The sequence below is a fragment of the Staphylococcus sp. SM3655 genome, from assembly GCF_016917315.1.
GTDB classification, from domain to species: Bacteria; Bacillota; Bacilli; order Staphylococcales; family Staphylococcaceae; genus Staphylococcus; species Staphylococcus aureus.
Genome location: NZ_CP070305.1, coordinates 1 through 115343, shown reverse-complemented (window position 1 = coordinate 115343; position 115343 = coordinate 1). Strand labels below are relative to the sequence as shown.

Here is a 115343-nt window from a genome sequence, read left to right as displayed (position 1 = left end):
TCAAGTATGTACAGCTGGTACACGAGTTTTAGTGCCTAAAAAAATTAAAGATGCATTCTTAGCTGAATTAAAAGAACAATTTAGCCAAGTGCGTGTCGGTAATCCAAGAGAAGATGGTACACAAGTAGGCCCTATCATTAGTAAAAAACAATTTGATCAAGTACAAAATTATATTAATAAAGGTATTGAAGAAGGTGCTGAATTATTTTATGGTGGTCCTGGTAAACCAGAAGGACTTGAAAAAGGATACTTTGCACGTCCGACAATTTTTATTAATGTGGATAATCAAATGACGATAGCACAAGAAGAAATTTTTGGGCCAGTAATGTCAGTTATCACTTATAACGATTTAGATGAAGCGATTCAAATTGCAAATGATACAAAATATGGTTTGGCAGGATATGTTATTGGTAAGGACAAAGAAACATTGCATAAAGTAGCTCGTTCTATTGAAGCAGGTACAGTAGAAATAAACGAAGCAGGTAGAAAGCCAGATTTACCATTTGGTGGCTATAAACAATCTGGTTTAGGTCGTGAATGGGGCGATTATGGTATTGAAGAGTTCTTAGAAGTGAAATCTATAGCTGGATATTTTAAATAAATTTGATTTTTGAATTAAAAATCGCAATAAAACAGTGCACATGACTAATTAAGTTTTGTGTACTGTTTTAATTTTGCAATTTTTATAAATAGATTTTGTAATTAAAATAAAAATTTGCTATAGTTATTCATGTATTTAAAAGGTTGGGGATTAGCATAATGGGATTGTGCTAGCACAGTTATTTATGCATTGTCATGCCTATCTATTACTTACTAACTAAAAAATAATGAAATGGGTGTAAACTATATGCCTGAAAGAGAACGTACATCTCCTCAGTATGAATCATTCCACGAATTGTACAAGAACTATACTACCAAGGAACTCACTCAAAAAGCTAAAACTCTTAAGTTGACGAACTATAGTAAATTAAATAAAAAAGAACTTGTTCTAGCTATTATGGAAGCACAAATGGAAAAAGATGGTAACTATTATATGGAAGGTATCTTAGATGATATACAACCAGATGGTTATGGTTTTTTAAGAACAGTGAACTATTCTAAAGGGGAAAAAGATATTTATATATCTGCTAGCCAAATTCGTCGTTTTGAAATTAAACGTGGGGATAAAGTAACTGGGAAAGTTAGAAAACCTAAAGATAACGAAAAATATTATGGCTTATTACAAGTTGACTTTGTCAATGACCATAACGCAGAAGAAGTGAAGAAACGTCCGCATTTCCAAGCTTTGACACCACTTTATCCAGATGAGCGTATTAAATTAGAGACAGAAACACAAAATTATTCAACGCGCATCATGGATTTAGTAACACCGATTGGTTTAGGTCAACGTGGTTTAATAGTGGCGCCACCTAAAGCAGGTAAAACATCGTTATTAAAAGAAATAGCGAATGCAATCAGTACGAACAAACCAGATGCAAAGCTATTTATTTTGTTAGTTGGCGAGCGTCCTGAAGAGGTAACAGATTTAGAACGCTCAGTAGAAGCTGCTGAAGTCGTTCATTCAACGTTTGACGAACCACCAGAACACCATGTTAAAGTAGCTGAATTATTACTTGAACGTGCAAAGCGTTTAGTAGAAATTGGGGAAGATGTCATTATTTTAATGGATTCTATAACGAGATTAGCACGCGCTTATAACTTAGTTATTCCACCAAGTGGTCGTACATTATCAGGTGGTTTAGATCCTGCATCTTTACACAAACCAAAAGCATTCTTCGGTGCAGCGAGAAATATTGAAGCGGGTGGAAGTTTAACAATACTTGCAACTGCATTAGTTGATACGGGTTCACGTATGGACGATATGATTTACGAAGAATTTAAAGGAACAGGTAACATGGAGTTACATTTAGATCGTAAATTGTCTGAACGTCGTATCTTCCCTGCAATTGATATTGGCAGAAGTTCAACGCGTAAAGAAGAATTGTTGATAAGTAAATCTGAATTAGACACATTATGGCAATTAAGAAATCTATTCACTGACTCAACTGACTTTACTGAAAGATTTATTCGCAAACTTAAAAGGTCTAAGAATAATGAAGATTTCTTCAAGCAGCTACAAAAGTCTGCAGAAGAAAGTACTAAAACGGGTCGACCTATAATTTAATAAACATTATATAGGGGCTTGCGTTTTGAATTAATTACCTTTATAATTACACAGTATTGGGTAAAAACTCACAAATAACTCTGTTCCAGATGGTTCAGGGCAAAGGAGCTGAAAATAATGAAACAAGGAATTCATCCTGAGTATCACCAAGTAATCTTTTTAGATACTACTACAAACTTCAAATTCTTAAGCGGTTCTACAAAAACATCTTCAGAAATGATGGAGTGGGAAGATGGAAAAGAATACCCAGTTATTCGTTTAGATATTTCATCTGATTCACATCCATTCTACACTGGACGTCAAAAATTCGCTGCTGCGGATGGACGTGTGGAACGTTTCAACAAAAAGTTTGGTCTTAAATCAAACAACTAATATAGTAATCGTTAAGCTGTCTGCATCCTATAATGGAATTGTAGACAGCTTTTTTATTTATAAGCGTAGTAAGGGTATATACTTATGACTGTGTTCAAAGAAGTGACTCAATACCATGTTGTTAATACATAATGATAAATTTCCCCCTTTATTAAAGTTTGTATTGAGTAGAAACACCGCACGAATAAGAAGCAACAAATTAGAATAGCTGTATATAAATATGCAAGACAAATTTATAAAATAATTGTTCATGTACAATATCGATATAATTATGAAAAAGACATTTATGAATATTTGAAATATGATATAATAAAGCGATTATGTTTTGAAAAAGGTGGAACTCTCAATGTATGAAACTTACCATTCCGGTTGGATAGAATGTATTACAGGTAGTATGTTTAGCGGTAAATCCGAAGAACTAATAAGACGTCTAAGAAGGGGTATATACGCTAAACAAAAAGTCGTTGTATTTAAACCGGCGATTGATGATCGATATCATAAAGAAAAAGTGGTCTCTCATAATGGTAATGCCATTGAAGCGATTAATATTTCTAAAGCAAGTGAAATTATGACGCACGACTTAACTAATGTTGATGTTATAGGAATAGACGAAGTGCAATTTTTTGACGATGAAATTGTAAGTATAGTAGAAAAACTATCAGCAGATGGACACCGTGTTATTGTTGCTGGATTAGATATGGATTTTAGGGGCGAACCGTTCGAACCAATGCCTAAATTGATGGCTGTCAGTGAACAAGTAACGAAACTTCAAGCAGTTTGTGCTGTTTGTGGTTCTTCATCTAGTAGAACGCAACGATTAATAAATGGTAAACCAGCTAAAATCGATGATCCGATTATCTTAGTAGGTGCCAATGAAAGTTATGAGCCACGTTGTCGCGCGCACCATATCGTAGCACCTAGTGATAATAATAAGGAGGAATTATAAGTGTTTGATCAATTAGATATTGTAGAAGAAAGATACGAACAGTTAAATGAACTGTTAAGTGACCCAGATGTTGTAAATGATTCAGATAAATTACGTAAATATTCTAAAGAGCAAGCTGATTTACAAAAAACTGTAGATGTTTATCGTAACTATAAAGCTAAAAAAGAAGAATTAGCTGATATTGAAGAAATGTTAAGTGAGACTGATGATAAAGAAGAAGTAGAAATGTTAAAAGAGGAGAGTAATGGTATTAAAGCTGAACTTCCAAATCTTGAAGAAGAGCTTAAAATATTATTGATTCCTAAAGATCCTAATGATGACAAAGACGTTATTGTAGAAATAAGAGCAGCAGCAGGTGGTGATGAGGCTGCGATTTTTGCTGGTGATTTAATGCGTATGTATTCAAAGTATGCTGAATCACAAGGATTCAAAACTGAAATAGTAGAAGCGTCTGAAAGTGACCATGGTGGTTACAAAGAAATTAGTTTCTCAGTTTCTGGTAATGGCGCGTATAGTAAATTGAAATTTGAAAATGGTGCGCACCGCGTTCAACGTGTGCCTGAAACAGAATCAGGTGGACGTATTCATACTTCAACAGCTACAGTGGCAGTTTTACCAGAAGTTGAAGATGTAGAAATTGAAATTAGAAATGAAGATTTAAAAATCGACACGTATCGTTCAAGTGGTGCAGGTGGTCAGCACGTAAACACAACTGACTCTGCAGTACGTATTACCCATTTACCAACTGGTGTCATTGCAACATCTTCTGAGAAGTCTCAAATTCAAAACCGTGAAAAAGCAATGAAAGTGTTAAAAGCACGTTTATACGATATGAAAGTTCAAGAAGAACAACAAAAGTATGCGTCACAACGTAAATCAGCAGTCGGTACTGGTGATCGTTCAGAACGTATTCGAACTTATAATTATCCACAAAGCCGTGTAACAGACCATCGTATAGGTCTAACGCTTCAAAAATTAGGGCAAATTATGGAAGGCCATTTAGAAGAAATTATAGATGCACTGACTTTATCAGAGCAGACAGATAAATTGAAAGAACTTAATAATGGTGAATTATAAAGAAAAGTTAGATGAAGCAATTCATTTAACACAACAAAAAGGGTTTGAACAAACACGAGCTGAATGGTTAATGTTAGATGTATTTCAATGGACGCGTACGGACTTTGTAGTCCACATGCATGATGATATGCCGAAAGCGATGATTATGAAGTTCGACTTAGCATTACAACGTATGTTATTAGGAGAGCCTATACAGTATATAGTTGGCTTTGCCTCATTTTATGGTAGAACGTTTGATGTAAACTCAAATTGTTTGATACCAAGACCTGAAACTGAAGAAGTAATGTTGCATTTCTTACAACAGTTAGAAGATGATGCAACAATCGTAGATATCGGAACGGGTAGTGGTGTACTTGCAATTACTTTGAAATGTGAAAAGCCGGATTTAAATGTTATTGCTACTGATATTTCACTTGAAGCAATGAATATGGCTCGTAATAATGCTGAGAAGCATCAATCACAAATACAATTTTTAACAGGGGATGCATTAAAGCCCTTAATTAATGAAGATATCAAGTTGAACGGCTTGATATCTAATCCACCATATATAGATGAAAAAGATATGGTTACGATGTCTCCAACGGTTACGAGATTCGAACCACATCAGGCATTGTTTGCAGATAACCATGGATATGCTATTTATGAATCAATCATTGAAGATTTACCTCACGTTATGGAAAAAGGCAGCCCAGTTGTTTTTGAAATTGGTTACAATCAAGGTGAGGCACTTAAATCAATAATTTTAAATAAATTTCCTGACAAAAAAATCGACATTATTAAAGATATAAATGGCCACGATCGAATCGTCTCATTTAAATGGTAATTAGAAGTTATGCCTTTGCTATGATTAGTTAAGTGCATAGCTTTTTGCTTTATATTATGATAAATAAGAAAGGCGTGATTAAGTTGGATACTAAAATTTGGGATGTTAGAGAATATAATGAAGATTTACAGCAATATCCTAAAATTAATGAAATAAAAGACATTGTTTTAAACGGTGGTTTAATAGGTTTACCAACTGAAACAGTTTATGGACTTGCAGCAAATGCGACAGATGAAGAAGCTGTAGCTAAAATATATGAAGCTAAAGGCCGTCCATCTGACAATCCGCTTATTGTTCATATACACAGTAAAGGTCAATTAAAAGATTTTACATATACTTTGGATCCACGCGTAGAAAAGTTAATGCAGGCATTCTGGCCGGGCCCTATTTCGTTTATATTGCCGTTAAAGCCAGGCTATCTATGTCGAAAAGTTTCTGGAGGTTTATCATCAGTTGCTGTTAGAATGCCAAGCCATTCTGTAGGTAGACAATTATTACAAATCATAAATGAACCTCTAGCTGCTCCAAGTGCTAATTTAAGTGGTAGACCTTCACCAACAACTTTCAATCATGTATATCAAGATTTGAATGGCCGTATCGATGGTATTGTTCAAGCTGAACAAAGTGAAGAAGGATTAGAAAGTACGGTTTTAGATTGCACATCTTTTCCTTATAAAATTGCAAGACCTGGTTCTATAACAGCAGCAATGATTACAGAAATACTTCCGAATAGTATCGCCCATGCTGATTATAATGATACTGAACAGCCAATTGCACCAGGTATGAAGTATAAGCATTACTCACCCAATACACCACTTACAATTATTACAGATATTGAGAGCAAAATTGGAAATGACGGTAAAGATTGGTCTTCTATAGCTTTTATTGTGCCGAGTAATAAGGTGGCGTTTATACCAAGTGAAGCGCAATTCATTCAATTATGTCAGGATGACAATGATGTTAAACAAGCAAGTCATAATCTTTATGATGTGTTACATTCACTTGATGAAAATGAAAATATTTCAGCGGCGTATATATACGGCTTTGAGCTGAATGATAATACAGAAGCAATTATGAATCGCATGTTAAAAGCTGCAGGTAATCACATTATTAAAGGATGTGAACTATGAAGATTTTATTCGTTTGTACAGGTAACACATGTCGTAGCCCATTAGCGGAAAGTATTGCAAAAGAGGTTATGCCAAATCATCAATTTGAATCAAGAGGTATATTCGCTGTGAACAATCAAGGTGTTTCGAATTATGTTGAAGACTTAGTTGAAGAACATCATTTAGCTGAAACGACCTTATCGCAACAATTTACTGAAGCAGATTTGAAAGCAGATATTATTTTGACGATGTCGTATTCGCACAAAGAATTAATAGAGGCACACTTTGGTTTGCAAAATCATGTTTTCACATTGCATGAATATGTAAAAGAAGCAGGAGAAGTTATAGATCCATACGGTGGAACAAAAGAAATGTATGTACATACCTATGAAGAACTTGTAAGTTTAATTTTAAAATTAAAAGATATTATTTGCTAGTAGGAATTCTGTATAATTAGTATATGTTAACAGTTAAATAAGTTATAATAGAGGAGTGTAGCACTTTGCTATATTCCTTTTTTATTTTTAGGAAGGGTGGGCTTTTATGAAAGATTTGACAATGTTATTAGACGAATTAAAAGATATGTCCTTTTTTAATAAAGGAGATATATGTTTAATTGGATGTTCAACATCGGAAGTCATTGGCGAAAAAATAGGGACTGTCGGTTCGATGGAAGTTGCAGAAACTATTTTTAATGCATTAGATGTTGTGAGTAAAGAGACAGGCGTTACTTTTGCTTTTCAAGGATGTGAACATATCAACAGAGCGATAACAATAGAAAAATCTCAGTATAATCCATTAACAATGGAAGAAGTTTCCGTCGTTCCAGATGTCCATGCTGGAGGGAGTTTGGCAACATACGCTTTTCAGCATATGAAGGATCCGATCGTGGTCGAACATATTACTGTTCCTTGTGGAATTGATATTGGTCAAACGTTAATAGGCATGCATATTAAACATGTATGTGTACCTGTAAGGACTTCAGTAAAGCAAGTAGGACAGGCAATTGTAACTATTGCCACATCTAGGCCGAAAAAGATTGGTGGCGAACGTGCTAAATACCAATAAGTTTTTTTGAAAGAAGGGGAGATTTTATGTCTTATATCACCAAGCAAGATAAAGTTATCGCAGAAGCAATCGAGAGAGAATTTCAGAGACAAAATAGCAACATAGAGTTAATCGCATCGGAAAATTTTGTATCGGAAGCGGTTATGGAAGCACAAGGTTCAGTGTTGACTAATAAGTATGCTGAAGGCTATCCAGGACGCCGATATTATGGTGGCTGTGAGTTTGTAGATGTTACTGAAAGCATCGCAATTGATCGTGCTAAAGCATTGTTTGGAGCTGAACATGTCAATGTTCAACCACATTCAGGTTCACAAGCGAACATGGCTGTTTACTTAGTTGCATTAGAAATGGGCGACACAGTTTTAGGTATGAATTTGAGTCATGGTGGTCACTTGACACATGGAGCGCCTGTTAATTTTAGTGGTAAATTCTACAATTTCGTTGAATATGGAGTAGATAAAGACACAGAACGAATCAATTATGATGAAGTTCGTAAATTAGCGTTAGAGCATAAGCCTAAGCTTATTGTGGCAGGAGCATCAGCATATTCAAGAACAATTGACTTCAAAAAGTTTAAAGAAATCGCAGATGAAGTAAACGCTAAGTTAATGGTAGACATGGCACATATTGCAGGATTAGTAGCGGCAGGTTTACATCCAAATCCAGTAGAATATGCTGATTTTGTAACAACTACAACACACAAAACATTACGCGGACCACGTGGTGGTATGATTTTATGTAAGGAAGAATATAAAAAAGACATAGATAAAACAATTTTCCCTGGTATTCAAGGTGGACCTCTTGAGCATGTTATTGCAGCAAAAGCAGTTGCTTTTGGAGAAGCGTTAGAAAATAATTTCAAAACGTATCAACAACAAGTGGTTAAAAACGCAAAAGTTCTGGCAGAAGCATTAATTAATGAAGGATTTAGAATTGTTTCTGGCGGTACAGATAATCACTTAGTAGCTGTTGATGTAAAAGGGTCTATAGGACTTACTGGTAAAGAAGCTGAAGAGACTTTAGATTCAGTTGGTATCACATGTAACAAAAATACCATTCCGTTCGATCAAGAAAAACCTTTTGTAACGAGTGGTATACGTTTAGGTACACCTGCTGCAACAACGCGTGGATTTGATGAAAAAGCTTTTGAGGAAGTTGCAAAAATCATCAGTTTAGCATTGAAAAATAGTAAAGATGAAGAAAAATTACAACAAGCTAAAGAACGCGTTGCGAAATTAACAGCTGAATATCCTCTATATCAATAAACATACACAAAGATAGGAGTAATTTTTATGAGTAAAGTACACGTTTTCGATCATCCATTAATTCAACACAAACTAAGCTATATTAGAGATGTAAATACAGGTACTAAAGAATTTAGAGAACTTGTAGACGAAGTTGGTATGTTGATGGCATATGAAGTAACTAGAGACTTAGAGCTTCAGGATGTTGATATTGAAACGCCTGTAACTAAAATGACGGCTAAACGATTAGCTGGTAAAAAATTAGCTATCGTTCCAATTTTAAGAGCTGGTTTAGGTATGACTGATGGTATTTTAAGTTTAGTGCCTGCAGCCAGAGTTGGACATATCGGTTTGTATCGAGATCCCGAAACATTAAAGGCTGTAGAGTATTTTGCTAAGTTACCTCAAGATATTACTGAAAGACAAATCATTGTTGTTGATCCTATGTTAGCAACAGGCGCATCAGCAATTGAAGCTATTACTTCATTGAAGAAACGTGGCGCTAAAAATATTCGCTTCATGTGTTTAATTGCAGCACCAGAAGGCGTAGAAAAGATGCATGAAGCACATCCAGATGTAGATATTTATATTGCTGCACTTGATGAAAAGCTAAATGATAAAGCATATATCACACCAGGGTTAGGCGACGCTGGAGATAGATTGTTTGGTACTAAATAGAAGAATCGGAGATAAGTAGTTTGATGAAAAAGATTATGACCATATTTGGAACAAGACCCGAAGCCATAAAGATGGCTCCTTTAGTTAAAGCTTTGGAACAAGAAAAAATGCTCGAGCCAATTGTTGTTGTTACAGCACAGCATAGAGAAATGCTTGATTCAGTATTAAGTACCTTTGAAATCAAACCAAAATACGATTTGAATATTATGAAATCAGGACAGACACTTTCTGAGATAACTTCTAAATCAATCACTCAATTAGAACAAGTGATTCAATTAGAAAAACCAGACATGGTACTTGTACATGGTGATACGATGACGACATTTGCAGGTGGTTTAGCGGCATTTTATAACCAAGTGCCGATTGGACACGTTGAAGCAGGGCTTAGAAGTTATGATAAATATTCACCTTTTCCGGAAGAGGTGAATAGACAATTAGTTGGTGTATTAGCTGACTTACATTTTGCACCTACTAAAAATGCTGCATCGCATTTGTTAAGTGAAGGGAAATATTCAGAAAGTGTTGTTGTCACTGGTAATACTGCGATTGATGCTATGAAATATACAGTTGATGACAATTATAAATCTAACATCATGGATAAATACCATGACAAAAAATTCATTCTTATGACAGCACACCGACGAGAAAATATCGGGAAACCCATGGAAAATATATTTAAAGCGGTTAGACGCTTAATAGATGAGTATACTGATTTAGCACTGGTATATCCAATGCATAAAAACCCGAAAGTTCGAGAGGTGGCTCAAAAGATTTTAGGTAGTCATGACAGAATTGAATTGATTGAACCTTTGGACGTAGTAGATTTCCATAATTTTGCTAAAAAATCTTATTTTATTTTGACAGATTCAGGTGGAATTCAGGAAGAAGCGCCATCATTTAATAAGCCAGTTTTAGTTTTGCGAAGCGTTACAGAACGTCCTGAAGGTGTTGAAGCTGGCACATTAAAAGTCATTGGAACAAATAAGCAAAATGTGTATCAAGCTGCAAAAGAATTAATCGATGATGAGAGATTATATCATCAAATGTCTGAAGCATCTAATCCTTACGGTGATGGATTTGCTTCAGAAAGAATAGTTAATCATATTAAGTATTATTTGAATTTAATCACTGAAAAACCAAGCGATTTCTGAGGAAAATAGGCTTTTTGTCTAATTGTGTCTAAATTGCGTCTGACTATGCTTATTTTTTTACAACAATTTGAATAGAATTGACACCACAAATCGCCTATATTATCATTTAGTTTGTATGAGTGGAACGGTTTTCATGATTGATATCAGTCACACGGAGGCATATAAAATGAGTCGTTTCTACAACATTTTTAAACAGTTCATTCAATATTATTTTTATCTAATAATAATATTGGGAGGATTATACCTTTATACACACCATGCATTTATCTTAGGATTAATCATTGGTGTTACTGGTTCTGCAATCAACACATGTATTTTTGAATGCTATTTAGCTAAAGCTAAAAGACCAGACACTATGCATATTTCAACTGGAAATATGTGGCGATACTTAGTTGCAATTATTGCCTGTATGATTTGGTACCTTAATAAAGCGCATGTAAGTATCATCGGTATAATTATTGGTTTAATGATTTCATATGTTGTAGTTATCATACGTCCTTTACTAAAGGTGAGCAAATAAATTAAGAAAGAGGTGAGATTATGGATCACAAATCCCCGCTCGTGAGTTGGAATTTATTCGGTTTTGATATCGTTTTCAATTTATCAAGTATATTGATGATACTTGTTACGGCGTTTCTTGTTTTTCTACTTGCTATCATTTGTACGCGTAATTTGAAAAAAAGACCAACTGGCAAACAAAATTTCGTTGAATGGATTTTTGATTTCGTGAGGGGAATCATTGAAGGTAACATGGCTTGGAAAAAAGGTGGTCAATTCCACTTCTTAGCAGTAACGCTGATTCTGTACATTTTTATAGCTAATATGTTAGGTCTTCCGTTTTCTATAGTAACGAAAGATCACACATTGTGGTGGAAATCACCGACAGCTGATGCAACAGTGACTTTAACGTTGTCTACAACGATAATACTGTTAACTCACTTTTATGGAATTAAAATGCGTGGTACGAAACAATATCTTAAAGGTTATGTACAGCCGTTTTGGCCATTGGCAATTATTAATGTTTTCGAAGAGTTCACTTCAACATTAACGCTTGGTCTGCGTTTGTACGGTAACATATTTGCAGGTGAGATACTATTAACATTACTTGCTGGCTTATTCTTTAACGAACCAGCATGGGGTTGGATTATTAGTATCCCAGGATTAATTGTTTGGCAAGCATTTTCAATATTTGTAGGAACAATCCAAGCATATATCTTTATTATGCTTTCGATGGTTTATATGTCACATAAAGTGGCAGATGAACACTAAAAATTTCAATAATTATATACAATCACAGGAGGAAATTAAATTATGAATTTAATCGCAGCAGCAATCGCAATTGGTTTATCAGCATTAGGAGCAGGTATCGGTAACGGTTTAATCGTTTCAAGAACAGTTGAAGGTGTAGCACGTCAACCAGAAGCACGTGGTCAATTAATGGGTATCATGTTCATTGGTGTAGGTTTAGTTGAGGCATTACCTATCATCGGTGTAGTAATTGCATTCATGACATTTGCTGGATAATTAACAGATAAAAGAGGTCGGGACAAAGCGCATAGGACATAATTCATGATGCATATATAGTAATATCTTTGAACTTTATTAAATAGTTGAGATATGAATGCACCATGCCTATCGCATAAATTCAGTAGGTCCTAACCTCGTCGTTTTTTCTATATAACACTAGCGATTATTTTAATGAAAGGAGTGTCATGAACCCGTGACTGAAACAGCTAACTTATTCGTTCTTGGTGCAGCTGGAGGCGTTGAGTGGGGTACTGTGATTGTACAGGTCCTAACTTTCATCGTGTTACTTGCGTTACTTAAAAAGTTCGCATGGGGTCCATTGAAAGATGTAATGGATAAACGTGAAAGAGATATTAACAGAGATATCGATGACGCAGAACAAGCTAAGTTAAATGCACAGAAACTTGAAGAAGAAAATAAACAAAAACTTAAAGAAACACAAGAAGAAGTTCAAAAGATTTTAGAAGATGCTAAGGTTCAAGCACGTCAACAGCAAGAACAAATTATTCATGAAGCAAACGTACGTGCAAACGGTATGATTGAAACAGCACAAAGTGAAATCAATAGCCAAAAAGAACGTGCCATTGCAGATATTAATAATCAAGTATCTGAACTATCAGTGTTAATTGCTTCTAAAGTTCTTAGAAAAGAAATTTCTGAACAAGACCAAAAAGCATTGGTTGACAAGTATCTAAAAGAGGCAGGCGATAAATAATGGTAAAAGTAGCTAACAAGTATGCTAAAGCATTATTTGACGTGTCATTAGATACAAATAATTTAGAGACTATTAATGAAGAATTAACAGTTATAAATGAAGCAGTAAAAGATAAAATTGAGCAATTGAAAATGGTTGACAGTAATCCAACTCAAACAGCAGAACAACGTCGTGAGTTGATTAATGGTGTATTTACTGACATTAATCCATACATTAAAAATATGATGTACGTGTTAGCAGATAATAGACATATCTCATTAATAGCTGACGTATTCAAGGCGTTCCAAAGCTTATATAACGGACACTACAATCAAGATTTTGCAACAATTGAGTCAACATATGAATTGAGTCAAGAAGAGTTAGATAAGATTGTCAAACTAGTAACTCAACAAACGAAGTTATCTAAAGTTATTGTAGATACAAAAATTAATCCAGATTTAATTGGTGGATTTAGAGTTAAAGTCGGCACAACTGTATTAGATGGTAGTGTTAGAAATGATCTTGTCCAATTACAAAGAAAATTTAGAAGAGTTAATTAATTATAAAGAGGAGTGACATAGATGGCCATAAAAGCTGAAGAAATCAGTGCATTACTTCGCTCACAAATTGAAAATTATGAGTCAGAAATGTCCGTAACTGATGTAGGTACTGTATTACAAATTGGTGATGGTATTGCATTAATTCACGGATTAAATGACGTTATGGCTGGTGAGCTAGTAGAATTCCATAACGGCGTACTTGGTTTAGCCCAAAACCTTGAAGAGTCAAACGTGGGTGTGGTTATTTTAGGACCATACACAGGTATTACTGAAGGTGACGAAGTTAAACGTACTGGTCGTATCATGGAAGTACCAGTAGGTGAAGAACTAATCGGAAGAGTTGTTAATCCATTAGGACAACCTATTGATGGACAAGGACCGATTAACACAACTAAAACACGTCCAGTAGAGAAAAAAGCTACTGGTGTAATGGATCGTAAATCAGTAGATGAGCCATTACAAACAGGTATCAAAGCAATTGATGCTTTAGTACCAATTGGTAGAGGTCAACGTGAGTTAATCATCGGTGACCGTCAAACAGGTAAAACAACAATTGCAATTGACACAATTTTGAACCAAAAAGATCAAGGTACGATTTGTATCTATGTTGCTATTGGTCAAAAAGATTCAACAGTAAGAGCAAATGTTGAAAAGTTAAGACAAGCAGGCGCTTTAGACTACACTATTGTTGTAGCAGCATCAGCTTCTGAACCTTCTCCATTATTATATATTGCACCATATTCAGGTGTAACAATGGGTGAAGAATTCATGTTTAACGGTAAACATGTTTTAATCGTTTATGATGATTTAACTAAACAAGCAGCAGCTTATCGTGAGTTATCATTATTATTACGTAGACCTCCAGGTCGTGAAGCATACCCAGGTGACGTATTCTACTTACATAGTAGATTATTAGAAAGAGCAGCAAAATTAAACGATGACTTAGGTGGCGGTTCAATTACTGCATTACCAATTATCGAAACACAAGCTGGTGATATTTCAGCTTATGTACCAACAAACGTTATTTCAATTACAGATGGACAAATCTTCTTACAATCTGATTTATTCTTCTCAGGTGTAAGACCAGCGATTAATGCCGGACAATCTGTATCTCGTGTTGGTGGATCTGCACAAATTAAAGCAATGAAGAAAGTTGCTGGTACGTTACGTCTTGACTTAGCGTCATACAGAGAACTTGAATCATTTGCACAATTCGGTTCAGACCTTGATGAATTTACTGCAAGTAAATTAGAACGTGGTAAACGTACTGTTGAAGTCTTAAAACAAGATCAAAACAAACCATTACCAGTTGAACACCAAGTGTTGATTATTTATGCATTAACAAAAGGATATTTAGATGATATTCCAGTTGTAGATATCACACGTTTTGAAGACGAGTTAAACCACTGGGCAGAATCAAATGCTACTGAACTGTTAAATGAAATCAGAGAAACTGGTGGCTTACCAGATGCTGAGAAGTTTGACACAACAATTAACGAATTCAAAAAAAGCTTTAGCAAATCTGAATAATAAACAAGTTTAGTATAAGGTGGTGAGATAGTGGCTTCTCTTAAAGAAATAGATACTCGAATAAAATCAACCAAAAAAATGAAGCAGATTACGAAAGCGATGAACATGGTATCAAGTTCAAAACTTCGTAGAGCTGAAAAAAATACAAAACAATTCACACCATATATGGATAAAATGCAAGATGCAATTACTGCAGTTGCAGGGGCAAGTAGCAATACAAACCATCCAATGCTAAGACCTCGTAAAATTACTAGAAGTGGATATTTAGTTATCACGAGTGATAAAGGTTTAGCAGGTGCATATAGTGCAAACGTGCTTAAAAAATTGATTACTGATATTGAAGCGAAACATCAAGATAGTAGCGAATACAGTATTGTAGTTTTAGGGCAACAAGGTGTTGATTTCCTAAAAAATAGAGGTTATGACATTGAGTATTCTCAAGTAGACGTACCTGATCAACCTTCTTTCAAATCTGTTCAAGCACTAGCTAACCATGCTATAGACTTATACAGTGAAGAAGAAATTGATGAATTAAATATATACTATAGTCATTATGTCAGCGTTCTTGAAAACAAGCCTACATCTAGACAAGTATTACCATTATCTCAAGAGGATTCTAGTAAGGGGCATGGTCATTTGTCTTCTTATGAATTTGAGCCAGATAAAGAATCTATCTTAAGTGTAATCTTGCCTCAATATGTTGAGAGTTTGATTTACGGAACAATATTAGACGCAAAAGCAAGTGAGCATGCGACACGTATGACTGCGATGAAAAATGCCACTGATAATGCAACTGAACTTATTGATGACTTATCATTAGAATATAACAGAGCGAGACAAGCAGAAATTACGCAACAAATTACTGAAATTGTTGGTGGTTCCGCAGCGCTTGAATAATATTTAAAGGAGGAAAATAGCATGGGAATTGGCCGTGTAACTCAAGTTATGGGTCCTGTGATTGATGTTCGATTTGAACATAACGAAGTTCCTAAAATTAATAACGCCTTGGTTATTGATGTGCCTAAAGAAGAAGGTACAATACAACTAACATTAGAAGTTGCGCTGCAATTAGGTGACGACGTTGTTCGTACAATTGCGATGGATTCAACTGATGGTGTCCAAAGAGGCATGGATGTAAAAGATACAGGCAAAGAAATTAGTGTACCTGTTGGTGACGAAACATTAGGTCGTGTATTTAATGTACTAGGTGAAACAATTGACCTTAAAGAAGAAATTAGTGATTCTGTTCGCCGCGATCCTATCCATCGTCAAGCACCAGCATTCGATGAACTTTCAACAGAAGTTCAAATTTTAGAAACAGGTATTAAAGTAGTAGATTTACTAGCACCTTATATTAAAGGTGGTAAAATCGGATTGTTCGGTGGTGCCGGTGTAGGTAAAACAGTATTAATCCAAGAATTAATTAACAACATCGCTCAAGAGCACGGTGGTATTTCTGTATTCGCCGGTGTAGGTGAACGTACTCGTGAAGGTAACGATTTATACTTCGAAATGAGTGACAGTGGTGTAATTAAGAAAACAGCCATGGTATTCGGGCAAATGAATGAGCCACCTGGTGCACGTATGCGTGTTGCATTATCTGGTTTAACAATGGCTGAATATTTCCGTGACGAACAAGGTCAAGACGTATTATTATTCATCGATAACATTTTCAGATTTACACAAGCTGGTTCTGAGGTATCTGCATTATTAGGTCGTATGCCTTCTGCAGTAGGTTACCAACCAACACTTGCTACTGAAATGGGACAATTACAAGAACGTATTACGTCTACAACAAAAGGATCAGTTACTTCTATTCAAGCGGTATTCGTACCTGCCGATGACTATACTGACCCAGCGCCTGCGACAGCGTTTGCCCATTTAGATGCAACTACAAACTTAGAACGTAAATTAACTGAAATGGGTATTTATCCAGCCGTGGATCCATTAGCGTCTACATCAAGAGCATTGGAACCATCAATTGTAGGTCAAGAACATTATGAAGTAGCTCGTGATGTACAATCAACACTTCAAAAATACCGTGAATTACAAGATATCATTGCTATCTTAGGTATGGACGAATTATCTGATGAAGATAAACAAACAGTTGAACGCGCACGTAGAATTCAATTCTTCTTATCTCAAAACTTCCACGTAGCGGAACAATTTACTGGTCAAAAAGGTTCTTATGTACCTGTTAAGACAACAGTTGCAAACTTTAAAGATATCTTAGATGGTAAATATGACCATATTCCAGAAGATGCATTCCGTTTAGTTGGTAGCATGGATGATGTTATTGCAAAAGCTAAAGATATGGGTGTTGAAGTATAACAATTAGGAGGAATGGATAATGAATACATTAAACCTAGATATTGTCACTCCTAATGGTTCTGTTTACAATCGTGATAATGTTGAACTCGTTGTTATGCAAACAACAGCTGGTGAGATAGGTGTCATGAGTGGACATATTCCAACTGTAGCTGCTTTAAAAACAGGCTTTGTAAAAGTGAAATTTCACGATGGAACTGAATATATTGCTGTAAGCGATGGCTTTGTTGAAGTTAGAAAAGATAAAGTTTCAATCATTGTTCAGACTGCAGAAACTGCAAGAGAAATTGATGTTGAAAGAGCTAAATTAGCCAAAGCAAGAGCAGAGTCTCACTTGGAAAATGATGACGACAATACTGATATTCATAGAGCCGAAAGAGCTTTAGAGAGAGCAAATAACCGTTTGCGTGTGGCTGAATTAAAATAGTAAATAAAGGGTCGAAGATGTGATTTCATATCTTCGACCCTTTTTTGAATTATATTGATTTAAAGATACAAAACATGAGAGGGGGGAAGGAATTGATAAAGAACCATTAAAGATTTATGATGTAGTGGTTCTTTATCATTAAACACAGCTAATGTGTATTTAAAAATAGGAATACATGAGTAAAACTCATGTATAAGAAATACTAATTTCTAAAGAAAAAGTATTTCTTTATGTTGGGGCCCCGTCAACTACTGCCAAATACAACACTATAGAGTCTAGACATTGATTTATGTCCGACTCCCAAGAATAGTTTTACTTTTTTACAATCACTAATAGATTGCTAAAATCAAAATTTCCTTCACCACTATCTACAGTCGACATTTCATTTTTTGAAATTATCTACATTTTTTCATACCAAGATATTTTATAGTTATGATATTTATGTAAAAAGAATTATATAGTAAGTTAGCTTAAACTTTACTAAAAACGGGTATTAAACTTTGTATCATTATTTAAATTTTTCATGTACAATGTAATACAGTAATCTTATGAGGTGATAAAATGGATTATATCGGACAATATGCAGTTATCCATTTAGTGTTACATGTTGTATGTATTTGTATTGCCTATTGGGCTTTACAATCAATTAGATTAGATCAATTTTTTAAAAAAGGATACGCCACTCAATTACAAGTGTGTATGATATTTGTTGCTATTTTATTAGGCACTGCAGTAAGCAATTTTATTGTAGATTTGTTACAATACTCGACGCAGGTAAAATATTTAATAAAATAAGTCTAACTCTATGATTTGTAATCAAAACTAGATATAATTAAATAATGACTTAAAATAATTTTAAAATAGGGAAATGTAAAGTAATAGGAGTTCTAAGTGGAGGATTTACGATGGATAAAATAGTAATCAAAGGTGGAAATAAATTAACGGGTGAAGTTAAAGTAGAAGGTGCTAAAAATGCAGTATTACCAATATTGACAGCATCTTTATTAGCTTCTGATAAACCGAGCAAATTAGTTAATGTTCCAGCTTTAAGTGATGTAGAAACAATAAATAATGTATTAACAACTTTAAATGCTGACGTTACATACAAAAAGGACGAAAATGCTGTTGTCGTTGATGCAACAAAGACTCTAAATGAAGAGGCACCATATGAATATGTTAGTAAAATGCGTGCAAGTATTTTAGTTATGGGACCTCTTTTAGCAAGACTAGGACATGCTATTGTTGCATTGCCTGGTGGTTGTGCAATTGGAAGTAGACCGATTGAGCAACACATTAAAGGTTTTGAAGCTTTAGGCGCAGAAATTCATCTTGAAAATGGTAATATTTATGCTAATGCTAAAGATGGATTAAAAGGTACATCAATTCATTTAGATTTTCCAAGTGTAGGAGCAACACAAAATATTATTATGGCAGCATCATTAGCTAAGGGTAAGACTTTAATTGAAAATGCAGCTAAAGAACCTGAAATTGTCGATTTAGCAAACTACATTAATGAAATGGGTGGTAGAATTACTGGTGCTGGTACAGACACAATTACAATCAATGGTGTAGAATCATTACATGGTGTAGAACATGCTATCATTCCAGATAGAATTGAAGCAGGCACATTACTAATCGCTGGTGCTATAACGCGTGGTGATATTTTTGTACGTGGTGCAATCAAAGAACATATGGCGAGTTTAGTCTATAAACTAGAAGAAATGGGCGTTGAATTGGACTATCAAGAAGATGGTATTCGTGTACGTGCTGAAGGGGAATTACAACCTGTAGACATCAAAACTCTACCACATCCTGGATTCCCGACTGATATGCAATCACAAATGATGGCATTGTTATTAACGGCAAATGGTCATAAAGTCGTAACCGAAACTGTTTTTGAAAACCGTTTTATGCATGTTGCAGAGTTCAAACGTATGAATGCTAATATCAATGTAGAAGGTCGTAGTGCTAAACTTGAAGGTAAAAGTCAATTGCAAGGTGCACAAGTTAAAGCGACTGATTTAAGAGCAGCAGCCGCCTTAATTTTAGCTGGATTAGTTGCTGATGGTAAAACAAGCGTTACTGAATTAACGCACCTAGATAGAGGCTATGTTGACTTACACGGTAAATTGAAGCAATTAGGTGCAGACATTGAACGTATTAACGATTAATTCAGTAAATTAATATAATGGAGGATTTCAACCATGGAAACAATTTTTGATTATAACCAAATTAAACAAATTATACCTCACAGACAGCCATTTTTATTAATTGATAAAGTAGTTGAATATGAAGAAGGTCAACGTTGTGTGGCTATTAAACAAGTATCAGGAAACGAACCATTCTTTCAAGGGCATTTTCCTGAGTATGCGGTAATGCCAGGCGTATTAATTACTGAAGCGTTAGCTCAAACAGGTGCGGTAGCTATTTTAAATAGTGAAGAAAATAAAGGTAAAATCGCTTTATTTGCTGGTATTGATAAATGTCGTTTTAAACGTCAAGTAGTACCTGGTGATACTTTAACGTTGGAAGTAGAAATCACTAAAATTAAAGGACCAATCGGTAAAGGTAATGCTAAAGCTACTGTCGATGGTCAACTTGCTTGTAGTTGTGAACTTACATTTGCAATTCAAGATGTAAAATAAAACAAAAAAAACATTCAAAGATTTAATGTGTTGGCATAATCTTTGAATGTTTTTTATTTTGGTTCTTCATCTTTTATGGTGGGAAGGTAAAACTTCCTGCTTTTTTTAATACACAAAAAGCGCAATTGCCTCTATAATTTAAAGTGACCAAACCCAAACTAAAGGAGACAAGTGCGCCTATGTGTAATGATACCTTAGAATTACTAAGAATAAAAGATGAAAATATAAAATATATAAACCAAGAAATTGACGTCATTATCAAAGGAAAAAAAGCAACAGTGGTTAATGCTGTACTAACGTATAAGCCTTCGGCCTGTTATTGTTGTGGAGTTAAAAATGAAGGACAAATTCATAAACATGGTAAGCGTGTTTCTCGTATTACTTTACTTAAAACTCAAGGGTATAACACATACCTCAACTTAGCTAAACAACGTTTTAAATGCTTAGAATGCAATGGCACTTTTACTGCTAAAACGTCAATTGTTGATGAGTCGTGTTTTATCTCAAGATGTGTTACTCAAAAAGTTATAGAAGAAGCTACTAAAGTTAAAACAGAGATTGATACTGCAGAAGATAACTGTATCTCTCCATCTACTGTAAGTCGTATTAGAACTAAAGCGGCTAATTCATTACGAATTAAACCCTTTAATTGTTTGCCAGAACACATCGCTATGGATGAATTTAAAAGCGTTAAAAATGTAACTGGATCAATGAGTTTCATTTTTATAGATAATGATACTCATGATGTTATAGATATTTTAGAAAATAGAACTACAAGATTCTTGCGTGCCTATTTCGAGCGATTCGATTTAAAAAATCGACAACAAGTTAAGACGGTTACTATTGACATGTATGAACCCTATGTCCGATTATTTCGCGACCTATTTCCTAATGCAGCTATTATTTTTGACAGATTCCATATCGTTCAACATTTAAATAGAGAACTTAATAAGTATCGTGTACAAGTTATGAATGAATACCGTAATAAAAAAGGACCTGATTATACAATTTTTAAGAATAACTGGAAAGTCCTATTGATGGATACTAGTAAAACCATATTTAGTAAATACAGATGGAATAAATCTTTTAAGGCTTATAAACGCTCATCTGACATTGTAGAATTCATGCTTTCAAAAGACGATATACTACGACACTCCTACGAACTTGTCCAAGGATTACGAAAAGACCTAAGGTTATGTAATTGGCCTAAATTTATTAATCGTTTAAATTCAGTTAGTAAAAAGTCTGTGAGTAAGGGTGTATGGAAAGCGGTTAAATATTATAGAAAACATCAAAGGATGTTAAGAAATACAATTTATTACCCAGCATTTAATAATGGTGCTATAGAAGGAATTAATAATAAGATAAAATTAATCAAGCGAATTTCTTTTGGTTACAGAAATTTCAACAACTTTAAAGCACGTATAATGATGATTTTCAGCTTGTACAAAGGAGAAAAAAAGAAGACAACCAAGCCCAATAATGGACTGGCCGCCTAATAATAAAAACTCTAAAAGTTGTATTTTAAAAATAGTTCTTTAAATTATATACCCACCACATTTGGTGGAGAACCTTTATTTTACTCTTCTAATTTTTCATCCTTTAACTTTGGTTTAGACTGCATCATTCGATTAAATGATTTTTTTAATTCTTCACCAGATAATCCATCATCAATAAGTTGTTCTAATAAACTTTCAGCATACTGTTGACGTAAAGTGTAAATATGACATTCAAATACGATAGACATTGTTGTTTTAAAATTTTTAATACTTTTCACAGTAGATTCAAATAAAGCTGGATCATTGGCTGGACGCGTGATGACGACACGAATATCCAATAACTGTTCATTGTCTTGATATTCCTTAAATGTTTCATAATGCTCATTAGAAATGACAATTTCAAGCAACCAACCCGTGCCACTTTCCTCTTTATTAATTATTACGCCATCTTCTAATTCATATTCTATAATTCTGCCGTGTTCATTCACAATTTGAAACCTTACTGCTTTAAAAGTTTTCATATTCCCACATCCCATTAGTTTAATATTTATGATTTTTGAATTATTTAGAAGATTTAAGGTCATTTCATGACTAATTTCTTTAAATATAACAAATAACGAGATGCTATAGCTATTAATTATATAAAATTTGCCATTTTGACCATTTTTAAGCTAGTAATTAAGATATAGGCATAGGAGGTGAATCACACACTACATGCTAAATAAAATCGTAATTGTCGGGAGACTGACGAAAGACGCACAAATATTTGAAAAGGAGGATAGAAAAATTGCAACGTTTTGTGTTGCAACGCACCGAAATTATAAAGATGAAAATGGAGAAATCGTCTGTGATTACTTATTCTGTAAAGCATTTGGCAAGTTAGCTTCTAATATAGAAAAATATACTAATCAAGGTACATTGGTTGGTATAACTGGTCAAATGAGATCAAGAAAGTATGATAAAGACGGACAAACACACTTTGTCACTGAATTATATGTTGAAACAATAAAATTTATGTCCCCTAAATCCCAAAATAATGAAATTCTCTCAGATAGTATTTTAGATATTGACTCTCAAAATATAGATAATCATGACTTATTAGAAATTTAAATCCAATTATCCTAAACATCCTTAATATACATTTAATCCATCCTAAATTTTTTATAGATCTAATTAACTTGAAATATACTCACTTAAAAACGACTTACATGACTAGTACTGTTGTGTAGGTCGTCTTTTTGTGTAGTTTTTCTAATAGAAAATAGACATAGATTGCAAAACGATTACATAAAAAATTGCAAATAAAAAACATTTTTACTGTCATGACAATTCTCGATAGAATCATATCTGAAATTATGGGGGATTTCGTTGTAATCACTGTGTAAAAAACAAGGCTATTTTTTTATTTTGTTGTAACCTGCACGGATTTTACAGATGTTACAGTAGTCTCTGTAAAACTTTTAGAGAAACAAATTACTTGTAGGAGGATTTTAAGATTATGAAGAAAACATTACTCGCATCATCATTAGCAGTAGGTTTAGGAATCGTAGCAGGAAATGCAGGTCACGAAGCCCATGCAAGTGAAGCGGACTTAAATAAAGCATCTTTAGCGCAAATGGCGCAATCAAATGATCAAACATTAAATCAAAAACCAATTGAAGCTGGGGCTTATAATTATACATTTGACTATGAAGGGTTTACTTATCACTTTGAATCAGATGGTACACACTTTGCTTGGAATTACCATGCAACAGGTGCTAATGGAGCAGACATGAGTGCACAAGCACCTGCAACTAATAATGTTGCACCATCAGCTGTTCAAGCAAATCAAGTACAATCACAAGAAGTTGAAGCACCACAAAATGCTCAAACTCAACAACCACAAGCATCAACATCAAACAATTCACAAGTTACTGCAACACCAACTGAATCAAAAGCATCAGAAGGTTCATCAGTAAATGTGAATGCTCATCTAAAACAAATTGCTCAACGTGAATCAGGTGGCAATATTCATGCTGTAAATCCAACATCAGGTGCAGCTGGTAAGTATCAATTCTTACAATCAACTTGGGATTCAGTAGCACCTGCTAAATATAAAGGTGTATCACCAGCAAATGCTCCTGAAAGTGTTCAAGATGCCGCAGCAGTAAAATTATATAACACTGGTGGCGCTGGACATTGGGTTACTGCATAAGCCATTTATGCATAGCTAATCAATAGTTATATAAGTAACTTTTAGATTGGAATATATCGGGGAATTCTCGATATGTTCCGGTCTTTTTTATTTCGCAAATATATGTCATTATACAGGCTGGGACATAAATCAATGTTCTATGCTCTACGAAGTTATATTGGCAGTAGTTGACTGAACGAAAATGCGCTTGTAACAAGCTTTTTTCAATTCTAGTCAACCTTGCCGGGGTGGGACGACGAAATAAATTTTGCGAAAATATCATTTCTGTCCCACTCCCAACTGAGCAACAATAATTGAAAATGTTGAAACCGTTTGCTAAGATTAATTTGCAATTGAATACTAAGGAACTACTAGGGGAGCCTTATGATATGGCTGAGATGAATTGTTCAGACCCTTATGACCTGATTTGGTTAGTACCAACGTAGGAAAGTAGTTATTGAAGTGATGGGGCTAGTATAGCAACATTGCCATCAAACTACTTTCATGTTGGAAGTAGTTTTTTTATTTAGGGAGGATTTTTAACAATGGAATTTTCACAAAAATTGTACCAAGCTGCAAAGCCAATCATTAATGATATTTATGAAGATGATTTTATTCAGAAGATGTTATCCGGAGATATAGGAGCTGACGCATTACGCCATTACTTAAAAGCTGATGCTGCGTATTTAAAAGAATTTACAAACTTATATGCATTGCTAATTCCAAAAATGAATAGCATGAATGACGTAAAATTTTTGATAGAGCAAATTGATTTTATGGTAGAAGGTGAAGTGTTAGCGCATGATATTTTAGCACAAATTGTTGGTGAACCTTATGAAGAAATTATTAAAACTAAAGTTTGGCCACCAAGTGGCGACCATTACATTAAGCACATGTATTTCCAAGCGCATAGTCGTGAAAATGCTATTTATACAATTGCTGCAATGGCACCTTGTCCATATATTTATGCAGAAATAGCTAAGCGCTCTCAAAGTGATCATAAGCTTAATAGAGAAAAAGATACGGCAAAATGGTTTGATTTTTATAGTACTGAAATGGATGACATAATTAACGTATTTGAGGCATTAATGAATAAATTAGCCGAATCAATGTCTGACAAGGAATTGGAACAAGTAAAGCAAGTATTTTTAGAAAGTTGCATACATGAGCGTCGATTTTTCAATATGGCTATGACACTAGAACAATGGGAATTTGGAGGAAAAGTAAATGATTAAACCTAAAATAGCATTAACCATTGCAGGTACTGATCCAACAGGTGGTGCCGGCGTAATGGCTGATTTAAAATCATTTCATTCATGTGGTGTATATGGTATGGGCGTCGTTACAAGTATTGTTGCTCAAAATACATTGGGCGTACAACATATTCATAATTTAAATCATCAATGGATAGATGAACAACTTGATAGTGTCTTCAACGATACCTTACCGCATGCTATTAAAACGGGGATGATTGCTACAGCAGATACTATGGAAACGATTCGTCATTATTTAATGCAACATGAATCTATTCCGTATGTAATTGATCCTGTTATGTTGGCGAAAAGCGGTGATTCATTAATGGATAATGACACAAAGCAAAACTTGCAGCATACGTTATTGCCATTAGCTGATGTAGTAACACCGAATTTACCAGAAGCTGAAGAAATAACGGGACTAACCATTGATAGTGAAGAAAAAATTATGCAGGCTGGCCGCATCTTTATTAATGAGATTGGTAGTAAAGGTGTCATCATTAAAGGCGGCCATTCAAATGATACTGATATAGCAAAAGATTATTTATTTACTAACGAAGGTGTTCAAACATTTGAAAATGAACGATTTAAAACAAAACATACGCATGGAACAGGGTGTACATTTTCAGCAGTTATAACGGCAGAACTTGCAAAAGGTAGACCATTATTTGAGGCTGTACACAAGGCTAAAAAGTTTATTTCAATGAGTATACAATATACGCCTGAAATCGGCCGTGGTAGAGGTCCAGTGAATCATTTTGCATATTTAAAGAAAGAGGGATTAGACGATGAATTATCTAAATAAAATACGTATTGAAAACCCATTAACAATTGGTTATACAAACGATGTAGTTAAAAATTTTACAGCGAATGGTTTATTAAGTATTGGTGCTAGCCCTGCAATAAGTGAAGCTCCCGAAGAAGCTGAAGAATTTTACAAAGTTGCACAAGCGCTATTAATCAATATCGGTACTTTAACAGCAGAAAATGAACAAGATATTATTGCGATTGCTCAAACGGCAAATGAGGCAGGCTTACCTATTGTATTTGACCCTGTAGCTGTTGGTGCTTCTACATATCGAAAGCAATTTTGTAAATTATTATTGAAATCAGCGAAAGTATCAGTAATTAAAGGCAATGCATCTGAAATATTAGCGTTGATTGATGATACAGCAACTATGAAAGGTACAGATAGTGATGCTAATCTTGATGCGGTTACAATAGCGAAAAAGGCTTACGCAACATATAAAACTGCAATAGTAATCACAGGTAAAGAGGACGTTATTGTTCAAGATAATAAAGCCATCGTATTAGCTAATGGATCTCCATTATTAGCACGAGTAACTGGAGCTGGTTGTTTATTAGGAGGCGTTATTGCTGGATTTTTATTTAGAGAAACAGAACCAGACATAGAAGCGTTAATTGAAGCGGTAAGCGTATTTAATATTGCTGCTGAGGTAGCTGCTGAAAATGAAAATTGTGGTGGTCCTGGTACGTTTTCACCATTGTTGCTTGATACGTTATATCATTTAAATGAAACAACCTATCAACAACGGATTCGTATTCAAGAGGTGGAATAATATGTTTAACCAATCGTATCTAAATGTGTATTTTATTTGTGGGACCTCCGATGTTCCGAGTCATCGAACTATTCATGAAGTATTAGAAGCAGCATTAAAGGCAGGGATTACACTTTTCCAATTTCGAGAAAAGGGTGAATCAGCTTTAAAAGGAAACGATAAACTTGTATTAGCTAAAGAATTACAGCATCTCTGTCATCAATATGATGTGCCTTTTATCGTTAATGATGATGTATCCTTGGCAAAAGAAATTAACGCGGATGGTATACATGTCGGTCAAGATGATGCGAAAGTCAAAGAGATAGCACAATATTTCACTGATAAAATTATTGGACTTAGTATTAGTGATTTAGATGAGTATGCAAAATCTGATTTAACTCATGTTGATTATATAGGTGTTGGACCAATCTATCCTACGCCGTCGAAGCATGACGCGCATATACCAGTAGGTCCAGAAATGATTGCAACGTTTAAAGAAATGAATCCGCAACTACCGATTGTAGCTATTGGCGGTATCAATACTAATAATGTGGCGCCGATTGTAGAAGCAGGTGCCAATGGAATTTCAGTCATTTCAGCCATTTCTAAAAGTGAAAATATTGAAAAGACTGTTAATCGATTCAAAGATTTTTTTAATAATTAGTTAAATTTTTCCACTTATTGTTTCATACGTACTCATTAATGTGATAGAATAAATCCTATGTGAATATAATGATAGAGGTGGAAAAATGAAGAAAAAAGCGTTACTACCATTATTTTTAGGTATTATGGTCTTTTTGGCTGGTTGTGACTATTCTAAACCTGAAAAACGTAGTGGGTTTTTCTACAATACATTCGTAGATCCAATGAAAAATGTATTGGATTGGTTGGGAAATAACTTATTAAACGACAATTATGGTTTAGCTATTATTATCCTTGTATTGGTAATTCGTATTATTTTATTACCATTCATGTTGTCAAACTATAAAAATAGTCATATGATGCGTCAAAAAATGAAAGTTGCAAAGCCAGAAGTTGAAAAAATTCAAGAAAAAGTGAAACGTGCGCGTACACAAGAAGAAAAAATGGCTGCAAACCAAGAATTAATGCAAGTATATAAAAAGTATGACATGAACCCGATTAAGAGTATGTTGGGTTGTTTACCAATGCTAATCCAATTGCCAATCATCATGGGATTATACTTTGTACTTAAAGACCAACTTGTAGATGGTTTGTTTAAATATCCACACTTCTTATGGTTCGATTTAGGACGTCCTGATATTTGGATTACAATTATTGCCGGTGTTTTATACTTTATCCAAGCATATGTATCAAGTAAAACGATGCCAGACGAACAACGTCAAATGGGTTACATGATGATGGTCATTTCACCAATTATGATTATCTGGATTTCATTAAGCTCAGCATCAGCACTTGGTTTGTACTGGTCAGTCAGTGCGGCGTTCCTTGTAGTTCAAACACACTTTGCGAACATTTATTATGAAAAAGTCGCTAAAAAAGAAGTACAACCTTTCATTGAAGCGTATGAAAGAGAGCACAACGGCGGCAGCAATAAAAAAGGCAAAAACACACAAGTAGTGTCTAAAAAGAAAAAGAAATAACCTTAGCAAGTCCAAATAATGTGCACCCTAAAAGTTGAAGATAATTTTAACTTTATAGGGCGCACATTATTTTTCGCTTCAATAGCGAAACTTAGTGTCACATTATACAATATGTGATAAATAGAAACAGCAGTAAGATGATTTCAAATGTGAAAGTCATCCTACTGCTGTTTTTATTTGAAATAATATTAACGAGTTTTCAGTATGTAAAAAGTGGTTAATAACAGAGTTGTCATTCTTCATCGCAATGTCATCTTGACACAATGATTCATCAGTGTAGCAGTATATGTCGCAAATTTCCACAGCAATTCACTAATACATGTAACAGTGTGAAATAATAACGTCACAACGGCATAATACACATTGCAACGTCCCAACAACATATCATAGAATCGTAACGGCATGACACCAACACCAAACCTGGCTATAATACCATAACACCGCAACGCCACATCATAGCACTACATCAAGTCGCATCGTAGCACCAGCACATCAAAGTAGCATGGCATCAACACCAAGCTCCCACACAAAGTAACATGGCATGACACCAAGCTTCCACAACAACACGCCATTACATCGCATCATCATACTACAACTTCAATGTCTAGTCGTGATAATTCCATTCCGTAAAAAACTGTTTCAAGTACATCATCATAAAGTCGTGACGTTCTTTAGCAATCATCTTCGCCGTATCTGTATGCATTAAAGATTCTAACTTAAGTAATTTTTCAAAGAAATGTTTAATTGCAGATGGTGGCAACTGTTCAACTAAATCATCATTAATCTTATCTAGTGACATATGTTCTGTCCACATAGGTTCACCAAAGTGTCCTGCAAATTGAAATGTTCGTGCAACACCTATAGCGCCTATAGCATCAAGACGATCTGCATCCCTGACAATTTGACCTTCTAAAGATAAAGTGACATGATCATTTTTGCCATTGCGATAGCTCATATTATTAATAATAAATAAAATGTGCTCTTGATCTTCGGTTGATAGTGATAAAGAAGATAAAAATGACTTCAATTCAACATATTGTTTGTTAGCATCTACAACTTTTTCGTCAACGGTATCATGAAGCAAACATGCGAGTTCAATGACTAAAGTATCATTAACACCTTCATTTTCAGCGATTGATTTAGCTAAAGCAGTGACACGATATACATGCGCAATATCATGGCCTGTATAATCATTTTGATGAATAGATTCCATATATTTTTTGGCAGCACTAATGACGTCTGATTGTTGCATTAAAGTTACACTCCTCATATTTCTATTTTATAAGATAGGTGACAATAATTGTGAAATACCTTCTTTAAATTTAATCCAAAGACTTCGCTTAGCATAACGTGCTTTTGTTAATTCAGAAGATACTGCTAAATCATCTATAAAAGCTTGTTTTAATTTTTTGGCAATTTGTTGGTCATAAATAAAAGCGTTGACTTCGAAATTCAATGTGAAACTGCGATGGTCCATATTAGCTGTTCCCACACTTGCAATTTCATCATCTATAACAAGTGTTTTTGAGTGTAAAAAGCCATTGTCGTAGTGAAATACTTTAACACCGGCATCTAATAAGGATGCTGCATTTTTTAAAGTAGCCCAAAAAACAAACGGATGGTCAGGTTTATTAGGAATCATGATATTGACATCAACACCACCTAATGCCGCAATTTTAATAGAATCTAAAAAGGCTTGATCAGGTATGAAATAGGGAGATTGAATATAAATCGATTTTTTAGCAGATGAAATCATTTTCAAATAGCCGTATTTAATCTGTTCCCATTCTTCGTCAGGACCACTAGAAGCTATTTGAACGCCAATTGTTCCACCAGAATTTACATCTGGGAAATAACGATCATCATAGGAGATGTGGTCACGTGTGGCTTGTGAATTCCAATCTAGAATAAATCGTAATTGCAATGCATTCACTGCGTCCCCGACAATTCGTAAATGCGTATCTCGCCAATAGCCGAATTTTTTTGATTTACCTAAGTACTCATCACCAACATTAAAACCACCAACATATCCAATTTGCCCATCTATTACAACAATTTTTCGATGGTTTCGATTGTTCATACGCAAGTTAATTAAAGGTAATTTTGATGGGAAAAATGCTTCAGCATGTCCACCTTTATTGCGAAATGGGCGTAAGCCTTTTTTACGCAGTCCACGAGAACCCATGTCATCATAAAGGATTTTAACTTCTACACCTTGTTCCGCTTTTTTACCAAGTTCATTTAAAATGGTACGACCTAATTCATCATTTTGAATAATATAGTACTGAAAATGAATATAATCAGTAGCATTACGGATGTCTTGTATTAGGTCATCAAATTTTTCTTGGCCGTCTGTATATATTTTTAAATCGTTGTCTGTTGTTAAAAATGCTGCGTTATTATATAACAACATTTGAATCATTTCTTTAAATTTTACAATTTGATAATTGGAATTTGAAAAGTTTTCATTTTTTAAAGCAGCTAATTGCTCATCAACGATTAACTCTAATCCTTTTTTATCTTCCTTATCAATTTTGAAAATTTGGTCACGTTGAATTTGTCGTCCTAATAGTAAGTATAAAATGAAGCCGAATAAAGGCAAGAAAACTAAGACTAGTAACCAAGCCCAGATAGAATTGGCAGAACGTCTTTCCATGAAAATAATGGTAAAGGCGAATAATAAGTTTAAAATAAATGCACCAATAAATATTGAATTTAAAATAATATTAGAATGCTTGAGTGCAATGGATAATAACTCTATCATTTGAAACCTCCCATCGAAAATCTTAAACGAGTAGTATATCTTATTAATTGTATCATGAAGCAATTTAAATATCATGACAATTTAGTTTGAAAAACACACTTTGTGTTGACGTTGTGTTTTATGGGATATAGTATAGTAAGGAATGTAAATGAAGGAGTGAATGCTATGACTGAACAAGATAATGCACATCATTCTGAACAAATAAAAACGAATCTTAAATCACGTTTAAATCGAATTGAAGGACAAGTGAGAGCGATTAATCGCATGATTGAAGAAGATGTCTATTGTGATGATGTCCTTACGCAAATAAGAGCGACACGTTCGGCGTTAAACAGTGTTGCGATAAAGTTATTAGAACAACATATGAAAAGTTGTATTATGAATAAAGTTAATCAAGGTGCTCAGGAAGAGGCAATGGAAGAGTTATTAGTGACTTTTCAAAAATTGATTAAAGACTAAAGGAGTTTAAGATGATACATCAAAATACGATTTACACAGCGGGAATTGAAACAGAAGAACAAGTAAGTCAATTGACAGAACGCATTTCAAATATGATAGGTGTTCATCAAGTGAATATTAATATAATAGATGGTCAAGTAACTGTATCGTATGAGACACCAGCAAATTTGAATAGTATTGAAAAAGAAATCTATGATGAAGGATACAAAATTGTATTTTAGGGTATAATGTAGAGTGCGCTATAGATTTTAATTTTGAAAATAAATTAAAAATTTTGTAAATGATGTAGTAAAGGTATGTCGAATAGGGTAAGATAATATTGAAAGCGATCCAAACGAGGTGATAATAATGAAACGTCCTGAAAAGATTCAAAATGTAGTCAAACTATTGTCATCATTAGGTGTGAATATTAAAAAAACTAAATCTCGTTTAGACATTATTAATACTTTGCCAGCATCTAATAAAGTAAGTCACGAATTAAAATAATTGACTGTGATTGTGAATCACACACCGTTAAAGCTATCGTCGGACTATTCGATGATAGCTTTTTTGACTGGATTTACTAAAATGAAAGCAAGTACTATATAACAAAATCCCTCTTTAGAGTGTACATTTTACAATGTGTACTTCAAAGAGGGATTGTTATTATCGAGTAATACCTATATATGACATTTTAAATCGACGACGTAAATAGACTATATAACGTCATCTTGAAAAGTTATGATATTTGAAACTCAAAATAGTTTAAATTAATTACTTTTTGGATGGTATAAATCGACATATCGTTTTGGTTCATGATAATAAATTGATAAGACTATACCTATTCCAGTCATCATACTCCATAGTGCACTACCACCATAACTAATAAATGGTAATGGAATACCAGTGATTGGTAACAACTGAATTGTCATACCAATATTTTGTAAAATATGGAACACAAGTAAAGTGACGAAACCAACGATAAAGATTTTGTTAAATTGATCTTCAATTTTCGCAGCTAATCTTATTAGATGGAAGATTAAAAATAAAAATATTAAGATCAATATGACAGAACCGATAAAGCCAAGTTCCTCCCCAATCACTGAAAAGATAAAGTCAGTATGATTTTCAGGTATATAAACTTCACCGTGATTGTATCCTTTACCTAGTAACTGTCCAGAACCGATAGCTTTAAGTGATTCAGTTAAATGATAGCCATCACCACTACTATATGTATAGGGGTCAAGCCATGAATTGATTCGTCCCATTTGATACAGTTGGACACCTAATAAATTTTCAATTAATGCGGGTGCATATAGAATACCTAAAATGACTGTCATTGCACCAACAATACCTGTAATAAAGATAGGTGCTAAGATACGCCATGTTATACCACTTACTAACATCACACCTGCAATAATAGCAGCTAATACTAATGTAGTTCCTAGGTCATTTTGCAGTAATATTAAAATACTTGGTACTAACGAGACACCAAGTATTTTGAAAAATAATAACAAATCACTTTGGAATGATTTATTGAATGTGAATTGATTATGTCTAGAAACGACACGCGCTAATGCTAAAATTAAAATAATTTTCATGAATTCAGATGGCTGAATACTGATAGGGCCAAACGTGTACCAACTTTTGGCACCATTGATAATAGGTGTAATAGGTGACTCAGGAATAACGAGCAAGCCTATTAATAAAAGACAGATTAAGAAATACAATAAATATGTATAATGTTTAATCTTTTTAGGTGAAATAAACATGATGATACCTGCAAAAATTGCACCTAAAATGTAATAAAAAATTTGTCTGATACCGAAATTAGCACTGTATTGACCACCGCCCATTGCCGAGTTAATAAGCAGAACACTGAAAATTGCTAAAACAGCTATAGTGGCTACTAATACCCAGTCTACTTTGCGAAGCCAATGCTTATCCGGCTGTTGACGAGATGAATAATTCATTGCAAACTCCTTTTATACTCACTAATGTTTATATCAATTTTACATGACTTTTTAAAAATTAGCTAGAATATCACAGTGATATCAGCTATAGATTTCAATTTGAATTAGGAATAAAATAGAGGGGAATATTGTTCTGATTATAAATGAATCAACATAGATACAGACACATAACGCCTCGTTTTTAAAATGCAAAATAGCATTAAAATGTGATACTATTAAGATTCAAAGATGCGAATAAATCAATTAACAATAGGACTAAATCAATATTAATTTATATTAAGGTAGCAAACCCTGATATATCATTGGAGGAAAACGAAATGACAAAAGAAAATATTTGTATCGTTTTTGGAGGGAAAAGTGCAGAACACGAAGTATCGATTCTGACAGCACAAAATGTATTAAATGCAATAGATAAAGACAAATATCATGTTGATATCATTTATATTACCAATGATGGTGATTGGAGAAAGCAAAATAATATTACAGCTGAAATTAAATCTACTGATGAGCTTCATTTAGAAAATGGAGAGGCGCTTGAGATTTCACAGCTATTGAAAGAAAGTAGTTCAGGACAACCATACGATGCAGTATTCCCATTATTACATGGTCCTAATGGTGAAGATGGCACGATTCAAGGACTTTTTGAAGTTTTGGATGTACCATATGTAGGAAATGGTGTATTGTCAGCTGCAAGTTCTATGGACAAACTTGTAATGAAACAATTATTTGAACATCGAGGGTTACCACAGTTACCTTATATTAGTTTCTTACGTTCTGAATATGAAAAATATGAACATAACATTTTAAAATTAGTAAATGATAAATTAAATTACCCAGTCTTTGTTAAACCTGCTAACTTAGGGTCAAGTGTAGGTATCAGTAAATGTAATAATGAAGCGGAACTTAAAGAAGGTATTAAAGAAGCATTCCAATTTGACCGTAAGCTTGTTATAGAACAAGGCGTTAACGCACGTGAAATTGAAGTAGCAGTTTTAGGAAATGACTATCCTGAAGCGACATGGCCAGGTGAAGTCGTAAAAGATGTCGCGTTTTACGATTACAAATCAAAATATAAAGATGGTAAGGTTCAATTACAAATTCCAGCTGACTTAGACGAAGATGTTCAATTAACGCTTAGAAATATGGCATTAGAGGCATTCAAAGCGACAGATTGTTCTGGTTTAGTCCGTGCTGATTTCTTTGTAACAGAAGACAACCAAATATATATTAATGAAACAAATGCAATGCCTGGATTTACGGCTTTCAGTATGTATCCAAAGTTATGGGAAAATATGGGCTTATCTTATCCAGAATTGATTACAAAACTTATCGAGCTTGCTAAAGAACGTCACCAGGATAAACAGAAAAATAAATACAAAATTGACTAACTGAGGTTGTTATTATGATTAATGTTACATTAAAGCAAATTCAATCATGGATTCCATGTGAAATTGAAGATCAATTTTTAAATCAAGAGATAAATGGAGTCACAATTGATTCACGAGCAATTTCTAAAAATATGTTATTTATACCATTTAAAGGTGAAAATGTTGACGGTCATCGCTTTGTCTCTAAAGCATTACAAGATGGTGCTGGAGCTGCTTTTTATCAAAGAGGGACACCTATAGATGAAAATGTAAGCGGGCCTATTATATGGGTTGAAGACACATTAACGGCATTACAACAATTGGCACAAGCTTACTTGAGACATGTAAATCCTAAAGTAATTGCCGTCACAGGGTCTAATGGTAAAACAACGACTAAAGATATGATTGAAAGTGTATTGCATACCGAATTTAAAGTTAAGAAAACGCAAGGTAATTACAATAATGAAATTGGTTTACCTTTAACTATTTTGGAATTAGATAATGATACTGAAATATCAATATTGGAGATGGGGATGTCAGGTTTCCATGAAATTGAATTTCTGTCAAACCTCACTCAACCAGATATTGCAGTTATAACTAATATTGGTGAGTCACATATGCAAGATTTAGGTTCGCGCGAGGGGATTGCTAAAGCTAAATCTGAAATTACAATAGGTCTAAAAGATAATGGTACGTTTATATATGATGGCGATGAACCATTATTGAAACCGCATGTTAAAGAAGTTGAAAATGCAAAATGTATTAGTATCGGTGTTGCTACTGATAATGCATTAGTTTGTTCTGTTGATGATAGAGATACTACAGGTATTTCATTTACGATTAATAATAAAGAACATTATGATCTACCAATATTAGGAAAGCATAATATGAAAAATGCGACGATTGCCATTGCGGTTGGTCATGAATTAGGTTTGACATATAACACAATCTATCAAAATTTAAAAAATGTCAGCTTAACTGGTATGCGTATGGAGCAACATACATTAGAAAATGATATTACTGTGATAAATGATGCCTATAATGCAAGTCCTACAAGTATGAGAGCAGCTATTGATACACTGGGTACTTTGACAGGGCGTCGCATTCTAATTTTAGGAGATGTTTTAGAATTAGGTGAAAATAGCAAAGAAATGCATATCGGTGTAGGTAATTATTTAGAAGAAAAGCATATAGATGTGTTGTATACGTTTGGTAATGAAGCGAAGTATATTTATGATTCGGGCCAGCAACATGTCGAAAAAGCACAACACTTTAATTCTAAAGACGATATGATAGAAGTTTTAACAAGCGATTTAAAAGCGCATGACCGTGTATTAGTTAAAGGATCACGTGGTATGAAGTTAGAAGAAGTTGTAAATGCTTTAATTTCATAGAGATTAGTCGAGGGACCTTTTACTTATAAAAATGATTTGAATTAATACTAAAAGATTACAAAGAAGAGGTGGTTTTGTGTGTAAATACAAAATTGCCTTTTTCTTTTTATGTTAAATCTATAAATTTGAAACTAAATCAAGGTTAATTCTATGTACACACTTTATATAGGAAGTAGTTTGAATGTTTATATAATGTTTTACAAAAAGATGTTGTATTATAATGTCTAATTTTACATGTGTTTCAGTAAAATTTGTTGTGGAATGTTAACGATATACGTATTTTATAAAAAATTTTTTATAATGATTATTCGAATGATGCGTAACGCTTACATCTTATCTAATGCTAGCTTTTTGGCAAAAATATGACAATCAATTAATGTGATTCTAATAAATATTCGCAAATTGCTTTATTGCGATTAAATTTTTTTGGTGGTACTATATAGAAGTTGATGAAATATTAATGAACTTATATGCAAAAGTATATTGAGAAATAAACAGGTAAAAAGGAGAATTATTTTGCAAAATTTTAAAGAACTAGGGATTTCGGATAATACGGTTCAGTCACTTGAATCAATGGGATTTAAAGAGCCGACACCTATCCAAAAAGACAGTATCCCTTATGCGTTACAAGGAATTGATATCCTTGGGCAAGCTCAAACCGGTACAGGTAAAACAGGAGCATTCGGTATTCCTTTAATTGAGAAAGTAGTAGGGAAACAAGGGGTTCAATCGTTGATTTTAGCACCTACAAGAGAATTGGCAATGCAGGTAGCTGAACAATTAAGAGAATTTAGCCGTGGACAAGGTGTCCAAGTTGTTACTGTATTCGGTGGTATGCCTATCGAACGCCAAATTAAAGCCTTGAAAAAAGGCCCACAAATCGTAGTCGGAACACCTGGGCGTGTTATCGACCATTTAAATCGTCGCACATTAAAAACGGACGGAATTCATACTTTGATTTTAGATGAAGCTGATGAAATGATGAATATGGGATTCATCGATGATATGAGATTTATTATGGATAAAATTCCAGCAGTACAACGTCAAACAATGTTGTTCTCAGCTACAATGCCTAAAGCAATCCAAGCTTTAGTACAACAATTTATGAAATCACCAAAAATCATTAAGACAATGAATAATGAAATGTCTGATCCACAAATCGAAGAATTCTATACAATTGTTAAAGAATTAGAGAAATTTGATACATTTACAAATTTCCTAGATGTTCATCAACCTGAATTAGCAATCGTATTCGGACGTACAAAACGTCGTGTTGATGAATTAACAAGTGCTTTGATTTCTAAAGGATATAAAGCTGAAGGCTTACATGGTGATATTACACAAGCGAAACGTTTAGAAGTATTAAAGAAATTTAAAAATGACCAAATTAATATTTTAGTCGCTACTGATGTAGCAGCAAGAGGACTAGATATTTCTGGTGTGAGTCATGTTTATAACTTTGATATACCTCAAGATACTGAAAGCTATACACACCGTATTGGTCGTACGGGTCGTGCTGGTAAAGAAGGTATCGCGGTAACATTTGTAAATCCAATTGAAATGGATTACATTAGACAAATTGAAGATGCTAATGGTAGAAAAATGAGCGCACTTCGTCCACCTCATCGTAAAGAAGTACTTCAAGCACGTGAAGATGACATCAAAGAAAAAGTTGAAAACTGGATGTCTAAAGAGTCAGAATCACGCTTGAAACGCATTTCTACAGAGTTGTTAAATGAATATAACGATGTTGATTTAGTTGCTGCACTTTTACAAGAGTTAGTAGAAGCGAACGATGAAGTTGAAGTTCAATTAACTTTTGAAAAACCATTATCTCGCAAAGGCCGTAACGGTAAACCAAGCGGTTCTCGTAACAGAAATAGTAAGCGTGGTAATCCTAAATTTGACAGTAAGAGTAAACGTTCAAAAGGATACTCAAGTAAGAAGAAAAGTACAAAAAAATTCGACCGTAAAGAGAAGAGCAGCGGTGGAAGCAGACCTATGAAAGGTCGCACATTTGCTGACCATCAAAAATAATTTATAGATTAAGAGCTTAAAGATGTAATGTCTTGAGCTCTTTTTTGTTTTCAATAATTCTCTGTAGATATCAAAGTACTAACGTTTTAAAGGTTAAATATTTAATTGGATTGAGATCTGTATGCGGTTATATCATTCTGTGTAAATATGGTTCTCCACCAAATGTGGTGAGTATATAGTTTAAAGAACTATTTTTAAATTAAGAATAATCGAACATAAATAAACTTTATGAAATTTCAGTATCATGTTCTTGTAAAAAAATAATAGGGCTTTTTGCTGACGCTAGTACGCGATAAATAATAAGTTGAATATAAAAAAGATCACTGCCAATCATTCGTTTAATAGCAGCGATCTTTTTTATTTAATTATTTCTCTTTCCACTGCAACATTTGATAACCAATGCGTGGATGTGTTTTAATAATATCTTTTGCGTCCTCATGACATTGTGAAAGTTTTTGTCTTAATGATGTCATATGCACTCTTAAACTAGGCATTTCAGTCTTATTAACATAGCCATATATTCGTTTTAATATCATCTCATAAGTGAGTACTTTTCCTTTATGATTTGACAATAGTTCTAACAAGCTAAATTCATTTGGAGTCAAATATACCTCCTGATTATTAATAACAACAGATTTGGAGCCAAAGTCGATGCTTAGCAAACCGTTAGTAAATACAATGTTAGTTTCTTGATGTGACTTAGCGATTCTCTCGATGACTCGTATTCGTGCCCGAAGCTCATCAACATTAAAAGGTTTAGTCATATAGTCATTCGCACCGTTATCTAAAGCTTGAATAATTGTTTGTTCTTCTTGTCTTGCACTTATTACAATGATAGGAATGTCAGTATGTTGCCTGATTTCTGAAATCAAACATAATCCATCTTTATCTGGTAAACCTAAATCTAATAAAATGACATCTGGTTTATCAATTTGAATTTTAAAGTGTGCTTGTGTGGCATTGTCGGCTGTAGTTACATTGTAATAATCTAAAGTTAATGCAACATCAAGTAAATGTGTGATTGCGTGATCATCTTCAATTATCAATATTTTAGATTGCATTATACGTCTCCTTCATTAAAGTCTGTATATATATTGAAATAGAATATACTGCCGTGTGGTTGGTTCGGTTTATATTGTAAGTTTGATTGATGTTTGTGTAGGATAGTCTGTACTAAATATAAGCCTAGTCCCATGCTTTCTTTTTGGTTATCTTTAAAATATTTATTTGATCCTGTGTAAAAAGGCTCGAATATCTTTTGTTGTTCTTCTAAACTAATTCCAGGTCCTTCGTCTATAACGGCAAATTCGATTTGTTCATCGCTAGCATAACGAATAGATAAATTGATTTTGGTGTCAGTAGAAGTGTGTTTAACTGCATTTTCAATCAAATTGAATAAAGCTTGTAAAATCAACTTACTGTCAATGTGTATAAACTGTAAATCTACTGAGGATGATACAGTTATACGCTTTTTTAAATGGCGACGTTCTAAAATCATATCGATTTCTTCTACTAATTCACTAACGAGATAAGGTTGCAATTTTATCTGAACATTGGATGACTGTAATTTTGTTAATGATAAAATATTTGTCACTAATAGATATAAATACTGACTTTCTTGAAAACTATGCACAAGTAATTGTTCCTTTTCTATGATAGACATATCTTTACTATGTGATACTAAAATATCTAAATTTCCCATAATTGTTGTTAACGGTGTACGTATGTCATGCGAAATTGATCTTAAAAAATTTGAATGTGTCAGTTGACGTTCAGCCTGTAACATGGATTCTCTCGTTTGTTTAAGTAACGTCACATTTTCAACGGCGAGAGAAAGTTCATTTAACATTGATTCTAATATTGATGCATCATATGGATTAATCACTTGAGAACTTTGGTAATCAATGGCTAGAATGCCTTTAATCGGAGATGTGCCAATTGGTATCAACCATTTATTAATGCCTGGAAATGTATCTGTTGTTGCACCAGCTTGTCTTTCATTTTTAATTACCCAGCTTAATGCTTGTTCATGCTGTTGAGTCGTATTATCGATATGGTTTTGCAATGGTATTGTTTTAATTACTTTCGATTGATTGATAACGTATATAGTAATTGATTGTTGCAATAATTGATTAATTTGGTATCCAGCATTTATTAGTAAGTTTTCAACTGTATAGGTTTGTTTAATCGAATCATTAAATTGAAATAATAAATCTGTACGATAAAGTTGCTTTTTAGTAATGGAGTATTGGAATTTAATTTGTTTTAATAAAGCACTCGTTAAAATACTTGTTAAAATGCTAACGATAAATGTAATAGGATAGTCAAAGCGATATACTTCAAATGTATATCTAGGTTCCGTAAAAAAATAATTAAAAACAAATACGTTAATAATTGCTGCTAAAAAGCCAATGATGTAGGACCGCGTCCAAATGGATAATAAAATGATGCCGATGAGAAAAATCATTAAAATAATCGTACTAGACTCATGCTTATCAAGTTGATAAATCCACAGTCCCATCATTACACAAATTATTTGAATCAAAATCATTTTTAACATATCTATGGCGAAACGTTTGCCTTTAGGACGATAGGGTGATTTATTCATTTTCAATTCAACAGGTATTTGTTTGATTGGAACGATTTCGATTTTATAGCTATGTTCAAAGGACATTAAATGGTCAATTAAAGGTGTATTGAAAAAGTCTCGCCACTTATTTCTAATATGTTGTCCGATAATTAATTTGGTTACATCTTGATTTTTACACCATTCGTCTAGTCCTAATGCAACGGTTTGGCTATAAACTACTTTTACTTTTGCTCCTAATGATTTTGCAAGCATGAGATGTTGATGCACTTGCTTTTGACTATCTTTATATTGCCTGTTTTTTTCGAATACATCTATATAAATAGCAGTGAATTTCGCATGTTCTTTTTGAGCAATATGGAATGCCTCTTTAATTACTGCTTCATTATAAATGCTCCCACTAATTGCCACAGCAATATGAGGTTTGAGTGACGTTTTATGATTGTGTCGGACTTTTTCTTTATCACTCATCAAGTCGGCAACTGTTCTTAACGTCAATGTACGCAGTTCGCTTAGGTGGGCATACGTAAAGAAATTACTAAATGCTACATCTAGCCTATCCTTTTTATATACCTTGCCAGCTTTTAAGCGTTTAATTAATTGTTCAGGTGAGATATCTACGACTTCTAATACATCGGCGCTCATTATGAAATAGTCGGGTACACGTTCTTTAACATGTACACCGGTCATCAGTTCAATTTGACTACTTAAACTTTCAATATGTTGAATGTTCAAAGTAGTATGAACATCGATACCATGATTTAAAATTTCTTCAATATCCATATATCGTTTTTCATGACGATCTCTAGAAATGTTCGTATGTGCTAACTCATCGATAAGTACTATTGTCGGCGATTCTTCGATTATGCGGTCGACATCTAAATATTGAAAATGATGACTACCATGTTTAGTAAAATTGGTTGCGATTTTAGGTAATTGTTCAGCTAATACATTTGTTTCATCACGTTGATGGGGTTCAATATATCCTATTTTAATATCAACGTTACTTTGAAATAGTTCAATGGCATTTGAAAGCATCTCAAATGTTTTACCAACACCTGGACTGTAACCGATGTAAATTGTTAAAGATCCACGCTTTTTTCCTATGTTTAGCGATTCAGTGTTTGACATAACCTTCACCTCGATAGCAATATCATAATATTCTTCACAATTAAATGCTATAAAATTTATTTTTGCATACACATCTTAATGATTTCTTAATAACTAAGTTTGAAAATTAATATTTCTCTCATAAACAAGTTGTTACGATGTTGTTGTGTTGTAAGGAGGTTATGGCAATGCTCATCGTTTTATTACTGGTAGTTATTGCATTAGTTTTGTATTTATTTTATGCCTTAATTCGTAGTGAAAAATTTTAGCAATATATTAAGTGAGGGTTATCATGGAAATAATTTTGTTTCTAACAATGATGGTTATGATTACGTATGTTTTTAGTGGATATCTATATCGCGTAGCATTGGTGCAATCGTCAAGAGTAGATTTAATATTTACTAGATTTGAAAATATGTGTTTTAAAATTATCGGCACAGATTTAGAACACATGTCAGCTAAAACATATGTCAAACATTTTCTGGCATTTAATGGATTTATGGGGTTTATAACATTTGTATTGCTAATAGTTCAGCAATGGCTTTTTTTAAATCCAAATCATAATTTAAACCAATCGATAGATTTAGCGTTTAATACAGCAATATCTTTTTTAACAAATAGTAATTTACAACACTATAACGGTGAATCAGGTGTGACATATTTAACGCAAATGATTGTGATGACATATTTAATGTTTACATCTAGTGCATCAGGTTACGCCGTTTCTATAGCGATGTTGAGACGTTTAACTGGATTGACTAATATCATTGGTAATTTTTATCAAGATATTGTTCGGTTTATTGTCCGAGTGCTTTTACCATTATCATGTTTAATTAGTATTTTATTGATGACTCAAGGTGTACCACAAACGTTGCATGCTAATTTAATGATTCGGACTTTAAGCGGACATATTCAACATATTGCATTTGGACCTATTGCATCACTTGAATCAATAAAACACCTTGGTACAAATGGTGGAGGATTTTTAGCAGGAAATTCTGCAACACCTTTTGAAAATCCAAATATTTGGAGTAATTTTATAGAAATGGGCAGTATGATGTTACTTCCTATGTCAATGTTGTTCTTATTTGGTCGCATGTTAAGTAGACATGGTAAACGAGTACATCGTCATGCGCTGATATTATTTGTTGCAATGTTTTTCATTTTTATAGCAATTCTTACATTAAATATGTGGAGTGAGTATCGTGGTAATCCAATACTAGCGAATTTAGGCATTTATGGACCGAATATGGAAGGTAAAGAGGTACGGTTTGGAGCAGGTTTGTCAGCACTATTTACAGTTATTACGACGGCATTTACAACGGGTTCTGTTAATAACATGCATGATAGCTTAACGCCTATAGGTGGATTAGGACCAATGGTATTAATGATGCTAAATGTTGTATTTGGTGGCGAAGGCGTAGGACTCATGAATTTATTGATATTTGTCTTACTGACGGTGTTTATATGCAGTTTGATGGTTGGTAAAACACCAGAATATTTAAATATGCCAATTGGCGCCCGTGAAATGAAATGTATTGTCTTAGTCTTTCTCATACACCCAATTTTAATTTTAGTATTTTCAGCACTTGCTTTTATGATTCCTGGAGCAAGTGAAAGTATAACGAATCCGTCTTTTCATGGTATTTCACAAGTTATGTATGAAATGACATCAGCTGCTGCGAACAATGGATCAGGGTTTGAAGGACTGAAAGATGATACAACATTCTGGAATATCTCTACAGGAATCATTATGTTGCTTTCTCGTTATATACCAATTATTTTGCAATTAATGATTGCATCAAGTTTAGTGAATAAAAAATCATACCACCAAGATAAATATACAATAGCGATTGATAAACCTTATTTTGGCGTATCACTAATCGTATTTATCGTTTTACTAAGTGGTTTGACATTTATTCCAGTACTATTACTTGGTCCTATTGGTGAATTTTTAACTTTAAAATAAAGTAAAGGGATGGAAAAAATGCATCATGTAAATAAATATTTCAATCAAACAATGGTGATAGAAGCTTTGAAAATGAGTTTTTATAAGCTGAATCCTAAACAATTAATAAAAAATCCGATAATGTTTGTCGTTGAGGTTGGAATGATTTTAACGTTGATATTAATATGTTTTCCTGACATATTTGGAACTAGTTATCTATCGCGAGGTTATTTGATTACAATTTTTATCATATTATTAATAACTATATTGTTTGCTAATTTTTCAGAAGCCTTTGCTGAAGGTCGTGGAAAAGCGCAAGCTGATAGTTTAAGACAAGCACAATCAAATTTAACTGCTCGATTGATAGAAGAAAATGGTGCGTATCGGATAGTGAACGCCACAGAGTTAAAAGCCGGACAAAATATTCGGGTAGAAAATGGAGAAACAATCCCTGCTGATGGCGTTGTAATAAATGGATTAGCAACCGTTGATGAATCTGCAATTACTGGTGAGTCTGCACCTGTGATAAAAGAATCAGGTGGCGATTTTGATGGAGTCATTGGCGGTACACTTGTAACATCTGATTGGTTAGAAATACGTGTTGAGAGTGAAGCGGGTACATCTTTTTTAGATAAAATGATTGCCTTAGTTGAAGGGGCGGAAAGAAATAAAACACCAAATGAAATTGCACTTTTTACATTATTAACAACGTTAACAATTATATTTTTAGTCGTTATTGTAACGTTATATCCAATAGCATCTTACCTGCATTTAATTTTACCTATTGCGATGCTCATTGCGTTAACAGTATGTTTAATACCAACGACAATCGGTGGTTTGTTATCGGCGATTGGTATTGCAGGCATGGATCGTGTTACTCAATTCAATGTATTAGCGAAAAGTGGGCGTGCTGTAGAAGTATGTGGAGATGTCGATGTAATGATTTTAGACAAGACAGGCACAATCACTTATGGCAATCGAATCGCTAGTGAATTTTTACCAGTGAATCAACAAATGCTGGAAAAATTGATAGTCGCTGCTTATATGTCATCAATCTACGATGATACGCCAGAAGGAAAAAGTATTGTACGATTAGCGAAGCAGATGTATATAAATGAGCTGCCTAAAGACATTGATGGCACATATAAGCCTTTTACAGCTGAAACTAGAATGAGCGGAATCATTACAAATGAAATATCGGTATTCAAAGGTGCACCTAATAGTATGATAAATCTTGTCAAACAACAACAAGGCAATATTCCTCTTAACATTGAGTCTCTCTGTATGGATGTATCGAGTAAAGGTGGCACACCATTAATAGTCATTGAAAACAATGTCATGCTTGGCGTGATTTATTTAAAAGATGTGATTAAAGATGGTCTTGTAGAACGATTTACTGAATTGAGAAAAATGGGGATTGAAACAGTTATGTGTACAGGTGATAATGCTTTAACAGCAGCTACAATTGCAAAAGAAGCCGGGGTTGATAGATTTGTTGCAGAGTGTAAACCCGAAGATAAAATTAAAGTCATCAAAGATGAACAAGCGAAAGGCCATATTGTTGCGATGACAGGAGATGGTACAAATGATGCACCTGCGCTAGCACAAGCGAATATAGGATTAGCAATGAACTCAGGGACAATTAGTGCTAAAGAGGCAGCTAATCTAATTGATTTAGATTCGAATCCTACAAAGTTAATAGAGGTTGTAAAAATAGGCAAACAATTATTAATGACGAGAGGTGCATTAACGACATTTAGTTTGGCTAATGACGTAGCAAAATACTTTGCAATTTTACCTGCACTAATGATGTCAACAATTCCAGAAATGACTTCACTAAATATTATGCATTTATCGTCACCTAAATCTGCAATTATATCAGCTTTGATATTCAATGCATTAATCATTGTTGCCTTAATTCCAATTGCCATGAAAGGTGTAAAAGTAAAGGGTTACAGCATTGATAGAATCTTTATAAATAATATGTTGATTTATGGATTAGGTGGATTAATCGTCCCGTTTTTAGGCATTAAATTAATAGATATGATTGTACAATTTTTTGTGTAAAGAGGAAGGAGCCTGTACCATGAATACGATAAGAAATAGTATTTGTTTAACGATAATAACTATGGTATTATGTGGATTTTTATTCCCGTTAGCTATCACGTTAATTGGTCAAATATTTTTTTATCAACAAGCAAATGGCAGTTTAATTACGTATGACAATCGTATAGTTGGATCAAAATTGATTGGACAGCACTGGACAGAGACACGATATTTTCACGGGAGACCGAGTGCAGTTGATTATAATATGAATCCTGAAAAATTATATAAAAACGGCGTATCATCAGGTGGAAGTAATGAATCGAATGGAAACACCGAATTAATAGCACGCATGAAACATCATGTTAAATTTGGGAATTCAAATGTAACAATAGATGCTGCAACAAGTTCTGGGTCGGGCTTAGATCCGCATATTACGGTTGAAAATGCATTGAAGCAAGCACCTCGTATTGCTGATGCTCGTCATATATCTACTTCAAGAGTGGCCGACTTGATTCAACATCGTAAGCAGCGTGGTGTGTTAACAAATGATTATGTGAATGTGCTTGAACTAAATATTGCTCTTGATAAGATGAAAGATTGAATATAGATGAAAGGCATCATGTTGATAAAATTATAACATGGTGTCTTTTTAACAATTCAAGCACTTTCTGCTTAACTAAATTTTTAGATGTACCTTTAGGAAGAATAAATTAGCATGAAATATTCCATATGCTATAATTATCAACATATAAAAATAAAATGAAATAGATTATAAATCCGTATAATTTTTTATTTGGGGAGAGGGGTATATGTCAGATTATACTAAGTTGTCTAAGAGTCCTAAGTCAGCATTGTTGTATTACTACATTACGAATGGCTTAGAATTTATATTGAGTGTAGCTGTGTATGTCATTTTTTATTTTATATGGTTAAGATTTGAATGGCCACATTACTTACTTTATATTTTGTTGGTTTTAGGTGCTCTGAGTACATTAAAATTATTTATTAAGCCTTTATGGCAATATCATTGTCGCTTTTATAAAGTTGATCAACTAAGTGTACAATATCGTACATCATTTTATATATATAAAGAAGAAACGAGTCGAATTGAACGTTTACAATACTTGTCGATTAAATCTAATCCAATTAGTAAAGTGCTTAATTTGTATAAAGTTGGATTTATGACTGCAGGTCATACTATTTATTTACCGATGATGTCTCATGACGATGTTAAAATAATCGAAGCGAGAACTATGTCGAATTTGAGAGGGGTTGAAAGTGATGTCTGAACCTCAAAAATTACATCCGATTTCATATTTTAATGGCATAATCAATGCTATCAAACAAAACATAGTCGTCTTTTTTATTTTCATTATCTTTCAATTGAAAGATTTTGATTATGCGAATCCCGAATCATATTTATGGATAGGTATTGTATTTGTATTCTTTTTAATATCATACATTTCTCAAATTGTCGGAATTATGAACACGCGATATTGGATTGAGGATAATTATTTCATTTTAACAACAGGTATTTTTAATAAAAAGCGTAAAGAATTAAATATAAAACGTATTCAGTCCGTTGATATGACACAAGGGGTCGTCAATCAAATTATTGGTGGTGTGGATTTACAAATCAAAACACCAAGTGATGGTATTGTCTTAAGTGTTATTTCGAAAAAACAAGGTGAATATCTTGAACGCTATATTGATCAATTGCAAACAGAGTTGAAGACAGAAGTGGCGCAAAAGTCTAGTGCTGAGAAGAATGACAACTGTAATCATGACATTGAAGGTAATGTGGAAGACATCGCAGAAGGTCGCTTAGATGAAGTGCAGAACACTGATAGTATGCTTAATCAGAAAAATAAACGCATTCCTATATATCAGATGAATTTTAAAGAATCACTATTTATGGCAATGACCAGTGGCGCCATTGGTGTAACGTTAGCAGCTTTAGTACCGATTTACGGGGCTGTAAGAGAGTTGATCCCATGGTCGAAGCTAAATCATGAAATTAGTCAATGGGTTCAAATTGTAAGTATTTCAGTATTAATCATCATTTTACTAGTATTAATAGTGGCATATATTATTGGAACGATTATAACGATGATAAGATTTTATGGCTTTTCGGTGATGCTTGAAAATGAGCAACTTAAAATTGAATATGGTCTCTTTAACAAGAAGAAAGTAACTGTACCAACGAAACGATTGCAAGCTGTTGTTGAACGTCAGTCATATATACGAAGATTATTTGGCTACACAGCAATACATTTTATCATCACAAGTGATTTTGAAAATAAAAAAATCGAAGATGATGACAATGATTCAGGTAGTGTGCCGATATTGCCGTTTATTAAACGAGACAAAGCATATTAAATTATCCAGAATTTAGTACCAGATTTATCTTATCAACAAGTTAATGAAGGTATGCCTTTGTCAGGTTTCCACAGACACTTTTTAATACCTAGTATTATTGTCATAGCTATGGCAGGTATTGGCTGTTATTTTTGGAATCAATTATTATTGTTATTTACGATTATAACAATAGTCATTATTGGTTTATTTGTGATCAAAGGATATCTTTATGTCAAACATGCGGGTTTTAAAATGACAGAAGAACAAATTACTATCCAGAATTTCGAGCTATTGAAACGAAATATTTATTATTTTAAAGCGCATCACATTATAGGATTTGACACTTGGCAACATACATTACTTAAACGCAACAATTTAAATAATTTTAGCTTTATTGTTGCTAAAGGTGTGGGAGCCCAATCGATTAACCTAAAATACGCAAGAAGTGAAGATGCAAATAAATTGAAATCATGGTATTTAAGAGGTGAAAATGATGAGGGATTATAATTTTATGTCACCACACGCTAAAAAAGTGATGAGGTTAAGTGCTGTGCTGTTTTGGATACCCATAGCGCTTGTACTTTTAATCGCATTTAATATTTTGAACTGGCTATTTTGGGAGATATTAGATAACAATATATCCATTGTTAGTAGTGTGATTATAATATTACTTGTTGCTGTTTTCACGCTTGTCATAGCGCCAGTATATCGATATAAGCACTGCAGATATGCATTTGAAAAACACCATTTGCGTGTACGAAACGGCATTTTATTTTTGGATGAAAAAGTAATACCATATTTTCGTATTCAAAATATTGATATCGATGTTGGTCCTATAATGAGACGCTATCGATTAGCAACTTTGACCCTTTATACAGCGGGTGGTCAAGCTGAAATTGAATTAATAGATAGAAGTGAAGCACGTAGATTGAAACGATGGTTAAATAACGAGAGACATTTAGAAAACAATAAAAATGAGGAATAATCAATGATACATGGAATTGGTGTAGATTTAATCGAAATCGATCGAATAAAAGTGTTATATAGTAAGCAGCCAAAATTGGTTGAGCGGATTTTAACTAAAAATGAACAGCACAAATTCAACAATTTCACACATGAGCAACGTAAAATTGAATTTTTAGCTGGCAGGTTTGCTACAAAAGAAGCGTTCAGTAAAGCATTAGGCACAGGCTTAGGAAAACATGTAGCTTTTAACGATATAGACTGTTACAACGACGAACTTGGCAAACCAAAGATTGATTACGAAGGGTTCATCGTACATGTTAGTATCTCACACACTGAGCATTATGCGATGAGCCAAGTTGTTTTAGAAAAGTCAGCATTTTAAATTTGTTATACAATGATAATTAAGATCTAGTTTTAAAACGTGTGGGAATTACAGGAGGAAGTAATATGTCGGATAAATATTATAGATCTGCGTATATGAATGTAGATTTAAACGCTGTTGCATCAAATTTCAAAGTATTCAGTACATTGCATCCAAATAAAACAGTGATGGCTGTCGTTAAAGCCAATGCCTATGGACTAGGTAGTGTTAAAGTAGCACGTCATTTAATGGAAAATGGCGCCACATTTTTTGCTGTAGCAACGTTAGATGAAGCGATAGAACTTAGAATGCATGGGATTACTGCTAAAATTTTAGTCTTAGGTGTGTTACCAGCTAAAGATATTGATAAAGCGATACAACACAGAGTTGCCTTAACGGTTCCGTCTAAACAGTGGTTGAAAGAAGCAATTAAAAACATTTCTGGTGAGCAAGAGAAAAAGTTATGGTTGCACATTAAATTAGATACAGGAATGGGACGTTTAGGTATTAAAGATACTAATACGTATCAAGAAGTGATTGAAATCATTCAACAATATGAGCAACTTGTATTTGAAGGCGTGTTTACACACTTTGCCTGTGCTGACGAACCAGGAGATATGACAACTGAACAATATCAACGTTTTAAAGATATGGTCAATGAAGCAATTAAACCTGAATATATACATTGTCAGAACTCAGCAGGCTCTCTATTAATGGATTGCCAATTCTGTAATGCAATAAGACCAGGAATTTCCCTTTATGGATATTATCCATCAGAGTATGTACAGCAAAAAGTTAAAGTACACCTTAAACCAAGTGTGCAATTAATTGCTAATGTAGTTCAAACAAAGACGCTACAAGCGGGTGAGTCTGTAAGTTATGGTGCAACTTATACAGCTACTGACCCAACTACAATAGCTTTGTTACCTATTGGATATGCAGATGGCTATTTACGCATAATGCAAGGTAGCTTTGTAAATGTAAATGGTCATCAATGCGAAGTTATTGGTCGCGTATGTATGGATCAGACAATTGTTAAAGTGCCAGATCAAGTTAAAGCTGGAGATTCGGTGATTTTAATAGATAATCATAGAGAAAGTCCACAGTCGGTAGAGGTGGTAGCTGAAAAGCAACATACTATTAATTATGAAGTGCTTTGTAACTTGTCGAGACGTTTGCCGCGAATCTATCATGATGGTGATCAACGTTTTGTAACAAATGAATTGTTAAAATAATATGGTCAGTGCATATAAAATTTGTTATCATTAGAGTAATTAAAGGTCATTTAATAACTTTTGGAATCAATTGGAGGTTCTCATATGTTATCTTTTAGTCAAAATAGAAGTCATAGCTTAGAACAATCTTTAAAAGAAGGATATTCACAAATGGCTGATTTAAATCTCTCCCTAGCGAACGAAGCTTTTCCGATAGAGTGTGAAGCATGCGATTGCAACGAAACATATTTATCTTCTAATTCAACGAATGAATGATTAGACGAGGAGATGTTTATTTAGCAGATTTATCACCAGTACAGGGATCTGAACAAGGGGGAGTCAGACCTGTAGTCATAATTCAAAATGATACTGGTAATAAATATAGTCCTACAGTTATTGTTGCGGCAATAACTGGTAGGATTAATAAAGCGAAAATACCGACACATGTAGAGATTGAAAAGAAAAAGTATAAGTTGGATAAAGACTCAGTTATATTATTAGAACAAATTCGTACACTTGATAAAAAACGATTGAAAGAAAAACTGACGTACTTATCCGATGATAAAATGAAAGAAGTAGATAATGCACTAATGATTAGTTTAGGGCTGAATGCAGTAGCTCACCAGAAAAATTAGGCGTCTATTATATGTATTTTTCAGAGATAAATAAAATATTGATATAAAAGACAATAACTTTATAATAATTATAACTATTTCTAAATTCTGTACGAAGAATTTTCTTATAAACAAAGATTTTAGCAAATACCAGTTATGATATTCATATTTTTTATTATAAAAGGATGTCTTAAGTTTTTTAGGCTTTAGGTATTCCATCCTAAAGTTTTTTTTAGCTTAAAAGTATCATCTACAGCAAAATTGCAAACGACAAAATTGATAAGTGCAATTAAATAAATGTTAGTAAGTGAATCATAATTATCCTTGCTTAAGCATTTGCTTTGTAAGGGAAGTGAGGAGGCAACTAATCGTGGAAGAATTTAAGCAACATTATAAGGGTTTAATTGATGAAAGTTTAACGTGCCAAGATAAAGTAGAATTGATAAAAAAGTGTGAGAAATACACTGACGAAGTGATTCGTAAGGACGTCTTGCCTGAAGACATTGTCGATATTCACAAAAACTATATATTGACGTTAAACTTAACGCGTGAAGATGTGTTCAAGACATTAGATGTCTTACAAGAAATCGTTAAAGGCTTTGGTTATAGTTATCGAGATTATCAAAGATTGGTAGATAAACTTCAAGTTCACGATAAAGAGATAGACTTAGCTTCTAGCTTACAACAAACAATGCTTAAAACAGATATTCCACAATTTGATAGTATTCAAATTGGCGTTATTTCAGTGGCGGCACAAAAAGTAAGTGGAGATTATTTTAATTTAATTGACCATAACGATGGCACAATGAGCTTTGCTGTTGCAGATGTCATTGGAAAAGGTATACCAGCTGCTTTAGCAATGAGTATGATAAAGTTTGGCATGGATTCTTATGGACACTCACAATTACCGAGTGATGGTTTAAAACGTTTAAATCGTGTTGTTGAAAAGAATATTAATCAAAATATGTTCGTCACAATGTTTTATGGTTTATATGAAGAAATGAACCATTTATTGTATTGTAGTTCAGCTGGTCATGAGCCTGGATATATTTATCGCGCTGAAAAAGAAGAATTCGAAGAAATTTCAGTTAGAGGTAGAGTGTTAGGAATCAGTTCACAAACACGATATCAACAACAAGAAATTCCAATATACCTTGATGATTTAATTATCATTTTAACGGATGGTGTGACTGAAGCTAGAAATAGTGAAGGTACCTTTATAGATAAACAAAAACTTTTAGAATATATTAAAAAACATAAACATATGCACCCACAAGATATTGTTCAAATTATCTATGAAGCAATTTTAAAGCTTCAAAACCCAAATAAAAAAGATGATATGACTATTTTGATTATAAAAAGAGTAAATTAATTTAAAAAAGAAGATTAGAAATTATTTCGATGGGTATATAATAATTTGAAATATAAATATGGTGGATACAGCGCTTAAAATGAAGATAAATATTTTTAATAAGTAGGAGTGTAATGAAATGAATCTTAATATAGAAACAACCACTCAAGATAAATTTTACGAAGTTAAAGTCGGTGGAGAATTAGATGTTTATACTGTGCCTGAATTAGAAGAGGTTTTAACACCTATGAGACAAGATGGAACTCGTGATATTTATGTTAATTTAGAAAATGTGAGTTATATGGATTCGACAGGTTTAGGTTTATTCGTAGGTACATTAAAAGCATTAAACCAAAATGATAAAGAGCTATACATTTTAGGTGTGTCAGATCGTATCGGTAGACTATTTGAAATTACTGGTCTTAAGGATTTAATGCATGTTAATGAAGGAACGGAGGTCGAATAACATGCAATCTAAAGAAGATTTTATCGAAATGCGCGTGCCAGCATCGGCAGAGTATGTAAGTTTAATTCGTTTAACACTTTCTGGCGTTTTTTCGAGAGCTGGTGCTACATATGATGATATTGAAGATGCCAAGATTGCAGTTAGTGAAGCTGTGACAAATGCAGTTAAACATGCATACAAAGAAAATAACAATGTAGGCATTATTAACATATATTTTGAAATTTTAGAAGATAAAATTAAAATTGTTATTTCTGATAAAGGTGACAGTTTTGATTATGAAACAACTAAATCAAAAATAGGTCCTTACGATAAAGACGAAAATATAGACTTTTTACGTGAAGGTGGCCTAGGTTTATTTTTAATCGAATCTTTAATGGATGAAGTCACAGTATATAAAGAATCTGGTGTGACAATCAGTATGACTAAGTATATAAAAAAAGAGCAGGTGCGAAATAATGGCGAAAGAGTCGAAATCAGCTAATGAAATTTCACCTGAGCAAATTAACCAATGGATTAAAGAACACCAAGAAAATAAGAATACAGATGCACAGGATAAGTTAGTTAAACATTACCAAAAACTAATTGAGTCATTGGCATATAAATATTCTAAAGGACAATCACATCACGAAGATTTAGTTCAAGTTGGTATGGTTGGTTTAATAGGTGCCATAAATAGATTCGATATGTCCTTTGAACGGAAGTTTGAAGCCTTTTTAGTACCTACTGTAATCGGTGAAATCAAAAGATATCTACGAGATAAAACTTGGAGTGTACATGTTCCGAGACGTATTAAAGAAATTGGGCCAAGAATCAAAAAAGTGAGCGATGAACTAACCGCTGAATTAGAGCGTTCACCTTCTATCAGTGAAATAGCTGATCGATTAGAAGTCTCAGAAGAAGAAGTGTTAGAAGCAATGGAAATGGGACAAAGTTATAATGCGTTAAGTGTTGATCATTCCATTGAAGCTGATAAAGATGGTTCAACTGTTACGCTATTAGATATTATGGGACAAAAAGATGACCATTATGACTTAACTGAAAAACGTATGATTTTAGAAAAAATATTACCTATATTATCTGATCGCGAACGAGAAATCATACAATGTACGTTTATTGAAGGTTTGAGTCAAAAAGAGACAGGTGAGCGTATCGGTTTAAGTCAAATGCATGTATCACGACTTCAAAGAACGGCAATTAAGAAATTACAAGAAGCAGCACATAAATAGAATTTGCTTATTAATGATACGTTTTATAATGAAAAATCCATATAATTATCCCTTGATTATTAAATTGAAATCGAGGGGTATTTTTAATTTAATTAAGATTTTCGAATTAATACATTATTAACGTAGTTTAATGTGTATCCACATAAATGTCGCGATATAGTATTAATAATTTAAGTGAAGAAGATATCTAATTGTCGTTTTAAATAGGTGGATTGCTATTAGAATAAAAAAAGTAGTCTTAGATTATGAAATTTAGAAATGATGGTGTGTCATTTTCAATAATCTTAGTGCGTTTTAAAATATAGTATGACCTAATCATTCGTTTTAAATGTTTTGGAAGTGAAAATTACATTAAGTATCATACCTTAATAGAAGTATTTTAGAATATGTTAAAATAAATGAGTAAATTTAAGAAAAAGTGTGGGTTAAGTAAATGGACAATCAATTGATTAATTCAATCATAGAGAAATATCAATTTAGTAAAAAACAAATTGAAGCAGTATTAACACTGCTAGAAGAAAAAAATACAGTACCATTTATTGCGAGGTATCGAAAAGAGCAAACTGGTGGACTAGATGAAGTTCAAATAAAGCAAATTGATGACGAATACCAATATATGGTCAATTTACAAAAACGTAAAGAAGAAGTTATCAAAAATATAGAACAGCAAGGATTACTTACTGAGGAATTAAAGAACGATATTTTAAAACAGAACAAATTACAACGTGTTGAAGACCTATATAGGCCTTTTAAACAAAAGAAAAAGACAAGGGCAACTGAGGCGAAACGTAAAGGGTTAGAGCCATTAGCGATATGGATGAAGGCACGTAAACATGAAGTCTCAATTGAAGAAAAAGCACAACAGTTTATAAATGAAGAAGTGCAATCGGTTGAAGATGCTATCAAAGGTGCACAAGATATTATTGCGGAACAAATTTCAGATAATCCTAAATATAGAACAAAAATTTTAAAAGATATGTATCATCAAGGTGTGTTAACTACATCTAAAAAGAAAAATGCTGAAGATGAAAAAGGTATTTTTGAAATGTACTATGCATATAGTGAGCCAATTAAACGCATTGCTAATCATAGAGTTTTAGCTGTTAATCGTGGTGAAAAAGAGAAAGTATTATCTGTAAAGTTTGAATTCGATACGACATCAGTAGAGGATTTCATTGCACGTCAAGAAATCAATCATAATAATGTAAATCGCAGTTATATTTTAGAGGCGATTAAAGATAGCTTGAAACGCTTAATTGTCCCTTCGATAGAGCGTGAAATCCATGCTGATTTAACTGAAAAAGCTGAAAATCATGCAATAGATGTTTTTAGTGAAAACTTAAGAAATCTATTACTGCAACCTCCAATGAAAGGTAAACAAATATTAGGCGTAGATCCAGCATTTAGAACAGGTTGTAAATTAGCAGTCATTAACCCATTCGGTACTTTTATAGCAAAAGGTGTGATTTATCCGCATCCACCAGTTTCTAAAAAAGAGGCAGCAGAGAAGGATTTTGTACAAATGGTTAAAGCGTATGATGTGCAATTAATTGCAATTGGCAATGGTACTGCAAGTCGTGAAACAGAACAATTTGTTGCAGATTTAATTAAAAAGCATCAGTTGCCAGTACAATTCATCATTGTCAATGAAGCGGGCGCTTCAGTATACTCAGCATCAGAAATTGCTAGAGATGAATTTCCTGATTTTCAAGTGGAAGAAAGAAGTGCCGTATCAATTGGACGACGCGTTCAAGATCCATTAAGTGAATTAGTTAAAATCGATCCTAAATCTATTGGTGTCGGACAATACCAGCATGATGTTAATCAAAAAGCACTAGAAAATGCATTAACTTTCGTCGTTGAAACAGCAGTTAACCAAGTAGGTGTTGATGTCAATACAGCATCATCATCATTATTACAATATGTGTCTGGTCTAAGTTCGCAAATTGCTAAAAATATAATTACATATAGAGAAGAAAATGGCGCAATAAAGCATAATAAAGAGTTAAGCAAGATTAAGCGTTTGGGTGCTAAAACTTTTGAGCAGAGTATAGGATTTTTAAGAATAGTAGACGGTTCAGAGCCATTGGATAATACATCGATTCATCCCGAAAGCTATAAAGTAACGTATCAGTTATTAGATAAACTCGGATTTGGTGGCAATGATTTAGGTAGTGATGCATTAAAAGCTAAATTAAATTCATTGGATATGGATGAACTGGCGATTGAATTACAAGTCGGTGTACCTACATTAGAGGATATTATTAAATCCTTGAAAGCACCTAATCGAGATCCAAGGGACGAGTTTGAAACACCAATCCTTAAATCCGATGTGCTATCAATTGAAGATTTACAAGAAGGAATGAAATTGAGTGGCACAGTTAGAAATGTAGTAGATTTTGGAGCATTTGTAGATATAGGTGTTAAACAAGATGGACTTGTCCATGTTTCGAAACTTTCTAAGAAGTTCGTAAAAAATCCAATGGATATTGTCAGTGTCGGTGATATCGTTGACGTTTGGATTTACAGTATTGACAAAAATAAAGACAAAGTATCATTAACGATGATTGATCCACATGAATAATGACAAACTTCAGCGAATGGTTGAGAACCTTTCGGAAGAAAAATTTGGACGTACGTTTCGACATTGTGCATATTTTAATAAAAGGTTACGTACAACAGGCGGACGTTATCTTTTAAAGTCCCATGATATTGAAATTAATCCAAAACAATATGAGCATTATGGAGAAGATGCTGTTGTAAAAATTATACTGCACGAATTATGTCATTATCACTTGCATATTGCTGGTAAAGGTTATCAACATAAAGATCAAGATTTTAAACGATTGAGCCAACAGGTTGGAGCGCCTAGATTTTGTAACAGCATTGAAAGCTATCAACAACGGGCAAATTATGAATATTATTGCACTAAATGTCATGCAAAATATATACGTATCCGTAAAGTTGATACGAATCGTATGCGTTGCGGACATTGCAATGGAAAATTAAGAATGAAAAGACAATTGAAATAAGTACAATACAAATAGAGCTAATTCGTGTATATGTAAGATTATTTATGAGTTGTATGGAATTTATATAGAATTTATCAGTGAGTTATTTTGATTGGTAAACATAGTAATTGAATAAGAAGAAATTGTGTTTATAAAATGTTTAAAGCCGAGATTGTCGTAATTTAATACTTCGCAATCTCGGCTTTTCTACTTATGATATAGGTAATGGCATAAATTGTGACTTGATAGGATGAAATTAAATTGATTAGATTAAAAATCTTGACGTATTTTAGTAATAAATAATATATAAACTTTACCCAATTAAAGCTTTAAAGTAGCACAAAAGATAATTATACATTTTTAATGACATTTTGATTGAACTTTTCTATTGACTGTACAGCTTATAGTTAGTATGATTAAACACGTTCCTTAAAAAAGAACAAATTAAATAAACTTTGATTTGAAAGACAGTCAATTCTAAATTTAATTTATAAAATATGTTGACAATAAGTTCTTAATGTTTTATTATAAATAGCGTTGTGTTAACAACTGATAACACAAATTAATTTATTGTAAAAAAACGATTAAAAGTTATTGACAAATATTTTTAAACATAATATAATAAATAACGTTCTGAAAAACGAAGATGTTTTAAACGCCTATATCCGCGGTCGTGGCGGAATGGCAGACGCGCTAGGTTGAGGGCCTAGTGGGAGAAATCCCGTGGAGGTTCAAGTCCTCTCGGCCGCATCAAAATTCTTAATTAAATAAGCGGGTGTAGTTTAATGGCAAAACCTCAGCCTTCCAAGCTGATGTTGTGGGTTCGATTCCCATCACCCGCTCCATAGATAATTTTAATGAACATTGAAAACTGAATGACAATATGTCAACGTTAATTCCAAAAACGTAACTATAAGTTACAAACATTATTTAGTATTTATGAGCTAATCAAACATCATAATTTTTATGGAGAGTTTGATCCTGGCTCAGGATGAACGCTGGCGGCGTGCCTAATACATGCAAGTCGAGCGAACGGACGAGAAGCTTGCTTCTCTGATGTTAGCGGCGGACGGGTGAGTAACACGTGGATAACCTACCTATAAGACTGGGATAACTTCGGGAAACCGGAGCTAATACCGGATAATATTTTGAACCGCATGGTTCAAAAGTGAAAGACGGTCTTGCTGTCACTTATAGATGGATCCGCGCTGCATTAGCTAGTTGGTAAGGTAACGGCTTACCAAGGCAACGATGCATAGCCGACCTGAGAGGGTGATCGGCCACACTGGAACTGAGACACGGTCCAGACTCCTACGGGAGGCAGCAGTAGGGAATCTTCCGCAATGGGCGAAAGCCTGACGGAGCAACGCCGCGTGAGTGATGAAGGTCTTCGGATCGTAAAACTCTGTTATTAGGGAAGAACATATGTGTAAGTAACTGTGCACATCTTGACGGTACCTAATCAGAAAGCCACGGCTAACTACGTGCCAGCAGCCGCGGTAATACGTAGGTGGCAAGCGTTATCCGGAATTATTGGGCGTAAAGCGCGCGTAGGCGGTTTTTTAAGTCTGATGTGAAAGCCCACGGCTCAACCGTGGAGGGTCATTGGAAACTGGAAAACTTGAGTGCAGAAGAGGAAAGTGGAATTCCATGTGTAGCGGTGAAATGCGCAGAGATATGGAGGAACACCAGTGGCGAAGGCGACTTTCTGGTCTGTAACTGACGCTGATGTGCGAAAGCGTGGGGATCAAACAGGATTAGATACCCTGGTAGTCCACGCCGTAAACGATGAGTGCTAAGTGTTAGGGGGTTTCCGCCCCTTAGTGCTGCAGCTAACGCATTAAGCACTCCGCCTGGGGAGTACGACCGCAAGGTTGAAACTCAAAGGAATTGACGGGGACCCGCACAAGCGGTGGAGCATGTGGTTTAATTCGAAGCAACGCGAAGAACCTTACCAAATCTTGACATCCTTTGACAACTCTAGAGATAGAGCTTTCCCCTTCGGGGGACAAAGTGACAGGTGGTGCATGGTTGTCGTCAGCTCGTGTCGTGAGATGTTGGGTTAAGTCCCGCAACGAGCGCAACCCTTAAGCTTAGTTGCCATCATTAAGTTGGGCACTCTAAGTTGACTGCCGGTGACAAACCGGAGGAAGGTGGGGATGACGTCAAATCATCATGCCCCTTATGATTTGGGCTACACACGTGCTACAATGGACAATACAAAGGGCAGCGAAACCGCGAGGTCAAGCAAATCCCATAAAGTTGTTCTCAGTTCGGATTGTAGTCTGCAACTCGACTACATGAAGCTGGAATCGCTAGTAATCGTAGATCAGCATGCTACGGTGAATACGTTCCCGGGTCTTGTACACACCGCCCGTCACACCACGAGAGTTTGTAACACCCGAAGCCGGTGGAGTAACCTTTTAGGAGCTAGCCGTCGAAGGTGGGACAAATGATTGGGGTGAAGTCGTAACAAGGTAGCCGTATCGGAAGGTGCGGCTGGATCACCTCCTTTCTAAGGATATATTCGGAACATCTTCTTCAGAAGATGCGGAATAATGTGACATATTGTATTCAGTTTTGAATGTTTATTTAACATTCAAATATTTTTTGGTTAAAGTGATATTGCTTATGCGAGCGCTTGACTAAAAAGAAATTGTACATTGAAAACTAGATAAGTAAGTAAAATATAGATTTTACCAAGCAAAACCGAGTGAATAAAGAGTTTTAAATAAGCTTGAATTCATAAGAAATAATCGCTAGTGTTCGAAAGAACACTCACAAGATTAATAACGCGTTTCCTGTAGGATGGAAACATAGATTAAGTTATTAAGGGCGCACGGTGGATGCCTTGGCACTAGAAGCCGATGAAGGACGTTACTAACGACGATATGCTTTGGGGAGCTGTAAGTAAGCTTTGATCCAGAGATTTCCGAATGGGGAAACCCAGCATGAGTTATGTCATGTTATCGATATGTGAATACATAGCATATCAGAAGGCACACCCGGAGAACTGAAACATCTTAGTACCCGGAGGAAGAGAAAGAAAATTCGATTCCCTTAGTAGCGGCGAGCGAAACGGGAAGAGCCCAAACCAACAAGCTTGCTTGTTGGGGTTGTAGGACACTCTATACGGAGTTACAAAGGACGACATTAGACGAATCATCTGGAAAGATGAATCAAAGAAGGTAATAATCCTGTAGTCGAAAATGTTGTCTCTCTTGAGTGGATCCTGAGTACGACGGAGCACGTGAAATTCCGTCGGAATCTGGGAGGACCATCTCCTAAGGCTAAATACTCTCTAGTGACCGATAGTGAACCAGTACCGTGAGGGAAAGGTGAAAAGCACCCCGGAAGGGGAGTGAAATAGAACCTGAAACCGTGTGCTTACAAGTAGTCAGAGCCCGTTAATGGGTGATGGCGTGCCTTTTGTAGAATGAACCGGCGAGTTACGATTTGATGCAAGGTTAAGCAGTAAATGTGGAGCCGTAGCGAAAGCGAGTCTGAATAGGGCGTTTAGTATTTGGTCGTAGACCCGAAACCAGGTGATCTACCCTTGGTCAGGTTGAAGTTCAGGTAACACTGAATGGAGGACCGAACCGACTTACGTTGAAAAGTGAGCGGATGAACTGAGGGTAGCGGAGAAATTCCAATCGAACCTGGAGATAGCTGGTTCTCTCCGAAATAGCTTTAGGGCTAGCCTCAAGTGATGATTATTGGAGGTAGAGCACTGTTTGGACGAGGGGCCCCTCTCGGGTTACCGAATTCAGACAAACTCCGAATGCCAATTAATTTAACTTGGGAGTCAGAACATGGGTGATAAGGTCCGTGTTCGAAAGGGAAACAGCCCAGACCACCAGCTAAGGTCCCAAAATATATGTTAAGTGGAAAAGGATGTGGCGTTGCCCAGACAACTAGGATGTTGGCTTAGAAGCAGCCATCATTTAAAGAGTGCGTAATAGCTCACTAGTCGAGTGACACTGCGCCGAAAATGTACCGGGGCTAAACATATTACCGAAGCTGTGGATTGTCCTTTGGACAATGGTAGGAGAGCGTTCTAAGGGCGTTGAAGCATGATCGTAAGGACATGTGGAGCGCTTAGAAGTGAGAATGCCGGTGTGAGTAGCGAAAGACGGGTGAGAATCCCGTCCACCGATTGACTAAGGTTTCCAGAGGAAGGCTCGTCCGCTCTGGGTTAGTCGGGTCCTAAGCTGAGGCCGACAGGCGTAGGCGATGGATAACAGGTTGATATTCCTGTACCACCTATAATCGTTTTAATCGATGGGGGGACGCAGTAGGATAGGCGAAGCGTGCGATTGGATTGCACGTCTAAGCAGTAAGGCTGAGTATTAGGCAAATCCGGTACTCGTTAAGGCTGAGCTGTGATGGGGAGAAGACATTGAGTCTTCGAGTCGTTGATTTCACACTGCCGAGAAAAGCCTCTAGATAGAAAATAGGTGCCCGTACCGCAAACCGACACAGGTAGTCAAGATGAGAATTCTAAGGTGAGCGAGCGAACTCTCGTTAAGGAACTCGGCAAAATGACCCCGTAACTTCGGGAGAAGGGGTGCTCTTTAGGGTTAACGCCCAGAAGAGCCGCAGTGAATAGGCCCAAGCGACTGTTTATCAAAAACACAGGTCTCTGCTAAACCGTAAGGTGATGTATAGGGGCTGACGCCTGCCCGGTGCTGGAAGGTTAAGAGGAGTGGTTAGCTTCTGCGAAGCTACGAATCGAAGCCCCAGTAAACGGCGGCCGTAACTATAACGGTCCTAAGGTAGCGAAATTCCTTGTCGGGTAAGTTCCGACCCGCACGAAAGGCGTAACGATTTGGGCACTGTCTCAACGAGAGACTCGGTGAAATCATAGTACCTGTGAAGATGCAGGTTACCCGCGACAGGACGGAAAGACCCCGTGGAGCTTTACTGTAGCCTGATATTGAAATTCGGCACAGCTTGTACAGGATAGGTAGGAGCCTTTGAAACGTGAGCGCTAGCTTACGTGGAGGCGCTGGTGGGATACTACCCTAGCTGTGTTGGCTTTCTAACCCGCACCACTTATCGTGGTGGGAGACAGTGTCAGGCGGGCAGTTTGACTGGGGCGGTCGCCTCCTAAAAGGTAACGGAGGCGCTCAAAGGTTCCCTCAGAATGGTTGGAAATCATTCATAGAGTGTAAAGGCATAAGGGAGCTTGACTGCGAGACCTACAAGTCGAGCAGGGTCGAAAGACGGACTTAGTGATCCGGTGGTTCCGCATGGAAGGGCCATCGCTCAACGGATAAAAGCTACCCCGGGGATAACAGGCTTATCTCCCCCAAGAGTTCACATCGACGGGGAGGTTTGGCACCTCGATGTCGGCTCATCGCATCCTGGGGCTGTAGTCGGTCCCAAGGGTTGGGCTGTTCGCCCATTAAAGCGGTACGCGAGCTGGGTTCAGAACGTCGTGAGACAGTTCGGTCCCTATCCGTCGTGGGCGTAGGAAATTTGAGAGGAGCTGTCCTTAGTACGAGAGGACCGGGATGGACATACCTCTGGTGTACCAGTTGTCGTGCCAACGGCATAGCTGGGTAGCTATGTGTGGACGGGATAAGTGCTGAAAGCATCTAAGCATGAAGCCCCCCTCAAGATGAGATTTCCCAACTTCGGTTATAAGATCCCTCAAAGATGATGAGGTTAATAGGTTCGAGGTGGAAGCATGGTGACATGTGGAGCTGACGAATACTAATCGATCGAAGACTTAATCAAAATAAATGTTTTGCGAAGCAAAATCACTTTTACTTACTATCTAGTTTTGAATGTATAATTTACATTCATATGTCTGGTGACTATAGCAAGGAGGTCACACCTGTTCCCATGCCGAACACAGAAGTTAAGCTCCTTAGCGTCGATGGTAGTCGAACTTACGTTCCGCTAGAGTAGAACGTTGCCAGGCAAGTTGAGACCGTAAGGTCTCTTTTTTTATGTCTGAAGTTACATAGTAAAAAGCGGTTCTCCACCAAATGTGGTGGGTATATAATTTAAAGAACTATTTTTAAAATACAACTTTTAGAGTTTTTATTATTAGGCGGCCAGTCCATTATTGGGCTTGGTTGTCTTCTTTTTTTCTCCTTTGTACAAGCTGAAAATCATCATTATACGTGCTTTAAAGTTGTTGAAATTTCTGTAACCAAAAGAAATTCGCTTGATTAATTTTATCTTATTATTAATTCCTTCTATAGCACCATTATTAAATGCTGGGTAATAAATTGTATTTCTTAACATCCTTTGATGTTTTCTATAATATTTAACCGCTTTCCATACACCCTTACTCACAGACTTTTTACTAACTGAATTTAAACGATTAATAAATTTAGGCCAATTACATAACCTTAGGTCTTTTCGTAATCCTTGGACAAGTTCGTAGGAGTGTCGTAGTATATCGTCTTTTGAAAGCATGAATTCTACAATGTCAGATGAGCGTTTATAAGCCTTAAAAGATTTATTCCATCTGTATTTACTAAATATGGTTTTACTAGTATCCATCAATAGGACTTTCCAGTTATTCTTAAAAATTGTATAATCAGGTCCTTTTTTATTACGGTATTCATTCATAACTTGTACACGATACTTATTAAGTTCTCTATTTAAATGTTGAACGATATGGAATCTGTCAAAAATAATAGCTGCATTAGGAAATAGGTCGCGAAATAATCGGACATAGGGTTCATACATGTCAATAGTAACCGTCTTAACTTGTTGTCGATTTTTTAAATCGAATCGCTCGAAATAGGCACGCAAGAATCTTGTAGTTCTATTTTCTAAAATATCTATAACATCATGAGTATCATTATCTATAAAAATGAAACTCATTGATCCAGTTACATTTTTAACGCTTTTAAATTCATCCATAGCGATGTGTTCTGGCAAACAATTAAAGGGTTTAATTCGTAATGAATTAGCCGCTTTAGTTCTAATACGACTTACAGTAGATGGAGAGATACAGTTATCTTCTGCAGTATCAATCTCTGTTTTAACTTTAGTAGCTTCTTCTATAACTTTTTGAGTAACACATCTTGAGATAAAACACGACTCATCAACAATTGACGTTTTAGCAGTAAAAGTGCCATTGCATTCTAAGCATTTAAAACGTTGTTTAGCTAAGTTGAGGTATGTGTTATACCCTTGAGTTTTAAGTAAAGTAATACGAGAAACACGCTTACCATGTTTATGAATTTGTCCTTCATTTTTAACTCCACAACAATAACAGGCCGAAGGCTTATACGTTAGTACAGCATTAACCACTGTTGCTTTTTTTCCTTTGATAATGACGTCAATTTCTTGGTTTATATATTTTATATTTTCATCTTTTATTCTTAGTAATTCTAAGGTATCATTACACATAGGCGCACTTGTCTCCTTTAGTTTGGGTTTGGTCACTTTAAATTATAGAGGCAATTGCGCTTTTTGTGTATTAAAAAAAGCAGGAAGTTTTACCTTCCCACCATAAAAGATGAAGAACCTAAAAAGCAAACACAAAGAAAGATGGCTTGGCGAAGTGAAAACGTTTGAATCTGACGAAACGAGAAAAGAGCGCAACGAGTTTAGTAGAGCTAAATGAGTAAGCGAGAGCCGAAGGAGAGGAAAGAAGCAAGCGATTGTCACAAGTCAAGAAAGGTCTTTAGCGACGATGGTAGCCAACTTACGTTCCGCTAGAGTAGAACGTTGCCAGGCAAATCGAGACTATAAGGATTTTTAAATACTAAATATACATGTAAGAATGAATGGTTGAAAGGAGAACGGATTTGAAAATATTTATTGGTACGATGTTAACTTTTTTATTTGTATGCTCATTGATAGTGTGTGGATTTTTTGCATATAAAATATATTTTCCTGCAGATGCTAAAAATAAGTCAGAAGTCCCGAATCATATGCAAGAAAACAAACATGAAAAAGAAAACACGCATAATATTAATAATAATGGTAGTGAAGCTAATGAGAATTTTAATAATAAGAAGAACCGTATAGAAAACATTGAAGATAAACAAAAAGCATATGCTTTGATGAGTATACCACGACATAATTTACCAGAAAGTGAGAAGGCTATTTATGACAAAGTAATTTCAACTGCCATTCAAAATATAAATAATGGGGTGGGGAATGAAGAAGACTTTAGGCTCAAAGAAATATACGATGGTATACAAAGCGTGCAACCTCAATAATGTAAAGTATAATAAAAAGCAGTCATAAGATGATTTCAATTAGAAATCAATTTATGACTGTTTTTCTTACTATGTGTTAAATTAACAATGAATATAACATCTTATTTTCATTAATATAAATATTGGAAGGATCGAAATGATTTACACGTTGTTTGAGTTGTATTAAATCATCATGATCTTTAAGTTGAATACCAATAATGACAGTACCTGTATTTTGAGAAGATTTTTTTAAGTATTCAAATTTTGTAATATCGTCTTGTGGGCCTAAAACATCATTTACAAATTCTCTTAATGCACCAGGGCGTTGAGGGAAGTTTAAAATAAAATAATGTTTCATTTCTTCATATAATAAAGAACGTTCTTCAATTTCCTTCATACGATTAATATCATTATTACCACCACTAATGACACAAACAACAGTTTTACCCTTAATGTGGTCTTTGTAGTTTTCAAGAGCACTCACACTTAATGCGCCAGCAGGTTCTGCTACAATTGCTTGTTTTGAATACATGTCTAAAATCGTAGAACAAACTGCACCTTCATCTACTTGAACGTAATCATCTACATTTTCTTTTGCAATTTCAAATGTAATATCGCCAACTCTAGCTACAGATGCACCGTCCACAAATTTATCGATATTAGGCAATGTGACTACCTGATTATTTACGACAACAGATTCATACATACTACTTGCACCTGAAGGTTCAACACCTATAATTTTCGTAGTAGGTGAATAGGTTTTAAAGTAAGTACTAATACCTGAAATTAATCCACCACCACCAATAGCGGCAAATAAATAATCAAAGTTAACATTGTCAGTCTTTGATTGTTCTAGCATTTCTTTAGCAAGCGTACCTTGTCCAGAAATTGTATGAACATTATTGAATGGATCTATAAAGTTCATTTGATGTTCACTTGTATAAGTTAAAGCTTCAGCTAAACAGTGATCAAATGTATCACCAGTGAGTACAACTTCAACGTTACTATTTCCAAAGAACTTTACTTGATTTACCTTTTGTAAAGGTGTAGTGACTGGCATAAAGATAACAGCGTTTAAATTAAGTTTTTTAGCTGTATAGGCAACACCTTGAGCATGATTACCTGCACTCGCACATGTAATACCTTTACTTTTAGCTTCATCTGATAAAACAGAAATAGCGTTGTAAGCACCTCTTAATTTAAAAGAACGTACCCATTGTAAATCTTCTCGTTTTAAATAAACTTTACAATCATACTTTTGAGATAAGTAATGGTCTAATTGTAAAGGTGTTTCTTTGACAATATCTTTAAGTCTTAAAAATGCTTCATCGATATCTTTCGTAGAAACTGTTGTTTTGACTGTCATAATATTCAACTCCCTTAAAGTGATTTTTCATATTTTTCTATTAATGATTCATATTGTAGGGTGATTGCAATGTCATCTAAGCCATTTACAAGTTTATTTTTCCAAGTTTCATCAATTTCAAAATGGAAACGCTTGTCTGGTGATGACACAGTTTGATTTGGTAAATCTATTTCAATTTCCTCATATTGTGCAAGATGTTCACGAGCACTTTTTTCTAAAACGATAGGCAACATCGCATTTTTAGTGCAATTCATATAAAATATGTCACTGAAACTTCCTGCAATAATAATATGAAAACCATAGTCCTTAAGAGCCCAAGCAGCATGTTCACGACTTGAACCACATCCAAAATTATCTCCAGTAATTAAAATAGAAGCCCCTTTATATTGTGGTTTGTTAGGATTGAAATCAGGATTATCTGAACCATCAGGTAAGTACCGCCATTCATCAAAAGCAAATGGACCAAAGCCACTTTTTGAAATACGCTTTAAGTGTACCTTAGGAATGATTTGGTCTGTATCGATATTGTCGTTGAAGAGAGGGACTATTTTACCTTTATATGTTGTAATAGGTTTGATTGCTGCCATTTAAACAACCACCTTTCTTACGTCCACAAATTTACCATGAATAGCTGCTGCTGCTGCCATAGCAGGGGATACTAAATGTGTTCTTGCACCTTTGCCTTGTCGTCCTTCAAAGTTTCGATTACTTGTAGATGCACAATGTACGCCCTCAGGTACTTGGTCAGGATTCATGCCTAAACACATTGAACATCCTGGTTCACGCCATTCAAATCCTGCATTTTTAAAGATAGTATCTAGACCTAATTTTTCTGCTTCTTTTTTTACTGTACGAGAACCTGGTACGACAATAGCTGTAATATTTGGATGAACTTTATTTCCTTTAACAATATGACTAGCTTCAATCAAATCTGATAGTCTAGCATTTGTACATGAACCGAGAAAAACATACCCTAAGTCGATGTCTTCAGCTTTTTGACCTGGTTCTAACCCCATATAATCATACGCACGTTGATCGTTGATATCTTTGATTTCAGGGAATGGTTCACTGAAATTAACACCCATTTCAGGATTAGTTCCCCATGTCACTTGTGGTTCTAATGTTGAAACATCAAGTTCAATTACACGATCAAATATCGCGTCGTCATCAGAATATAGCTCACGCCACTTATCAACTGATTTAGCGAAGTTATCGGCAAATGGTCTCCCTTTAACATATTCAAATGTTATATCATCAGGTTGGATTATGCCGTATTTGGCACCACCTTCGATAGCCATGTTACAAATAGTCATTCGACCGTCCATTGAAAGGTTTTTAATTGTTTCGCCAGTAAATTCCAAAGCATAGCCTGTACCAAAATCAACACCATACGTTTTAATTAAATGCAGAATAATGTCCTTAGCATAGACGCCTGTTGGTAAGGTACCATTAATATCGATTTTTAAGTTTTTGGGTTTTGTTTGCCATAGCGTTTGAGTTGCGAAAACATGTTCAACTTCACTTGTTCCAATTCCAAATGCAATAGCACCAAATGCTCCATGTGTTGCTGTGTGAGAGTCACCACAAACGATTGTTTTGCCGGGCTGTGTAAGTCCTGTCTCAGGTCCTACCATGTGAACAATACCTTGTTCATCAGAGCCCATATCAAAAATATGCACCCCAAAATCTATGGCGTTTTTTTGTAATGTTGTGATTTGTTTGTTTGCAATTTCATCTTTAATATTGAAAATATCAATAGTAGGAACATTGTGATCGAGTGTTGCAAATGTTAAATCTGGGCGTCTTAATTTTCTGTTTTGAAGCCTAAGTCCTTCAAATGCTTGAGGAGAAGTAACTTCATGTATAAGGTGTAAATCAATGTATAATAGTTGCGGTTCGCCCAATTTCCCGTATAACACATGTCTGTTCCACACCTTGTCAAATAATGTTTGACCCATTTACATCTCCCCCTTAGTGATTCAATTTTTGAGATAGAATTTCGAAAATATCAGTAGTATTCAATTTGCCGCCTAAATCTGCTGTCGTTTGCCCATGTTCAATCATGCTATAAATATGTTGTTCTAATTCATCTGCAGCATCTGGTTGATTTAAGCTTTCACGTAAACACATCGCTAAAGATAGAATCATTCCAAATGGATTGGCAACGTTTTTACCTGCAATATCTGGTGCTGATCCATGAATAGGCTCATACAATCTTGGACCATCGTTACTAAAACTAGCAGAAGGTGATAAACCAAGTGAACCAGGAATCACTGAAGCTTCATCACTTAAAATATCGCCAAATAAGTTTTCACATACGATGACGTCAAATTGTTTTGGATTTGTGATTAAATGCATACTACAAGCATCAACAAGTAAGTGATTTACTGTTACTTCTGGATATAATTGACTTACTTCATTTACGACTTTGCGCCACAATTTACTAGAAGCTAATACATTTTCTTTATCAACTGATGTTAGTTTTCCTCGTCTTGAAGCGGCCAATTTAAATGCTACGTGAACAATGCGTTCTATTTCTTCTCTTGTATAAGTAAGAGAATCTAAGGCCTCGTGATTATTAAAATGTCTAGGTTCTCCAAAATAAATACCACTTGTCAATTCACGGACTATAACTAAATCTGTGCCTTCAACGCGTTCTTCCTTTAAAGGTGATAAAGAACTAGCGCCTTTGACAACGGTAGTGGGGCGTATATTTGCAAATAAATTTAAGGATTTACGCAATTTTAATAATCCTTGTTCTGGTCGATTGTTAGGATCTGTCCATTTAGGTCCACCGATTGCACCCAGTAAAATAGCATCTGCTCTTTTACACGCATTTAAGGTTTTCTCAGTTAAAGGTTCGCCGAATGTATCAATAGAGGCACCACCAAATTCGTGGTGCTCTATTTGATAATTAAAGTTATATTTATTACTTATAATTTCAAGCAATGATAGAGATCCGTTCAAAATTTCTGGACCGATTCCATCACCAGGTAGGGCAACAATGTTATAAGTCATAATTAATTACCTACCTTTTCAACATTTTCAGCTGCAAATTTAGCATGTGCTTCTACGTATGCTTTACAAGAGGCTTGTAAAATATCATGATCAATACCAAAGCCATTGACAGTCTTACCTTCAATCAATAAATTTACATGTACTTCTGCTTGGGCATCAGTACCTTCAGTGACAGAATTAATACGATAATCAATTAATTCTGTTTCTTTCTGGAAAATACGATCAACTGCATTGTAAATTGCTACGATTGAACCAGTACCAATACTTGAATCCTGGTAAATATGCCCCTCTTTATCTTTAACAACAACAACAGCACTTTGAAGGCCGCTAGAGACATATTGTAGTTGCAGTGTTTCCAATTTATAAAGTGCTTGATGCTCATGCTCAGAACCTTGAATAATCGCATGAATATCTCTATCTGAAACAGATTTCTTTTTGTCCGCAATGGCCTTGAATTGTTTAAATAAATCTATTTGCGCTTCTTTATCAATGTCATAACCTAATGCTTTTAACTTCTCTGAGAAGGCGTGTTTACCAGATAATTTTCCTAATGGAAGTTCAGTCGTGCTTACACCAACAAGTTGAGGTGTCATAATTTCATATGTTTCACGATGTTTTAATACGCCATCTTGGTGAATACCTGATTCATGACTAAATGCATTTTGGCCAACAATTGCTTTATTTCTAGGCACTCGAATACCTGCATATCTTGAAATTAAATCCGATGTTTTTTTAGTTTCTTCGAGATTAAGAGCAGTTTGAGCACCATAATGATCATTTCGAACGTATAGTGCAAGCGCGACTTCTTCAAGTGCTGCATTACCTGCTCGTTCACCAATACCATTTACAGTGCCTTCAATTCGTCTCGCACCGCCTTCAATTGCAGCTAAACTATTTGAAACAGCCATTCCTAAATCGTCATGGCAATGAGCACTATAAATAATTTCATTTGAAGATGTTACAGATTCTGTTAAGGTTTTGAAAATATGTGCATATTCATCATGGTAACTGTAGCCGACTGTATCAGGAATATTAATAACTGTAGCTCCAGCGTCAACGGCAGTTTGTACACATTTCACTAAGAATGGTAATTCAGTACGCGTTGCATCTTCAGGTGAAAATTGAACAACGTCAAATAATTGTTTCGCGTATGTGACATGTTCTTTAATAGATGCTAAAACGTCTTCTTGAGACATTTTAAGTTTATGTTCAAGATGAATAGGTGATGTTGCTATAAAAACATGCACGACCGGCTTCGCTGCATCTTTTGTTGCTTCATATACAGCATCGATGTCAGATTTTTTACATCTAGCTAAACCACATACAGCCGTTGTTGTTAATGTTTGTGCAATTGCTTGAACAGATTTAAAGCTACCTGTACTTGAAGCAGGAAATCCAGCTTCAATAACATCTACACCCCATTTTTCTAATTGCAATGCAATACGCAAGCGTTCATCAAAAGTAAAATTCACTCCTGGTGTTTGTTCACCGTCTCTTAGTGTCGTATCAAAAATTTGAATATGACTACTCATATTTAACAACTCCTCATTGTAGGTCTATCTTATTTTTCAATGCTTTTAGATTTAATAAAAGGCATCATTTCGCGTAATTCACGACCAACTTTTTCAATTTGATGACCATGTTGTTCTTCGCGTAATTTATAAAATTCTTTGAATCCATTTTTATTGTCTTCGATAAAGCGATTACTGAAGTTACCATTTTGGATATCAGTTAATACAGCTTTCATATTTTCTTTAACATCTGGTGTGATAACACGTGGTCCTGAAACATAGTCACCAAATTCAGCAGTATTTGAAATTGAGTAACGTACATTTTCCATACCGCCTTCATACATCAAATCAACGATTAATTTCATTTCATGTAATACTTCAAAATAAGCTAATTCTGGTTGATAACCCGCTTCTACTAATGTTTCAAAGCCACTTTGAATTAATTTCGATACACCACCGCAAAGTACTGCTTGTTCACCAAATAAATCTGTCTCAGTTTCTTCTTTAAATGTTGTTTCAATAACACCTGCACGAGTTGCACCAATACCTTTTGCATAACTTAAAGCAATATTACGTGCTTGACCTGAAGCGTCTTGTTGAATACCAAATAGTGATGGTACAGCAGAACCTTCAACAAATGTACGTCTAACTAAATGACCCGGTCCTTTAGGAGCTACTAAAAATACATCAACATCAGCTGGTGGTTGAATAACACCAAAATGAATGTTAAAGCCATGAGCAAATGCAAGCGCATTATGTTTTTCTAAATTTGGTTCAATTTCGTTTTTGTATACATCACCTTGAATTTCATCAGGTAATAGCACCATAATTACATCAGCTTGCTTAACTGCTTCTGCAACAGGGAACACATCAAATCCATCTTCTTTAGCTTTGTCAAAAGAACGACCTGGGCGAATACCGATGACTACATCATATCCATTGTCTTTTAAGTTTTGTGCATGCGCGTGGCCTTGTGATCCATAACCTACTACTGCAATTTTTTTGCCTTGTAAAGCGTCCGTTTTTACGTCTTGATCATAATAAACTGTTGTCATAATAAATTCCTCCAAATAATTAAATGTTTTGTTTTTCGAAAATTCTGAAATATAACTTTGTAATAGTGGCAGATGTTAACTAGCAGCCTATGATATATCTATAACTAATTAGCGCATCATTGCCTTTGTCTTAAAATTAAGCTTCGTTATCAACAAGGTCGTAGCATTCAACCGTTAAAACATTAATTTGTTGCTTCAATTTTTTAATTAATATATGAAGTGATGTATCATCTTGAATATCGACTTGAATTTCCATGTTAGAAATCCCAGGTTGTTCAGAATGTGTAACATGTAATGTATCGATATTATATTGTAGGCGAACAAAAGCACTTGTAATTCGATTTAGCGTGCTGACTTGATCCGCAACTTGTAATTTAAGAATTCTTGTCATTATAAGCCCTCCATTTCATGATTTGATTTGCCACTCGGAACCATTGGGGTTACAGCTTCAGTAGGGGAAATACGAACCTCAATTAAAGCTGGTCCTTGATAAGCAAACGCTGCATCTAATTGTTCTTCCAGTTGTTCTGGCTTATCGATTAAGAAACCTTTGACGCCATATGCTTCTGCCATTTTCATAAAATCAGGTTGACCATTAAATACTGAGTGTGAGAAGCGTTGATTAAAGAACTTATCTTGCCATTGTTTAACCATACCTAATGTTCCATTATTGATTAGTACGATTTTGACATCTAAACCATATTCGGGTAAAAGTGCCATTTCTTGGTTTGTCATTTGGAAACCACCGTCACCGACGAAACATACGACTGTTTTATCAGGATTAGCTAATTTGGCACCAATTGACGAAGGAATACCGAATCCCATTGTTCCTAAACCACCGCTTGTAACCCATTGTCCGTGATTTTTAAATGGATAAAATTGAGCTGCCCACATTTGATGTTGTCCCACGTCTGTAGTAACAATTGCTTCACCATTTGTAATTTTGCCGATATATTCGATTGTTTGTTGTGGCTTACAAAATACTTGATCTTCTTCACCAAGTTTAAATGGGTGTTTCTGCTTATTATTTTGACAATGTTTAACCCAGTCACTGTGTTCTATAGTCTCAACATTTTTATCATTTAAACATTCTAAAAATCTTTTACAGTCTGCAATAATACCTAAATCTACATGAATAACTTTATTGATTTCTGAAGGATCAATATCTACATGTACAATTTTGGCGTTAGGTGCAAAGGCATCAGGTTTGCTTGCTAATCTATCATCGAAGCGGCTACCTAAATTAATGAGTAAATCACACTCAGTTAATGCCATGTTACTAGCATAAGAACCATGCATACCTCCCATACCTAAAAATAGTGTATCCTCATAAGGTACAGCACCTAGACCTAGTAAAGTAGTAACTGTTGGGATTTGATGTTTATTAACAAACTGTGTTAATAATTGATTTGATTTTGATTGATTAATACCTGCGCCGGCTAATACGACAGGCTTTTTCGCTTCTTTTAAAAGTGAGATGAAAGTGTCAATGTCTTTATTTTCTGGTTCTGTAACAACTTCATAACCTGGAATATTGATTTCGTCGCATAAATCCACATTTGTAGCTAAAACACCCATATCTTTTGGAAAATCAATCACTACAGGACCTTTGCGTCCAGAATTAGCTACATGGAAAGCTTCGTGTACGATTTTAGGGATATCTTCAACACGTTTCACTTGATAATTTTGTTTTGTAATTGGTGAAGTCATAGATAGAATATCCGCTTCTTGGAATGCATCTTTACCAATGCCTGGTGTAGCAACTTGTCCGGTGAATACAACTAGAGGTAAAGAGTCGCAATGTGCATCCGTAATACCTGTCATTACATTTGTTGCACCTGGACCGCTTGTAACTACAACGACGCCAGTTTTACCAGATACACGTGCATAACCTTCTGCAGCATGAACAGCACCTTGTTCGTGTCTTGCTAAAATATGTTTGATTTTACCATCATAAAACGTGTCATATAAAGGTAGTACGGCACCACCAGGATAACCAAATAAATAATCCACATTTTCTTTAAGTAGAGCTTCTACTAGCACTTCTGATCCTGAACGCATATCATTTAAAGTTTTTTCATTTAGTTGTTCAGGTTCAAGTGATTCAGCCATTTTTAAAGGGTCAATATTTTGGTTTACTTCATGTTGAGTTTTAGACATTTTAACCATCTCCAATATAAAAATAAATTAAATTAAATTCTCAGGGACTTGCATGACGCCACCTGTATTTGCGCTAGTTACTAGGGCAGTATAACGAGCTAGATAACCTGTTTTTACTTTCGCTTTAAATGGTGTTAAAGATTCTCGGCGACGCGCTAGAACATCTTCAGGCTGGTTTACGTTTAATGTACGATTTGTTAAATCAATAGTAATCTCATCACCATCTTCAATTAAGGCAATTGGTCCACCAGATGCAGCTTCAGGGGAAATATGACCAACTGCAATACCTCTTGTGGCACCGGAAAAACGCCCATCAGTAATTAATGCAACATCTTTACCTAAGCCGCGACCAACAATAGAGGAAGTAGGTGCTAACATTTCAGGCATACCTGGTCCACCTTTAGGTCCTTCATATCTAATGACAACGACGTGGCCTGCACGAACGGTACGATTGTCTATTGCTTCAACAGCTTCATCATGCGAATTGAAACAAATTGCTTTCCCAGTAAATGTTTTGATAGATGGATCAACGCCGCCAACTTTAATAAATGCGCCTTTAGGGGCGATATTACCAAATAAGATAGATAAACCGCCTTGTGCATCATATGGTGCATCAAGAGGGTGAATGACATCAAAGTTCTTAATTTCTTTGCCTTCGTTATTTTCACGTAACGTTTTGCCAGTAACTGTGATTCTATCTGGGTGTAACGTGCCATCTTTCTTCATCAATTCATTAATAATTGCTGGGACGCCACCAGCTTCATGCACATCATGCATTGAATACGATGAACTAGGTGCTATTTTTGATAAATATGGTGTGCGTTTGGCAATAGCATTAATGCGCTCTAAGTCATAATCAATACCAGCTTCATTGGCAATGGCTAACGTATGCAGTACCGTGTTTGTTGAACCACCCATAGCCATATCAAGTGCAAATGCATCATCAATTGCTTCGCGAGTAACGATATCACGTGGTTTTAAATCATTTTTAATATTTTCAACTAATTTAAAAGCTGCTTGGCGAATCATTTCTCGTCGCTGATCACTGACTGCAAGTGCAGTACCGTTGTATGGTAATGCTAGACCTAAAACTTCCATCAAACAGTTCATTGAATTTGCAGTAAACATCCCAGCACATGAACCACAAGTAGGGCAGGCATTTTGTTCCATATCTAAAAATTCTTCTTTAGAAATCGATCCTTCTTTAAATGCGCCGACTGCTTCAAACATTGATGAAAGTGTTAATGCTTTTCCATGTGCAGATAAGCCAGCTTTCATTGGTCCACCAGAGCAAAAGATAGCTGGTACGTTTGTCCTCATGGCTGCTAAAATCATACCGGGTGTAATCTTGTCACAATTAGGAATGTAAAATACGCCGTCAAACCAATGAGCGTTAATTACAGTTTCAGCTGCATCTGCAATAATTTCACGTGATGGTAGAGAATATCGCATTCCGATATGTCCCATAGCTATTCCATCATCAACACCAATTGTATTGAATTCAAATGGAATGGCACCGGCTTCTCTAATTGCTTCTTTAGCTATATCTGCAAGCTCTCTTAAATGAACATGTCCAGGAACAATATCAATATAAGAGTTACAAATAGCTACAAATGGTTTGTTCATATCAGTTGGACTTTTTAGCGCGCCCGTGGCATGTAAAAGACTTCTTGCTGGTGCTTGGTGATCTCCTTTTTTGATCATATCGCTTCGCATAGTAAATTCCCCCGTAAATTTTAATGATTAATCATGTTTTATAGTAATAAAAATAAGTAATTGAAAGATAAAACATAAAAAAACGTCCCAATATTATTGGGACGTTTACAAGTCCCATTCAAACAGAAATAGGACTTAAAGCGTTTAGTAAATATTTACTAACGTTCGAGTCCTAAAGAGTATAATAAAATAATAATATTTGAAGTTGTCGGTTGATGTTCAGTATATTGATTAAGCATTTTATTATACTCCTTCCGTGAATGGTATATATCACTTTAATAGTTAGAATTGTCTAAAAATTTGATAAATTTAATTTACTATATCTGCTTTAGTATGTCAACAAATATTTTAAATTTTCTTACAATTAACTTTGAATAGATAATCTGTTTCAAAGATAAGAAATTTAAGTTGAAATTTGTTACAATATAAAGGTTAAATATAAAGTTAGATACGATTGAACAATGGATAATCATTTTTATGAATGAAAAGCATAATATAGGAGAATCAACATTGATAAAGATAAATAATTTAGATGAAATGAATCAATTTGCTATATTTTTAGTTGAGCAATTGAAAAGTGGTGATTTGATTTTACTTAACGGAGATTTAGGAGCAGGTAAAACAACGTTAACGCAATTTATAGGAAAAGCTCTTGGTGTAAGACGTACGATTAATTCCCCGACATTTAACATCATTAAATCATATAGGGGTAAAAATTTAAAATTGCATCATATGGATTGTTATCGCTTAGAAGATTCTGATGAAGATTTAGGGTTTGATGAATTTTTCGAAGATCAGGCAATTACTGTTATTGAATGGAGTCAATTTATAAAAGATTTACTTCCAGCGACGCATTTATCTATTAATATTTCAACAATATCTGAAAATACAAGACAAATTGAGTTGTTCGCGCAAGGAGAACATTTTGAACAAATTAAGGAGGCAATTATTCATGAATTCGCTGCTCATTGATACATCGAATCAACCATTATCAGTAGCATTGATGCAAAACGATGAAGTTTTAGCTGAAATAACTACGGATTCTAAACAAAATCATTCGGTGCAATTAATGCCTGCGATTAGTCAGCTATTTGAGCAGAGCAAAATAGCTAAACAGCAATTAGATGCGATTATTGTTGCTGAAGGTCCTGGTTCATATACTGGCTTACGTATCGGTGTTACTGTTGCTAAAACATTAGCGTATGCGTTAGATGTTAAATTATATGGTGTTTCATCATTAAAGGCATTGGCAGCAACAATCGACCATACTGATAAATTATTGGTTCCTGTGTTTGATGCAAGACGACAAGCAGTTTATACAGGCATATTCCAGTGGCAAAATGGTCAATTAGTGACTATTTTAGAAGATCAATATATGTCGATAGAGGCATTGCGAGCTTTTTTAGAAGATTTAAACCAACCATTTATTTATATTGGGAAAGATACTGTAAAATTACAAGATGAATTACAAGGTGAAGTGATTGCGCAGCTACCAAATGCATCAGTCATGTATCAATTGATAGATAAACCTTCAGACGTACATACATTTACTCCTAAATACCATAAATTAGCTGAGGCGGAACGAAATTGGATCAACAGTCAAAAGAACAATTAAACATTAGAGAGATGACTAAAGAAGATGTGCCACAAGTCTTTGATCTTGAGCGTCGGAGTTTCAATGACAGTTCTTGGACAATTGACGCATTTTATCATGAAATAGAGCAAAATAACTTTGCGAAATATTTTGTCTTAGAATTTGAACAACAAATTATTGGTTATTTAGGTTTATGGATTGTTATCGATCAAGCTCAAATTACAACAGTTGCAATCGATGATAATTATAGAGGCTATGGTTTAGGTCAAATGCTTTTAAAATACGGAATAAACTATGCAAGTCACACTTGTGATGTGATGAGTTTAGAAGTAAGAGTTAATAATAAAGTGGCACAACATGTATATGAAAATTTAGGATTTCAATATGGTGGTAAACGTAAAAATTATTATGGTGAAGGTGAGGACGCAATGGTTATGTGGGTGAATTTAAATGACTAAAGATATATTAATACTAGCTGTTGAAACAAGTTGTGATGAAACAAGCGTTAGTGTTATAAAAAATGGGAGAGAGATTTTATCAAATACAGTTTTAAGTCAGATTGAAAGTCATAAACGATTTGGCGGTGTCGTTCCCGAAGTGGCAAGTAGACATCACGTTGAAGGTATAACAACAACAATAAACGAGGCACTAGTGGATGCCGATGTATCAATGGAAGATATTGATGCCATAGCGGTTACAGAAGGCCCTGGACTAATTGGTGCGTTACTAATAGGTGTTAATGCAGCCAAAGCATTGGCATTTGCTTACGATAAGCCACTTATTCCTGTTCATCATATTGCAGGACATATATATGCTAATCACATAGAAGAGCCATTAACATTCCCGCTAATTGCACTTATTGTTTCAGGTGGACATACTGAATTAGTTTATATGAAAGATCATTTATCATTTGAAGTCATTGGTGAAACACGAGATGACGCAGTAGGTGAGGCTTATGATAAAGTGGCACGAACAATTGGTTTAAATTATCCAGGTGGTCCACAAGTTGATCGGTTGGCTGCTGAAGGTGAAGATACTTATTCATTCCCTCGTGTTTGGTTGGATAAAGATAGTTATGATTTTAGTTTTAGTGGGTTGAAAAGTGCCGTGATCAATCAACTTCACAATCAACGACAAAAAAATATTCCAATCATTGAAGCTAACGTAGCAACGAGCTTTCAAAATAGTGTTGTAGAGGTGCTTACGTTTAAAGCTATTCAAGCTTGTAAAGAATATAGTGTTCAGCGATTAATTGTTGCTGGTGGCGTGGCGAGTAATAAAGGATTACGTCAATCTTTAGCGGATCAATGCAAAGTCAATGACATTCAATTAACTATCCCAAGTCCTAAATTATGCACAGATAATGCTGCAATGATAGGCGTTGCCGGCCACTATTTGTATCAGCAAGGTCGATTTGCTGATTTAGCATTAAATGGGCACAGCAATATAGATTTAGAAGAGTATTCTGCAGAATAAAATAAACGTCAGTTATTAACATGATTACGATGAACATTATTGAAACTGTTCATAGTCTTCTGTCATGTGATAGCTGACGTTTTTATATTTAAAGTTAAATGCTAAATTTTCGGGACATTATCTTTTGCTCGTTCATATATTTTTGCTGGAAATGAAGTGATTTTTAATAATTCGATGGCATTACGAGTATTTGCTTTGCCAGGCTTAATTTTGTAATCAAAATGTATGTTATTATTTTCTATTACCTCATTGAAATGATAATTTTCATAACGTTGTTTTAAGAGTTCAGCTAACTCAATATCATGTGTTGCTGCAATAACTCTAAAGTTAGATTTTTCATGTAAAAATGATAGTACTGATTCTGAAGCGGCAATTCGTTCAGTTGTGTTGGTACCTTTAAAAATTTCATCTATAAAGCAGTATATTTTTTGATTATCTGGAATTTCAACAATACGCTTAATAGATTTTAATTCAGCCATAAAATAACTATCGCCTGATAACACATCATCGGCATTTGCCATTGACGTGAACACAATTCCAGGTTGATATACAAATTTGCTTGCGGTAACTGTTTGTATAGCCGATGCAAGAATAATGTTTATTGCTATGGATTTCATAAATGTTGATTTACCCGAAGCATTAGACCCAGTTAACAGTATATTTTGTGATAGTGAGAAATCATTGGCTACTGCATCTGCTATGAGTGGATGTGTTAACTCAGAGAATACTATGCCATCATTTGAATCATCAATTTGTGGTTCAGTATAACATTCTAGCGTTCTACGATACATTGCTAATGCATAATGATTATCTAATTCAGCTATGTAATCGAAACAATTTTTAAGCTCATTCATATGTGTTGTATAGCTTTTTTGAATTGAATGAAATAAAACATAATCAAGCATGAAAATAAGTTTAACTAGTTTAATTACCATAGCTCCGATATCTTCATCATTAACTTCAGCTAAAACACTCGTTAAATGACGTGCTGTTCTAAATTGCTTAAAATTGACTTCAGGTTGTGGAGCATGTTTAATTTTTGAGATAGTATAGCCTTGTTTTAAAACATTGGATGCATAAAAGATAGATTTTAAGTCATCCTCATATGTACGCTTTAAAGTTGCTGATAAAATGAGATTAAATAGGCAACTCATAAGAAATAATAAAATACCAACTTGTGAATTAATAAATATAACTGCAAATGAGATAACTGGTAAAAACGGGCATAGAAACAATATATTATGACGTTTTACTGGTGTGATTTGGTCTGGAAATGTTGGATAAACAGTTTTACCAATCAAAGCTAAATGATATGTTACGTTTTTTCTAAATTCAGCATTATCATTAAATAAACTAAGTAATGATTTGTTCGTAATTGAAAGCATTCCACGTAAACAGGCATATAGCTTCATTTCACCAATAGCTGTTAAATTATAATTCATCTTATGAAAGATTGCATTCATATTTAAGTCGGACCAAGTTTTATCATCAACTAATGAATGTGATTCAAATTTTTCCTTGTAGAGCTTATACTCATAGTCGAAATGTGAGTTCGGTCTGATAAAAGCTTCTAATGGAGAAATCGTTTGCCATAATGTTTCCATAGATTTTAATAGACGTTGACGACTCATGTATCGTCCAACAATTCCTATTACAGATGTAAGTAGAATAATTGCTATAACAAATATTAAAAATGTTTGATTTGTGCTCATAAGTATCCCCTTATTTATTTTTAATAATGTGTTTGATCTTGAGCTAACCACAGCATTCGAATACTGTCATGAAGTAATTTCTCTATTCTACGACCAGAAAATACAGATTGAGTATATGCATATAAGATGATTTTTAACATCATTTTTGGATGATAGGATGTTGCGCCACGATGATGTCTGAATTCATCGAATTCGCTATCAGGTATCGTTTCAACAATTTCATTTACATATCGCGAAATATCATTTTAAGGAATTCTAACAGAAGTTTCTATTGGTAGTGTAAGTTGGGTCATGTTATAATTTTTATACATAAGGCACCTCGTTAATTTAGTTTAGTGGTATTTATTAAATTATACGAAGGGACCCAACACAGAAAATTCATTTTATTGAATTTTACATTTATGTGCAAGTTGGGCAAAGTGTCTTATTTTTTTAAAGTATTTCAAAGTAAAATTACATGTTAATACGTAGTATTAATGGCGAGACTCCTGAGGGAGCAGTGCCAGTCGAAGACCGAGGCTGAGACGGCACCCTAGGAAAGCGAAGCCATTCAATACGAAGTATTGTATAAATAGAGAACAGCAGTAAGATATTTTCTAATTGAAAATTATCTTACTGCTGTTTTTTAGGGATTTATGTCCCAGCCTTATTTCATAAAGAAAGTGTCTTAACAATGAATTTTGATAAAAACAATGTCAATAGAGAACATGCGTACTTATCAACAAAGAGTGAATAACTTGTGGATAAAAGGTGTTGATAACGTCATTTATTGTGGATATCAGGTGGGAAAACAGAAAATAAATAATTGATTAGTGTTAATTTACTTGTGGATAACTAGGATAAGTCTGTGGATAGCTTTAATATCAGCGTTTTTATTGTGAATAAAAAAATTAAAATTTGTAAAAAAATAACTCTAACTATAGCGATTTTACAGTTAGAGTTATGTATATTTTTATAGTTTTTGTTGTAATTCTTCCCATTTAGACATAGCGTGTTCTAATTTTTGTTCGCTATCTTGTTTTTGGATAGCTAATTCGTTTGCTTTTTGTGGATTGTTATAAACTTCTGGTTGGGTTAATTGCTCGTCTATTTGTAAGATAGTAGTCTCTAAAGTTTCTATTTCATTTTCACACTCGGATATTTGTCGTTCAAGTTTGCGTTGTTCACGTCTTTGTTCTTTTTGGTTATGATACGACGATTGTTCCATAGACTTTTTATGTGCTTGTACGTTAACTGACTGTTCTTCTTGGTGCGCTTTCAACGCTTCCGCTTCCTCAACTTTTTCAATGTAATATTGATAATCTCCTAAATACATCTTTCCGCCATCAATTGTTAAATCAAATACCTTGTTTGCTAATTGGTTAATAAAGTAACGATCATGGGAAACAAATAGTATTGTTCCTTCAAAATGTTGGAGTGCTTGCTCTAACATTTCTTTTGAATCTATATCGAGGTGGTTGGTAGGTTCATCTAAAATAAGTACATTGTCACGTTGCAACATAAGTAGTGCTAGTTGTAAACGTGCTTTTTCACCACCAGATAAATCATTAATTATCTTTTTAACATCGTCTTGTACAAATAAGAAACGTCCAAGAACTGCTCGAATATCTTTTTCATTCATTAACGGATATTGATCCCACACATAATCTAAAATCGTTTTACTAGATTTAAATTCTGCTTGCTTTTGATCATAATAACCAATTTGTAAATTTGCGCCGAAAGTAATATCGCCATTAAGCGCTTTTTGTTGATTAGCAATAGTTTTAATTAAGGTCGATTTTCCAATACCATTTGGCCCAATGATTGCTATATGATCGCCTTTAGAGACCTCTATACTGATAGGTTTGGTAATTGCAGTTTGATAACCGATTTCTAAATTTTTTACATGCATGACGTCATTACCTGTATTCCGGTCAAAGCCAAATTGAATATTTGCACTTTTGGCATCTAACATTGGTTTATCAATGCGTTCCATTTTTTCTAAAATCTTACGTCTACTTTTTGCCATTCCACTTGTTGAAGCACGGGTAATATTTTTCTCAACAAAAGTTTCTAATCGTTTTATTTCTGCTTGTTGACTTTCATATTCTTGCATTCGTTTTTGATAATATAAATCCCGTTGCTGTATAAATTCCTCGTAATTACCAACATAGCGTTTGACATCACCTAAAGCCACATCATAAATTTGAGTAACTATTTTATCTAAAAAGTAACGATCATGGCTGATGATGACGATTGCACCTTTAAAATAACGTAGATAATCTTCAAGCCACTTTGTCGTTTCTAAATCTAAGTGGTTAGTAGGTTCATCTAAAAGTAATAAATCAGGTTCGTTTAATAGCATTTGAGCTAAAGATAAACGTGTTTTTTGGCCACCGCTAAAATCATTGATAGGTTTATTGAAATCTTCTTCACTAAAATTTAACCCGTAAAGTACTGTTTTAATTTTACTTTCATATTGATATCCTTCTAATTGTTCAAATTGATTCGATAAAGATTCATAACGGGACATATGTGTTTTATATGTATCACTATCGTAATCATTTGCATGTTTTGATAACCAATCTGTTTCTTCTTTGATTAAGCTTTCCATTCGTTTAATATGTTCAAATGGTTTTGACATTTCTTCAAAAACTGTTGCATTAGAATTTAAAGTCATTTGTTGAGTTAAATAACCTAGTTTTAAGTTTTTAATTTTTGACACATTTCCAGAATCATAGTTTTCTACGCCAGCTATAATTTTCATCAATGTTGATTTACCGGCGCCATTTCTTCCTACGATACCAATTCGTTCACCAGTTTTTACTTCAAAATCAACATCAGTAAATATATCTTCACCATCGAACGATTTTGATATATGATTGAGTTGTAAAAGTATCATTCGATCTTCACCTTTCGTCTTTCTCAAATTTTATTAACTTATGAAAAAAGTCGTAATTATTACATTAATAACCATTTTACAGTATAAAACGCCGTCTTGAAACTAAGATATTTATTTTTAAAATTCAATAATGTATAATATTTAGGTATTCATTGTAATCAATTATTTGTTTTTTAATAATCTAACAATTACGCTCTAACTCGTTTGAATACATAGATATAATTCATTCAAACACGAAGGAGGAAATAGCGAATGAGTGACCAAGTTAAAATTCCTCGAGCAACTTTAAAACGTTTGCCGTTATATTATAGATTTGTCAGTTCATTAAAATCTAAAGGTATAGATCGTGTAAATTCAAAAGCGATTAGCGATGCGTTACAAATTGACTCGGCAACAATTCGTCGTGACTTTTCATATTTTGGCGAATTAGGTAAAAAAGGGTACGGATATAATATAGATAGTTTATTGGATTTCTTTAAATCTGAACTAAGCGAGAGTGACATGATCAAAATCGCAATTGTCGGAGTTGGGAACCTAGGGAAAGCTTTGCTCACATATAACTTTTCAATACATGACGATATGACGATTACAGAAGCGTTTGACGTAAAAGAAGATGTTATTGGCCAGAAAATAGGGAACGTTATTGTTAAAGATAACGATGAATTAATAACAACATTGAAGAAGGAAGAAATAGATGTTGTGATTCTAACTACACCAGAAAGAGTTGCACAGAAAGTTGCAGATGAACTCGTCCAAGCTGGTGTGAAAGGTATTTTAAACTTCACTCCTGGTAGAATTAATACGCCTTCAGATGTGCAAGTACATCAAATTGACTTAGGTATAGAATTACAGTCATTATTATTCTTTATGAAAAATTACAGTGAATAAATGTGATGTTAGCTTTGAATGATTAACCTTGTTATATCTTTAATTAATTATAGAACAGTCTGGGACTAAGTATGTCTCAGGCTTTTTCTGTTATGTTTGAAAATGAAAGGAAAAACTGTTGTGTTGATAAATATAGTATAGGTTAATAAATTAACACGTAGAGATATAATGATGAATCGTAATTAATCGCCTTCCTTATATGAATATAATATAAATATCAAAAATATTGTGTATAAGGTTGAAAACAAGAAAATCATCACCTATAATACATACTAAACTTATCGGAAATGAGAGGTTAGGATTATGTGGATGATTTTTAGTGGCTTAATTGTCGGGGGACTCTTAGGTTTTGTCATGCAAAGAACAAGATTTTGTTTAACAGGTGGCTTTCGAGATATGTATGTGCAAAAGAATAATAAGATGTTCTATGCATTATTAATCGCTATTACTATTCAAAGTATAGGATTATTGATTTTGACGGCAACAGATATTTTACAAATTCCTGCACATAGTTTTCCAATATTGGGAACAATTATAGGTTCTTTTATTTTTGGAATTGGAATAGTATTGGCTGGAGGATGTGCAACAGGTACTTGGTATCGCGCTGGTGAAGGGCTAATTGGTAGTTGGATTGCATTAGTATTATATGCTGTTACTGCAGCAATCACTAAAACAGGGATTTTAAAGCCAGTAATGGATAAAATTAATCAACCAACGAATGTAAATAGTGATATGTCTCAAACAACTGGCATTCCGTTTTGGGGATTAGTCGTTATATTAACTATAATCACCATTTTTCTAGTTGTAAGAACACTCAATAATAAGAAAGTTCGAGTTGCTGTTCCAAAACTAAAGCAACGTTATACAGGTATTAGATATTACCTTTTCGAAAAACGATACCATCCATTTATTGCAGCAATTGTAATTGGACTTATCGCACTCTTAGCTTGGCCAATGAGTGCATCAACTGGAAGAAATGACGGTTTAGGTATAACAACGCCTTCAGCAAATTTAGTACACTTTTTGATTACAGGTGAAACTAAATTTATTGATTGGGGTGTCTTTTTAGTTCTAGGAATTTTCATTGGTTCATATATTGCAGCTAGAGGATCAAGAGAATTTAAATGGCGATTGCCAGACAAGATTACAATACGAAACAGTGCCATTGGTGGCATATGTATGGGATTTGGTGCGTCAGTTGCTGGTGGTTGTTCTATCGGTAACGGTTTGGTTGAAACGGCAACGATGACTTGGCAAGGATGGATTGCGCTAGCATCGATGATAGTTGGTGTATGGACAATGAGTCATTTTATCTTTGTTCGTCCAATGAAAAAAGTACACCAACAATCTGCAAAGGTTAAACAGCAAACGCAAATAGTATAGAAGATTATTATGCAAATGATGTTGATCAAATAAAAGTGATTGGAAAAGGAGAAATAATTATGATACACGAATTAGGTACAGTAGGAATGGTATGTCCATTTCCGTTAATTGAAGCGCAAAAGAAAATGGCAACATTGCAATCTGGAGATGAATTAAAAATTGATTTTGATTGCACGCAAGCGACGGAAGCCATTCCAAATTGGGCTGCAGAAAATGGTTATCCTGTAACAAACTATGAACAAATTGATAATGCTTCATGGACAATTACAATTCAAAAAGTTTAACGTTATCATTTTAACAATAAAATAGATATTAGATTCTATGGCTACTTCCGCTAATTTAAAAGTGAGTAAGTAGTCTTTTTTGTTTTAGTTCATGAAATCATTTTATATAGCGTGGCATATTTTATTCCAAAAGATGTAATAAAACTTAACGCATTTTTGCTTTTTATAAATTGTCAGATTATTATGAAAACAAGGGAGTGGTAAGTATGAATCTTAACGATACGATATTTATGTTTTTGTGTACATTATTAGTTTGGCTAATGACACCAGGATTAAGTTTATTTTATGGTGGGTTAGTTCAATCTAAAAATGCGCTTAATACTGTCATGCAAAGTATGGCAGCAATTGTGCTTGTCACATTTGTATGGATAACAGTTGGTTTTACAATTAGTTTTGGGGAAGGGAATTTATGGTTCGGAAATTGGGAATATACTTTTCTTAATCATGTAGGTTTTGCGACTCAAGAAGATATTAGCCCACATATTCCTTTCGCTTTGTTTATGTTATTTCAAATGATGTTTTGTACGATTGCAATTTCTATTTTATCTGGTTCAATCGCTGAGAAAATGAAGTTTATTCCTTATTTATTATTCGTAGTAATATGGACTGCTCTTGTATACAGTCCAGTAGCACATTGGGTTTGGGGCGGCGGTTGGATTAACAAGCTCGGTGTATTAGATTTCGCTGGAGGTACGGTTGTTCATATTACATCAGGTGTTTCTGGTTTAGTATTAGCTATTATGATTGGAAAAGGAAACAAACATTCTGAATCAACACCACATAATCTTATCATTACGTTGATTGGCGGTATATTCGTGTGGATTGGTTGGTATGGATTTAATGTAGGTAGTGCTTTTTTATTTGATAATATTGCGATGCTTGCATTTACAAATACTGTCATTTCAGCCAGTGCAGGTGCTATAGGTTGGTTAATTTTAGAATATATTTTTAAAAAGACGACAAGTTTACTTGGACTTTTACTCGGTGCATTAGCAGGATTAGTTGTTATTACTCCTGCAGCAGGATATGTAACATATCTTAGTGCAACAATAATGGCTTTAATAGGAGGTATCTGTTGTTATATTGTCATTAATTACATCAAGGTAAAACTAAAATATCATGATGCATTAGATGCATTTGGTATTCATGGTGTTGGTGGTATTATTGGTGCTGTTTTAACAGCAGTTTTCCAAAGTAAAAAGGCAAATCCTGACATTGAGAATGGCTTTATTTATACTGGTGACATACATATTGTACTTGTACAAATATTATGTGTAACAGCAGTTGTAATTTTTAGTATCGTCATGACGTTTATTATTGCGAAAGTAATTAAATTAATTACACCATTATCTGTTACGGAACAAGAAACGAATATAGGATTAGACAAGATTGTTCACGGTGAACATGCTTACTTTGAAGGTGAGCTAAATAGATTCAATAAACATATTCGATATTAGAATATATTTACATAGAATATTCATTGTCCTGACATTTAACTAAAGGTTGATGTTGGGACATTTTGTTATACAAAAGTTTTATTTTGAAATCTTTTTATGAAAGAAGCAGAAATATTATTTAAAGCGGTTACACATATGCTAAAATAAGGCTAAGTGTCACAAATAATGATAGGTGAATAAGTATGAAAAATATATCTGATATTGCCAAATTGGCAGGCGTTTCAAAAAGTACAGTATCTAGATTTTTAAATAATGGATCTGTCAGTAAAAAAACAAGTGAAAAATTAACAAAAATTATAGCAGAACATGACTATCAACCGAATCAATTTGCTCAAAGTTTAAGAGCGAGACAAACACACCTTATTGGTGCCATTATACCTAGAATGAATTCATATGCAGTAGACGAAACAATCAAAGGATTGGCAAAACAATGCCAAAAATATGAATCACAATTAATTTTAAATTATACAGGTTTAAATATCGAAGCAGAAATACAAGCGCTTGAAACATTAGCACGCAGTAAAGTAGATGGTATTGTTTTAATGGCTACAGATATAACAGAGAGACATATTGAAGTCATTAATAAAATGAATGTACCAATCGTTATTGTTGGTCAACAACATGAACAACTTCATAGTATTGTGCATGATGATTATAAAGCAGGTCAAATTATAGGCGAATGGATTGGTCAACAGGGATATCAACAAGTTGAAGTGTTTAGCGTAAGTGAAAAAGATATTGCAGTTGGTATACATAGAAAACGTGGTTTACTTGACCAGTTAGCTAAATACCAAATTAAACCTAATATACATGAAACAAATTTTACTTATGTGGAAGCACAAAAAGATGTTGCAAATGTTTTGGAAAATGTGGAGCAAGTAGATGCGGTTGTTGGAGCAACTGATACGATTGCATTAGCTGCCTATAAATATTATTCTGATAAAAAAGATGTTATGAAACCACATCATATATATGGTTTTGGTGGTGACCCAATGACACAATTAGTGTCTCCATCGATAAAAACAATTCATTATAATTATTTTGAAGCTGGCCAATGCGCGATGGAAGAGATACAACAGATGCTTAAAAAGCAAGATATGCCATATAGCGTCACAGTAGATGTTAATATTTAGACGCTGTATTTTTTAAAATAAATGTGGAACCGATACCATATAACTATAAATGGATAGGTTAAAAGTTAAAGAACGTAGGTAAAATTTGCTATAATAGAATATAAATTGTTAACAGCATAAATTATAAAAGGAGGACTGGGTAAATATTATGACCGAATGGACTAGAGAAGAACGTTATCAACGAATCGAGGACGTTGATACTGAGTATTTTAAAACATTAAAACAACAAGTTGATCAATCAAAATTTCGTCAACAATTTCATATACAACCAGAAACAGGCTTATTAAATGACCCCAACGGACTTATTTTTTATAAAGGGAAGTATTATGTTTCACATCAATGGTTCCCATTAGGCGCAGTACATGGCTTAAAGTATTGGTATAACTACACGAGTGATGACTTAATAAACTTTAAAGCTGAAGGGCCAATTTTAAATCCAGATACTAAATATGACAGCCATGGTGTATATAGCGGTAGCGCTTTTGAATATAACGGGCATTTATATTATATGTACACAGGAAATCATCGAGATAATCATTGGCAACGACATGCGAGTCAGATGATTGCACGATTGAAAGAAGACGGTTCAGTAGAAAAGTTTCCAAAGCCAGTAATTAGCCAACAACCAGAAGGGTATACGAGTCATTTTAGAGATCCTAAAGTATTTAAATATAGTGAGAAATATTACGCGATCATTGGCGCACAAAATAATGATCAGCAAGGTCGATTATTACTTTATAATACTGAAGATATAATTAATTGGCATTATTTAGGTGAAATAAATACAGAGTTGGATGATTTTGGATATATGTGGGAATGCCCAGATTACTTTAATGTAGATAATCAAGATGTCATACTTATTTGTCCACAAGGTATTGAACCAAAAGGCGATCAGTTCAAAAATATTTATCAAAGTGGTTATATACTTGGAAAGTTTGATATTGAAAAGTTAACATATGAACATGAAAATTTTGTCGAGCTTGATAATGGCTTTGATTTCTATGCACCTCAAACATTTTTAGATGAAAAAGGCCGACGAGTACTAATTGGATGGATGGGGTTACCGGAAATCGAATATCCTACTGATAATGAAGGATGGGCCCATTGCTTAACAATTCCTCGTGTATTAAATGTAGAAAATGGTCAACTTAAGCAACGTCCATATCCAGCGTTGGAAAAATTACGTCACAATAAAGAGACAGCATTAGGCTATGCAAATAAATTTACTCGAAAATTACATCCGTATGAAGGTAAACAGTATGAATTAATCATAGATATTTTGGATAATGATGCTACCGAAGTGTACTTTGAATTACGTACATCTAAGACTTCTTCAACATTAATTGCTTATAACAAGCGTGAAAATAAAATAACATTAGATCGCAGCGACAGTGGTTTATTGCCGACAAATGTTGAAGGTACGTCGCGTAGTACGATATTAGACACGCCATTAAAGCAATTACAAATTTTTGTTGATACATCAAGTATAGAAATTTTCTGTAATGATGGGGAACGTGTTTTGACATCTCGAATTTTCCCGACAGAAGACGCACTAGGTATTAAAACATCAACAGAATCAGGGCAAGTATATTTACAATTTACTAAATATGATTTAAAGGATGAACATAAATGAGACGTCTATTTTCAATAGGAGAAGCGTTAATTGATTTTATTCCAAATATTACAAATGCGAATTTAAAAGATGTTCAAACATTTACGAAGCAAATTGGTGGCGCGCCATGCAATGTAGCTTGTACAGTTCAAAAGTTAGGACAACAAGCGTATATGATTACACAATTAGGTAATGATGCATTTGGAGATAGCATTATTGAAACGATATCAAGTATTGGTGTAGATGTATCAAAAGTGTATCGCACGAATGAAGCAAACACTGCGTTAGCTTTTGTGAGTTTGACTGAAGCGGGCGAGCGAGATTTTTCTTTTTATCGTAAGCCCTCTGCTGATATGTTATTTGAACCAAGTTTTGTGAATGATATTGATGTGAATGAAAATGATGTAGTACATTTTTGTTCTGTTGATTTGGTCGATAGTCCGATGAGAGATGCACATTATCAATTGATTACCAAAACATTAAATGCAAATGGTACTGTCGTATTTGATCCTAATGTAAGATTGCCATTATGGGATAACGCTGAAGATTTAAGACAAACTATTCATACCTTTTTGCCATTGGCGCATATTGTAAAAGTTTCAGATGAAGAATTAGAATTTATTACAGGTATTCATGATGAAAATGAAGCGATTCAATCATTATTTACAGGTAATGTTACTGTAGTCATTTATACGAAGGGAGCAGATGGTGCTGCCGTATATTTGAAAAATGGTATTAATCATTATCATAGTGGCTATAAGGTAAAACCTGTTGATACAACTGGGGCAGGGGATGCTTTTATTGGTGCAGTTATTAGCAGGATTTTAGCAACCGATGTGTTAAATTTAACTCAGTTATTTGAAAATGAAGGTGAGGAAATTTTAGCGTTTAGCAATCGCGTTGCTGCAATAGTGACAACGAAGTATGGTGCTATTAATAGTTTGCCAACATTACAAGAGGTTGAACAAGCATTTTAAATAATTCATTTATAAAACAGTGTAGGAAACAAGTTGAATCTTGTGCTACACTGTTTTTTAAAACAAAATAAGATTCATGGGGTAGGAAATTGTAGTATTTTATTTAAGGAAACTGTCGATTTCAAATTTAGTATATTTTGTTAAAAATTGCGCCATAGGATTGTAGAGTGAAATAGAAATTGATAAATTATGTAGTAATAGGAATAGGTATACAAAGAAACGTTACATCATTTTTTAATTCACGCGTCATATTTAATTTTGTTATTAAACAATTAAAAAGCCAGCTATACAGTGCATTTGCTAGTTATCTTGTTAAAATCCAACAAGATTTACAATTGAATACGCCGTTAACTGACTTTATTATCTTATTATATTTTTTTAACGTTTCTCACCGATGCATAGCAGTGTTCTTTATTTTTAAAATAGACAATTCGCTCTTTCGAATCTATAGATTCAATATTATGGCGATTGACGACAAAGCTATTATGACATCTAAAGAAACGATCATCTAATTGACTCAGTTCTTTTAAATTACCATAAAATTCAATTTGACGGTTATCTAAATGGGCAATGAGTCTGTGCGATTTTGTTGATGATTCAAAAAACATAATATCATCATATTGAACATACACTGAATTACTGCCACGTTTTAATTCAATCGTTTCAACGCTATTATCTCTTGATAATAATTGTAAGCGTGTATGTGCAGTTTCTAAACAATCTATAATTCGAGTTCTTAATTCTGCTGGATCATCTTTAAAAATAAAATCCATCGCTGCAACTTTGTAGACAAATGTTAAATAGGTAAGTTCACTGTGACTCGTAACGAAAATAATGTTACCAACTGGGTCATGCTTACGAATTTCACTGCCTAATTTGATACCATTAATATCAGTTGAAAGTTGAATATCTAAAAAGTAACAGCCTATGTCATTCATATTTTTAGCTTGCTCAAGCACCTCATAAGGATTATCAGTTGCGAGGGCAATTTCCATAGGCTTTTCTTCTATCATTATATAATTTTTAATAATGGTAACCATGTTTTCTCTTTGTTTTGGATCGTCTTCGCAAATGAAAATTTTCATACATTCACATCCTTATGGCTAGTTGTTAATAATTTCAACTTTTTGAATAAAGAAACCATTTTCGATAATTGTATCTAATAAGACATTGTCTGCATTATCAGCAATTTCTTTTAAAGTTGATAGACCTAAACCACGACCTTCACCTTTAGTAGAAAAACTTTCTTGGAACAATTCATGAATGCGTGGTATATCATCAGCGCATTTATTCATAACAATAAACGTTACTGAATTTTCACTTTCAATAAATGCAACGCGAATGATAGGGTCATCAATTTCAGTTGATGCCTCAATTGCATTATCAAGAATAATACCAATACTGCGACTTAAATCGATCATATTCAAGTTAATGCTACTTACTTCATCGGGTATTTCGATACTAATCGGAATATTCATTTCTTGTGCACGTAAAATTTTCGCAGTAATTAAGCCTTTAATTTCACGTACTTTAAGATTCTCGATACCATTTAATTTTATAGCATTCATTTGTAAATTGTCTTTCATAGGTACAATATTTTTATTGAAATAATCACGTAGGCCAGGCATGTCATCTTCTCGAATGAATTCTGAAAGCGTTGTTAAGATATTGACATAATCGTGACGGAACTTGCGCATTTCGTTGTTGATAGCTTCAATCTTCAATGTATATTCATAATAGGTTTCAATTTCTTCTTGATTACGTTTATATTTCATCTCTTTAAGGAGAAATTGAGAAATAACAAATGTTAATATACTTAAAAATATAGTGATACCAATAAAAATAAAAGAATACTGCCTTATTACTTTAGCTTCATCCGAGTTTATTTGTGAATAAAAGAAAAATAATGAAAAAGTAAGCAGTAAGATAGTCGAAATAACTATTAAAAATCCTTTGTTTAGTATTAGATATGGTGTGCTAATTTTTTTGAGAACTCTATTTATTATATATGAGAATAGTATACTAATAGTCACATAAACTACAAAAAAGCTAGGGAATATTACAAATATACTATCAGAAATCTTGGTGATATATGCATATATAACAATATACATGTAGTTAGCACAGTACAGAATAATCTGTGAAGTCATAATCAACAAAATATAATACCATTTGATTTTGACAAAATACATTATAATAATGAATGAAGTTAAAATGATTAAGGACGCGCTATCAAACATTTTAAATAGAAATAACGATAATGTCGAAATTCCTATAATGAAAAAATAATCAAGTTTACTGTACTTAATACCACTAATTATAGCTGGTATTGTAAACATTAATATCATTTGAGTTAATACGAATAAAACAAAATTATAACTATTTAATAATTCCACCTACTATCACACTCTCTATTTAAATTATTCGTGTAATTGTGTTAATTCTTTTGGTACTTCAACTTCATCCATTATGAAGTCACAAGTACTATAAGCTGCGATGTTACCAATGTTTTTTAAAATCCCAGTAATAAAATCAAAAAATAAGTTAAATAATGTATTCATTTTAAGTCCTCCTTAATAAAGAAAATAGGTAATAATGTAATAGCTTCTATTATGATGCCTAATTGAATGAATTGGGCAAATGGCTCTTTGATGATAAGTGTGATAATGAAAAGGGTTAAACTAACAATAATCGCATAATATTTTTTTCGTTTAATAAGTCGCACAGGAATGGGCTTCTTTTTAGTTGCTGCAGGAGCATATACTGAGATTACACCTAAAGAAATAACTGTTAAAATAATCATAATTAAAAAGTTAATATGAAAATTTACTATTACTAAAGGTAAAAGTATAAATAGTATAATACTTTCTACATAACACCAAAAAGAAGAAGGTGCATGTGCACCATGTGCATGTCTTCTTATTAAATAAAATGTTAAATTCGTAATTAACGTAAACAGAAAAATGTTTAAAATATAGGCAATAGTATACATAACAATTAATTTACCTATATTTTTAGCTAAGACCTGCATCCCTAATCGTACTTGCAAAAATTGAATATGATCTAAGTTATTTCTCTTTTGAAGATACGTGGCAAACTGGTCAATTTTATTATCAAAATAATTCAATTTTACACCACTCTCCTCACTGTCATTATACGATTTAGTACAATCTTTTATCATTATATTGCCTAACTGTAGGAAATAAATACTTAACTGTTAAATGTAATTTGTATTTAATATTTTAACATAAAAAAATTTACAGTTAAGAATAAAAAACGACTAGTTAAGAAAAATTGGAAAATAAATGCTTTTAGCATGTTTTAATATAACTAGATCACAGAGATGTGATGGAAAATAGTTGATGAGTTGTTTAATTTTAAGAATTTTTATCTTAATTAAGGAAGGAGTGATTTCAATGGCACAAGATATCATTTCAACAATCGGTGACTTAGTAAAATGGATTATCGACACAGTGAACAAATTCACTAAAAAATAAGATGAATAATTAATTACTTTCATTGTAAATTTGTTATCTTCGTATAGTACTAAAAGTATGAGTTATTAAGCCATCCCAACTTAATAACCATGTAAAATTAGCAAGTGAGTAACATTTGCTAGTAGAGTTAGTTTCCTTGGACTCAGTGCTATGTATTTTTCTTAATTATCATTACAGATAATTATTTCTAGCATGTAAGCTATCGTAAACAACATCGATTTATCATTATTTGATAAATAAAATTTTTTTCATAATTAATAACATCCCCAAAAATAGATTGAAAAAATAACTGTAAAACATTCCCTTAATAATAAGTATGGTCGTGAGCCCCTCCCAAGCTCGCGGCCTTTTTTGTAATGAAGAAGGGATGAGTTAATCATCATTATGAGACCCGCCGTTAAAATTTTTGAATAAGTCTAATGTTGGAAAAGGTCAAAAGAATAATCAATTTAATTAAGAAAATCATTCATTTGCAAAGGGCGAAATGGGTTCTTACTGAGTTATCTATTATAAAAAATAAACATAGACTTATGAAAAATCTCTCATAAATCTATGTTTAGTCATGACATGTGTTAAATATTATTTCGGGCGCTTCTTATTTATACAAATCTAATTTAATACTTTTAAATACAGGTATATTTTCGCGTTGCTGTTCTACTTCATTTAAGTTTAAATCTACAGTCAAAATATCTGCGGATTCATTTAATTCTCCAACTAAATCTCCATTTGGGTTTATAACTATCGAATGACCAGCATATTCTGTGTTACCATCGAATCCAGTGCTATTAGTTCCAATGACAAACATATTATTTTCAATTGCACGTGCCTTTAGTAATGAATGCCAATGTTGAAGACGTGACATAGGCCATTGCGCCACATAAAATGCAATTTTAGCACCACTGCGAGCAGGATATCTTAATAATTCTGGAAAACGTAAATCATAACAGATAAGTTGGGTCACATAAGTACCGTCAGACAATTGAAAGGGTTCAGCTACGTTTTCGCCAGCAGTTAAAAATTCATGCTCTCTTAACATAGGAACTAAATGAACTTTGTCGTATTCATTAATTAGCTGGCCACTTTTATTCACACTAAAAGCTGTATTAAATATTTGATTGTTTCTAATGTTAGAAACTGACCCAGCTACGATATCGACTTTATATTTTTCAGCTAAATGTTTAATAAATGAAAAACTTTGTCCTAGATTATTATCTGCTTTTTCATTTAAATGCTCTAAATCATAGCCATTATTCCACATTTCAGGTAAAACGACTACATCTACTTCAGCATTCATATTTTTTTCGAACCATTGCGTTATTTGAGCTTCATTTTTAGAACTATCTCCAAAAATAATCGGTAATTGATAAATTTGGACTTTCATAACATCACATCCTTGATAGATCTTATATATAACTTACTAAAAGTTATGTTGAAACGCAAAAAACGAGCCCAGGACATAAAATCAAAGTCCTAGGCTCTACAATGTTATATTGACAGTAGTTGATGGGGCCCCAACATAGAGAAATTGGAACACCAATTTCTACAGACAATGCAAGTTGGGGTGGGCTCTAACATAAAGAAATACTTTTTCTTTAGAAATTAGTATTTCTTATACATGAGTTTTACTCATGTATTCCTATTCTTAAGTGCACATTAGCAGCGGCTAATGTGTAAGAACTACTACATAATGAATAACTAATGATTCTTTATCATTTCTGTCCCATTCCTAACAATATATTGATTATTTTTTTATTACGAAACGATCTTCCACTGGATTAAATGTTTTTTCGCCAGCAGCTTCACGAATATCACCAAATGGCATTTGAGCAATAAGTTTCCAACTTTTAGGAATATTAAATTCATTTGAAGTCATCTCATCAACAAGTGGATTATAGTGTTGTAATGAAGCACCTATGCCTTTAGTAGCTAATGCAGTCCAAATTGCAAATTGATGCATGGCATTTGTTTGAGTTGACCATATTGCAAAATTATCATAGTAGTTTGGCATTTGTTCTTGTAAACCACTTACAACATCTTGATCTTCATAAAACAAAATTGTACCGTATGAATGTTTGAAGTTATCAATTTTTTGTTCAGTTGGCTCGAAATCACGATTCTCTCCCATGACTTCTTTTAAAATTGCTTTTGTGTTATCCCAAAATTTATTATTGTTGTCATTTAACAAGAGAACAATTCTAGTTGATTGAGAATTAAATGATGAAGGAACATGTTTAACTGCATGTGCAATCATTGATTCTAATTCGTCATCGCTAATTGATATCGAATCTTTCAAATTATATATTGAACGTCTTTCTTCCATTGCATTGTCAAAAGTCATTGCTTTTTTATCTTTTTTAAATAAGCCCATAATTATTGCTCCTTCTTTAGTAAAGAATACTTAATAGATTAAGTATAAAATTTATACTCGTACTTGTAAAGCAATATTTACGAAAATTTCAAGAATATTAATATTCATTTTCAAATTCCAAATATAAATGCATTTTCAACGCATATTTATTATACTTAGATTAATACTTACATGAAAAAGGGAGGTGTCTCGTGAAATGTCATATCATTGGTTTAAGAAAATGTTACTTTCAACAAGTATTTTAATTTTAAGTAGTAGTAGTTTAGGGCTTGCAACGTACACAGTTGAAGCAAAGGATAACTTAAATGGAGAAAAACCAACTACTAATTTGAATCATAATATAACTTCACCATCAGTAAATAGTGAAATGAATAATAATGAGACTGGGACACCTCACGAATCAAATCAAACGGGTAATGAAGGAACAGGTTCGAATAGTCGTGATGCTAATCCTGATTCGAATAATGTGAAGCCAGACTCAAACAACCAAAACCCAAGTACAGATTCAAAACCAGACCCAAATAACCAAAACCCAAGTCCGAATCCTAAACCAGATCCAGATAACCCGAAACCAAAACCGGATCCAAAACCAGACCCAGATAAACCAAAGCCAAATCCGGATCCAAAACCAGATCCAGATAACCCGAAACCAAATCCAGATCCAAAACCAGACCCAGATAAACCAAAGCCAAATCCGGATCCAAAACCAGATCCAGATAAACCAAAGCCAAATCCGAATCCAAAACCAGACCCTAATAAGCCAAATCCTAACCCGTCACCAGATCCCGATCAACATGGGGATTCCAATCATTCTGGTGGCTCGAAAAATGGGGGGACATGGAACCCAAATGCTTCAGATGGATCTAATCAAGGTCAATGGCAACCAAATGGGAATCAAGGAAACTCACAAAATCCTACTGGTAATGATTTTGTATCCCAACGATTTTTAGCCTTGGCAAATGGGGCTTACAAGTATAATCCGTATATTTTAAATCAAATTAATAAGTTGGGCAAAGATTATGGAGAAGTTACTGATGAAGACATTTATAATATTATTCGAAAACAAAATTTCAGCGGAAATGCATATTTAAATGGATTACAACAGCAATCGAATTACTTTAGATTCCAATATTTCAATCCATTGAAATCAGAAAGGTACTATCGTAATTTAGATGAACAAGTACTCGCATTAATTACTGGTGAAATTGGATCAATGCCAGATTTGAAAAAGCCCGAAGATAAGCCGGATTCAAAACAACGCTCATTTGAACCGCATGAAAAAGACGATTTTACAGTAGTTAAAAAACAAGAAGATAATAAGAAAAGTGCGTCAACTGCATATAGTAAAAGTTGGCTAGCAATTGTATGTTCTATGATGGTGGTATTTTCAATCATGCTATTCTTATTTGTAAAGCGAAATAAAAAGAAAAATAAAAACGAATCACAGCGACGATAATCCGTGTGTGATTCGTTTTTTTTATTATGGAATAAAAATGTGATATATAAAATTCGCTTGTTCCGTGGCTTTTTTCAAAGCCTCAGGATTAAGTAATTGGAATATAACGACAAATCCGTTTTGTAACATATGGATAATAATTGGAACAGCAAGCCGTTTTGTCCAAACATATGCTAATGAAAAAATGACACCCATGCCAAAATAAACTGGAATAAATTTGAAATCATTATGTGCTAATGCAAATATTAATGAACTTACTGTTGTAGCAATAATAAATGCCACGATACGATTACCTTTAATCGCATTAAATAATTCTCCAAAGATTACTTTTCTGAATACATATTCTTCTAATAAAGGACCAATAATAGATACAAAGAAGATAAATATAGGTATTTTTCGAGCAATAATAATTAGCTTTTCTGTATTAGGACTTACTTGTTGTCCACCATAAATTTGCGTTAATACAATGCTCACTACCATTTGATAAATCATTACCAATGCAAATCCAAGCAATGCCCATGGAATGATATATTTTTTAGGTTCTTTAACTTCTAATTCTAATTTTGTTGGATTTTTAATTTTTAAATTAATTAAAATAATCGTCGTGGCGGCGATTAAAAATAGAACAAGTTGTATGTAAATGACTGCTTTAGTCAGTTCTATGCCACTATATTGTACAAATGGTAATTTTTTTACAATGAGAAGCGGTAAAAATTGAGACAATATATAAATAATAACAGTTAGCAATGATGCCCATAATCTTGTCATAATTTTCCTCCAAATATTTGTTTATAATTTATTTTATCGTAAATAACTTGAAGTTACAAAACTTAATTAAAAGGTTATGACTTGAAATTTTGACCAAATTTGATTATTATAAATGTATGTTAGCACTCTTTAATGTTAAGTGCTAAACTTTAGGTTTTTTAAGGAGGAACAATCATGCTAAAACCAATTGGAAATCGTGTGATTATTGAGAAAAAAGAACAAGAACAAACAACTAAAAGTGGTATTGTTTTAACTGATAGTGCTAAAGAAAAATCAAACGAAGGCGTTATCGTTGCAGTAGGAACTGGACGTCTATTAAATGATGGTACAAGAGTGACTCCTGAAGTGAAAGAAGGGGACCGTGTCGTGTTCCAACAATATGCTGGTACAGAAGTTAAACGAGATAATGAAACATATCTGGTATTAAATGAAGAAGATATTTTAGCAGTTATTGAATAATACAGAACTTAATTCATAGATAAATTGTAAAGAACGAAAATGAAATATGACTAAACAAATGGAGGTTTATCATTTATGGTTAAACAATTGAAATTCTCTGAAGATGCACGTCAAGCAATGTTACGTGGTGTAGACCAATTAGCAAATGCAGTTAAAGTAACGATTGGTCCTAAAGGACGTAATGTTGTATTAGATAAAGAGTTTACAGCACCTTTAATTACGAACGATGGTGTAACGATTGCTAAAGAAATCGAATTAGAAGATCCATATGAAAATATGGGGGCTAAACTAGTTCAAGAAGTCGCAAATAAGACAAATGAAATTGCAGGTGACGGTACTACAACTGCAACAGTATTAGCTCAAGCAATGATTCAAGAAGGATTGAAAAATGTTACAAGTGGTGCGAACCCAGTTGGTTTACGACAAGGTATCGACAAAGCAGTTAAAGTTGCTGTTGAAGCGTTACATGAAAATTCTCAAAAAGTTGAAAATAAAAATGAAATTGCGCAAGTAGGTGCGATTTCAGCAGCAGATGAAGAAATTGGACGTTATATTTCTGAAGCTATGGAAAAAGTAGGTAACGATGGTGTCATTACAATTGAAGAATCAAATGGACTAAACACTGAACTAGAAGTGGTTGAAGGTATGCAATTTGATCGTGGTTATCAATCACCGTATATGGTTACTGATTCAGATAAAATGGTTGCTGAATTAGAACGCCCATACATTTTAGTAACAGATAAGAAAATCTCGTCTTTCCAAGATATCTTACCTTTATTAGAACAAGTGGTTCAATCTAATCGTCCAATCTTAATTGTAGCTGATGAAGTTGAAGGCGATGCATTAACAAATATCGTGCTAAACCGTATGCGTGGCACATTTACAGCTGTTGCAGTAAAAGCACCTGGTTTTGGTGATCGTAGAAAAGCGATGCTTGAAGATTTAGCTATTTTAACTGGTGCGCAAGTGATTACTGATGATTTAGGCTTAGATTTAAAAGATGCATCAATTGATATGTTAGGTACTGCAAGTAAAGTAGAAGTAACTAAAGATAATACCACTGTTGTTGATGGTGACGGTGACGAAAACAGCATTGATGCACGTGTTAGCCAATTGAAATCTCAAATTGAAGAAACTGAATCTGACTTTGATCGTGAAAAATTACAAGAGCGCTTAGCTAAATTAGCAGGTGGTGTTGCAGTTATCAAAGTAGGTGCAGCAAGTGAAACAGAGCTTAAAGAACGTAAATTACGTATTGAAGATGCATTAAATTCTACACGTGCAGCAGTTGAAGAAGGTATTGTTGCAGGTGGTGGTACTGCATTAGTAAATGTTTACCAAAAAGTAAGTGAAATTGAAGCTGAAGGTGACATTGAAACAGGTGTAAATATTGTACTTAAAGCATTAACTGCACCAGTTCGTCAAATTGCTGAAAATGCAGGATTAGAAGGTTCTGTTATTGTAGAACGTTTGAAAAACGCAGAGCCGGGTGTTGGTTTTAACGCTGCTACAAACGAGTGGGTTAATATGTTAGAAGAAGGTATCGTTGATCCAACTAAAGTAACACGCTCAGCATTACAACATGCTGCAAGTGTTGCAGCAATGTTCTTAACGACTGAAGCGGTTGTAGCATCAATTCCAGAAAAAAATAATGACCAACCTAACATGGGTGGCATGCCAGGAATGATGTAAAATGACTGTTAAACGCTGATTTTATAAAGTTTGTAATATTGGGTGGTCATAATTTGGTCATAGAAATTTTAAAATAAATCTTTTGAGACGTTTTCCATGAGTTTACTAAACTTTTGGGAAGCGTCTTTTTTGTATGAGTTCGTAATCTTAGCGTAGATGTTCATAGTGGTATTTATATCTTTATGGCGCAAGCGTTCTTGTATTTCCTTAATATGCACACCAGCCTCTATAAGTAACGCACAATGAGTATGACGAAATGAATGAGTGCTTATTTGTTTATTAGTTATGTCAGTCTTTTTAAGTATAGCTTTTATCCATAATTGTAGTTTTTTAATTACAAGAGGGTAGCCGTTAACATCAGTAAAAACGAAATTATTATCTACATACAATTCGTTTTTCCATGTGTCCTGCACGTCGGTTTTATAATTTTTAAGTAATTTAATCACATGAGGATCCACTGAAATTTTTCCGATTGAGCTTTCAGTTTTTGGTGTAAGTATTTGATATTGCTTTTTATTGTTATTTGGATTGTAATAAGTCTTTGTAATATTGATAGTGTTATTCTCAAAGTCTATATCAGACCACTTCAATGCCAATAATTCACCTGCACGCATGCCTGTATATGCTAATGTACAAAACACCTCAAAGCTGTTTTGGGGTGAATGGTGATTTTTAGCAACCTCCAGGAATTGAAATAATTCATCTTTTTCAAGAAACTTTTTATGTATCTCAGTATCTTCTAATTCTTCCACACTAACTTTCTTTTTAGGTCGTTTAATACCTTCGCTAGGCAGTATTCTTATTAATTTCATATCATATGCGTACTTAAATATCATATTCGTAGAGGCTATAATGCTATCAATATAATTCTTGCTATACTGTGCGCTTATATCATTTACAAAGCGTTGATAATCATGTTTATTGATAGTTTGTATTGGTTTATTGTTAAAGCGTTCTATGGCGTGGTGTATGGCTTTCTCGCGTGCTCTGACACTACTTACTTTTACCTCGTTAGCATATTGTTTAAGCCAATCGTTAGCAACCTGTTTAAATGTAGATGTGGACGGTGCGATATAATCACCGGTTCTTAATTGACGTTCTACCATTTCAGCGTGGTGTTTAGCGTCTGATTTGCGTTTAAAACCTGAGTTTGAAATATATTTATATTTGCCCGTTTTTGCGTCTTTTCCTAGTGATATACGATAACGCCATGTACTTCCGCGTTTTTCATAACTTGCCATTTAATCACCTACTTAATACGGAATTTTTTTAAAGTTTCATATTCACTATCCGCAAATAACTTCAAGGCGATGTAATCATTTGATTGAAATTGAATTGTTTTATTACCGCCTATAACCTTAGAAGGTTGTTTGTTTGAAACTAAATCTGTTAATTGTAACTTAACTTCTTTAATTAATTTATTGATAAAATCTGTTCTAAATGAAATGTTCATATTAGAAAGGAAATTATAAAACTCTTTATCATTGTAATGGTCTGAATATTGTAATACTAAAGTGATATAATAATCAAATTCTCCTCTTCTGAAAGGTATATCATATGAATTTCCACTCTCAACATATATATCTAAGTTAAAGTATTTTTCATAATTTTGCTTTCTTATTCCAATTTCAATTCCTTGTAAGTTACCTTCACTAAAATCACTTTTTTTGGTTTCAACTATATATGGCGAATAATCAAAAAATTCGCATGGTGTGACACCTAAAAAATTACACAACTTATCAACAGTATCAAACTGAACTCCTTTACCAGAATTTTCAGCAATTGCCATTAAAGTAGTTTTTGAAATACCAGTTTCTTCATATAGATCTGAGATTTTTAAACCTCTTTCAGCCATCAATACAGATAGTCTACTTTGAATCATAATTTTCACCTCTATTTGTATTTATATTCATCTTACTATAAGTCACTAAAAAAAAACAGAGTTCACTAATATAGTTTTGAGTATTGACAACTATTATTTATAATCGTACAATGACATTAATAACAGAGTTCGAAAAAATAAAACAATAATCTGTTATTGAGGAGTGAGTCGATATGAAAAATAATTTTAGAGTAATTCTAGCTATTAAAAAACTTTCAATAGCTGATGTATTTTTAGGTACTGGAATAGCTAAAACAACGTTATACGGTTTGTATCATGAAAAAACTAAGAACCCTGATACGTCTACTATTATGAAAATTTGTAAGTATCTTGAAATTACACCTAATGAATTTTTCGGAATTGATAATAATGGAAAGGAGACATAACCAATGTTCGATATTAATATTGATGAAAATGAAGCCCGTGAGATACTTGAACAAGCTATTAATGCACGTGTAGAAGAATTAGCGAAAGAGAAATATTTTATGACTTATAAAGAGTTGGCTAACTATCTGAATTTAAGTAAGCCTACTATTGAAGAATTACTTATTAATAATGGCATGAAATATTATATGGTCGGATCTACGTACAGATTCAAAAAGTCTGATGTAGATGAATTCATGGAACAGCTTACTGCTCACATGAATATCCAGAGTAACGACTTTAAACAAGTCAATATCAAAAAGTTATTGGAGGCAAGGCAATGAAAATGTATTTAGCTTATATCTGCTTAGTTTCATTGTTAACAATTTTATTACTAGCAATATCTAACATGTATGTCGCTTTTAGCGTTTATGCTTGGCTAATAACTTTAGGATGTAATTTAACAGGAGGATTAGAAAATGAATAATGAACAAAAAGAAGTAATAGAACACTTGGTTTATCAACTTGAGTTAAGTGTCATGAATAATTTGGAAAGTTACGAACACACAGAATATGTTAATGGTATTGAAGTGGTTTCAGAGATCAGTCGTGAAAAGCACTTAGAATTGATAATGAAATGGTGCGCACAAGAATTAAAGAATAATTTTCAATTAGAGAAAGGAGAATAAAAATGAATTGGGAAATTAAAGATTTAATGTGTGACATTGAAGTGATAAAACAAAAAATTAATGATGTAGCTACCAAACATGCTTGGTTTGTTGAAGATAGATTTGTAAAAAATGAATTAGAAACAAAACGGGAACATATTAATTTTTCTGCTAGCTATTTAGAACATCGTATACAAAATGAACATACAGTTGAGTTATTACAGGTTTATTTAAAAGAGTTCGATGAACTTATACAAAAATTTCATGAAATAGAAAAAGCATCATCTGATGTAAGTTTGGCGACAGAATCAGATGACGCATAGACACTACGTATTTATTTAAATAAATACTAGTAAATATATTAACAAAAATAAAATGATATCGAAAGGATGACTACATGGACGAAGTATCACTTTATAAAAAACATTTCGAATTTCATTCTAAATTAGATTATGTTTCAACGATTAATCTATCTAGGATAAAAGAGATAAGCAAGCGTATAAACTTTGCATCAATCTCAACAGATAGACAAGTTTTTAATAACAAAGGAAATGTATATCACCGAGAAAAAGATAATGTTGCAGGTGATTATATTAGTAATCTTACTTTAGATTATACCATAAAACCAAAAGAAATTGGGCTTGTTTATGGAACCGTCAATATCAAGACTGTTGATAAAAATGGTGAAGAAGAAAAACAATCTACGTTTAAAACTAGTCATTTTCATAACTATGCACGTTTTATAGCTGATCTAATTTCTGACAGGGTCATTTATTCAAAACAACTAGACTGCTTTATTATAGTTAAGAATAACCAGTATGAAGTGATAGACAATACAAACTTTGCGTTAACCTATCCAGTTGATAACAAGTACTATATTGATGATTTCTTAGATGTGATGTTAGAGCTTTACCGCGAACATTTAAATGTAACTCATAACTTTAAGATTTATCCATATTGCATTGCAGGTAATGACTGGGTATATGATTGCCAAAATTTAACGCTTACAGAACAAAAATTAAAAAGTGATGAGCTCTACTCAATTAAATATGACCTAGATATTAAAGATATCAATTTAGAAATACCCAGAAACTTCTTTGATTTAGTAACTGACAATGAAAAGAGTAAAAACAATTTAATGCTAACACACGCTTATACAATGTATCGAAAAATGAAATTGATACAAGCAGAAAAGTGGTTTTTACTTAAAGATTTTGGTCGTTCTGGAAAAGGTTTGTTTATGGCTACATTTGAAAAATTGATGACAGTGAACAAAGTTAATTTTGATAGCCTTATTTCTGGTGGTTTTGAATCGGCAAATGAGTGGATGAATTTTTACGGTGCAGATATAGCTCATGCTAATGAGACAGGTGAAATCACTAAACAAATGATGCGCATATTAAGAAAAATAGCAACAGGTGAAACAATTTCTGGACGGGGCATTGGAAGAAACGCATTTACATTTAAAAATAACGCCGTATTAATACTAGATACAAATGAAAGTGTCGATACTGGTGAAATTACAGCCAATACAACGCGAACAGTTAAAATATCGCTAAAGGATAGACCCATAAATGAAACTGATGAAGAACGTTATCAGATCTTTAAGCCTTATTGGGATTATATACAACCTAATGGCAACATTTCAGTTATTGCGTCAGTGTCATTCTTAATAGCGAGTTTGGAATATTTAAAAGAAAATGGAAGAGAATTTAAATTTAAGGATGTAACGCTCAAGTATTATTTTAATGAAGATGAATTGACTGAAACTCAAATTACTATGATCAGATTGTTATCAAAACAAGGCTTTATATTAGCAGGCGATGTAACTTTACAACGCTTGATAGAACAAGATTACTCAAGTTTACGTTACAAGAACGCTAAAGAAGATATGAGGAAAATTGGCATTAGTATCAATAATCAAAAGAAAATAGACGGGGTAAATACAAAAGTTCATAAAGTTGGAAACATTGAATTATTTAATATGGCTTTAGAACTAATTTCTGAACACTAAGGTTACTGTAACTCTAGGTAACTTATATAGTAACTCTAAAAATAGCGTTGTAACAATTGGTAACCTATATAACTCTTATTACTGTAACATTAATCGATAACTTTTGATGTTGTTGATGATATAGGTAAAAATAAGAGTTATTAGAGTTACTGGTTACCTACAAAGGAGGTATACAATGACAGGTTATCATGTAGCAAAACAATTATTGAAAAAGAATATTGAAGTGATACCACTTAACAATCACAAAAAGCCAACTGTTTCATTTGCTGATAAAGATATAACGGATGAATTCATTGAATATCATTCTAATATTTATCATAAAACAAATGTATTGGGTGTATTAACACGTGGTGTATGGTGTATCGATATTGATGTAAATCATGATGATGGTAAGAATGGTTTTGAGAGTTTAAAACAAATACCATATTACGAAGAACTTGTTACCAATGCACAAAATACGTTAGTACAAACAACCGCTAGTGGTGGAAAACACATCATATTTAAAAAGCATGACAATATCGAATACGGTCAGAAGATAGGTTATTTACCGTCTGTTGATATCAAAGCACATCCCAATAATTATTTTGTGCTTGCAGGTAGTCAAACAGCTAAAGGTATATACGCTCATAACGGTGTCAATGTAACTGAGTATCAAGGAGAGTTTGAGAAACGAATATTTTCTAAAGCTGGTAATTACAAACAACAAGTATTAGAGCCATATTCCATTCGACGAGCACTACCTAATTATAGTTTTAGTCACGTAAGAATTGGCAAAGGTGGAGAAGGAAAACGTGCATATCAACGCATTATAGACGGTCAAAGTGAATATAGGAACAATGATTTATATAAAGCAGTAAGTTATGCGATTCAATGTAACGTAGATATTGAGCCGTTACGTGTATTGATTGGAGATAATAAAAACGGCGATGTATTTACGGAGAGAGATTGGGAGGCGACTGTTAGAAGTGCAAGCCGTTAAAGAGGATTACAATTTAGACGAACAAGCTCAAAGGATTGGTTTAATAACTGGTATATCTAACGAAATATACTATTGTTCAATAAGTTATTTATCAACGGTTTATTTAGAATATATTGATAACACTTGGACTGCATGGCGTGAGAGTTATATTCCTAAATTAAATAAAAGAACAAGTTACAAAGTTATAGCTTCAGGAAGTTTTGAATTAGTGCTAGCTAGATTAAAGAGTTATTTAAATTATATAAAAAGGAGTAAGTGATATGAACATAGAAACTATTGTAAACCAATTTGAAACACGAGCAGGCACGTTACTAAGGTACTACACAGGATTATTAGAACATAGTAAAGTGCAACCATGTTGCTTTAAGTTATACAATGATCCATTTGATATGGCATACGTGATGATGAATGGGAAGTTATTCGGTCATGTATATATTAAAGATTGTAAAGTAAGGCAATCATTTGAATTAGCGTCACCTAAGCACACTGAGGGGCTTATAAGAAGTATAGAAGGTCATTATGTAGGTTATGAATTACATGACGGTAAACAGCTTTCTATTAGTGATATGATGGCCAGTCAATTATTTGAAGATGAGTATTTTATGTATGGATTACAAACATATGCAGAATCAAATAATAGTGATGTGTTTGAGTACCTAGAAAATGGATTTGATACCGATACACTTGAGGGCATTCAATCGAGTAATACTGATGTGATAGCGAATATTGAAATGTTGTATCAGTTAGCTACAGGAATCAATGAACCAGCACCAGAGTTAGTTGAGGGGTTGAGATTAGTAACTGAGTTTGTACAAGATGAGAATGCGACACAAGAGTATTACAAGGCTTTAGAATGTAAATTGAATAATCTAAAAGCGTCTTACTATAGCTTGAGTAAATAATGTTATGAGGGGTCACATGTAGTGTGTGGCTCCTAATAAAAATAATAAGGTTATAGCAATGTATACGAATTTTGGTGATGCTAATACAAGCTAAAGTTTGTGTTTTTGGTATAGTCTAAAAGTTAAGTTTGTTCGCAATTTGTTCGCTCTATTATATCGAACTTAAGTTCTGTATTGCTGTGATGTAAAAGGCTCTTTATTAATTATTTAATGTGGTTTTATAAGCGTTATATGCGACAAGCTAAACAACTGATAAAACGCGACTCAAAGCGAACGTAAGTTTGTTTTAGACCTGTAAAAATGGTATAATTTAGGTATGGAATAATCAAAAGAAAGAGGTGTAGAAATGCAAGGTATCGTAGAAAAAGAGACGTATCATTTACCCACCGAACACCTGCAAGTTTTCAATGTGATAAAAAATACGTCCAATAAGTATATTACTAAAACTAAAATCTTAAATCAATTAGGATATGAATATAATTCAAGCAATGAACGATGGTTAAGAAAAGTAATCAATTCATTAGTATATGATTATGGCTATCCTATCGGATGTAGTTATAAACCTAGTGAACGTGGTTACTACATTATTACGACAGAACAAGAAAAGCAACAAGCGATGATAAGTATTAAAAAGCTAGCTGATGGCAGTATGAAACGCTATGAAGCTTTGAAACGAATTGAAGTGTAAAGGGGATAAAAATGAAAACTGAATCGTACTTTAAAGAATACAACCAATTTGTATTAGATCAACGCAAGGCTATACAAGAATTGGAACAAGAGCGTAATGCATTGGAAAGTAAAATAAAGTTAGATAAGTCCACATACAAACAGTTAATCATGGATGGACAAGATGACAAGGCAGATAACCTATATCAAGGAACAGATGCTGATGAAAAGAAACTAAAAGCACTTAATAAACGCTTAGAGACAAAGAAAAGTGTATCGAAAGAAGTTAAATATCAAAAGACAATTGAGTTATTAAAACATCAAAGCGAGTTGTCATCATTATATGAATCAGAAAAACAATCAGCTTTAGGTAAATTAAAAAAGGTAGTCGATGCATATAATGAGATCATTGATGAAATAGAAGATATTAATGATAGATATGAAGATGAGCATCAGCAATATGCGAGTATTTATAGTCAAGAACAATTATATGATGATAAAGAGGCTAGGGAAGCATTGAATGGCTACTTTAGAGAAAATATATTTACATCATATATTAATGGTAATGATTTGCCATACGAACACAATAACAAGTTGTTTTTAAAACGTTAAAAAGAAAGGGTAATTAAATGGAAACAAAATACGAGTTAAATAATACTAAAAAGGTCGCAAATGCATTTGGTTTAAATGAAGAAGATACAAATCTATTAATAAATGCAGTTGATTTGGATATTAAAAACAATATGCAGGAGATTTCAAGTGAGTTACAACAATCAGAACAGTCTAAGCAAAAGCAATATGGTACAACGCTACAAAATTTAGCTAAGCAAAACAGGATTATTAAATAGCAATGATTGCCTATCCAATTCGGGTAGGCTCTGTTTATAGGGGTGAATAAATGAAACTGCTTAAAACGAAGAATTGTTTATATTATCGTAATGGTGACAATAAATTATCTGATTATCAACTATTAACGCAATTTAACCCAGCATTTATTAATAAGAAAATTAAGATGTGTGAATTCCAAATTGAAAGTATGTACCATATGAGTGCATCGACAACAACATGTGATGAAATAATGGGGGTCGTGTCTGTCTCATATCCAATTGAAAAACTAGTTATCAAAATTATTGAAACAAAGGCAAGATTACAAAACTATAAAAATCGATCTATAAGTAATATGGTGTTGTTGAAAACGGTACTAAATCATTATACAGAAAGAGAGCAGAAGCAAGTTGTAAAATATATGCGTTCAAATGGACGATATAAGCCCTACAACGTCATTGAACGCTTACAGGGTGATTTGTATCAAGCAAGTATTAAACAACGTTCAGAACGTCAAAAACAAAGAAATATAGCAATTGAAAATAGCAAGATTGCACGAGTAAATGCTTATCATCAATCTTCACATGTAAAAGTGGTGTAACAATGGATAAAAAGCAAATAAAAGGCTTCGTGTGTGATTATCATAAGCGAACTAGAAGTGATGTATTAATAGATGATGATATAAATACTGATGAATTCTTTTCAATAGGTGATGAAAATTCTAATGAATGGATGACAGACGATAATGTTGATGATCATATTATAAAGAATCACTTAGAAATGATTGTTGACCGAGTAGCTAATGATAAAGAGTTTTATATTTTCGATTCTTTAATACAAGGACGTAGTTATCAAGATATTAGTAGTGTCTTAGATTGTTCTGAACAATCTGTAAGATTATGGTATGAAACCTTATTAGATAAAATTGTGGAGGTGATAGAATGAGTGAGTTAACGGCAAAGCAAGCGCGTTTTGTGAATGAGTATATAAGAACACTTAATGTGACACAAAGTGCCATAAAAGCAGGTTATAGCGCAAATAGTGCACATGTGACAGGGTGTAGGTTATTAAAGAAGCCACACATCAAGCAATATATACAAGAACAAAAAGATAAGATTATAGATGAGAATGTATTAACTGCAAAAGAGTTACTACATGTGCTTACGAATGCGGCAGTCGGTGACGAAACAGAAACGAAAGAAGTTGTGGTCAAGCGTGGGGAATATAAAGAGAATCCACAAAGTGGCAAAGTACAATTAGTCTATAATGAACATGTTGAACTGATAGAGGTACCAATTAAGCCAAGTGATCGTTTAAAAGCTCGTGATATGTTGGGTAAATACCATAAGTTATTTACAGATAAGCGTGATATTAACGGGAATGTGCCTATATTCATTAATATTGGTGAATGGGACGGAGAAGATGAGGAGTTAGATAAGGCAGTGAAAGATGTATCTAACGCTAACCCTAATCATACTGTGATTGTGGATGATATTCCGTTAGAGGATTGATTTAATAAAAGTTACTTGGATGTATAGCAATTAATATTATATGAAGTTCAAAGTGAAAAGCTACCTATTCTGGTAGCTTTGATATTATTTTTCAAAAATTCGTATAGACTTAAGAAAAAACGATTTGTTTTTGAAATTATTTAATGGCGGTACGTCTTTATAGTACACACCTCTAGTAATTTGTATATTTCCATCTAAATAAATAACTTCAGAGTTCATTATGAGATTTATAAAATACTTACGCTTTCTAAGTTCCCATATAAAGTAACGTAATTCAAGTATTGTTTTACCAGTTTTATTATGGGTTGAGACAATATATTTTACTTTTAAATTGTTGAAGTTTCTTGTTAAGTCTCTAACTAAAGTAATTACAAAAAAGAATATACAGAAAATAGGAAAAAAAACAAAAATAAAGATAAAGAAATATGTAACTATAGTATTTAACATAGTATTCACCTCAGTTTTTAGATAATTATGACGGCTAGGCTTAAAAATAGTACTTTTTTGCCTAAGCGTTAGAATATTATTCTTAAATGTTAAGAGTCATTAATTTAATTAGATCTATTAAGTATGTTAAGGATATTATGCGCTTAGAAACGCTTTGTGTTGCAGTGAGGAATGGGAACCACGCACAAATACACTTTAACTGTAAATGTGACCTCGTGAAATATAATCTCAAACATCGCTGGTCAATCTATCTTTGAGATTGGCCGAAGATTGAAACATGTTAAAGAGAATGATTTGGTACATGGAGAATTTAGGCTATGGCTTGAAAAATTGGATTAAGCTAATTATCAGCTAATAGATTTATGAAAATAGCTGAAAATCCAGAATTAAATGTCCCACCAGTGTGATATATGGGCGCAAGTATTTTATACTAATAAGCAACTCTTTTTGAACCAGAATGCACCAAAGAACACATTACATCAAACGGCGAAAATAAAACGCCAGATGAAAAGACTATGAATTTAACGGCAGAGCTCAATTTTGAGCCTTGTAAAATTGCATAAATTAGTTATATAGATGTTATTTATGGGTATTGTATAAACGGGAGGGGCAACGTCCTTACTTATTTCTTAGGAATTAAAGGTATTAATTTAGTTTCAATAACATAGAGAATATGATATAGTATTTATTGCGCTCGCTTTTAATAGCCTGCGCTCCTAATAGTTTGGAATGCTCTAGGCAGGTACTTCGGTACCTGTCTTTTTTGTAATAGGAATATATAATATTACAGTTATAGTTGTTTGGGGTTATTAGTCTAGAAGTATTAATAAAATGGTGCAGTCCTGTTTTAAGTAAATATAATCGGATGTGATGGAATGAGGTGTTAACTAAAAGTTTAAAAATATTAAGTCAAACTTACATTTTTATAAAATGTTATTTAATAAGTGAGTGTTTTTGAAAATGTATTGATAGAATTGATTTTGCACAGAGTATAAGGCTTTTTGTGATAATACTTTTCAAGAGTGCAAACACTCTAAAAGTATAAAGATATATTTAAATTGTTTTGTTGCATATTTACTAATTTATAGATATGAAAGAATATTGAAAATATATTATGATATTTAAAAATATCTAGGAGGGGTAAATATGAAAATTTATTTTTCGAAATTGTGTATATGTACAATAATAATATCCTTGATTTTATCTGGGGTTGGGAGTTCAAATACAGATGCATCTAATAAAATTATCAAAGAAAATATAGAAGTAAATGAAAGCGTTAAAAATACAAAAATTAGTGAGAATAAAATTGGCGAAGTATCACGTCTTTCTACATCAATAAATAATAATGAAATAAATTTAGATACTGTATTAACTAATGATTTTAATGCAGGAGACATTAATTTATCTGGAAAAATCTCTAATGTAGAAGAATCTAAACAAGTAGATTATACAATTGATTTAACCTATGCGGATGAAGAAGACATAGCTGGATTTTTAATAGATAATTCAACCGGTGAGGAGCATGAATTTGATACAAGATTGGCTGAAGCTTCTGCTGCGCCTTTAGTAGTAGTGGCAGTAATGGCTGCAAGGTATGGTATTCAATGGGCTATTAAAAAGTATGGTAAAAAAGCTGTGAATAACGCTATAAAATCAAATACGCATAAAGTAGCGAAAGGAATAAACTCTAGACTTCTAACTAGTAAAGGGGTGGATATCGGAAAGTTCACTCAAAAAGTAAAGGGTAAAAACCCAGTCTATAGAGATCCTAAAACTGGGTGGTCAATTTCAAGGAATAAAGGGGAGCCTCATGGAGGATCGTATTGGAAATTGTTGGATAAAAGTGGTACTAGAAAAGCCACTTTAACTAAAGATGGAAAAATACTTCGTAAATAGGATGATATAAAAAATGGATAATATTATTAATTGTATGTCAGTAAGTGATTTGAATTTTTCTGAAGTTGAAAATGCAATGCATTTAGATTTAAGTGAAGGTGAATATCCTTTTTTAGATGATGGAAAAAGCTTTAACAAAAATTATTTTACAAAGATTCATAGAAATGCAATTCAAATTTTACAAGATTTATTTCAACAAAGTAAGACTATTGATATAGTTCTAGTATATTATTTATATGGAAATTCATTTAAAAAAACTAGGTTCAAAGAAAAGTTTAGTTATTTCAATAATGACGAAACGCCGAGTTTTAAAGAATATATTAACGATGAAGGCATCCAGTGTTATGTATTTGCTTTTAAAAATAAGAGTTTGAAGGATTTAAATTATAAAAAGTTAGCGAGAGCGATTTGCAATCAAGATTTTAAAGGTTTATTCCCGACGATTAATCAAAAAGATAATTACTTAGATATATATTTAATGGATAGTGAAAGAGGCATATTGTACCATTTGTATGATGATAGGGGGCTTTGGCTATATTTTATAAATAAGCAGTCATATACAAATTACTCCCAAAAATACAGTAACCTCTTGTTTGATGTAAGCGATGAAATTGATTAAAATTTATTAATATTAATAATACTAATTTTATCATCTATATTCATATGTTTGAACTATAATTGCAAGAAGGAAAAGACTAAAATTGCAGTTCTAGATACAGGGATTAAAAAGAAAGCTATTAATAGCAATGTAATATCTCGTGATTTCACTTTAGATAACTATAGAAATAGCGTACACGCTAATAAAATTTCAAAGATTATAGAGTATCGAGCTGATATAGTTATTTATGATGCTAAAGTTTTGAACCGTTATGG

General features: G+C 33.6%; 117 protein-coding genes, 2 tRNA genes, 3 rRNA genes, 4 pseudogenes and 1 riboswitch (1 of these 127 running past the window's edge). Of the genes and pseudogenes, 96 read left to right on the top strand and 30 right to left on the bottom strand.

Annotated elements, in window-relative coordinates; genetic code table 11:
• From JQN76_RS00630 to JQN76_RS00505, 26 genes are all read left to right on the top strand, one after another.
• Positions 1–601: the 3' end of an aldehyde dehydrogenase family protein gene (locus JQN76_RS00630; protein WP_001836714.1), read on the top strand. The gene continues 827 nt to the left of window position 1, outside the view; the window shows 601 of its 1428 coding nt (coding positions 828–1428); its start codon lies off the left edge, out of view; the stop codon is at positions 599–601.
• Between the two features lie 246 nt (positions 602–847).
• Positions 848–2164, top strand: coding sequence for a transcription termination factor Rho (gene rho / locus JQN76_RS00625; RefSeq protein ID WP_001115101.1), 1317 nt, complete (start codon positions 848–850; stop codon positions 2162–2164).
• A gap of 117 nt (positions 2165–2281) precedes the next feature.
• Positions 2282–2536: a type B 50S ribosomal protein L31 gene (locus JQN76_RS00620; protein WP_000808968.1), complete on the top strand. Its 255-nt coding sequence runs from the start codon at positions 2282–2284 to the stop codon at positions 2534–2536.
• A 346-nt stretch (positions 2537–2882) separates the two neighbouring features.
• The gene (locus tag JQN76_RS00615) at positions 2883–3482 is read left to right on the top strand and encodes a thymidine kinase (protein WP_000273356.1); all 600 of its coding nucleotides are present in this window, start codon (positions 2883–2885) and stop codon (positions 3480–3482) included.
• On the top strand, positions 3483–4559 hold the full coding sequence (gene prfA / locus JQN76_RS00610) for a peptide chain release factor 1 (RefSeq protein ID WP_000460242.1): 1077 nt from the start codon (positions 3483–3485) through the stop codon (positions 4557–4559).
• On the top strand, positions 4546–5382 hold the full coding sequence (gene prmC / locus JQN76_RS00605) for a peptide chain release factor N(5)-glutamine methyltransferase (protein WP_000248733.1): 837 nt from the start codon (positions 4546–4548) through the stop codon (positions 5380–5382). Before prfA ends, prmC begins: the two co-directional genes overlap by 14 nt.
• 83 nt (positions 5383–5465) lie before the next feature.
• Positions 5466–6512, top strand: coding sequence for an L-threonylcarbamoyladenylate synthase (locus JQN76_RS00600; protein ID WP_000379892.1), 1047 nt, complete (start codon positions 5466–5468; stop codon positions 6510–6512).
• A complete protein-coding gene (locus tag JQN76_RS00595) occupies positions 6509–6928 on the top strand; it encodes a low molecular weight protein arginine phosphatase (protein WP_000697334.1) in 420 nt (139 codons plus the stop codon). Before JQN76_RS00600 ends, JQN76_RS00595 begins: the two co-directional genes overlap by 4 nt.
• A 106-nt stretch (positions 6929–7034) precedes the next feature.
• Positions 7035–7559, top strand: a complete 525-nt coding sequence (locus tag JQN76_RS00590; RefSeq protein ID WP_000654185.1) for a TIGR01440 family protein — start codon at positions 7035–7037, stop codon at positions 7557–7559.
• A 26-nt stretch (positions 7560–7585) separates the two neighbouring features.
• Complete coding sequence (gene glyA, locus JQN76_RS00585; RefSeq protein WP_000120494.1) at positions 7586–8824, top strand: serine hydroxymethyltransferase; 1239 nt, start codon at positions 7586–7588, stop codon at positions 8822–8824.
• Positions 8825–8851: 27 nt separating this feature from the next.
• Complete coding sequence (upp, locus tag JQN76_RS00580) at positions 8852–9481, top strand: uracil phosphoribosyltransferase (protein ID WP_000048712.1); 630 nt, start codon at positions 8852–8854, stop codon at positions 9479–9481.
• Between the two features lie 23 nt (positions 9482–9504).
• Positions 9505–10632 (top strand): non-hydrolyzing UDP-N-acetylglucosamine 2-epimerase, encoded by a 1128-nt coding sequence (gene wecB / locus JQN76_RS00575; protein WP_000723418.1) that lies wholly within the window; start codon positions 9505–9507, stop codon positions 10630–10632.
• Positions 10633–10699: 67 nt separating this feature from the next.
• The gene (locus tag JQN76_RS00570; protein WP_001801792.1) at positions 10700–11152 is read left to right on the top strand and encodes an ATP synthase subunit I; all 453 of its coding nucleotides are present in this window, start codon (positions 10700–10702) and stop codon (positions 11150–11152) included.
• Positions 11153–11172: 20 nt separating this feature from the next.
• The gene (atpB, locus tag JQN76_RS00565; RefSeq protein ID WP_000349655.1) at positions 11173–11901 is read left to right on the top strand and encodes a F0F1 ATP synthase subunit A; all 729 of its coding nucleotides are present in this window, start codon (positions 11173–11175) and stop codon (positions 11899–11901) included.
• Between the two features lie 42 nt (positions 11902–11943).
• Positions 11944–12156, top strand: coding sequence for a F0F1 ATP synthase subunit C (gene atpE, locus JQN76_RS00560; protein WP_001048816.1), 213 nt, complete (start codon positions 11944–11946; stop codon positions 12154–12156).
• A 196-nt stretch (positions 12157–12352) separates the two neighbouring features.
• On the top strand, positions 12353–12874 hold the full coding sequence (locus tag JQN76_RS00555; protein ID WP_000140679.1) for a F0F1 ATP synthase subunit B: 522 nt from the start codon (positions 12353–12355) through the stop codon (positions 12872–12874).
• Complete coding sequence (locus JQN76_RS00550) at positions 12874–13413, top strand: F0F1 ATP synthase subunit delta (RefSeq protein WP_000241344.1); 540 nt, start codon at positions 12874–12876, stop codon at positions 13411–13413. The genes JQN76_RS00555 and JQN76_RS00550 overlap by 1 nt, the downstream gene beginning before the upstream one ends.
• Positions 13414–13434: 21 nt before the next feature.
• The gene (atpA, locus tag JQN76_RS00545) at positions 13435–14943 is read left to right on the top strand and encodes a F0F1 ATP synthase subunit alpha (RefSeq protein ID WP_001836709.1); all 1509 of its coding nucleotides are present in this window, start codon (positions 13435–13437) and stop codon (positions 14941–14943) included.
• A 30-nt stretch (positions 14944–14973) separates the two neighbouring features.
• Complete coding sequence (atpG, locus tag JQN76_RS00540) at positions 14974–15840, top strand: ATP synthase F1 subunit gamma (RefSeq protein WP_000157603.1); 867 nt, start codon at positions 14974–14976, stop codon at positions 15838–15840.
• A gap of 21 nt (positions 15841–15861) precedes the next feature.
• Complete coding sequence (atpD, locus tag JQN76_RS00535; protein WP_000511135.1) at positions 15862–17274, top strand: F0F1 ATP synthase subunit beta; 1413 nt, start codon at positions 15862–15864, stop codon at positions 17272–17274.
• Between the two features lie 19 nt (positions 17275–17293).
• Complete coding sequence (locus JQN76_RS00530; RefSeq protein WP_001094394.1) at positions 17294–17698, top strand: F0F1 ATP synthase subunit epsilon; 405 nt, start codon at positions 17294–17296, stop codon at positions 17696–17698.
• Positions 17699–18035: 337 nt separating this feature from the next.
• Positions 18036–18128, top strand: coding sequence for a hypothetical protein (locus JQN76_RS00525; RefSeq protein WP_001790611.1), 93 nt, complete (start codon positions 18036–18038; stop codon positions 18126–18128).
• A gap of 131 nt (positions 18129–18259) precedes the next feature.
• The gene (locus JQN76_RS00520; RefSeq protein WP_000384523.1) at positions 18260–18493 is read left to right on the top strand and encodes a DUF1146 family protein; all 234 of its coding nucleotides are present in this window, start codon (positions 18260–18262) and stop codon (positions 18491–18493) included.
• Between the two features lie 110 nt (positions 18494–18603).
• Positions 18604–19869, top strand: a complete 1266-nt coding sequence (gene murA, locus JQN76_RS00515) for a UDP-N-acetylglucosamine 1-carboxyvinyltransferase (RefSeq protein ID WP_000358006.1) — start codon at positions 18604–18606, stop codon at positions 19867–19869.
• Between the two features lie 33 nt (positions 19870–19902).
• The gene (gene fabZ / locus JQN76_RS00510) at positions 19903–20343 is read left to right on the top strand and encodes a 3-hydroxyacyl-ACP dehydratase FabZ (RefSeq protein ID WP_000447678.1); all 441 of its coding nucleotides are present in this window, start codon (positions 19903–19905) and stop codon (positions 20341–20343) included.
• 179 nt (positions 20344–20522) lie between these two features.
• On the top strand, positions 20523–21842 hold the full coding sequence (locus JQN76_RS00505; RefSeq protein ID WP_001808146.1) for an ISL3-like element IS1181 family transposase: 1320 nt from the start codon (positions 20523–20525) through the stop codon (positions 21840–21842).
• Positions 21843–21922: 80 nt separating this feature from the next.
• Here JQN76_RS00505 and JQN76_RS00500 read toward each other — a convergent pair whose 3' ends face one another.
• On the bottom strand, positions 21923–22363 hold the full coding sequence (locus JQN76_RS00500; protein ID WP_000846746.1) for a YwpF-like family protein: 441 nt from the start codon (positions 22361–22363) through the stop codon (positions 21923–21925).
• A 193-nt stretch (positions 22364–22556) separates the two neighbouring features.
• Here JQN76_RS00500 and JQN76_RS00495 point away from each other — a divergent pair, with 193 nt between their 5' ends.
• From JQN76_RS00495 to yidC, 7 genes are all read left to right on the top strand, one after another.
• Complete coding sequence (locus tag JQN76_RS00495; protein WP_000932694.1) at positions 22557–22952, top strand: single-stranded DNA-binding protein; 396 nt, start codon at positions 22557–22559, stop codon at positions 22950–22952.
• A 388-nt stretch (positions 22953–23340) separates the two neighbouring features.
• Entirely contained in the window at positions 23341–24036 is a 696-nt protein-coding gene (sceD, locus tag JQN76_RS00490; RefSeq protein ID WP_000752001.1) for a lytic transglycosylase SceD, read from the top strand.
• 342 nt (positions 24037–24378) lie between these two features.
• A riboswitch (TPP riboswitch) is annotated at positions 24379–24481 on the top strand.
• Between the two features lie 79 nt (positions 24482–24560).
• Positions 24561–25250 carry a thiaminase II gene (tenA, locus tag JQN76_RS00485; protein ID WP_000396074.1) on the top strand — a complete coding sequence of 230 codons (690 nt, stop codon included), beginning with the start codon at positions 24561–24563 and terminating at the stop codon, positions 25248–25250.
• Positions 25243–26073: a bifunctional hydroxymethylpyrimidine kinase/phosphomethylpyrimidine kinase gene (gene thiD / locus JQN76_RS00480; RefSeq protein WP_000594942.1), complete on the top strand. Its 831-nt coding sequence runs from the start codon at positions 25243–25245 to the stop codon at positions 26071–26073. The genes tenA and thiD overlap by 8 nt, the downstream gene beginning before the upstream one ends.
• Positions 26057–26848 carry a hydroxyethylthiazole kinase gene (thiM, locus tag JQN76_RS00475; protein ID WP_001836936.1) on the top strand — a complete coding sequence of 264 codons (792 nt, stop codon included), beginning with the start codon at positions 26057–26059 and terminating at the stop codon, positions 26846–26848. The genes thiD and thiM overlap by 17 nt, the downstream gene beginning before the upstream one ends.
• 1 nt (position 26849) lies before the next feature.
• Positions 26850–27491: a thiamine phosphate synthase gene (gene thiE, locus JQN76_RS00470; protein ID WP_000483153.1), complete on the top strand. Its 642-nt coding sequence runs from the start codon at positions 26850–26852 to the stop codon at positions 27489–27491.
• 85 nt (positions 27492–27576) lie between these two features.
• Positions 27577–28449: a membrane protein insertase YidC gene (gene yidC / locus JQN76_RS00465; RefSeq protein WP_000725802.1), complete on the top strand. Its 873-nt coding sequence runs from the start codon at positions 27577–27579 to the stop codon at positions 28447–28449.
• 604 nt (positions 28450–29053) lie between these two features.
• On the opposite strand, the gene JQN76_RS00460 is transcribed toward yidC, so the two are convergent.
• Both JQN76_RS00460 and cls read right to left on the bottom strand, forming a co-directional pair.
• Complete coding sequence (locus JQN76_RS00460; protein WP_001187630.1) at positions 29054–29701, bottom strand: HD domain-containing protein; 648 nt, start codon at positions 29699–29701, stop codon at positions 29054–29056.
• Positions 29702–29728: 27 nt separating this feature from the next.
• Complete coding sequence (cls, locus tag JQN76_RS00455; RefSeq protein WP_000571549.1) at positions 29729–31213, bottom strand: cardiolipin synthase; 1485 nt, start codon at positions 31211–31213, stop codon at positions 29729–29731.
• 165 nt (positions 31214–31378) lie between these two features.
• Between cls and csoR the strand changes: the two genes are divergently transcribed.
• From csoR to JQN76_RS00440, 3 genes are all read left to right on the top strand, one after another.
• Positions 31379–31672 (top strand): copper-sensing transcriptional repressor CsoR, encoded by a 294-nt coding sequence (gene csoR, locus JQN76_RS00450; RefSeq protein ID WP_000138932.1) that lies wholly within the window; start codon positions 31379–31381, stop codon positions 31670–31672.
• 11 nt (positions 31673–31683) lie between these two features.
• Complete coding sequence (gene csoZ, locus JQN76_RS00445) at positions 31684–31893, top strand: putative copper chaperone CsoZ (RefSeq protein ID WP_000581792.1); 210 nt, start codon at positions 31684–31686, stop codon at positions 31891–31893.
• A 127-nt stretch (positions 31894–32020) separates the two neighbouring features.
• On the top strand, positions 32021–32158 hold the full coding sequence (locus JQN76_RS00440) for an Lmo0850 family protein (protein WP_000828354.1): 138 nt from the start codon (positions 32021–32023) through the stop codon (positions 32156–32158).
• Between the two features lie 263 nt (positions 32159–32421).
• Here the strand turns inward: JQN76_RS00440 and JQN76_RS00435 are convergent, their stop codons facing one another.
• On the bottom strand, positions 32422–33624 hold the full coding sequence (locus tag JQN76_RS00435) for an FtsW/RodA/SpoVE family cell cycle protein (protein ID WP_001836940.1): 1203 nt from the start codon (positions 33622–33624) through the stop codon (positions 32422–32424).
• 317 nt (positions 33625–33941) lie between these two features.
• Between JQN76_RS00435 and JQN76_RS00430 the strand changes: the two genes are divergently transcribed.
• The 3 genes from JQN76_RS00430 to cshA all read left to right on the top strand — a co-directional run bounded on the left by JQN76_RS00430 (position 33942) and on the right by cshA (position 38422).
• Positions 33942–35012: a D-alanine--D-alanine ligase gene (locus tag JQN76_RS00430; protein WP_000159631.1), complete on the top strand. Its 1071-nt coding sequence runs from the start codon at positions 33942–33944 to the stop codon at positions 35010–35012.
• A gap of 14 nt (positions 35013–35026) precedes the next feature.
• Positions 35027–36385 carry a UDP-N-acetylmuramoyl-tripeptide--D-alanyl-D-alanine ligase gene (locus JQN76_RS00425; protein WP_000611471.1) on the top strand — a complete coding sequence of 453 codons (1359 nt, stop codon included), beginning with the start codon at positions 35027–35029 and terminating at the stop codon, positions 36383–36385.
• Between the two features lie 516 nt (positions 36386–36901).
• On the top strand, positions 36902–38422 hold the full coding sequence (cshA, locus tag JQN76_RS00420; RefSeq protein WP_001178942.1) for a degradosome RNA helicase CshA: 1521 nt from the start codon (positions 36902–36904) through the stop codon (positions 38420–38422).
• A gap of 365 nt (positions 38423–38787) precedes the next feature.
• Here the strand turns inward: cshA and JQN76_RS00415 are convergent, their stop codons facing one another.
• Both JQN76_RS00415 and JQN76_RS00410 read right to left on the bottom strand, forming a co-directional pair.
• Positions 38788–39483: a response regulator transcription factor gene (locus tag JQN76_RS00415; RefSeq protein WP_001190842.1), complete on the bottom strand. Its 696-nt coding sequence runs from the start codon at positions 39481–39483 to the stop codon at positions 38788–38790.
• Positions 39483–42140 (bottom strand): sensor histidine kinase, encoded by a 2658-nt coding sequence (locus tag JQN76_RS00410; RefSeq protein ID WP_000072288.1) that lies wholly within the window; start codon positions 42138–42140, stop codon positions 39483–39485. The genes JQN76_RS00415 and JQN76_RS00410 overlap by 1 nt, the downstream gene beginning before the upstream one ends.
• A gap of 137 nt (positions 42141–42277) precedes the next feature.
• Between JQN76_RS00410 and kdpF the strand changes: the two genes are divergently transcribed.
• The 22 genes and pseudogenes from kdpF to rrf all read left to right on the top strand — a co-directional run bounded on the left by kdpF (position 42278) and on the right by rrf (position 63609).
• Positions 42278–42388, top strand: a complete 111-nt coding sequence (kdpF, locus tag JQN76_RS00405; protein ID WP_001789641.1) for a K(+)-transporting ATPase subunit F — start codon at positions 42278–42280, stop codon at positions 42386–42388.
• Positions 42389–42411: 23 nt separating this feature from the next.
• Entirely contained in the window at positions 42412–44088 is a 1677-nt protein-coding gene (gene kdpA, locus JQN76_RS00400) for a potassium-transporting ATPase subunit KdpA (protein WP_000402660.1), read from the top strand.
• Positions 44089–44106: 18 nt separating this feature from the next.
• Complete coding sequence (gene kdpB / locus JQN76_RS00395) at positions 44107–46134, top strand: potassium-transporting ATPase subunit KdpB (protein WP_000546597.1); 2028 nt, start codon at positions 44107–44109, stop codon at positions 46132–46134.
• 19 nt (positions 46135–46153) lie between these two features.
• Positions 46154–46714, top strand: a complete 561-nt coding sequence (locus JQN76_RS00390) for a K(+)-transporting ATPase subunit C (RefSeq protein WP_001092409.1) — start codon at positions 46154–46156, stop codon at positions 46712–46714.
• A 208-nt stretch (positions 46715–46922) separates the two neighbouring features.
• A complete protein-coding gene (locus JQN76_RS00385; RefSeq protein WP_001836941.1) occupies positions 46923–47402 on the top strand; it encodes a PH domain-containing protein in 480 nt (159 codons plus the stop codon).
• A pseudogene (locus JQN76_RS00380) lies at positions 47395–48978 on the top strand (PH domain-containing protein). Before JQN76_RS00385 ends, JQN76_RS00380 begins: the two are co-directional and overlap by 8 nt.
• Entirely contained in the window at positions 48965–49456 is a 492-nt protein-coding gene (locus tag JQN76_RS00375; protein WP_001205912.1) for a PH domain-containing protein, read from the top strand. The pseudogene JQN76_RS00380 and the gene JQN76_RS00375 overlap by 14 nt, the downstream one beginning before the upstream one ends.
• A gap of 3 nt (positions 49457–49459) precedes the next feature.
• A complete protein-coding gene (gene acpS / locus JQN76_RS00370) occupies positions 49460–49819 on the top strand; it encodes a holo-ACP synthase (RefSeq protein WP_000581197.1) in 360 nt (119 codons plus the stop codon).
• A 65-nt stretch (positions 49820–49884) separates the two neighbouring features.
• Positions 49885–51033 (top strand): alanine racemase, encoded by a 1149-nt coding sequence (gene alr / locus JQN76_RS00365; RefSeq protein ID WP_001281154.1) that lies wholly within the window; start codon positions 49885–49887, stop codon positions 51031–51033.
• Between the two features lie 84 nt (positions 51034–51117).
• Positions 51118–51288, top strand: coding sequence for a type II toxin-antitoxin system antitoxin MazE (gene mazE / locus JQN76_RS00360; protein WP_000948331.1), 171 nt, complete (start codon positions 51118–51120; stop codon positions 51286–51288).
• Positions 51285–51647 carry a type II toxin-antitoxin system PemK/MazF family toxin gene (locus JQN76_RS00355; RefSeq protein ID WP_000621175.1) on the top strand — a complete coding sequence of 121 codons (363 nt, stop codon included), beginning with the start codon at positions 51285–51287 and terminating at the stop codon, positions 51645–51647. Before mazE ends, JQN76_RS00355 begins: the two co-directional genes overlap by 4 nt.
• A gap of 349 nt (positions 51648–51996) precedes the next feature.
• Entirely contained in the window at positions 51997–52998 is a 1002-nt protein-coding gene (locus tag JQN76_RS00350) for a SpoIIE family protein phosphatase (RefSeq protein WP_000390829.1), read from the top strand.
• 118 nt (positions 52999–53116) lie between these two features.
• Positions 53117–53443, top strand: coding sequence for an anti-sigma factor antagonist (locus tag JQN76_RS00345; protein WP_001052491.1), 327 nt, complete (start codon positions 53117–53119; stop codon positions 53441–53443).
• Between the two features lies 1 nt (position 53444).
• On the top strand, positions 53445–53924 hold the full coding sequence (gene rsbW, locus JQN76_RS00340) for an anti-sigma B factor RsbW (RefSeq protein ID WP_001190829.1): 480 nt from the start codon (positions 53445–53447) through the stop codon (positions 53922–53924).
• Positions 53899–54669, top strand: a complete 771-nt coding sequence (gene sigB, locus JQN76_RS00335) for an RNA polymerase sigma factor SigB (protein WP_205397779.1) — start codon at positions 53899–53901, stop codon at positions 54667–54669. The genes rsbW and sigB overlap by 26 nt, the downstream gene beginning before the upstream one ends.
• A 433-nt stretch (positions 54670–55102) precedes the next feature.
• Positions 55103–57253, top strand: coding sequence for a Tex family protein (locus tag JQN76_RS00330; protein ID WP_000370141.1), 2151 nt, complete (start codon positions 55103–55105; stop codon positions 57251–57253).
• Positions 57246–57701 (top strand): SprT family protein, encoded by a 456-nt coding sequence (locus JQN76_RS00325; protein WP_001058111.1) that lies wholly within the window; start codon positions 57246–57248, stop codon positions 57699–57701. The genes JQN76_RS00330 and JQN76_RS00325 overlap by 8 nt, the downstream gene beginning before the upstream one ends.
• A gap of 646 nt (positions 57702–58347) precedes the next feature.
• A tRNA-Leu gene (locus tag JQN76_RS00320) sits at positions 58348–58430 on the top strand.
• Positions 58431–58451: 21 nt separating this feature from the next.
• Positions 58452–58525, top strand: a tRNA-Gly gene (locus JQN76_RS00315).
• A gap of 118 nt (positions 58526–58643) precedes the next feature.
• Positions 58644–60195, top strand: a 16S ribosomal RNA gene (locus JQN76_RS00310).
• Between the two features lie 304 nt (positions 60196–60499).
• A 23S ribosomal RNA gene (locus JQN76_RS00305) occupies positions 60500–63422 on the top strand.
• A gap of 72 nt (positions 63423–63494) precedes the next feature.
• Positions 63495–63609 (top strand): 5S ribosomal RNA (rrf, locus tag JQN76_RS00300).
• Together the 16S, 23S and 5S rRNA genes with 2 tRNA genes alongside form the textbook arrangement of a ribosomal RNA operon.
• 128 nt (positions 63610–63737) lie before the next feature.
• Here the strand turns inward: rrf and JQN76_RS00295 are convergent.
• On the bottom strand, positions 63738–65057 hold the full coding sequence (locus JQN76_RS00295) for an ISL3-like element IS1181 family transposase (RefSeq protein ID WP_001808146.1): 1320 nt from the start codon (positions 65055–65057) through the stop codon (positions 63738–63740).
• 401 nt (positions 65058–65458) lie between these two features.
• Here JQN76_RS00295 and JQN76_RS00290 point away from each other — a divergent pair, with 401 nt between their 5' ends.
• The gene (locus tag JQN76_RS00290; protein WP_000688533.1) at positions 65459–65875 is read left to right on the top strand and encodes a hypothetical protein; all 417 of its coding nucleotides are present in this window, start codon (positions 65459–65461) and stop codon (positions 65873–65875) included.
• A gap of 76 nt (positions 65876–65951) precedes the next feature.
• Here JQN76_RS00290 and ilvA read toward each other — a convergent pair whose 3' ends face one another.
• The 10 genes from ilvA to JQN76_RS00240 all read right to left on the bottom strand — a co-directional run bounded on the left by ilvA (position 65952) and on the right by JQN76_RS00240 (position 77153).
• A complete protein-coding gene (gene ilvA / locus JQN76_RS00285; protein ID WP_000216855.1) occupies positions 65952–67220 on the bottom strand; it encodes a threonine ammonia-lyase IlvA in 1269 nt (422 codons plus the stop codon).
• A gap of 14 nt (positions 67221–67234) precedes the next feature.
• Positions 67235–67807: a 3-isopropylmalate dehydratase small subunit gene (leuD, locus tag JQN76_RS00280; RefSeq protein WP_000718953.1), complete on the bottom strand. Its 573-nt coding sequence runs from the start codon at positions 67805–67807 to the stop codon at positions 67235–67237.
• Positions 67808–69178, bottom strand: a complete 1371-nt coding sequence (gene leuC / locus JQN76_RS00275) for a 3-isopropylmalate dehydratase large subunit (protein WP_000531820.1) — start codon at positions 69176–69178, stop codon at positions 67808–67810.
• A 13-nt stretch (positions 69179–69191) separates the two neighbouring features.
• Positions 69192–70238 (bottom strand): 3-isopropylmalate dehydrogenase, encoded by a 1047-nt coding sequence (gene leuB, locus JQN76_RS00270; RefSeq protein WP_000221946.1) that lies wholly within the window; start codon positions 70236–70238, stop codon positions 69192–69194.
• Positions 70239–70240: 2 nt separating this feature from the next.
• Complete coding sequence (locus JQN76_RS00265) at positions 70241–71770, bottom strand: 2-isopropylmalate synthase (protein ID WP_000094576.1); 1530 nt, start codon at positions 71768–71770, stop codon at positions 70241–70243.
• Between the two features lie 29 nt (positions 71771–71799).
• Entirely contained in the window at positions 71800–72804 is a 1005-nt protein-coding gene (ilvC, locus tag JQN76_RS00260; RefSeq protein WP_000214552.1) for a ketol-acid reductoisomerase, read from the bottom strand.
• 136 nt (positions 72805–72940) lie between these two features.
• Positions 72941–73195 (bottom strand): ACT domain-containing protein, encoded by a 255-nt coding sequence (locus JQN76_RS00255; protein ID WP_000196911.1) that lies wholly within the window; start codon positions 73193–73195, stop codon positions 72941–72943.
• Complete coding sequence (ilvB, locus tag JQN76_RS00250; RefSeq protein WP_000047820.1) at positions 73195–74964, bottom strand: biosynthetic-type acetolactate synthase large subunit; 1770 nt, start codon at positions 74962–74964, stop codon at positions 73195–73197. The genes JQN76_RS00255 and ilvB overlap by 1 nt, the downstream gene beginning before the upstream one ends.
• Positions 74965–74991: 27 nt before the next feature.
• On the bottom strand, positions 74992–76680 hold the full coding sequence (gene ilvD / locus JQN76_RS00245; protein ID WP_205397778.1) for a dihydroxy-acid dehydratase: 1689 nt from the start codon (positions 76678–76680) through the stop codon (positions 74992–74994).
• Positions 76681–76997: 317 nt separating this feature from the next.
• Positions 76998–77153, bottom strand: coding sequence for a hypothetical protein (locus JQN76_RS00240; protein WP_001789600.1), 156 nt, complete (start codon positions 77151–77153; stop codon positions 76998–77000).
• Positions 77154–77190: 37 nt separating this feature from the next.
• Here JQN76_RS00240 and tsaE point away from each other — a divergent pair, with 37 nt between their 5' ends.
• From tsaE to tsaD, 4 genes are read left to right on the top strand one after another with little or no spacing between them, the layout of a single operon-like run.
• The gene (gene tsaE, locus JQN76_RS00235; protein WP_000590797.1) at positions 77191–77652 is read left to right on the top strand and encodes a tRNA (adenosine(37)-N6)-threonylcarbamoyltransferase complex ATPase subunit type 1 TsaE; all 462 of its coding nucleotides are present in this window, start codon (positions 77191–77193) and stop codon (positions 77650–77652) included.
• Positions 77633–78295 carry a tRNA (adenosine(37)-N6)-threonylcarbamoyltransferase complex dimerization subunit type 1 TsaB gene (gene tsaB / locus JQN76_RS00230; RefSeq protein WP_001086742.1) on the top strand — a complete coding sequence of 221 codons (663 nt, stop codon included), beginning with the start codon at positions 77633–77635 and terminating at the stop codon, positions 78293–78295. Before tsaE ends, tsaB begins: the two co-directional genes overlap by 20 nt.
• On the top strand, positions 78268–78732 hold the full coding sequence (gene rimI, locus JQN76_RS00225) for a ribosomal protein S18-alanine N-acetyltransferase (RefSeq protein ID WP_000372758.1): 465 nt from the start codon (positions 78268–78270) through the stop codon (positions 78730–78732). The genes tsaB and rimI overlap by 28 nt, the downstream gene beginning before the upstream one ends.
• Positions 78725–79750 carry a tRNA (adenosine(37)-N6)-threonylcarbamoyltransferase complex transferase subunit TsaD gene (gene tsaD, locus JQN76_RS00220; RefSeq protein WP_000159053.1) on the top strand — a complete coding sequence of 342 codons (1026 nt, stop codon included), beginning with the start codon at positions 78725–78727 and terminating at the stop codon, positions 79748–79750. The genes rimI and tsaD overlap by 8 nt, the downstream gene beginning before the upstream one ends.
• A 101-nt stretch (positions 79751–79851) precedes the next feature.
• Here tsaD and JQN76_RS00215 read toward each other — a convergent pair whose 3' ends face one another.
• Both JQN76_RS00215 and JQN76_RS00210 read right to left on the bottom strand, forming a co-directional pair.
• Positions 79852–81462, bottom strand: coding sequence for a MutS family DNA mismatch repair protein (locus JQN76_RS00215; RefSeq protein WP_000106329.1), 1611 nt, complete (start codon positions 81460–81462; stop codon positions 79852–79854).
• Between the two features lie 32 nt (positions 81463–81494).
• Positions 81495–81773: pseudogene (locus tag JQN76_RS00210) on the bottom strand (transposase); the annotation flags it as partial.
• 369 nt (positions 81774–82142) lie between these two features.
• Here JQN76_RS00210 and JQN76_RS00205 point away from each other — a divergent pair.
• A complete protein-coding gene (locus tag JQN76_RS00205; RefSeq protein ID WP_001792272.1) occupies positions 82143–82271 on the top strand; it encodes a hypothetical protein in 129 nt (42 codons plus the stop codon).
• A 143-nt stretch (positions 82272–82414) separates the two neighbouring features.
• On the opposite strand, the gene JQN76_RS00200 is transcribed toward JQN76_RS00205, so the two are convergent.
• Entirely contained in the window at positions 82415–84343 is a 1929-nt protein-coding gene (locus tag JQN76_RS00200; protein WP_000602069.1) for an ABC-F family ATP-binding cassette domain-containing protein, read from the bottom strand.
• Positions 84344–84595: 252 nt separating this feature from the next.
• On the opposite strand from JQN76_RS00200, the gene JQN76_RS00195 reads away from it, so the two are divergent.
• The 7 genes from JQN76_RS00195 (at position 84596) to JQN76_RS00165 (ending at position 92077) form a co-directional block, all read left to right on the top strand.
• Complete coding sequence (locus tag JQN76_RS00195) at positions 84596–85231, top strand: redox-sensing transcriptional repressor Rex (RefSeq protein WP_001283612.1); 636 nt, start codon at positions 84596–84598, stop codon at positions 85229–85231.
• 303 nt (positions 85232–85534) lie between these two features.
• Positions 85535–86614, top strand: coding sequence for a YeeE/YedE family protein (locus JQN76_RS00190; RefSeq protein WP_000266883.1), 1080 nt, complete (start codon positions 85535–85537; stop codon positions 86612–86614).
• Between the two features lie 59 nt (positions 86615–86673).
• Positions 86674–86898, top strand: a complete 225-nt coding sequence (locus JQN76_RS00185; RefSeq protein WP_000581077.1) for a sulfurtransferase TusA family protein — start codon at positions 86674–86676, stop codon at positions 86896–86898.
• 206 nt (positions 86899–87104) lie between these two features.
• Positions 87105–88355 carry an ammonium transporter gene (locus tag JQN76_RS00180; RefSeq protein WP_001052256.1) on the top strand — a complete coding sequence of 417 codons (1251 nt, stop codon included), beginning with the start codon at positions 87105–87107 and terminating at the stop codon, positions 88353–88355.
• Between the two features lie 182 nt (positions 88356–88537).
• The gene (locus JQN76_RS00175) at positions 88538–89488 is read left to right on the top strand and encodes a LacI family DNA-binding transcriptional regulator (RefSeq protein WP_000790324.1); all 951 of its coding nucleotides are present in this window, start codon (positions 88538–88540) and stop codon (positions 89486–89488) included.
• A gap of 148 nt (positions 89489–89636) precedes the next feature.
• Entirely contained in the window at positions 89637–91121 is a 1485-nt protein-coding gene (locus JQN76_RS00170; protein WP_000141426.1) for a sucrose-6-phosphate hydrolase, read from the top strand.
• Positions 91118–92077 (top strand): carbohydrate kinase family protein, encoded by a 960-nt coding sequence (locus tag JQN76_RS00165; protein ID WP_001253302.1) that lies wholly within the window; start codon positions 91118–91120, stop codon positions 92075–92077. The genes JQN76_RS00170 and JQN76_RS00165 overlap by 4 nt, the downstream gene beginning before the upstream one ends.
• Before the next feature lie 187 nt (positions 92078–92264).
• Here the strand turns inward: JQN76_RS00165 and JQN76_RS00160 are convergent.
• The 5 genes and pseudogenes from JQN76_RS00160 to agrB all read right to left on the bottom strand — a co-directional run bounded on the left by JQN76_RS00160 (position 92265) and on the right by agrB (position 95204).
• Positions 92265–92374, bottom strand: a pseudogene (locus JQN76_RS00160) (hypothetical protein).
• Positions 92375–92445: 71 nt separating this feature from the next.
• Complete coding sequence (gene agrA / locus JQN76_RS00155; protein ID WP_000688498.1) at positions 92446–93162, bottom strand: quorum-sensing response regulator AgrA; 717 nt, start codon at positions 93160–93162, stop codon at positions 92446–92448.
• Positions 93163–93180: 18 nt separating this feature from the next.
• Entirely contained in the window at positions 93181–94473 is a 1293-nt protein-coding gene (agrC, locus tag JQN76_RS00150) for a quorum-sensing sensor histidine kinase AgrC (RefSeq protein ID WP_205397777.1), read from the bottom strand.
• Positions 94474–94497: 24 nt separating this feature from the next.
• Positions 94498–94638, bottom strand: coding sequence for a cyclic lactone autoinducer peptide AIP-I precursor (gene agrD / locus JQN76_RS00145; protein ID WP_001093929.1), 141 nt, complete (start codon positions 94636–94638; stop codon positions 94498–94500).
• Entirely contained in the window at positions 94635–95204 is a 570-nt protein-coding gene (agrB, locus tag JQN76_RS00140; protein ID WP_001105707.1) for an accessory gene regulator AgrB, read from the bottom strand. The genes agrD and agrB overlap by 4 nt, the downstream gene beginning before the upstream one ends.
• A 289-nt stretch (positions 95205–95493) precedes the next feature.
• Between agrB and hld the strand changes: the two genes are divergently transcribed.
• Positions 95494–95574 (top strand): delta-hemolysin, encoded by an 81-nt coding sequence (gene hld / locus JQN76_RS14095; RefSeq protein WP_000046022.1) that lies wholly within the window; start codon positions 95494–95496, stop codon positions 95572–95574.
• 595 nt (positions 95575–96169) lie between these two features.
• On the opposite strand, the gene JQN76_RS00130 is transcribed toward hld, so the two are convergent.
• Together JQN76_RS00130 and JQN76_RS00125 are read right to left on the bottom strand one after the other, a co-directional pair.
• Complete coding sequence (locus JQN76_RS00130; RefSeq protein WP_000867940.1) at positions 96170–96955, bottom strand: carbon-nitrogen family hydrolase; 786 nt, start codon at positions 96953–96955, stop codon at positions 96170–96172.
• 360 nt (positions 96956–97315) lie between these two features.
• The gene (locus JQN76_RS00125; RefSeq protein WP_000522384.1) at positions 97316–97942 is read right to left on the bottom strand and encodes a nitroreductase family protein; all 627 of its coding nucleotides are present in this window, start codon (positions 97940–97942) and stop codon (positions 97316–97318) included.
• A 196-nt stretch (positions 97943–98138) separates the two neighbouring features.
• On the opposite strand from JQN76_RS00125, the gene JQN76_RS00120 reads away from it, so the two are divergent.
• Positions 98139–99398 (top strand): SdrH family protein, encoded by a 1260-nt coding sequence (locus tag JQN76_RS00120; protein WP_000120323.1) that lies wholly within the window; start codon positions 98139–98141, stop codon positions 99396–99398.
• A 24-nt stretch (positions 99399–99422) separates the two neighbouring features.
• Here the strand turns inward: JQN76_RS00120 and mroQ are convergent, their stop codons facing one another.
• On the bottom strand, positions 99423–100166 hold the full coding sequence (mroQ, locus tag JQN76_RS00115; RefSeq protein WP_000197635.1) for a CPBP family intramembrane glutamic endopeptidase MroQ: 744 nt from the start codon (positions 100164–100166) through the stop codon (positions 99423–99425).
• A 174-nt stretch (positions 100167–100340) separates the two neighbouring features.
• On the opposite strand from mroQ, the gene groES reads away from it, so the two are divergent.
• Both groES and groL read left to right on the top strand, forming a co-directional pair.
• Positions 100341–100625, top strand: a complete 285-nt coding sequence (gene groES / locus JQN76_RS00110) for a co-chaperone GroES (protein WP_000917289.1) — start codon at positions 100341–100343, stop codon at positions 100623–100625.
• 75 nt (positions 100626–100700) lie between these two features.
• A complete protein-coding gene (groL, locus tag JQN76_RS00105) occupies positions 100701–102317 on the top strand; it encodes a chaperonin GroEL (protein WP_000240645.1) in 1617 nt (538 codons plus the stop codon).
• 68 nt (positions 102318–102385) lie between these two features.
• Here the strand turns inward: groL and JQN76_RS00100 are convergent, their stop codons facing one another.
• Both JQN76_RS00100 and JQN76_RS00095 read right to left on the bottom strand, forming a co-directional pair.
• Positions 102386–103558 carry a site-specific integrase gene (locus JQN76_RS00100; RefSeq protein ID WP_000179352.1) on the bottom strand — a complete coding sequence of 391 codons (1173 nt, stop codon included), beginning with the start codon at positions 103556–103558 and terminating at the stop codon, positions 102386–102388.
• Between the two features lie 8 nt (positions 103559–103566).
• Positions 103567–104199, bottom strand: coding sequence for a helix-turn-helix domain-containing protein (locus tag JQN76_RS00095; protein ID WP_000616253.1), 633 nt, complete (start codon positions 104197–104199; stop codon positions 103567–103569).
• Between the two features lie 173 nt (positions 104200–104372).
• On the opposite strand from JQN76_RS00095, the gene JQN76_RS00090 reads away from it, so the two are divergent.
• From JQN76_RS00090 to JQN76_RS00010, 18 genes and pseudogenes are all read left to right on the top strand, one after another.
• Positions 104373–104585 carry a helix-turn-helix domain-containing protein gene (locus JQN76_RS00090; RefSeq protein WP_000794315.1) on the top strand — a complete coding sequence of 71 codons (213 nt, stop codon included), beginning with the start codon at positions 104373–104375 and terminating at the stop codon, positions 104583–104585.
• 3 nt (positions 104586–104588) lie between these two features.
• A complete protein-coding gene (locus tag JQN76_RS00085) occupies positions 104589–104906 on the top strand; it encodes a helix-turn-helix domain-containing protein (protein ID WP_000459698.1) in 318 nt (105 codons plus the stop codon).
• The gene (locus JQN76_RS00080) at positions 104903–105049 is read left to right on the top strand and encodes a hypothetical protein (RefSeq protein ID WP_000784875.1); all 147 of its coding nucleotides are present in this window, start codon (positions 104903–104905) and stop codon (positions 105047–105049) included. Before JQN76_RS00085 ends, JQN76_RS00080 begins: the two co-directional genes overlap by 4 nt.
• Complete coding sequence (tscA, locus tag JQN76_RS00075) at positions 105042–105251, top strand: type II toxin-antitoxin system antitoxin TscA (protein ID WP_001058486.1); 210 nt, start codon at positions 105042–105044, stop codon at positions 105249–105251. Before JQN76_RS00080 ends, tscA begins: the two co-directional genes overlap by 8 nt.
• A 2-nt stretch (positions 105252–105253) precedes the next feature.
• Positions 105254–105553, top strand: a complete 300-nt coding sequence (gene tscT / locus JQN76_RS00070) for a type II toxin-antitoxin system toxin TscT (protein WP_001103943.1) — start codon at positions 105254–105256, stop codon at positions 105551–105553.
• A 74-nt stretch (positions 105554–105627) separates the two neighbouring features.
• Positions 105628–107244 carry a hypothetical protein gene (locus tag JQN76_RS00065; RefSeq protein ID WP_000344761.1) on the top strand — a complete coding sequence of 539 codons (1617 nt, stop codon included), beginning with the start codon at positions 105628–105630 and terminating at the stop codon, positions 107242–107244.
• Between the two features lie 175 nt (positions 107245–107419).
• Positions 107420–108223: a bifunctional DNA primase/polymerase gene (locus tag JQN76_RS00060; protein WP_000148374.1), complete on the top strand. Its 804-nt coding sequence runs from the start codon at positions 107420–107422 to the stop codon at positions 108221–108223.
• Entirely contained in the window at positions 108210–108482 is a 273-nt protein-coding gene (locus JQN76_RS00055) for a hypothetical protein (protein WP_001149387.1), read from the top strand. The genes JQN76_RS00060 and JQN76_RS00055 overlap by 14 nt, the downstream gene beginning before the upstream one ends.
• 1 nt (position 108483) lies before the next feature.
• A complete protein-coding gene (locus tag JQN76_RS00050) occupies positions 108484–109125 on the top strand; it encodes a pathogenicity island protein (RefSeq protein ID WP_001836978.1) in 642 nt (213 codons plus the stop codon).
• Between the two features lie 346 nt (positions 109126–109471).
• A complete protein-coding gene (locus tag JQN76_RS00045) occupies positions 109472–109813 on the top strand; it encodes a hypothetical protein (RefSeq protein ID WP_001161659.1) in 342 nt (113 codons plus the stop codon).
• Positions 109814–109824: 11 nt separating this feature from the next.
• On the top strand, positions 109825–110403 hold the full coding sequence (locus JQN76_RS00040; RefSeq protein ID WP_000846292.1) for a hypothetical protein: 579 nt from the start codon (positions 109825–109827) through the stop codon (positions 110401–110403).
• A gap of 17 nt (positions 110404–110420) precedes the next feature.
• A complete protein-coding gene (locus JQN76_RS00035; RefSeq protein WP_000448775.1) occupies positions 110421–110639 on the top strand; it encodes a capsid morphogenesis B protein in 219 nt (72 codons plus the stop codon).
• Positions 110640–110689: 50 nt separating this feature from the next.
• Positions 110690–111217 (top strand): spore coat protein, encoded by a 528-nt coding sequence (locus JQN76_RS00030; RefSeq protein WP_001836980.1) that lies wholly within the window; start codon positions 110690–110692, stop codon positions 111215–111217.
• Between the two features lie 131 nt (positions 111218–111348).
• On the top strand, positions 111349–111561 hold the full coding sequence (locus JQN76_RS00025; protein WP_072326620.1) for a pathogenicity island family protein: 213 nt from the start codon (positions 111349–111351) through the stop codon (positions 111559–111561).
• On the top strand, positions 111558–112127 hold the full coding sequence (locus JQN76_RS00020) for a terminase small subunit (RefSeq protein ID WP_001293079.1): 570 nt from the start codon (positions 111558–111560) through the stop codon (positions 112125–112127). The genes JQN76_RS00025 and JQN76_RS00020 overlap by 4 nt, the downstream gene beginning before the upstream one ends.
• Positions 112128–112808: 681 nt before the next feature.
• Positions 112809–112910 (top strand): annotated as a pseudogene (locus JQN76_RS14300) (DUF3102 domain-containing protein); the annotation flags it as partial.
• Positions 112911–113720: 810 nt separating this feature from the next.
• Positions 113721–114470, top strand: a complete 750-nt coding sequence (locus tag JQN76_RS00015; RefSeq protein WP_000708297.1) for an SAR2788 family putative toxin — start codon at positions 113721–113723, stop codon at positions 114468–114470.
• 13 nt (positions 114471–114483) lie between these two features.
• Complete coding sequence (locus JQN76_RS00010; protein ID WP_000368755.1) at positions 114484–115089, top strand: DUF3885 domain-containing protein; 606 nt, start codon at positions 114484–114486, stop codon at positions 115087–115089.
• Positions 115090–115343 lie beyond the last annotated feature (254 nt).

What these genes read in the sequence shown, in the direction of transcription:
- rho (WP_001115101.1), top strand. Translation starts at nt 848, where the DNA reads ATGCCTGAAAGAGAACGTACATCTCCTCAGTATGAATCATTCCACGAA.
- JQN76_RS00620 (WP_000808968.1), top strand. Translation starts at nt 2,282, where the DNA reads ATGAAACAAGGAATTCATCCTGAGTATCACCAAGTAATCTTTTTAGAT.
- JQN76_RS00615 (WP_000273356.1), top strand. Translation starts at nt 2,883, where the DNA reads ATGTATGAAACTTACCATTCCGGTTGGATAGAATGTATTACAGGTAGT.
- prmC (WP_000248733.1), top strand. Translation starts at nt 4,546, where the DNA reads ATGGTGAATTATAAAGAAAAGTTAGATGAAGCAATTCATTTAACACAA.
- JQN76_RS00595 (WP_000697334.1), top strand. Translation starts at nt 6,509, where the DNA reads ATGAAGATTTTATTCGTTTGTACAGGTAACACATGTCGTAGCCCATTA.
- JQN76_RS00590 (WP_000654185.1), top strand. Translation starts at nt 7,035, where the DNA reads ATGAAAGATTTGACAATGTTATTAGACGAATTAAAAGATATGTCCTTT.
- glyA (WP_000120494.1), top strand. Translation starts at nt 7,586, where the DNA reads ATGTCTTATATCACCAAGCAAGATAAAGTTATCGCAGAAGCAATCGAG.
- upp (WP_000048712.1), top strand. Translation starts at nt 8,852, where the DNA reads ATGAGTAAAGTACACGTTTTCGATCATCCATTAATTCAACACAAACTA.
- wecB (WP_000723418.1), top strand. Translation starts at nt 9,505, where the DNA reads ATGAAAAAGATTATGACCATATTTGGAACAAGACCCGAAGCCATAAAG.
- atpB (WP_000349655.1), top strand. Translation starts at nt 11,173, where the DNA reads ATGGATCACAAATCCCCGCTCGTGAGTTGGAATTTATTCGGTTTTGAT.
- atpE (WP_001048816.1), top strand. Translation starts at nt 11,944, where the DNA reads ATGAATTTAATCGCAGCAGCAATCGCAATTGGTTTATCAGCATTAGGA.
- JQN76_RS00550 (WP_000241344.1), top strand. Translation starts at nt 12,874, where the DNA reads ATGGTAAAAGTAGCTAACAAGTATGCTAAAGCATTATTTGACGTGTCA.
- atpA (WP_001836709.1), top strand. Translation starts at nt 13,435, where the DNA reads ATGGCCATAAAAGCTGAAGAAATCAGTGCATTACTTCGCTCACAAATT.
- atpD (WP_000511135.1), top strand. Translation starts at nt 15,862, where the DNA reads ATGGGAATTGGCCGTGTAACTCAAGTTATGGGTCCTGTGATTGATGTT.
- JQN76_RS00530 (WP_001094394.1), top strand. Translation starts at nt 17,294, where the DNA reads ATGAATACATTAAACCTAGATATTGTCACTCCTAATGGTTCTGTTTAC.
- JQN76_RS00520 (WP_000384523.1), top strand. Translation starts at nt 18,260, where the DNA reads ATGGATTATATCGGACAATATGCAGTTATCCATTTAGTGTTACATGTT.
- murA (WP_000358006.1), top strand. Translation starts at nt 18,604, where the DNA reads ATGGATAAAATAGTAATCAAAGGTGGAAATAAATTAACGGGTGAAGTT.
- fabZ (WP_000447678.1), top strand. Translation starts at nt 19,903, where the DNA reads ATGGAAACAATTTTTGATTATAACCAAATTAAACAAATTATACCTCAC.
- JQN76_RS00505 (WP_001808146.1), top strand. Translation starts at nt 20,523, where the DNA reads ATGTGTAATGATACCTTAGAATTACTAAGAATAAAAGATGAAAATATA.
- JQN76_RS00500 (WP_000846746.1), bottom strand. Translation starts at nt 22,363, where the DNA reads ATGAAAACTTTTAAAGCAGTAAGGTTTCAAATTGTGAATGAACACGGC.
- JQN76_RS00495 (WP_000932694.1), top strand. Translation starts at nt 22,557, where the DNA reads ATGCTAAATAAAATCGTAATTGTCGGGAGACTGACGAAAGACGCACAA.
- sceD (WP_000752001.1), top strand. Translation starts at nt 23,341, where the DNA reads ATGAAGAAAACATTACTCGCATCATCATTAGCAGTAGGTTTAGGAATC.
- tenA (WP_000396074.1), top strand. Translation starts at nt 24,561, where the DNA reads ATGGAATTTTCACAAAAATTGTACCAAGCTGCAAAGCCAATCATTAAT.
- thiD (WP_000594942.1), top strand. Translation starts at nt 25,243, where the DNA reads ATGATTAAACCTAAAATAGCATTAACCATTGCAGGTACTGATCCAACA.
- thiM (WP_001836936.1), top strand. Translation starts at nt 26,057, where the DNA reads ATGAATTATCTAAATAAAATACGTATTGAAAACCCATTAACAATTGGT.
- thiE (WP_000483153.1), top strand. Translation starts at nt 26,850, where the DNA reads ATGTTTAACCAATCGTATCTAAATGTGTATTTTATTTGTGGGACCTCC.
- yidC (WP_000725802.1), top strand. Translation starts at nt 27,577, where the DNA reads ATGAAGAAAAAAGCGTTACTACCATTATTTTTAGGTATTATGGTCTTT.
- JQN76_RS00460 (WP_001187630.1), bottom strand. Translation starts at nt 29,701, where the DNA reads ATGCAACAATCAGACGTCATTAGTGCTGCCAAAAAATATATGGAATCT.
- cls (WP_000571549.1), bottom strand. Translation starts at nt 31,213, where the DNA reads ATGATAGAGTTATTATCCATTGCACTCAAGCATTCTAATATTATTTTA.
- csoR (WP_000138932.1), top strand. Translation starts at nt 31,379, where the DNA reads ATGACTGAACAAGATAATGCACATCATTCTGAACAAATAAAAACGAAT.
- csoZ (WP_000581792.1), top strand. Translation starts at nt 31,684, where the DNA reads ATGATACATCAAAATACGATTTACACAGCGGGAATTGAAACAGAAGAA.
- JQN76_RS00440 (WP_000828354.1), top strand. Translation starts at nt 32,021, where the DNA reads ATGAAACGTCCTGAAAAGATTCAAAATGTAGTCAAACTATTGTCATCA.
- JQN76_RS00435 (WP_001836940.1), bottom strand. Translation starts at nt 33,624, where the DNA reads ATGAATTATTCATCTCGTCAACAGCCGGATAAGCATTGGCTTCGCAAA.
- JQN76_RS00430 (WP_000159631.1), top strand. Translation starts at nt 33,942, where the DNA reads ATGACAAAAGAAAATATTTGTATCGTTTTTGGAGGGAAAAGTGCAGAA.
- JQN76_RS00425 (WP_000611471.1), top strand. Translation starts at nt 35,027, where the DNA reads ATGATTAATGTTACATTAAAGCAAATTCAATCATGGATTCCATGTGAA.
- JQN76_RS00415 (WP_001190842.1), bottom strand. Translation starts at nt 39,483, where the DNA reads ATGCAATCTAAAATATTGATAATTGAAGATGATCACGCAATCACACAT.
- JQN76_RS00410 (WP_000072288.1), bottom strand. Translation starts at nt 42,140, where the DNA reads ATGTCAAACACTGAATCGCTAAACATAGGAAAAAAGCGTGGATCTTTA.
- kdpF (WP_001789641.1), top strand. Translation starts at nt 42,278, where the DNA reads ATGTTGTTGTGTTGTAAGGAGGTTATGGCAATGCTCATCGTTTTATTA.
- kdpA (WP_000402660.1), top strand. Translation starts at nt 42,412, where the DNA reads ATGGAAATAATTTTGTTTCTAACAATGATGGTTATGATTACGTATGTT.
- kdpB (WP_000546597.1), top strand. Translation starts at nt 44,107, where the DNA reads ATGCATCATGTAAATAAATATTTCAATCAAACAATGGTGATAGAAGCT.
- JQN76_RS00390 (WP_001092409.1), top strand. Translation starts at nt 46,154, where the DNA reads ATGAATACGATAAGAAATAGTATTTGTTTAACGATAATAACTATGGTA.
- JQN76_RS00385 (WP_001836941.1), top strand. Translation starts at nt 46,923, where the DNA reads ATGTCAGATTATACTAAGTTGTCTAAGAGTCCTAAGTCAGCATTGTTG.
- JQN76_RS00375 (WP_001205912.1), top strand. Translation starts at nt 48,965, where the DNA reads ATGAGGGATTATAATTTTATGTCACCACACGCTAAAAAAGTGATGAGG.
- acpS (WP_000581197.1), top strand. Translation starts at nt 49,460, where the DNA reads ATGATACATGGAATTGGTGTAGATTTAATCGAAATCGATCGAATAAAA.
- alr (WP_001281154.1), top strand. Translation starts at nt 49,885, where the DNA reads ATGTCGGATAAATATTATAGATCTGCGTATATGAATGTAGATTTAAAC.
- mazE (WP_000948331.1), top strand. Translation starts at nt 51,118, where the DNA reads ATGTTATCTTTTAGTCAAAATAGAAGTCATAGCTTAGAACAATCTTTA.
- JQN76_RS00355 (WP_000621175.1), top strand. Translation starts at nt 51,285, where the DNA reads ATGATTAGACGAGGAGATGTTTATTTAGCAGATTTATCACCAGTACAG.
- JQN76_RS00345 (WP_001052491.1), top strand. Translation starts at nt 53,117, where the DNA reads ATGAATCTTAATATAGAAACAACCACTCAAGATAAATTTTACGAAGTT.
- rsbW (WP_001190829.1), top strand. Translation starts at nt 53,445, where the DNA reads ATGCAATCTAAAGAAGATTTTATCGAAATGCGCGTGCCAGCATCGGCA.
- sigB (WP_205397779.1), top strand. Translation starts at nt 53,899, where the DNA reads ATGGCGAAAGAGTCGAAATCAGCTAATGAAATTTCACCTGAGCAAATT.
- JQN76_RS00330 (WP_000370141.1), top strand. Translation starts at nt 55,103, where the DNA reads ATGGACAATCAATTGATTAATTCAATCATAGAGAAATATCAATTTAGT.
- JQN76_RS00325 (WP_001058111.1), top strand. Translation starts at nt 57,246, where the DNA reads ATGAATAATGACAAACTTCAGCGAATGGTTGAGAACCTTTCGGAAGAA.
- JQN76_RS00295 (WP_001808146.1), bottom strand. Translation starts at nt 65,057, where the DNA reads ATGTGTAATGATACCTTAGAATTACTAAGAATAAAAGATGAAAATATA.
- ilvA (WP_000216855.1), bottom strand. Translation starts at nt 67,220, where the DNA reads ATGACAGTCAAAACAACAGTTTCTACGAAAGATATCGATGAAGCATTT.
- leuD (WP_000718953.1), bottom strand. Translation starts at nt 67,807, where the DNA reads ATGGCAGCAATCAAACCTATTACAACATATAAAGGTAAAATAGTCCCT.
- leuC (WP_000531820.1), bottom strand. Translation starts at nt 69,178, where the DNA reads ATGGGTCAAACATTATTTGACAAGGTGTGGAACAGACATGTGTTATAC.
- leuB (WP_000221946.1), bottom strand. Translation starts at nt 70,238, where the DNA reads ATGACTTATAACATTGTTGCCCTACCTGGTGATGGAATCGGTCCAGAA.
- JQN76_RS00265 (WP_000094576.1), bottom strand. Translation starts at nt 71,770, where the DNA reads ATGAGTAGTCATATTCAAATTTTTGATACGACACTAAGAGACGGTGAA.
- ilvC (WP_000214552.1), bottom strand. Translation starts at nt 72,804, where the DNA reads ATGACAACAGTTTATTATGATCAAGACGTAAAAACGGACGCTTTACAA.
- JQN76_RS00255 (WP_000196911.1), bottom strand. Translation starts at nt 73,195, where the DNA reads ATGACAAGAATTCTTAAATTACAAGTTGCGGATCAAGTCAGCACGCTA.
- ilvB (WP_000047820.1), bottom strand. Translation starts at nt 74,964, where the DNA reads ATGTCTAAAACTCAACATGAAGTAAACCAAAATATTGACCCTTTAAAA.
- ilvD (WP_205397778.1), bottom strand. Translation starts at nt 76,680, where the DNA reads ATGCGAAGCGATATGATCAAAAAAGGAGATCACCAAGCACCAGCAAGA.
- JQN76_RS00240 (WP_001789600.1), bottom strand. Translation starts at nt 77,153, where the DNA reads ATGATTATCCATTGTTCAATCGTATCTAACTTTATATTTAACCTTTAT.
- tsaB (WP_001086742.1), top strand. Translation starts at nt 77,633, where the DNA reads ATGAATTCGCTGCTCATTGATACATCGAATCAACCATTATCAGTAGCA.
- tsaD (WP_000159053.1), top strand. Translation starts at nt 78,725, where the DNA reads ATGACTAAAGATATATTAATACTAGCTGTTGAAACAAGTTGTGATGAA.
- JQN76_RS00215 (WP_000106329.1), bottom strand. Translation starts at nt 81,462, where the DNA reads ATGAGCACAAATCAAACATTTTTAATATTTGTTATAGCAATTATTCTA.
- JQN76_RS00200 (WP_000602069.1), bottom strand. Translation starts at nt 84,343, where the DNA reads ATGATACTTTTACAACTCAATCATATATCAAAATCGTTCGATGGTGAA.
- JQN76_RS00195 (WP_001283612.1), top strand. Translation starts at nt 84,596, where the DNA reads ATGAGTGACCAAGTTAAAATTCCTCGAGCAACTTTAAAACGTTTGCCG.
- JQN76_RS00190 (WP_000266883.1), top strand. Translation starts at nt 85,535, where the DNA reads ATGTGGATGATTTTTAGTGGCTTAATTGTCGGGGGACTCTTAGGTTTT.
- JQN76_RS00185 (WP_000581077.1), top strand. Translation starts at nt 86,674, where the DNA reads ATGATACACGAATTAGGTACAGTAGGAATGGTATGTCCATTTCCGTTA.
- JQN76_RS00180 (WP_001052256.1), top strand. Translation starts at nt 87,105, where the DNA reads ATGAATCTTAACGATACGATATTTATGTTTTTGTGTACATTATTAGTT.
- JQN76_RS00175 (WP_000790324.1), top strand. Translation starts at nt 88,538, where the DNA reads ATGAAAAATATATCTGATATTGCCAAATTGGCAGGCGTTTCAAAAAGT.
- JQN76_RS00170 (WP_000141426.1), top strand. Translation starts at nt 89,637, where the DNA reads ATGACCGAATGGACTAGAGAAGAACGTTATCAACGAATCGAGGACGTT.
- JQN76_RS00165 (WP_001253302.1), top strand. Translation starts at nt 91,118, where the DNA reads ATGAGACGTCTATTTTCAATAGGAGAAGCGTTAATTGATTTTATTCCA.
- agrA (WP_000688498.1), bottom strand. Translation starts at nt 93,162, where the DNA reads ATGAAAATTTTCATTTGCGAAGACGATCCAAAACAAAGAGAAAACATG.
- agrD (WP_001093929.1), bottom strand. Translation starts at nt 94,638, where the DNA reads ATGAATACATTATTTAACTTATTTTTTGATTTTATTACTGGGATTTTA.
- hld (WP_000046022.1), top strand. Translation starts at nt 95,494, where the DNA reads ATGGCACAAGATATCATTTCAACAATCGGTGACTTAGTAAAATGGATT.
- JQN76_RS00130 (WP_000867940.1), bottom strand. Translation starts at nt 96,955, where the DNA reads ATGAAAGTCCAAATTTATCAATTACCGATTATTTTTGGAGATAGTTCT.
- JQN76_RS00125 (WP_000522384.1), bottom strand. Translation starts at nt 97,942, where the DNA reads ATGGGCTTATTTAAAAAAGATAAAAAAGCAATGACTTTTGACAATGCA.
- JQN76_RS00120 (WP_000120323.1), top strand. Translation starts at nt 98,139, where the DNA reads ATGTCATATCATTGGTTTAAGAAAATGTTACTTTCAACAAGTATTTTA.
- mroQ (WP_000197635.1), bottom strand. Translation starts at nt 100,166, where the DNA reads ATGACAAGATTATGGGCATCATTGCTAACTGTTATTATTTATATATTG.
- groES (WP_000917289.1), top strand. Translation starts at nt 100,341, where the DNA reads ATGCTAAAACCAATTGGAAATCGTGTGATTATTGAGAAAAAAGAACAA.
- groL (WP_000240645.1), top strand. Translation starts at nt 100,701, where the DNA reads ATGGTTAAACAATTGAAATTCTCTGAAGATGCACGTCAAGCAATGTTA.
- JQN76_RS00100 (WP_000179352.1), bottom strand. Translation starts at nt 103,558, where the DNA reads ATGGCAAGTTATGAAAAACGCGGAAGTACATGGCGTTATCGTATATCA.
- JQN76_RS00095 (WP_000616253.1), bottom strand. Translation starts at nt 104,199, where the DNA reads ATGATTCAAAGTAGACTATCTGTATTGATGGCTGAAAGAGGTTTAAAA.
- JQN76_RS00090 (WP_000794315.1), top strand. Translation starts at nt 104,373, where the DNA reads ATGAAAAATAATTTTAGAGTAATTCTAGCTATTAAAAAACTTTCAATA.
- JQN76_RS00085 (WP_000459698.1), top strand. Translation starts at nt 104,589, where the DNA reads ATGTTCGATATTAATATTGATGAAAATGAAGCCCGTGAGATACTTGAA.
- JQN76_RS00080 (WP_000784875.1), top strand. Translation starts at nt 104,903, where the DNA reads ATGAAAATGTATTTAGCTTATATCTGCTTAGTTTCATTGTTAACAATT.
- tscA (WP_001058486.1), top strand. Translation starts at nt 105,042, where the DNA reads ATGAATAATGAACAAAAAGAAGTAATAGAACACTTGGTTTATCAACTT.
- tscT (WP_001103943.1), top strand. Translation starts at nt 105,254, where the DNA reads ATGAATTGGGAAATTAAAGATTTAATGTGTGACATTGAAGTGATAAAA.
- JQN76_RS00065 (WP_000344761.1), top strand. Translation starts at nt 105,628, where the DNA reads ATGGACGAAGTATCACTTTATAAAAAACATTTCGAATTTCATTCTAAA.
- JQN76_RS00060 (WP_000148374.1), top strand. Translation starts at nt 107,420, where the DNA reads ATGACAGGTTATCATGTAGCAAAACAATTATTGAAAAAGAATATTGAA.
- JQN76_RS00050 (WP_001836978.1), top strand. Translation starts at nt 108,484, where the DNA reads ATGAACATAGAAACTATTGTAAACCAATTTGAAACACGAGCAGGCACG.
- JQN76_RS00045 (WP_001161659.1), top strand. Translation starts at nt 109,472, where the DNA reads ATGCAAGGTATCGTAGAAAAAGAGACGTATCATTTACCCACCGAACAC.
- JQN76_RS00040 (WP_000846292.1), top strand. Translation starts at nt 109,825, where the DNA reads ATGAAAACTGAATCGTACTTTAAAGAATACAACCAATTTGTATTAGAT.
- JQN76_RS00035 (WP_000448775.1), top strand. Translation starts at nt 110,421, where the DNA reads ATGGAAACAAAATACGAGTTAAATAATACTAAAAAGGTCGCAAATGCA.
- JQN76_RS00030 (WP_001836980.1), top strand. Translation starts at nt 110,690, where the DNA reads ATGAAACTGCTTAAAACGAAGAATTGTTTATATTATCGTAATGGTGAC.
- JQN76_RS00025 (WP_072326620.1), top strand. Translation starts at nt 111,349, where the DNA reads ATGACAGACGATAATGTTGATGATCATATTATAAAGAATCACTTAGAA.
- JQN76_RS00020 (WP_001293079.1), top strand. Translation starts at nt 111,558, where the DNA reads ATGAGTGAGTTAACGGCAAAGCAAGCGCGTTTTGTGAATGAGTATATA.
- JQN76_RS00015 (WP_000708297.1), top strand. Translation starts at nt 113,721, where the DNA reads ATGAAAATTTATTTTTCGAAATTGTGTATATGTACAATAATAATATCC.
- JQN76_RS00010 (WP_000368755.1), top strand. Translation starts at nt 114,484, where the DNA reads ATGGATAATATTATTAATTGTATGTCAGTAAGTGATTTGAATTTTTCT.